The organism is Paenibacillus sp. FSL K6-1230 (genome assembly GCF_038002385.1).
GTDB classification, from domain to species: Bacteria; Bacillota; Bacilli; order Paenibacillales; family Paenibacillaceae; genus Paenibacillus; species Paenibacillus massiliensis.
The window spans coordinates 3,129,261-3,244,603 of sequence record NZ_JBBOCK010000001.1 but is presented as its reverse complement, the minus strand read 5'-3'; the positions used below and the strand labels follow the sequence as shown (position 1 = coordinate 3,244,603).

Here is a 115,343-nt window from a genome sequence, read left to right as displayed (position 1 = left end):
CAAACGGTTCAGCAAAATGGAATTCCGCACTATCGGCGCCAGCATGTTGGACATGCCATTGGCCTGGAGCTATATGATGATATCGTACTTGCTCCGGGTGATCAGCGGGAACTGGAGGAAGGCATGGTGTTCTGTGTAGAGGTTCCATACTATGAGCTCGGTGCAGGAGGCTTTCAGATTGAAGATACCGTTATTGTCACCAAGGATGGGTTCGAGTCGATCACACATATGGAACGCAAACTATATCAGCAATGAGGTTCTCGCATGAGTTATATTCAAAAAGAAACCGGCTTGTTCCGTAAAACAAGCTTGGCCATGTTCGCCGGAGGGTTCAGCACCTTCGCTATTTTGTACTGTCTTCAGCCGCTCATGCCTGAGTTCTCGAAGGAATTCGACGTATCTCCGGCTGTCGCCAGCCTATCGTTATCCATATGCACCATTGCTATGGCAGTGACAATGTTATTCGTAGGGACGATCTCGGATGTGAAGGGAAGGAAATTCATCATGTGCTGCTCCTTGGCCGGGGCAGCGGTGATTACCTTGCTGATAGCTGTCAGTCCAGGGTTCGAATATGTATTACTGCTTCGGATTGTCCAGGGAATGATCCTGGCTGGGCTACCTGCGATTGCCATGACGTATCTTAGTGAAGAGATTGATCCGGTCAGCTTGGGCTATGCGATGGGATTGTATATTAGCGGTAATTCCATCGGTGGTATGGGCGGAAGAATAGTGACGGGCATTGTGACAGATGTCGCGAACTGGAGGGTGGCCCTGGCGGTCATTGGCCTGATTAGCCTGATCTCCTTTGTCCTATTCTACTATTGGCTGCCATCATCCCAACATTTTCAGAAGCGTCGCTTTCGCATTAGAGACTTGACCAGCACGCTGCTGGAGCAGTGCAAGGACCCTCGGCTACTTTGTCTGTATGGTCTGGGCTTTGTACTGATGGGGAGCTTCGTGACGCTCTTCAACTATATCGGCTATCGCCTGATGGCTCCGCCATATGAGCTAAGCCAATCTCTGGTTGGCTGGATATTCCTGGTCTATATCATGGGAACAATCAGCTCGACATGGATGGGAAGGCTAGCAGATCGTTATGGGCGTTACATCGTGCTAAGTATTGCTGCAGGGATCATTTTAGCTGGAGCCGTCATGACACTCGCAGAGCAGCTGTGGCTTGTGATCTTCGGAATATCCCTGTTTACGTTCGGATTCTTTGGGGGACATTCCATAGCCAGTAGCTGGATCGGCCTGCTTGCCTCTGAGCATAAAGCTCAGTCTTCTGCTCTATATTTGTTCTGTTACTATGTAGGCTCCAGTGTGAGTGGCACAGCAGGAGGGGTATTCTATATTTACTATGGCTGGAAGGGTGTCATTGGCATGATTGTGTGCTATATGATTGCAGCTCTGATCATGAGTCATGCCTTACGTAAGCTTGGTTGTCCGAAAAATCAAACAACTCCATTATAGGATATATATGGAACTTTCTGAGAAGCGCTCAAATTGTTTACTTTAATCCACTCATATGGTTAACATAATAATAATTATGTTGATTAATGTGAAAGATAACTTCCAATCCAGCTACTCATAAGAGAAGCTGGATTTTTTTGTATGCGAATTACGGAAATGGGAAAGGCTCCTCTATGGCAGGCACCGCTAAAGAAACGTTTAACGGGCAGGTTTCTTTCCTCTTGGTACCGAATACTATATGGTGCTCTCTGATATATTAGAAGACCATCAAAAGGGTGAACTGATAATGGGAGATAAGGCGAATAAAGCAAAACAATCAATAATATCTATGAACTATTAAAATAACTGTTGGAGTATTATTCCCTCAGCTCCGTGCCATTGCATTCGAAAGGGTGTCGCGGTACAAAAATTCAAATTCATGTGACTTTTCGGCACTTTTCTTTCACTTCTGTTTGTGCCGACGTAGTCGGAATGGAGATTATTATGAAGAGAGTTGGAATTATTACTCTTTATTACAAAAATTATAATTACGGTGGCCAACTTGGAGCTTATGCACTGCAAAAAGCTATAGCTAAGTTAGGATTTTATTGTGAGCAAATTACATTCAAGTGGCTAAATGAACACACCTTACAAGCATACGAAAGTGCTAAAAGTGCTGAACATTTTAGCACTTTTTCCGAGAGCATTCCCCACAGCGAACGTTTATATACAGTATCTGATATTGCAGAATGTGTTGATATTTACGATATTTTTGTTTGCGGTAGCGACCAAATATGGGGTTTACCATGGGTTATTTCCGATGGCATTTTACCCTGTATGGCACTTTCTTTTGTTCCAGCATCAAAAACGAAAATTGCATATGCCGCAAGCATGGGAGGAGCAGAAATAGAGCCCGATCGAAAAAATATCCTTGCTCCACACGTTAATACTTTAGACTTTGTTTCTGTTCGTGAAAAAATTGCAATCCCTTTTGTGAAAACGATGAGAGATGGAGAGATCACTCATGTATTGGATCCTGTAATGCTTCTTAATAAATCCGAATGGGATGATATAGCTGCTACTCCACCAGAAAAAGCCTATATACTCACTTATGATTTACGAGATACAGGAGTTCAGGAATATGCTGAAGCACTGTCACAAAAGTACGGATACGAGATTATATCTCTTGCAACTGCTGGAGCAGCTACGGTTGGTCCGAAGGAATTTGTAGGTTACATAAAACACGCTAAGTATCTTATTACTAGTGCCTTTCATGGGGCTGTTTTTGCCATTTTATATAAGGTTCCATTTTTGGTTTTCCCGGTATCTGATAATCCACAAGACCCCAGATCAATGGATTCAAGACTGATAGCTCTGCTGGATACGTTTGGCTTATCTTCTTGCTATGTTTATGATACATCCAATGTTCTAAATGTTGATGATGTTACTTTTCATCATATAGACGAATCAAAAATAAGTGCATTTCGTCATGATTCACTTCGATTTCTTAAAAATGCTTTGGATTCTTAAAATAAACCAAAGCATGTGTGCGCATGGCCTTAAAAACTTGCCGTTACAGACAGTGCGGAGAACCGTACCACAAGTGATGGGACACAAGATTAGAGGAGATTGTATTTGCAGCATGCAGATTATAGGAGCGGGAGGGGGGATGATTAAGATAAAATGAGCCAAGCCCAGTGGATGCGGAGCTTTTTGGCGTGAATGGAGAGTGTTTGGTGACTTATCATATATTAGGGAATAGGCGGGCGTGTTATATTCGAACTTAACTTAGTATAGTACCGGAAGAGTGGACACATGTAAGTCATAGCCGCAGAATACAATATCGAATTAATCCAGTAAAATATGACGCAGCCTGCTATACGTTCGATATGGCCGGTTGCCAAGGCTGCGATTCTAACGGAAGATTTTCCTAATGTGCTGCAATCTTGCAAAGGGCTATCCCACAAAGGATGGCCCTAAAACTTCCTGTTAAAGGTAAATAAGGCTTCTACTGAAATGTGTTAGTAGGAGATATTCCCATGTTAATGAGAGCCTTATGAAGTATATTTCTCCACCATTTTATGCAAATAATCTCGAAATTCTTCAACATAGGCTTTCGGCTCGATTACTTCCAGATTTGTTCCGAAGCTTGCTAAAAATTGAAAGCCAATGCTGTTTTGTGGAACATGGATCGTGGCTAAGAAGTATTCAGGACTATAAGTATCAATACATTTTCGACCGTATCTTTCAATGAATTGATCTGCTATGCCAGGCGAAATCAACACCTTAATAGGGACTAATTGCGGTTGATCATTTGCTTCCTGCTCTTGTTCCAATACATAATCTCTAGGGGGAAAAGTGTTCTCATTCACAATAAGCTGATTGATCCTGGACAATTTAAATGTTCTGTAGCTCTGACGAGATAAACAAAATGCCTTCAAATACCAACTCGATTCACTAAAATGAAGTTGGTAGGGCTCAGCCATTCTACTCGTGGTACTCCCATTTCTATCTATATAATCAAATGTAACTAGCCTTCTCTTCACAATCGCTTCTTGGCAAATCCTTAAGGTGTGCGCAATCTCAGAGCGTCCCTCCCAATCATAAAATGACAGTTGGATTGAGCCTTTGGGAGACAATGGACTAACCATCGCTTCTATTTTTTGAATGGTTACTTCAACTTCTTCGCTAATTAGAATTTGTTCCAATCCACCAAGCGCAGTCAATATATTCTCTAAGTCAGAGCTACTTAAAAGACGTTTATCCACCTTGTATTCATCCATAATGCCGTAGCCACCATGAACCCCCTGGATAGAGTAGATCGGGATGTTGGACACACTCAGTGTTTCCATATCACGAAGAATCGTTCTTTTGGAAACGTTAAACAATTGTGCAAATTCATTTGCTGAAACGGTATCTTTTCTTAGCAATATCATGATGATAGATATTAATCTCTCAACCTTCTCCATATTGTCTCCTTTATTTGTTGAACATTATTTTAAAAAGGTGACATACGTATGTCGCCGAATATACATTATACTTCATTTATCACAAAAAGGAGGTTTGGCTTATGGCAGCTATTGTATATTTAAACTTTGATGGAATCGCAGAACAAGTGATCGCATTTTATGCAGAGGCTTTAATGGCAAGCAAGGTGAAAATGGTGAAGTTCAGGGATCTTCCACAAGATCCAAACTATCCAATGCCAGAAAATGAATTAAGTATGATCATGGAGTCTTCCATCGAGTTCGCTGGTGGGAAAATCATGATGTCGGATATTGTGCCTTCGATGAAAAGCGTAACGGGCGAATGGGTGCAAGGAAATAACATAGTTATTAGTATCGTAATGGATAATAAACAGACCATGAAAAAATACTTTTCTAATTTGTCTGTAGGAGGTTATGTTATCATGCCGTTATCTGAAGTACCTTGGTCATCCTGCTTCGGAATGTTAGTTGATAAATTTGGAGTGGTATGGAAATTTAATAGTGATGCAGAAAAGTTCCTGGATGAAGTGATTTCCAATAGTGAAAATTTAATTCAGTAAATGCGATAGAAGGTTAAAGGTTGGCTGCAAAACAATTGTATGATAGAAAAGCCAACAAACAAGTAGATATGTCATAACTAATCTGTCTCAAACTACGAAACGTATTTGGTTAACATAATATTTATTATGTTAAATTACTGTGCTAATCTCATAATCATATTTCAGATTACAAGAAGTAGTCTTGATAGCGCTGCCTAAGAAGTATGTAATATGCTCAATTGAAAAGAAGTAAACAGCTTGCTAGGAAGAAAAACAAAGCAGTTGCAGCTTAGTAATTCATTGCCTCCAGCTAGCAGCTGCTTTGCTTACGTGTTCACTATCCTCCAGATGGACTATGACGGATATGACGGAGTTGGCCAGCTTCCTTGCTGCTTTCTTAGCAACACGATCTGCCCAATATGATAGGCATCATGTATCAAGCAAGGGACAATCAGCTCAGCAAGGGTGGTAGTTTTAGTGGGGGTGAAGTAAGGCACAGGCAGCTGCTCTTCGTTCATAGAAGCTAAGGTCTCCTCCAGAGACAGGGATATCTTTGTCGTAAGAGCAACGGTATGTTGCCACGCAGCTTCATCTTCAGCATTCCCTGCTACTCCAAACGTTTCTTCATTTGTAATCGTTGTCGGTGCCAATGGGGCAGCGTCTCCAATACGATGAAGCATGCGCTGATTGTAGTAATTCATATGGTTCACCATCTGCCAAATGGTCAAGCCACCTACTGCAGGAATCCAGCTCGCCTGACTGGCTGTAAGGCCTTCAATCGCTTTGGCTAATGGAACGATCCACTCCTCTTGAGCCCACGTATTGTCTTTGCAATACAATGTAGTCGTTCAGGTTCATACTCATCGTGTTGCCTCCTTTTCATTTACCCACTAAAGAGAGCTACAGGCTCCAGTACCAGCGTCTATGTCAGAGGTGGACAAACACCAAAAAATACTGTGATGATAAAATGCGGAAATCTGATGAAGGTGCGCAGGTTTCGGGAGCGTCAGAAAAAGCAAACCTAGTCGGAGAGAAGAAGGCTTGAATGAATATGGAATATGAATCTGAGCAGAAATAGCCTTCATGTATGAAAAAAAGGACAGATGCTGGCATCCGTCCTCTTTTGCTTGTGAACTATTCCAATTGTAAAGAAATGATTGCAATAATCCAATACTACTTACAATCCGAATTGGCGTCCATCCTTGTCAACGTACAACGACTGTACGATGGTACGACGGTAAGGGAAGCCCTTCTCTGTGATGCCTTCTGTCTCTATTGTTATGCTGTAGATTCCCGGTTGGCTGATTGTAGACAGCGTAAGCCCCGAAGAAGATGTATGTACTTTGTCTGAGAGGGAAGGGGATAATAGCTGGGATGCACTGGAGCCACCAGAATTACCATAGTAGTAGACACTATACGTAACATCGGTAACACTGGCTTGTCCTTGCTGTTGCAGCTTGATTTCAGATCCAGAGGACTTCAGGCTGATCTTGAAATCTTCAACACGATTGAACTGTGCGACCATCAGATAAGCACCAGCATCGGAAGTGGAGGCAGTCAATTGATAGGTCCCAGGTTCAGGCTGCTGCAGCACTGCCGTATGGTGCCAAGCTCCCCGGAATACCTCATAGTCCTGATAGACATCGAGTTGAACGCTCTTGATTGAGCCGTCGGGCCGCATTAATTCCAGATTCTTCAGCGGTTGATCATTGATCCAATCCAGTTTGACTGTGTCAACTCCATCTTCAATCATAAGCGTCTGTGATGCTTGTCCATCATGCTTGCCACCACGAATGAAGAAGCTGCTGGAGGATGGGGAGGCCGACGAATGAATCGCACTCTGGTCATATGTGAAGCTAGAAGAGCTTAGCTGCGCAGGTTCTTTTTGCTGCAAATAAGGAGATAACAGAGAATATACATGAGAGCCAGTACGAACGGTGGAATGGTTCCAGGAGCCTACACTAATCATGCGTGCATGTGGAAGATATGAGTTCTGCACGGTCACGACACCATCGTTGTCACCGAAGGATGATAAATACAGGCCACCCAAAAAATGCGATGTACTGCCAGAGGACCAATTGTTGCCTGCGAGGGTATAAAAGGGAACCGCTTTGCTAGCGCTTAGCCCATCTGTCTGGGAACGGAAGGATTTCATATATGAGGTCTGTACGGAAGCCGTACCTGGACTTTGTGAGCCGATAAGCTCAGCCAGCCAGCCGGCCCAACTACTGTATGCGAGGTCCGCTAGCTGTGATCCGTGATGGGGGCTACCAAGGGTTAGGACACGCTGTACATAAGGCGCTGCACCGTAATGAACGATGGCAGCCTGTGTATCCACGCCGCCTTTACTGTGGGCCACAATAATGAGCTTCTTGCCGAAATGCTTGCTAATCTCCTTGATCTTGTCGGATAGCAAACGGCCATTGTCCCACATGCTTTGCGATGTTCCTGTAATGTCATACAAGTTGATAAACGCTGTCTGGTACCCATTGCTATGGAATTTTTCATACATATCGTTGTTCTCGTACCATACACTTGCACTACTGTTCAAGCCATGCACGAATAAAATGGCTGGTTTGGAGGGATCAATTCGATCAGGTGCTGTTCCTTCCGTCCAGCTCCCAGGTACACCTCCCGTATTCGGATTTGTTGGTTTGCCGGCTTGCACCGGTACTGCTGTGATGCTGTAAGTGAGCAGAGCAACAAGCAACAAAGACATCCACTTTTTCATCATAATCTTGAATCTCCTTCCATAATTTATCATTTCTATGTTATTTTAGCACGTTTATTGAATGGAAAGTATATATTTTAATGCAAATTTTCGTTAAATATATTACCTTTTGTTAAATGTTGTTATCATGACTGACGAATATTGGCATATACTGTGAAATTTAAATATTTACTGAATATTAGTAATTTGATACAATAAATACAGATGCATACGAATATGCAAAATAAGTAATGAATAGTCGGTAATAACATCAAGAATACGTATGGCATCTAGCGACCTAATTTATATGTTAGGAGAGGATGCGTTATGGAAAAGAAACAAGGCTATCTGCTCAAAAATGGCTGGGTGCTTACGATGGATTCGAGGCTAGGGGCATTTCGCACGGCTGATGTTCTCATTCGACAAAAGCGAATCGAAGTCATTCAGCCGAATGTGGAGCTTGATGATGAGCATGTGGAGGTGATTGATGCATCAGGTATGATCATTACTCCAGGCTTTGTGGATACGCATCGGCATGTGTGGGAATCTGTCGTGCGGACTGTGGGCACCAATTGGTCACTTCCAGTCTACTTACAAAATCTTTACTACGGCGCTATGGGAAGCAAGCTTCGACCACAGGACAGCTACATCGCGAATTTGTTGGGAGCATTGGAAGCGCTTAATGCTGGGGTTACTACGTTATTGGACTGGAGCATGCCGTATTCGCCGGAGCATACTGATGAGCTGATTCGTGGACTGCAGGATGCAGGAATTCGGGCAGTATTTGCTCATGGTGTGCCTGGGGAGACGGAATATTGGAATCGGGACAGTCGCTTGACCTATTCTGCCGATCTCAGGAGAGTGTCGGAGCAATACTTCTCCTCGAAGGATCAATTGCTAACGTTGGGTCTAGCGATCCGAGGACCGGAATTTAGCCATTGGGATACGACGCTGGAGGAGATTCGGCTTGCACGTGAACTGAATGCAATCTGTTCCATGCATGTTGGTTTTGGTAGCTGGGGGAGTCAGGACCGTTCTATCACTCGTCTTCATGAAGCTGGTCTGCTCGGTCCTGATATTAATGTAGTGCATGGTAACACAATGAGTGCAGAGGAGTATAAGTTGTTAGCCAGCAGTGGTGCCTCGTTATCCGTTACGCCAGAGGTTGAGATGATGATGGGTCATGGCTACCCAGCTACTGGATTTTTTCTGGAGCAGGGAGGGGAACCATCACTAGGAGTGGATGTAGTCACTTCCACAGGTGGGGATCTGTTCTCACAGATGAAATTTATGCTGCAGGCAGAGCGTTCTAGAGTCAATGAACAAATTATAAGTAGAGGAGATATGCCAGGGGAGCTTAACCTGTTGTCAGAGCAGGTGCTTCGTGCTGCTACAGTGACTGGCGCCAAGGCGCTGGGGCTGGACCGTACAATCGGTAGCCTAACTCCTGGAAAAGAAGCTGATCTGGTGCTGATCCGTACGTCGGATCTTAACATGTTCCCGGTACAGGATCCCATTGGTGCTGTAGTGCAATTTGCCAATCCATCCAATGTGGACACGGTGTTCGTGGCAGGCAACATGGTAAAGCGTGGGGGACAACTGCTGCATGTGAATCTCCCGAGTGTGCAGGAGCAAGTGCTAGCCAGTGTAGAGTATTTGAATTCGCAATATCGGTTAACGGATGCTGATCGAGTAGTCTACGCTTAAGCTTGAACAAGGCTGCCAGTTCGCTGGCGGTCTTGTTCTGTTATGTCTACCAATAAGGACCCTTACAATTCAATTGTCTTTAAATTCGATAACCTCTATATTATTGGTCACTTGGATCAGCGTTTGCTCTGCCATATAAGTTGCTGAATATTTAAAACCACTCTCTGCCCAGTACATAATTACACCTACACAGGCAGACATGCGGTAGCTTAACATAATCTCGTAATCAATGGAAATACCAGCAGCGTCCATCTCAATGTGCATTTCTTTTCTCATGGAATCCCTAAGGAGATTGTAGATCGCGTTTCCAAGCTGGTTATTCACGGAAAGTAGTACAAGAAATTTATTTTTATTCTGTTGGATATGTTCGAACAAGCACAAAGTGGACGGATAGATCTGGTTCGCAAGTACACGTTTCATTCCTTGATAGGGTTCTAATAGAGCTTGTTGAACGCCCAGTAGAAATTGTTCCTCAATTTCCTTAAGCAGTTCTTCTTTTCCTGCATAATGACTATAAAAAGTTCCCCGATTGTAATCTGCCCGTGTCGCGATATCCATAATGGTAACGGCTTCGTAACCATTCTCAAGAACGAGTTCAATAAATGCTGACTGTAAGGCTTGTTTTGTTCTCTTTGTTCTTCTGTCGTTCTGATCAAGCATGATAATACTACTCCCGTCTCTTCTTGATGATGTTCATGTCACTATAACATTTGAATCTAACTGTACCCAAATGGAAATGCTTAATGAATCAACATTAGTGCGCTAAATGTCCAAAATCAATTATTAATTCAACACGGCTATACCAGTTGTTCAATAGATGACATTTCATTGAATAGTGATTATTGTCATAGACGAGTGCGAGGTGTATGACGAATTAGAAATAAAGTTTATTACTATAAGTTAGTTACAATGTTTTGAAAGGGGGACGATATGGGATGGCTCAATCTCAAGCTAAGACTGCGATTATCACAGGTCCTGCTGGAGGAATCGGAAAAGAACTTGCACGTCGTTTCGCAGAACGTAAATTGAATCTTGTACTAGTCGATCTAAAAGAAGAACAAATTCAGTCCGTCATTCAAGAGCTGGGACTTAATGCAACCAACTCCCTTGCCGTAGCAGCTGATGTGTCCAAAGAAGAGGATGTACAAAACTACGTCAATAAAGCAGTTGAGAAATTCGGTACAATTGATTATTTTGCCAACAATGCAGGGATTGAAGGTCCGATGGGGCCAATCGAAGAACAAAGTGTAAAGGGTCTCGATCTGGTATACAACGTGAACGTTCGTGGCGTCTTCCTCGGGCTGCACTATGTGATCCCTGTAATGAAGAAGCAGAAATCTGGAGCTATTCTGAATACCTCTTCGCTTGCAGGACTCATGGGGGCGCCGGGGATGTCTCCCTACATTATATCCAAGCACGCGGTGATCGGTCTTACTAGAGTAGCTGCCAATGAACTGGCTTCCTTCGGAATTCGTGTGAATGCCGTTCTGCCAGGTACCATTGCGACACGTATGATGGACCAGATTGAAGCCAATTCGGGTAATGCAGAAGAATTCAAGGCGGCAAATGAAGCAGCGACTCCGCTTGGCCGATATGGTAAGCCTGAAGAGGTAGCAGCGGTTATGAACTTCTTGCTTTCTGATGAAGCCTCTTTTGTAACGGCATCACTCTATACCGTCGATGGTGGTATGGTGGCTCAATAAACATATTCAATACGATTGTAAATTAAGATTTCAAGATTAATATTTTCAAGCAGGAAAAGACAGGTTCGAGCCTTCGGGTTCGAACCTCTTTTTTTCTATATTCACGCAGTAACACACATCTAGCATAACGATTAAAAACTGCGTATAATATAAATTATACGTAGTTTTCGTTTAAAACCATTTTCATTGTACGAAATGGACAATTATCCAGCTTAGTTTGTGGCTAATTCCAGCAATTTTATGGGACTATATTCCTGATTTGCCGAAGACGGACAGGACTCTGGACAAGTGATTGCGAAATGCTATGGAAGGAACACCGAAATGTTACAACGGAACCTATGAGTTGAATAAAGTAGTAGAAAAAGATAGAAGCATGTCTTGAAGGAGGAATACATATGATGCACCATAAGACACTTAATATTCTGGATGGACAGGGAGAGATTTCGACACTTGCTTTTGCAGACTCAGCACCTCTGTCTTCATCGGTCTTGATGATTCAAGATGCTGCAGGTCATTCGATAGCTGGTAGCAGCGACAAAGGTGTTATACCCGTGGACCCACATCAGCACTTGCTGGAAAGTCGAAAAACGGTTGTAGTCATGGAATATAGCAGGGAGGCGGCAAGCTCCGACTGGGCTGAGATGGCTTATGGCCGCGAGATCGGTATTCATGAATATCAGCTTGAGCTTCCACCGGACTGTCATTTTATTCTGGGTGAGGTTGACGGATTGGAAGAAGAGCTGGCTATTCGTTGGGAAGGGATGCCAGCGGGACAACATCAGATTCGAATTGGGCATTACATGAAAACGCCACGCATTGCCGAAGGAGAGCTGACACCGGAGCAGTCAGAACTGGTCAAATATGCTCAGGTAATTACGATATACATACATGTATCTCCTTTCGATGCAGAGCAGGATGCCGGATTGTACTCGAAGAGCCAGCATATATTCGATTCGTATGGCAGCAGTGGGTTTATTCTCGCTGATCTGCCGCGCATGCGTGAGCGTGTTCGTCAGGAGTTGGGTGAGGGCAAGCCGGACCTGCTGAATGCTTTCGGTGAAGGCGATTTGGCCGATCGTCTGATGGAAGAAGGTGTGATGTCGATTGTATGGGGCCTGACTCCATGGTGTTATTCGATATTCGGGATGTCTGACAAGAACTTAACAGCACGCCTTCCACTTGAAGGCTTGCCTGTACAGACAGGGATCTATCGCATCGCTGCTGACCTCAAACACTTGAGTGTTATCCCTGTAAATGCCCTGCGTAACTGGGAAGAATGTGCGGAGCTCACTTGGCCTGAATTATTAATAGAGGGAGTGGGCAGCACGCTACGGCTGGAGCTGTATCTGACACAATGTCAGTCTATGAACGGGCTTCATGAGAGCCCACTCCCCTATTTTCTGGCCCGGCGCTCAGAGCAACAGACCAATACCATCGTTCCTTTGGTTCAGGTGGATATTCTGGAAGAGGCAGAAGTATAGCGGCTACTTAGGCTCACATCAATAGATACTAAGCTGAGATTCAATGGAAAGCTATACTCGCGTATTTTGAATGGGAAGCAGCAGGTGATTCTTGGGATGATGACAATCGAAGTAACAGAGCAATATGCTGATGAGCTGGAGGCTTTTCGGATCTGGCTAAGAGATGCTGGCTACACCTCCTACACGGTCCGATCCTATACTGGTGATGTGCTTGAATTCCTGAATTCCCTGGAGGGAAAGTCTTTGGCAGAAGCCAAAAAGCTGCATGTGCTCTCGTATTTGAGTCGGGCGCGTGAGCGAGGCATCAGTGATGCGACACGGAATCGTAAGCACGCCGCTGTGCAATGCTTCTATAAGGCACTCATTGAGCTGGAATTACTGACGACCAATGCAGCTACAGGCATCAAGAAGGCAAAGACCGTCAAGCATCAAGCGCCCGTGTATCTGGATGAGCAGGAGCTGGAACGCTTTCTGGGCTCGGTGAGTGGGAAATATCGCATGCGCAATCTGGCTATTTTTCTGCTGATGGGGTACATGGGGCTGCGGGTCGGTGAGGTGCATGCCCTGAACCGTAAGGATTACAACGCTGATCGGCTTACATTACAGGTGTTCGGAAAAGGGCGCAAATGGCGCACGTTGCCTGTACCCAAGGTAGTGGGAGACATTCTGCAAGCGGCCATGGACGACAGACTTACGCCCTGGATTGCGAAGGAGGACGCCATGTTCGTCTCACAAAAGGGACGCAGGCTATCTATTCGTGGTATCCAGCTGATTGCAACAGAGAGCTTCGAACGTTTTCAGGCACATCTGCCAGAAAGTCAGCGGCTGTCCTATTCTAGCCATAAGCTTCGGCATTCGTTCGCGACGATGCTGCTACGCAAGGGAGCTGATCTAAGGACAGTGCAGGAATTGCTTGGACATGCCTCGATTCAGACAACTACAGTCTATACGCACGTTACGAATCGCGAGAAAGAGCATGCCATGAATCAATTAATGATTCCGGAGGTGTCATTTTATGAAACTAATTCATCCTCTAGAGGCGGCAGAACGTCTGATGCAGGATTTGGAGATTCCCTCTGAGTATAACTTAATGAGTGCGGAGATAATACGCAATTCCCAGCCTGATGAGCTTCCGTTGTATAAGCTTGAGCTGCAATGGACATTCCCGGAGATTTATGACGCGACTACGACATATGACAGAAATACGGAAGAGAGAATGAAGGCGGCGAAGACAAACGATAATGTCGATCAAGGGGAGCATGTAACGGGCGAATTTGAGACTGAACTGGTAAGCAATAGAGCGATTTATGCAGAGATGGATGCGGTCACAGGCAGGCTGATCTCATTGATCCGCCATGATCTGAAGCCTGTCCTGAATAAGCATGCCTTACCGAAGTCAGCGGATACGGACATGGACGAGGCCACATTCAACAGGCTGCTACATCAGCAGCTGGATTGGATGGAACGGATGAAGCTGAATATTCGGACGGATGAGCTGCTGCTTCAGAAGGCAGTTATCAAGAATGATGGCGGCTATCGCTTTTGCTTTGGTAGACAGCATCAGGGAGTTCGTGTCAGTAGCTACCAGACGGTAGATATGGAATGCAATGCTAAGGATGAAGTCATACAATGGTTATGTAAATGGGATGACTGCGAGTTCGAAGTGGCTGAGCAGACACAATCCGTTGATGCTGTCTTGTCTAGTGCAGGTGCCGATGCCCTCTCGCTCGGCTACATCCTTCTGGTATCCAAGCAATACCCTTATTATGTATGTCTTGGAGAAGGATATCATGCAGTTAGCGGTGAGCTGATCTTTCGAGAGAAGGCTCAGCAGAGGGAGATGATCCAGCTTAATCGTCACGCAAGTGCGGAAGAAAATAAGGCTTATTTTCACCTAGAGCTAGACTCAGAACAGGAGCAAAGGCCGATCTTTGCTGAGGAGCATTACGAGGCTTTGAAGCTGGCAGCAGGAGTTACAGAGGTTGACCCATATGCTCCTCATCCATTCGCACCTGTTATCTCCGACGATGAGATTGTTCAAGCTAAAGCTGCTGCTGTCTCTTATCTGGAACAGCAATATGCCAGTGAGCCTTATGAATTTGCTTTTCTGGAGAATACAGAGCAGAAAGCCGTCGAAGCCATGCAGGGTCATCAGCTACAGGTCGATGTACATCGAGTGCTGCATGGAATTGTATTAGGGGGCGGACGAATTCGTATGGTTATCGACCGGAGCAGTGGCAGGGTAACTCACGCCATAGATGCGTTGGAGCTGCAACAGCTATTGGATATGGACGCAATGTCAAAAGAGGCCACTATAGCTGGAGTAAGCGGCGGCCGTGTGAAGCAAGGTGCATTTCTTATAGCTGAGCGATCACTGGAAGAGGCTTGGCGAGTGATGAAGCCACATATTGATGTAAGGCTATCATATCGAATCCAATATAACGGTCCGCTGGCTGCACCAAGAGCAATTCCGATCTACACGTTAGCCTGTGATCAATTGTTCAATGCCGTGACAGGCGAGATCGTCACTTTACACTGAGCTAGCCTACATTGCACTATTGAGCTGGTTTAATATGGCTCTACAGATGTGGCTATAACTGCATTTCTCTCATTGAAATCGCTCACAGGAGGTATTACATTGTTAAAAACCAAGCTGGAACAGATTCATTTCCGTGATCCGTACATCCTGACGTCACCTCAGCGTGGGAAGTATTACTTATATGGCTCAATTGGTCAGAATGTGTGGGACGGTCCTGCCATTGGCTTTGATGTCTATGAAAGTGAAGATTTGCTTCATTGGCAGGGACCGAGGGAATGCTTTCGCCCAGCAGCAGATTTCTGGTCGGATCGTCATTATTGGGCGCCGGAGGTTCATGAATGGGCGGGACGTTACTTCATGTTCGCCAGCTTCAAGGCTGAAGGTGTACCGAGAGTCACTGGCGTGCTGGTAGCAGAACAGCCTGAAGGCCCGTTTGTTCCGTGGTGTCGTTCGCTGACTCCGCCAGACTGGGAATGTCTCGACGGTACATTATATGTGGACGAGCAAGGAGAGCCATGGATGATCTTTTGTAGAGAATGGGTACAGGTGGAGGATGGAGAGATGTACGCCGTACGTCTCAATGCGGAGCTGAACGGTACGATTGGTGACCCTGTATTCCTGTTCTCGGCATCTGAAGCAGTATGGTCCGTCGGCACTGGAGATCAGCGCAATCGTTATGTTACGGATGGTCCTTTCCTCTATCGCATGGAGAACGGGGAGCTGGTCATGCTATGGTCGACGATGGGGCAGGAAGGGTATACGATGGGTCTTGCGCGCTCGCAATCAGGAAGGCCGACAGGACCGTGGGCGCAGGATGAGATTCCACTATTTGCTAAGGATGGGGGACATGGCATGCTGTTTCGTACGCTATCAGGTGAGCTGGCGCTTACGATTCACTCGCCGAATATTCACCCGGATGAGCGGCCCGTGATCTTCTATATCCAGGAACAAGCTGGACAGTTGCGGCTAATGGACAATTTACCAAATAAATAAGTAGATCCTATATGAATGACTATGAACGATCATGAACTAGCTCAAGTATGGACCTAGCTTAAATCACAGCCGTTTGAGCGGAATAAAGCCACGAGCGCCAACAGCGTAACCGTGGCTATTTTGTTGCAGGCATGATTCTAACATGAAGCTGACATGATGTTGAACAATCAGTGCTTGGCGATATTTTAACATAACAATTATTATGTAAACCGAATTTGATGAGAAAACTATTTTCCAACTTAAGTAAAGTTCGAAAGCAGCAGTTCGATAAAGCTGTAGATAAATGTAGGCGGGTACCTCTTTTGCAGTGAGAATGATATAATAACCCGTACAGATCGAGAAGGAGAGCGCATGAATGAATTTTACAGTGGAATTTTTATCTTTTTTTGTGATACAGATCGATGGTAAGGACGGTCAGGGTGGTAAGAATTATAAGCACTATGCCACGATGGACGATTACGATTATGAAGAGAGCGATGTGAAGAAATTCCTGGATGGGGAATTCAGCCGGATCAGCAAGCGCAAGGTAGAGAAGCACCCAAGCACCGAGCAGGCACCTACCAAGATAGGACGCTTCATTGTCGAGCCGGAGCATGATCTCAGTAGCAATCCGAATTTTAATATGTTTGCCCGGTTGAGAGCCGCGTCGGATAAGGAGAACTTCAAGAACGCCTGTGATGATCTGGTAAGGATGTATCTGGACACCAGCGCTGTCCGCGGTGGGGCACTGATTGTCGTCCAAGCCATCATGGGGACACATTCAGATGATCGTTTTATTTTTGTACTGAAATGTGATTTCGAGCCCAAGATTGCACGTATCTCAGAAAGCAAGCTCGTGTCCGAAGTAGAGATGGCGATATCTGCTCGTAATATGAAATCTATCATGTATCCATATCTGATTGAAGAGGGGATGCTGGACGAGTGGGAGCTGAAGATTCATCAATCCTCTCATGCGCGTTACTTTGAGGATTTCTTGAAGTTCGTGACCTATGAGCAGTCCATGCCCGAGATCGTTAATGAGCATGTGCTGGGCTTCGTTCAGGATTATGTGGAGACACGCTGGCCTGATGCGGATAACGAGGAACGTCAGCAGGAGGAACGTGAGCTGGAGCTATGGGCAGGCAGTGAGAAGAGGGACCTCCAGGAGAAGTGGGAGCCAGTTCAAGTCATGGAGGCTGCTGAGCGCATTGTGGAGCTGAAGCCAGAGATGGATATACGCTTCAAGCTGGATGATACCTCAATACGTGGCTTGCTCGCAGACTTTGGTGTGAAGCTGCATATTACCCGACTTCATGATCGCTATGCACTCATTCTGGAAGGCGATTCATTCATGTTCGATAAATCCTACTCTCCTATAGAGCTGCTGCAGCCAGAGGACTTTTCCACTGTGGCACAGCGCCTGCAGGCCAAGCGCAACGATGAAGAAGAATAGCGGGAGACCGATTTATAGTAAACAGACTATTTAAGAAATGCATACCTGATTAAGCGAATAGTTTAGTTAGATAAGACCTGAGTAAGACCTGAACAAGACCCCAATATAACCGCCCTTATAAGCGCTGGCTCGGAAGGTACATGGCAGCAGCTTGCAAGGACGGTTAGGTCTGGTTAGGCATGTGTTTTTGTTAAAATATTGTGTATACGCTTTCGCGTGATCAAGCTTGCTAACTATAGATCAAGCTGAATTACAAGTCCAGCTTAGAGATCTGATCCTTCAGCTTATTGGCTGAGCGCTGGAAGGCATCCTTTTCAACATCATTCAGTGGCAGATCCAGAATCTCACGCACACCATTGTGATCTACGACACAAGGTACGCCCAGATACACATCGGATACGCCGTTATAGTCAGTCAGCAGGGTGGACACATTCAGCACAGATGCTTCGTCACCCAGAATCGCTGCGGTAATCCGGTCCAGAGCAAGAGCTATGGCATAGGAAGTAGCGCCCTTGGCATCAATGATCTCATAGGCTGCATTTTTGGTATTTTCAAAAATCTGCTCTTGATCCGCTTCAGGGATGTCAAGTGGAGTACCTGCGACATTCGCGAGGCTCCATACAGGCAGCTCCGAATCTCCATGCTCACCAATGATGTGAGCGTGAATACTGCGCGGGTCGATTCCCTTATTGAGTCCAATAAGATAACGGAAGCGAGCGCTGTCCAGCAAAGTACCAGAGCCAATGACTCGTTCCTTGGGCCAACCGCTTAATTTCCAGGATACATAGGAGAGGATATCCACAGGATTCGTTGCGATCAGCAGTATACCGTGGTCGTTCACCTTTGTAATGTTATCAATGATTTCTCCAAAAATGGATGCGTTCCGCTTAAGCAGATCAATGCGTGTCTCACCAGGCTTCTGGGAAGCTCCGGCCGCGACAATGATAATATCAGCATCCCGACAATCCTCGTAGGTTCCGGCCCATACCTTAACCCCACCGAGGAATGGCAGGCCATGATTCATATCCAGCATTTCACCGCGGGCTTTTTTTGCATTGACATCAATGAACACCAATTCGGACATTCGCTGCCGCAAGAGCAGGGTGTAGCCAGTGGTTGTACCGACAGCTCCCATGCCGACAATGGCGACTCTGCTGCGTTTAAAGGGCTTCTGATTCATCAATGATCATCTCCTTCCTGAGATAAATGATGGACATGCTTATACCCATCATTAACCATAATCGCTTAAGATCATATAAAATTCAAGACATTTCTCCAAGTGTGTCACAAAAGCAGAGGCAACTTGCACAAAAGTGTGCGTCTATCAGCTTTATGCTATAATAGGCACTTGAGATGGTGGCTTTGGTAGATTCATTCAAATTTACTTACATTTGATCCAGTTAAGGTACTAGTATCGTAGAAGTTACATGATTTTATTCAGAGATACATATTGATGCATTCAGAAAGTATGCGCTGTACGTTGATTTCTACAGAAGACAGACATGGATATGGAGTCCTATCCTGTTTAGAAGTCATATCTGTTAAACAGCTTGTCTCGGCAAAAGGAGGACACCTTACGATGAATAAGTCATGGCGAGTATGGACAGTGGCCTTCACCCTACTCACAGGAATGACTCTCGTCTCCTGTACGTCTACGGAGCCTGATTCGGTTGTCATGCAGACACCTACCGAGCCGGCTCAAGAGGAAGGACAGACCATTACGATTATCCCTACGGATCAGGAAAAAAATGGCGTGGATACGACCAAATATCAGATTCAGACGAGATTAACTGATTTCCATCTATTCGATGGTAACAGTGGCATAGCCTGGGGCGTCACTCGCAATGCCCTTAGACTCTACTATACGCATGACGGAGGCGTCACCTGGACGAATATCTCCCCATCGGAGAACATTCCTTTTCCTGGTGAGCTCCATTACGGAACAGAGATTTTATTCGCGGATGCCCAGAATGGGTGGATTGTCCGTCAGGCTTGGGGGTCTGCTGATACGATTGTGCTTCGTACCTCTAATGGGGGGGAGACCTGGAATATAGCTGCATTACCCGATTCGGGAACCGTGGAAGGCATTCACTTCACAGATGCGTCCAATGGATGGATTGCTTCTGAGCTAGCTTATAGCGGCAAGATTCTGAGCAGAGCGATCTTTCGAACGACTAATGGAGGAGCGAGTTGGAGCAGACAAATGACGAACCCGAATATAGATGGACAGGTTGTCAATAACGTTAGTGAGCTATTGCCTTTGATGGGAGAAGTTACAGGTATTCATTTTACGGATGATGAGCATGGCTTTGTCTCGATAAATGTGAATAACAGGCCACGTATCTACAATACGTCAGACCAAGGCCGTAGCTGGGCTCCATCAAAGGCTGTCGAGACCCCGAATGCCTGCTCAGCCCCGGAGAATGGAGCGCCGCAGTTCAGAGACATCCGTGATCCTGACGGCTGGATGCCTTTGCAATGTGATAAGAACGGCTACATAAGCTACAGTGGCTATTTTACCCTGGACGGTGGGCGCAATCATTGGCAGTATGCGCAGCTGAATCTGCGTGTACCAACGGGAATGGCTTCTACCGTACCTACTTTTCTCAATGACAGGCAGGGCTGGGTCTTAGTCGGCCCAAGCGTGTATTACACCGAGGATGGAGGCAAGGTCTGGACTTCCCTCGGAGCTAACAAGGTACTGCTTGATATGTTGGAGAAGTACCCGGAGCCTGTAAAAATGCGATTTGCCTCCTCGAAGGTAGGCTGGCTGTTAATTGAGAAGGCAGAGGATCGCAAGTCCCTGTTGATGCAAACCATCGACGGCGGAAGAACGTGGAAAGTGCTATAGATGACAGCGTGATTGACAGGAAGTCAGTAAATATCCAGCGGATATTACTGGCTTTTTGCTTTTTCATTTTAAATTTTCGGTTTCTTGTGAAATAAATCACAATATAATCGACTTACTGCTGTTATACTTAAGCCATAAAGAACAAGGAGTGATTACAATGAGAAGAAACGAAAATGGAACGGTTGATATGACACAATATTTCCTGCAATTCTGCTACACATGCCAGGACGCACATGAGTGCATGACAGAGGAAGAATGCAAAGAGTGCGCAGAAAGATACGCCATGGAGACAGATGCTGCGAACGATGAGACTCGTCACTTGCTACAAATGGTGCACGCTTAACATGTCTCTCGAAATCGTCGCTTCTCCATCCTTACTATTTATAAGCCCGTAAACAAGAACCTCTGCGATCTAACGCGAGGTTCTTTTTGCTATGCTTGATCAAGATATAAGATCTCGTGCATATACTCTTCTTAGCAAGCTTTCACATGTCGGGCTGCAAGGGCAATGGGCTAGGGAGGGGATCGAAATGGGATTTGAATCATTGTGGATGTTTGATTGGCTTGGTACGGTATTGCCGGTCTTTTTTGCAGTTGTCCTTGGAATCGTCATTCTCTCTATTGTCAGGGAGGCCTTGTCATGGAATCGCAATCGGCAGCAGCCTGTCTTGACGGTCAATTCGAAAATTGCTGCACGCCGCACACATCTGAAGCAGGTGCACCATGAGCCTGAGGCTCCGCATACGATTACAGTCTATTACGTAACCTTTGAGGTAGAAAGCGGTGATCGGCTGGAATTTCAGCTGTCTGGAGAAGATTATGGGATGTGTGCTGAGGGGGATGAAGGAGAGCTCACCTTTCGAGGAACGAAATTCTACAGCTTTGAGCGTCGGCACCGAACGATGAATGGATCCATGGGTGGACATTCTAGTGGTTCCACTGCAGGCTAGAATATGACCTCCGGAAGTGAGCTTCCGGGGGATTTTTCTGTTTTTCGTGGAATATCGTTTCTGCATGCTGTTAATCTGTTTGATATATAATAGGATGTTGTAAGACGAGGAGGCAGATCAGGATGAGATTCGTGGAACAGATCGTGGTTGTAACTGGAGCCGCACAGGGGATTGGACTAGCCTTGGCTGATGCATATGCCCGTGAGGGGGCGAAGGTTGTCTACGCAGACGTGGATGAGACGAATGGGGCTGCAGCAGCCGCTGCTGCGCGGAATCAAGGTCAGGAAGCCATATTTGTTCGCTGTGATGTAAGCATTGAACAGGATATAATTGACCTCTTCAAGCAGGTTCAGGAGGAATACGGTACGGTCCATACGCTGATTAACAATGCTGGTGTATCTGTCTGGAAATCTCCCTATGACTTGACCGTAGAGGAGTGGGACCGGGTGATGAATACTAATGTCAGAAGCTGCTTCATCGCGTCCAGAGAAGCGGCCAAGCTCATGCGTCATAACCAGACAGGGGGAAGTATCGTGAATATGGCCTCCACACGAGCAACAATGTCTGAGCCAAGCAGTGAAGCCTATGCGGCTTCCAAGGGGGCAATGGTTGCGTTGTCCCATGCGCTCGCAGCCTCGCTGGGGCCGGACCAGATAAGAATTAATTCCATCAGCCCAGGCTGGATCGAGACGGGAGACGAAGCAGCGCTGCGTCCTGAGGACCATAACCAGCATCCAGCTGGACGAGTAGGACGACCTGCGGATATTGTGCGGGCTGCCTTTTACCTGACAGATCCGGAGAATGACTTCGTGACAGGCGAGAACATCGTTGTTGACGGGGGAATGACCCGGAAGATGATATATGTACCATAAATGAATGAACGATTATGACAATATCAGCTTGAAGTATGAGTACTAAGCAGATCCTTTCCGAAGGATTTGCTTTTTTTTCGTTCAGTTGAACTGCATCTGGGTATGCATTCGTGTCTCAGCTGTGAGGATAGGCAGTCTGTACTGTGAAATAGGGAAGTCCCTTATAGCTCCAGTCTGACATTACCGCCTAGAATTAAATAGTACCGAGTTCGGTGATGGGTGGAGCCAGCCATCATGCCGACTCCTTGTGCGGAATGTCGTGACTTATGATACACGAAAGGGTGTACACAGATGATATCCTTGGATAACACACGTAATTATGAGAAAGATCCTTTTATCGTCATTTGGGAGGTGACCCGGGCTTGTGCCCTGAAGTGCCTTCATTGCCGGGCGGAGGCCCAATATCAACCAGATCCGCGTCAGCTTTCTTTAGAAGAGGGCAAACGATTATTAGACCAGATCGCCGAGATGAATCATCCTCTGGTGGTCTTTACGGGCGGTGATCCGCTCATGCGTCCTGACCTGTTCGAGCTAGCCCGCTACGCGATCGAGGAGCATAAGCTTTCTGTATCCATGACGCCAAGCGCGACGCCCAAGGTCACACGGGGGGCTGTAGAGAAAGCAAAAGAAGTAGGATTGTCACGCTGGGCCTTCAGCCTCGACGGATCATGTGCAGAGATTCACGATCATTTCCGAGGCACGCCAGGCTCTTACGCAACCACGATGAAGGGGATTCGTTATTTGCAGGAATTGGGGATTCCGATCCAGGTGAATACGACCGTCTCCCGATATAATCTGCATGATCTGGAGAAGATCGCAGAGCGCGTTCAGGAGATGAAGGCTGTGCTCTGGAGCCTGTTCTTCCTGGTGCCGACAGGCCGGGGAATGATCAAGGATATGATTAGTCCAGAGGAGCATGAGGCGGTCATGAAGTGGATGCAGGCCAAGCAGTCACAGATGACTTGCGGAATCAAGGCTACTGAGGCTCCACATTACAGAAGAGTTGTGCTGCAGGCTAGCAGGAATGCAAGTGATGCTCCCTTGGCTGCTGAACGCAAACGGCCAGATCTGCTAGGGAGAGCGCCTAAGGGAGTGAACGATGGAGATGGGTTCGTATTCATCAGTCACATTGGAGAAGTCTATCCTAGTGGTTTTCTCCCTGTCGTGTGCGGTAATGTCAGGGAACAGTCTCTGTCTGATATCTATCGCGGATCAACTATTATGAGAAGCCTCAGAGACAAGACGCTGCTCAAGGGCAAATGTGGTGTCTGCGAATTCAAGCAGCTTTGCGGCGGTTCAAGAGCCAGAGCCTACGGAATCACAGGAGACTATCTGGAGAGTGATCCGTATTGTGCATATATACCTCAGAGATGGAGGGACACAGGAGTCAATGAAGCTAATTGCTAAGAAAGTAGTCATTTTGGGCGGAGGGATCAGTGGCTTAAGTGCGGCGTTCTATGTGCAAAAACTAGCCTCGGAAAGGCAGCTTCCCGTTGAGATCACCATCGTAGAGAAGAGCAATCGGATGGGGGGCAGGATCGAGACACTTCACCGACAGGGCTTTGTGCTGGAAAAAGGGCCGGACTCTTTCCTGTCAAGAAAGACCGCCGTACTGGATTTGTCGAGAGAGCTCGGGTTAGAGGAGGATCTGGTACCTACCAACCCACAAGCCAAAACAGCGTATATTCTTCACAAAAATAAGCTTCATCCGATGCCTATGGGCTTTGTACTGGGTATTCCAACCAAGCTTACTCCGTTCATCCGCACGGGTCTGATTTCCCCGGCAGGCAAGTTGCGTGCGGCCTTGGACCTGATCCTGCCGGCTCGTAGGGAGAAGGAGGATGAGTCACTGGGAGCCTTCATACAGCGGCGCTTGGGACAAGAGGTGCTGGAGCACATCACAGAGCCACTGCTGTCAGGAATCTATGCGGGTAATACACATAGTCTTAGCTTGAATGCAACTTTTCCGCAATTCAAGCAGATGGAGCTGACGCACCGCAGCCTGATCAAGGGGATGGCTAAGGGAAGTGGTAATAAGCCGAGGCCCCACGCTACACAGGGACAAGGTGGGCATAGTGCGCAGGTAGCCAAAAGCATGTTCCTCTCCTATCGTGGTGGACTCTCTACACTGATCAAGCGCCTTGAGGAGCGGCTTCGTACGGCTCAATATGTGGTCGGCCACAGAGCCGTTGCTATTCAAAAAGAGGAGCAATATCATGTAGTGCTTGAGGATGGACAGCAGCTTGAGGCAGATTCAATTATCTGTGCTGTGCCAGCCCACGAGGCAGCAAGGCTGCTGACAGAGGTGCCGGGAGCCGACCGTCTGCAGGATATTGCCTATGTCTCCGTAGCCAACATTTCACTTGCGTATCGCAAGAAGGACCTGGGTGTGGCCTTTGAAGGTACCGGCTTTCTTGTCCCGCGAAAGGAAGGCAGAATGATTACGGCCTGCACGTGGTCATCTAGCAAATGGAAGCATACGGCTCCTGAGGATTATGCGTTGGTACGAACCTATATTGGTCATGCAGACGCTCAGGATTGGACGCAATGGACCAATGAAGAATTGGTTGAGGCTGCCCGTCGAGATCTACTCGAATTGACAGGATTGAAGGCCGAGCCGATGATGGTTGAGGTAAGCCGCTGCAACGAGGCGATGCCACAATATCCGCTTGGACACTTAGAGACTCTAAAGAGCTTGAGGGATACGCTGGCAGAGCGCCTGCCTGGTATATGGTTATGTGGTGCAGGATATGGCGGTGTAGGTATCCCGGATTGCATCGCTCAAGGCAAGGCTGCGGCAGAACAGCTACTGGCCGAATATACAGATATTTAAGGCTCATCAGCGTATAGCTCAGATACAGCTCGGATAGAACCTAGATAGAACCTGAACCTAGATACAGCTTAGATACGTTACTAAGCCATATCACTAAGCTATATTATTAAGGTACGGGCCAAGACACACTTCAGCGCTATAAAACAGTCTTTCCTGATGCTACCGTGCAATATGAGTAGCTGTGCATAACGTACAATCGTGCCACCGTGCAAGCCCTACTGTGTAGGGCTTTTTTGCGTTAGAAATTGCGATTCCAAGCGGATGGATAAATTTTTTCTGAAGTAACAGTCACAACATGGGCGAATGTACAATACGATATCATGTGCAAAAGGAAGAAGAGGAGGGCTGAAATTGGCTGTCATCAAAGCAAATTCGGAGGATGTAAAGACGCTGGCCCGTCTCATGAGAGCCGAGGCGGAGGGTGAAGGCGAGCAAGGGATGTTAATGGTAGGGAACGTCGGAGTCAATCGTATTCTTGGTAATTGTCTGGATTTCCGGAACATCCGATTGATGAATGACATGGTATTTCAGAGCCCGGGGGGCTTCGAGGCAACCCAGAAGGGTTATTTCTACCAAAGAGCCCGCGATCGTGACATTCGTTTGGCCCAGCGGGTCATCAATGGAGAGAAAATCCGCCCAGCGGGCAACGCGTTATGGTTCTTTCGGCCAGCAGGAGAATGCCCTGGGACCTGGTATAACCAGGAAAATACCGGACGCTACAAGGCGCACTGCTTTTTCCGTCCTACTGCTGAGGACTGTCCAGCCGTCTATTAGTCTGCAACTGTACTTAACGCCATGAAGTAACAACATGGTTAACAGCATGAAGTAACACGATGAGGTAACGCCGAGACGTATTAACACACCGTATTTTCTTATTGTCTGCAATGCCATTTTAGTTCGACAGAATCAAGGAGGAATCACGAATATGTATCCACAAGCTTTTCAACCGACGTTCTTTCCACCTGTTAGCGGAGTATCTTATCCTGCAAGAATGGCAGCCCCCAATTCGCCTAACATGCCTATGGTAAGTCCATCCATGACAAGTATGCCTAATTCCCCGATGATGGGGGGCATGATGGGAGCTTCGATGGTTCCCCCGCAGGTCAGCAGCGGAAGCGTAATGACGCCGTCCGGAACCGTTGTGCAGACACAGACTCCTCAATTCGAGCAATCGTATATTGAGAACATTTTGCGTCTGAACCTGGGAAAAGTAGGTACCTTCTACATGACCTATGAAAATAACAGCGAATGGAATGCGAAAATCTTCAAGGGTGTGCTGGAGGCAGCTGGACGTGACCACATCATCATCAGCGATCCCAAGACGGGTGTTCGGACGATCCTGCTGATGGTCAATCTGGATTATGCTACCTTCGATGAGCCGCTTGTATACCAGTATCCTGGAGTACAGGGGAACCCGCCTACACGGTTCTAGTCCATCCAGCGTGGCCTGATTGTGAGATAAGCTGTAATATAGAAAAGAACACTAGACTAAGCTCATGGTTTCATTCACGGCGACTTATCAGATAGTTTACGTATACATTTTCTTATCTGTGAACATTACATGAAAATATTGTATCCTATCCTCTGCGAAAGCAGAGGATTTTTGCTGTATATGGAAAAAAAGTGAAACTGACGGACAAAACGTCGCAAAATCGGGCATTCAGGCCCTTTAATAGCTGAAAACAGCCGAAATTTGGGTGAAAACAGCTTCTCATCCAGTTTTGCAGTGATAGCTGACTGTTTCGTTGTGTAGGGTATATCTATATAATTAAGTATAAGTTTTTACTTATGCTGCGCATGTTGCATCAATCTTGCGAGTGATATCCCATCAGCAGTAGGTAGGTGGAAAGCGTCTTGTAACGTCTACATAAGCTACCCCTGATTGATACATTCGAATTATTATGCTATGTGCCGATGTGAAGAGAGGAGTGGGCCCATTGGGGAGTTGAAGCTGCAGTCTGCAGGAAGTCCGGTATATGTGCAAACCATTCGAAGGAGGTGCACCTGGCTGCTAATCCATTGGTGGTCAGGGAATTGATTGAGTAGTGACCCTTTACCCATTATATTCAATATTTTTGCAGTGTTTTTCTTGGTGCTGCTGAACGGTTTTTTCGTATCTGCAGAATTCGCCATGGTCAAGGTGAGAGGCAGTCGGGTTGATAGTCTGCTGGAGGCAGGCAATAAGAAGGCTGTATACGCATCACAAATGATTCACAATCTGGACGGCTATTTATCTGCTTGCCAGCTTGGTATAACATTAGCATCCCTAGGACTCGGCTGGATTGGGGAGCCAGCCATTGCAAGTCTCATTGAACCTGTATTCGCAGCTGCCGGACTCGGTCCGATCTATGTGCATGGCGCTGCGATCATAGTAGCTTTTATCATCATTACGATCATGCATATTGTACTTGGTGAGCTTGCACCCAAGACATTGGCGATTCGAAAATCGCTTACGATTGTACTTTATTCTGCGATGCTGATGACCTGGTTCTACAAGCTTATGTATCCTTTTATCTGGGTACTGAATGGGCTGGCGAATCAATTGCTCAGGTTGTTCCGCGTCGAACCGGTAAGTGAGCAGGAGGAGTCTGTTCACACGGAGGAAGAAATCCGTATACTGATGAAGGAAAGTAATAAGAGCGGTCTAATCGATAACACGGAATTGGCGCTTGTTGATAATATATTTGATTTTACTGATACGACAGCGCGCGAGATTATGATTCCCCGTACAGAAATGATCTGTCTGTATAGTCATCTATCGGCGGAGGAGAACTTGGAAATTGCTTCAGATAACATGCGGACGCGGTACCCGATATGCGGTGAGGATAAGGACCATATTATTGGCTTCATCCATATCAAGGATCTGCTGCGTGACAGGTCGCTGGATACCCGAACAATGATCCGACCCATCCTGGCTGTCCCCGAATCCACACAGATTAGTAGCTTGCTGAAGCAAATGCAGCGGAGTAAGACACAGATTGCCATCCTGATTGATGAATATGGAGGCACCTCTGGTCTGGTAACGCTGGAGGATATCATGGAAGAGATCGTCGGTGAAATTCAGGATGAATTCGACCATGAGCGCCCGCCACTAGAGAAAATAGGCAAGGATGAGTTCTCTGTGGATGGCATGATGCTTATCGAAGAAATGAACGAGCGCTTCGATCTGGGTCTGGATAGTGAGGATTATGATACGATTGGAGGCTGGATGTACTCCCGTATTGAAATGATTCCACCCGACCCCGGGCAAAGCATCGCGTTCAATGGCTTTCTACTGCGTGTAGCGGAGACGGAGAATAAACGAATCTCGCGCATTCACATTTCCAGACTAGAAGATGAGGTATTGCTGGAGGAGGAGGGCGCGTAAGCGCAAACGCAAACGGTCTTCATTTTGGTGTAGCTTACCTATTTGATATATCCAAATGCTCTTATCTGTGGGCTAATATCTAAGAGCTAATATCCAAGAACTCTTAACTAAAGTGATCTTATCTAAAAACTTAAAGAGGCCGGTACAAGGAATTCCTTGTCCAGCCTCTTTGCAGTATGTGTGATATTTACTGGTAATTTATACGGTGTTGTGCCTGAATCGCACATGATTCAAGTATTAACATCAGGCACCTACATCAAGTCTTTCAACAACAGCAGACAGCGACTTACCGTGCGGTTAGATCTAGATCGCCCAATTGCCGTCGCGGAATACGGCTTCTCTAGTGCCATCGTGGTTAATTCCATCGATGTTCATCTCGCCTGAACCGACCATGAAGTCTACATGCGTAAGACTGCTGTTCAGACCATTCTCCGCAAGCTCCTCCTGAGTCATCTTCTTGCCACCATTCAGTGTGAAGGCATAGGCACTGCCAATAGCCAAGTGGTTGGAAGCATTCTCATCAAACAGCGTGCTGTAGAATAGCAGGTTGGACTCCGAGATAGGAGAATGATGAGGAACCAGCGCCACCTCACCGAGGTAATGCGAGCCTTCATCAATCTCAACCAGACTCTTCAGGGTCTCCAAGCCTTGTTCTGCTTCTACCTTCACGATCCGCCCATTCTCAAACGTAATTGTGAAATTATCAATAATGTTACCACCGTAGCTAAGTGGCTTCGTACTGGATACCTTGCCGTTCACACCTGTCTTCAGCGGTGCAGTGAACACTTCCTCTGTCGGCATGTTCGCAACGAACAAGTTACCTTGTTCATTCTTGCTATCTGCAGCAACCCACAGATGCTCTTTCGGCAGCTCAATGGTAAGGTCAGTACCAGGAGCTGTATAGTGCAGCTTGTGATACTTCTTGGCATTGAGAATATCCGACTTGGATTGAAGGTTATCCATATGAGCCTGCCAAGCCGTAACCGGTTCTGGCTGGTCCACACGAACCATTTTGAAGATGGTCTCCCAAAGTGTATGTATGCGTTCTTCTGCAGGAAGATCGGGGAATATCTTCTCAGCCCACGCTTCGGAAGGTACAGCTACGATCGACCAGCTGAATTTGTCAGCCTGCTGATAGGCTCTGTACTTGGCCATAGCTGTAGCCTTGGCCCGTTGGGCAGCGGTAATGCGGTCCTGCTTGATGCCAGCCAGCAGATCGGGGTTATCCGCAATGACGTGTAGTACAGCAGCGCCTTGCTCAACCAGCTCGGTCATCTCTTCTGCATGCCACTTCGGTGGAATGCTAAAGCTCTCATCTGGAGCCAACTCGTAGTACAGACGAGTGACCGCCTCGTCGGACCAGATCACCTTCACATATTTGGAACCCACTTCGTAGGCTTTCTTGACAATCAAGCGAACGAATTCCGCTGCGGAAATCGGTGCATTCACGACCAGGGTCTGTCCTGGCTGGACATTAACACCTACGCGAACGGCGAGCTCTGCATATTTTTCTAAATTTTGCTCAAAATCAGACATATGTTCTTCCTCCGTTAAAGGTAATTCGATACGCAGTATGCTACGTGTCACAACTATTGTACAATGGAATTATGAGGTTCACAAATGATCGCTTGAATCACCATGAATCATCATGAGCACAAAGTGATATTACGCTGAACAAGAAAGGATGTATGAATGAATGACAGAGCAGTCCAAAGCGACAGTGATTAGTGCAACCATGCGGCAAGAGGAGGATGGTAGCTTCCTCGGACAAGCGGTGTTTAATATGGAGGGACAGAAATCCACCTTCGAAATCTCCTTTTTCAGTAAGAAGGGCAAGGAGTGGGACTACAGCCTTCATTATGCTGAAGGAGAGCGCATAGAAGAGGAGCTATTAGCTATTGACGAGCTGCTTGAGGAAGATGACGATCTGTTCGACATGCTGCTCGATGCGGCGAGAGATGCGATGGAGTCCAAGTAGTATAATGTCACATAAGCGTGCGCAAAGTAGCACTTTGACCCATTTCCAATAGGGGCCAATTCATGATATAGTCAAACCGAAATGATCAGCGCTTACAATGCTGCATGCTGCCCTTGTGCCAAGCTACAGTAGGGTCAGAATGCAGCCGCGTTACTGTCTGGTTCTATACATATGTCAAGGAGGTTCTTATATGTCTTATCAACATACTGCGCTAGAGGAGCCATTTCACGGCGTACCTGCTGTGTGGCTGCGCTTTGCCGGTTATGAAGCTGCTGTTATACCTTCTGTTGGAGCTAATCTCGTTGCTTTTCGGGATACGGAATACGGCTATCGCTTTCTAAGAGAGCCAGAGGCCGATGGAATGGAGGAGTTCCTGAGCAGTCCTGCGGTATTTGGGATACCGTTCCTGTTCCCGCCTAACCGCTACGAGGATGGTAAATTTCCATGGAAGGGTACGACCTACGAGCTACCGATCAATGAGCCAAAGACCAACAATCATTTGCATGGATTTCTGCACAATGTGCCATGGAATCTGGAGGAATATGGCTCATCTGAGGCAGAGAGCTACGTTATTCTGACACAGCAGGTGGATGAGGAGCATCCGATGTATGCCTTCCTGCCATTCACCTTCACGATCCAGCTTCGCTACAGCCTGGATGCGTTCGGACTGCGTCAGCAATACACGATTGTCAATCAGGGCGAAGAGGCGATGCCGAATCTATTCGCATTCCATACGGCGATTAATGCGCCATTCGCTCCAGGTAGCAGTGCGGAGGATTATCGCATCAAGGTGACGATCGGTGAGCGAATTGAGCTAAGCGACCGCTCCTTACCTACGGGCTCGTTGCAGCAGCTGTCTGCCGAAGAGGAGGCCCTCAAGGGTGAGGGAATCAATCCCTATTTTGAAGAGATGGATCACCACTATACAGCGGCTCCGCAGAATGGCCGCAATTACATGTCCTTGACTGACACTCGTGTGGGTGCAACGTTGATCTATGATGTAGGTACCAGCTATAAGCACTGGATGATCTGGAATAACAAGGCGTGCGGGCAGTTCATTTGCCCGGAGCCGCAGATGAACCGTGTCAATGCACCGAATTTGCAAGGTATTGCAGCAGAGGAAGCTGGCTTGATTGCGCTTCAGCCTGGCGAGATTTTCGAACAAACAGCACGTCTGTACTGTATTCAACAGGCGGCTGAGTAACTGATAGCACATTGACAGGTGCAGTGAAGTAAACTACTCACGTGGCTCATGTACAAGTTGCATATAATACTGTGGGGGTGTCTTGCGAGATACCCTCTTTAGTATGCATTGGTGCATCATGGAACGCTATATCCGTTCATCGGTACTTTAATGCCTTAGCGTGGGAGCGTATTAATATATTTTTGTATTAATGCTCCGAAGCGGTCAAGTCGCGCTTGAATTTAGATTTAGTTAACATAATATTTATTATGGAAACATGAAGGAAAAGCGTTTACAAAAAGATGTGAAGAACGCTGTTGAATCATGTATAATATGACAGAAGTCACATTCAGGCTGTACCTAGCTCATTACATATTTGAGGGAGGAATACACGTGCAATACCGGATTGAGAAAGATACGATTGGTGAGATTCAGGTCCCGGCAGATCGACTCTGGGGAGCGCAGACACAGCGCAGTAAGCAGAACTTCCCGATTGGTACGGAAAAAATGCCGATTGAGGTCATTCAGGCCTTTGCTATTCTCAAGAAAAGTGCAGCGATTAGCAATCACAAGCTGGGCAAGCTGGCTGAGAGTAAGAAGGATGCTATTGTCTTTGCTGCTGATGAGATTATCAGTGGCAAGCTGGATGATCATTTTCCGCTTGTAGTATGGCAGACAGGCAGCGGCACGCAGTCTAATATGAATGTGAATGAGGTAATTGCTCATCTGGGAAGCCAATGGCTGGCAGAGCAGGGCAAGGAAGAGCGACTGCACCCGAATGACGATGTGAACATGTCCCAGAGCTCGAACGACACGTTCCCGACTGCGTTACATGTATCCGGCGTTATTGCGGTAGAGGATCGCCTGCTTCCTGCCATCGAGAAGCTGAAGGCCACTTTGCAGGACAAGTCTGAGCAGTTCAAGGACATTATTAAGATCGGTCGTACCCATCTTCAAGATGCCACGCCGCTGACGCTGGGGCAGGAGATCAGCGGTTGGTATGCCATGCTAGATAAGAGTGCGCGTATGATTACAGATACCGTTAAATATATGAAGGAGCTGGCCATTGGAGGCACTGCTGTCGGAACGGGGATCAACGCTCATCCAGAGTTCGGCAATTTGACGGCGGCTGAGATTTCTTCCTTTACAGGGAAAGAATTCATCTCTGCGCCGAACAAATTCCATGCGTTGACGAGTCATGATGAGGTAGTTACTGCCCATGGTGCGATCAAAGCGCTCGCAGCAGATCTGATGAAGATTGCCAACGATGTGCGTTGGCTGGCAAGTGGGCCACGTAGCGGTCTGGGCGAGATTATCATCCCAGCGAACGAACCTGGTAGCTCCATTATGCCTGGTAAAGTCAATCCGACACAGAGCGAGGCACTGACCATGGTAGTTACCCAGGTGATGGGAAATGACGCGGCTATTGGCTTTGCAGCTAGCCAAGGGAATTTCGAGCTGAATGTATTTAAGCCTGTCATTATCTATAACTTCCTGCAGTCTGTGCAGCTGCTGGCTGACTCCATTGTGGCTTTCAATGATAACTGTGCAGTAGGAATTGAGCCAGATCGAGCGAAGATCGAGCACAATCTGTACAATTCATTGATGCTGGTAACGGCATTGAATCCGTACATTGGTTATGAAAATGCAGCGAAGATTGCCAAGCTGGCACATGCCGAGGGCTTATCCTTGAAAGAAGCTGCACTCCAGACAGACTTGCTCACTGAGGAGCAGTTCGACCAGTACGTGGACCCTGCCAAGATGATTGAACCGAAGGCTTAGGTATTGCCGTAGAGCACAAGGGCATTACATTCAGGGCACGGCTTAAGCGGAAAACTCAAAGTATACACAAAAAAATCGCACCTTTATGGACTATGGAGGCTTAATACTTCCATTAATCTAAAGGGCGATTTTTTTGTATCCACTGCCCATTTACAACATCCTGATGACCCGCACCAGCCCCTCGTGTTATAATAAATTACAAACAAGGGCATATAACGAGACATGTGAAAGGGATGGGAGGTCTATAACATGCAGCTTACGGTACAGGAGGCACTCGAAATCTACCCGCTATCGGAAGCCAAGTTGGTCGCTGGGGCAGCGGGAACCTCTCGCAGGATGAAGTCGGTCAATGTGATGGATGCGCCTGATATTGCCGATTGGGTTAAATCGGGCGAGCTGCTGTTCACTACCGGTTTCCTGCTCAGAGACAGTCATGAGGATGCGACAAAGCTGCTCAAGAAGCTTCACGAGCGAGGATGTGCAGGGCTCGGAGTCAAGCTTGGCCGCTTCTGGGACAGCATTCCAGAGGCCGTGATGGCGGAGGCGGATCGTCTCAATTTCCCGCTCCTTGAGCTACCCTTTCAGTTCACCTTCTCGGATCAGATGAATGCGCTATTTCGAGCCGAATATGAACGCAGCACGAAGGCGTTACAATCCGTTGTCAGCAGGCAGAAGGAGCTCATGCAATTTGCCTTGCGAAAGAATGCGGAAGCAAGTATTTTTGCGGGATTGTCTGAGATCCTGGATTGCCGGATCGCCGTTGTTGGATCAAGGGGCCATATCCTGTATACGAATGGCGAATGGGAGCAAGAGCAGGGCTGGATGAAGGGCTGGCCCTGGAAGTCGGTATATGCCCGGGTGAAATGGGATGCCGGCAGTTGTCATCGAGTACCGATTCGCCAACTGGAGGAGGATTTTGGATTTCTGCTCGTCTTCACGGAATCCTCGATATCCTTCAAGGCAGAGGAGGGATTGTTCCAGCAGGCAGCTGAGGTGCTTGCCTACTACATGAATCAGACAGATCAGGTGCATATGAGTCCAACCTCACAGGATGAGATGAAAGCTGTCATGATGCAGTATTTGAACGGGAGGATTACGGCTAGCGAGCTTGCCGAGTACCTGGAGAGTAGGAAGATGAGTGTCTGTGAGGGCCCGTATCAATGCGTACTGACGACTCTTGAGCCAGAGGTTTTTGCTTCACATACCTTATTAAAGCAGCTGTATCATGAGCTTCAATACAATCCGCTGATGAAGCTGAATCCTGCGCGTCACTTTTTGGTGGATACCGGCATCTTGTCCATCTTTAGCAGTGTATCGGGGCAGGATGAGGGAGATAAGCTCGCCCGCTTTCTGACCAATCGCTTCAGTGACGTCATTGCCACACAGCACACGCGTGGAGAGCCGGGTCCTCGATTCTGGATCAGCAAGCTGAAGACCGAGCAGCAAGGACTCCAGAGCGCATACCAGGAGTGCGTGGAGACGCGCAAACTGGCTCTTCGCTTCGCTATGAAGGATACGGCGCTTCAGTTCGATACCTTGGAATTCGCGTATGTGTTCCAGCATGTGCCCACCGAGATCATGGCGAATTATTGCAGCAAGCTACTGGAGCCTCTTGTTCGTGAGGACCCGAATGAACTGCTGATGCATACGTTGGAAGCCTTCGTCGAGCATGATGGTCTCATTAATGAGGCAGCCAAGCAGCTCTACGTCCACCGGAATACGGTCACCTATCGTATGGAGAAGATCAGTGCGCTGCTACAAATGGATTTCAAGAAGACAAACGATCTATTGAAGCTCAAGATGGTCTTTACATTTCGCAAGTTCCTTAAGCAGCAAAAGGCGCAGTGAGCCAATCGAGCAAATTCAATCCAATGCAATCCAATGCAATGAAAGCCTACGATATCCACCCGAATCCATTCCAACTCTAACCAATTTTGCCCACCCGATCCATCCCAATCGAATTTATTGGAATTCAGCCCTCCCGTTCAATCGGGAGGGCTGTTCTCATGGAGCGGTCAGGAACCAAATACAAAAATCATACATAATGTTAGTTTAGGTAACAAAATTGCGTGATTATTATTGTCACGCTATATACATACATATACAATAACTCTCAATTATCCGATGGGGGGCTGACAGGATGAAGCCATCCACGCTTCAACTTATTAATGAATTGTCACACAAAGCTTTTATGCATGAATTCGGAGCACTATTCGAGCATTCTCCCTGGATTGCAGAGAAGGCTGCGGGGTATAGACCTTTTCCGGATTATACAGCCATGTTGGATGTAATGAAATCGATAGTTATGGAGGCTGATGTAGAACAGATTCTGGATCTTCTACGTCGTCACCCTGATCTGGGCTCCAGACTGGAGATGAGCAGCAATTCTGTACAGGAACAGACAGGAGCAGGATTGAGCCAGCTCACTGAATCTGATTTTCTTGAGCTGCAACGTCTGAATGCGGCATACACTGAGCGTTTTGGATTTCCGTTTATTCTCGCAATCAGGGGCCATACGACTTCCTCGATCATTCAGATTATGCGCGAACGGGTGGAGGGCACAAGACAGGAGGAATTGAAGACCGCTACTCAACAGGTGTTGCGCATTGCATCAATCAGGCTGGAGCAGTGGGTCGAGCGCACTGAACAAATCTAACTGTTGATCAGGAAAGGACCTGTCTAATGAGTACACATACGGGAAAATTAACAACTCACGTGCTGGATACAGGCCAGGGATTGCCCGGCAGAGGGATGAAGATTGAATTGCTTTACTATGGAGAGGCTACTTCACGGACTGACAAAGGGAGTCTTCTAATTGAGACTACAACGAATGAGGATGGGCGAACCGATCAGCCATTGCTGCAGGGTGAGGCTGTGCGAACGGGTATCTATGAGCTGAGGTTCTATGCTGCAGCCTATCTGGAGGATACCAGGCATTCTTCTGGAGCCCACATTGCCTTATGGGACTGGATTCCAATTCGGTTTCATATCCGGGACAGCCATCAGCATTATCATATTCCACTTCTGTTGGCACCTGGGGGCTATAGTACGTATCGGGGGAGCTAAGGGAGGAATTCGCAATGACAGGACATAGACAATTCGATCTGGTAATTAGACACGGTATGGTTGTGCTACCAGAGGCATGCATAGAGGCAGATATCGCTGTTAAGGATGGCAAAATAGCTGCTATAGGTCACCTTGAACACATTGCAGAGGAAACGACGGTCTTCAATGCAGCAGGGCTGACCATACTTCCTGGGGCGGTCGATATCCATGTTCATTTCAACGAGCCTGGTCTGGAGAGCTGGGAAGGCTTCGCAGCAGGCTCTGCAGCCCTCGCAGCTGGCGGGTGCACGACATATGTGGATATGCCGCTAAATGGGGTTCCTCCAACGGTGAACAGAGAGGCACTGAACCTGAAGCTTGCACGAGCACAGGAGCGCTCTTGTGTGGATTATGCTTTATGGGGCGGGCTTGTTCCGGGCAATATCGAGGCATTGGATGAGCTGGCAGCGGCAGGAGTCGTCGGCTTCAAGGCTTTTATGTCCGATCCTGGTGGCGAGGGCGAAGGGATCTTCGCACGCTCGAATGAGCTTACCCTGCTGGAAGGTATGAAAAAGATTGCTTCAATAGGCGGTCTACTGGCCTTGCATGCAGAAAGTGAAGATATTGTGCAGGCGTCCACGGCTTTAATACGGCAGCAAGGGCGTATGGGCATGCAGGATTATATTGAATCCAGACCTGTAATCGCTGAGGTGGAGGCCGTTAGTCGTGCTTTGCTATACGCAAGACATACGGGCTGTCGACTGCATTTTGTTCATATAAGTACGCCGGAGGCTTTGGAGCTGATTGATGCAGCAAAAGCCAGCGGGATGGATGTCAGTGCGGAGACTTGCCCTCATTATTTGCTGCTCACTGATGAGGATGCTGATCGTCTCGGAGCTGTGGCCAAATGTGCTCCGCCGCTGCGAAGCACGGATAACCGGGAGCGGTTGTGGAATGCATTGCTCCATGGTTCAGTGGATATCATTGCGTCGGATCACTCACCATGCCCACCGTCGCTGAAGCAATCTGATGATATGTTCGAGATTTGGGGCGGGATCTCCGGCGCTCAGAGTACACTGCTGCTCATGCTGGAGGAGGGATATCTCGCCAGAGGTCTCTCACTGCCACAGATTGCTAGAATCGTTGCCTTGGCACCTGCCTCGAGAATGGGGCTGGACGACCGCAAGGGAAGTATCGAGATTGGCAAGGACGCTGATTTTGCCTTGGTAGATTTCAACAAGGCTTTTACGTTAACGGCTCAGGAGCTTCTTTATACCCACGTACAGAGCCCTTATTTGAATCACACGTTTCCATGCTCGATTGCGGCTACCTTTTGCCGAGGAAATCAGGTATATGACAAGCAGCATGGAGTTAGCGTGAGTCGGTCAGGAAGCTGGTTAAAGCCCAGGATGGCTGGGGTTGATCCAAGGGAGGACCGTTATGCGTGATGCTCATGAGCAAGCAGTATCCTCACTCAATGGACATGAAGAACAACAGACTTATGGTCCCCAACTGCTTGAGCTGCTTCAGGAATTGGCGGATATTGGTCGAGATGAGACTGGGGGAGTTACGCGTCTTCTTTATACGAGCTCATGGCTGTCCGCACAGCAGAAGCTTATGACATGGATGAAGAAGGCTGGCTTGGAGGTGTTTTTTGACCGTGCGGGTAACCTTACTGGCAGACTTCAAGGAACAGATCCAGATCTGGCTCCGATCGTAACAGGCTCCCATGTGGACACGGTGACATCAGGCGGCGATTATGATGGTGCTTTAGGTATTGTAGCTGGCCTGCTGGCACTGATCGAGCTGAAGGAGCGATATGGTAAACCAACCAGAACACTGGAGGTAGTCGCGCTTTGCGAGGAGGAGGGTAGTCGATTCCCTACCGCTTACTGGGGCTCCGGTAGTATCGCTGGGCGTGTCCGCTGGGAGGATGTTGGCCTGCTCCCGGATCGTGAAGGCATCAGCATGCTGGAGGCTGCAAGAGAATGTGGCTTTGGGCCTGATAGTTCATATGCTGAGCCCGCGAGGAAACTAGGTGCTTACCTGGAACTGCACATTGAACAGGGATCCGTCCTGGAGCGATCCAACATTCCGATCGGCATTGTATCGGCGATTGTCGCTCAGCAGCGGTATCGCATCCAGCTTCATGGCGAGGCGAATCATGCAGGAACGACACCGATGGACCATCGAAAGGATGCCCTGACTTGTGCCGCCCGGATGATTGTAGCCGCCCAATCGTATGCACTGGAGACGGACGATGGACTGGTAGCTACTGTAGGGAGTATCTCTGTAACGCCAGGAACGCCAAACGTCATTCCGGGTGGAGCTGAATTCACACTGGACATTCGCCATGCAGAGGATGTGGAGCTGCAGCGGCATAGCAGAGAGCTACTGCGACAATTTTCAGTAGTGGCAGAGGAAGATGAGGTCAGCTTCGTCAGCGTTCAGACACTGGATGCAGCTGCTGTCCCCATGGGCCGCCAACTGATGGACTCTCTGATAGCAGTGTGCCACAGCAAGCAATTGGCTTTCCGCGTAATGGCTAGTGGTGCGGGTCATGATGCACAGATGTTCCGGCATGTCTGCCCTACGGCCATGATTTTCGTACCAAGTCGTGGAGGCATTAGCCACAGCCCGGACGAATACACGGCCCCCGAGCATTTAATATTAGGCTACAGCGTACTAGCATCAGCATTATATGAACTAGGTTACGGGGGTGCAGGCGCTTGAGTAGTTACAGAGAGCTTTCTCCATCACCGCGAACAATAATGACCCCAGGTCCCGTAGAGGTAGACCCACGAGTGCTAAGGGCGATGTCTTATCCGATTTTGGGGCAATTTGACCCGGAATTCACAGCGTTGATGAACAAGACAATGGAGATGCTGCGCATGATATATCAGACGAACAACCAGTGGTGCTACCCGATAGATGGCACATCACGCTCAGGCATTGAGGCGGTTCTAACCAGTCTGATCCGTCCGGGAGACAAGGTGCTGGTTCCTATATTTGGACGCTTCGGTCATCTGCTGGTGGAGCTTGCCGAGCGCTGCGGAGCGGACGTCTGTATCCTGGAGCGGGACTGGGGAGGGGTCTTTGCCCCCGAAGATATCATTCAGGAGGCCAAGCGAGTAAGGCCGGATCTAGTGGCCATGGTGCATGGCGAGACCTCTACGGGCCAAATACAGCCGCTCGCTGAGATCGGTGCAGCTTGCCGGGAGATGGACATTTTACTTGTGGTGGATGCTGTAGCTACCATTGGAGGGGTGCCAGTCGAGACCGACGATTGGAAGCTTGATGCAGTTATGGGAGGAACACAGAAATGTTTGTCTGTCCCGGCAGGAATGGCCCCCCTAACCTATAATGAGCGCGCAGAGCAGCGGATTCAAGCACGGAAGCGAGTGGAGCGGGGGCTGCGAGGTCCGATTGAGGACGCTAAGGTGGCACTAACGGTAACGGACCCAATCAAGTGTCGCCCCATTCAGAGCAATTATCTCGATCTGAGCCAGCTTCAGGATTACTGGAGTCCAGCGCGCCTGAATCATCATACAGAAGCGACCAACATGCTCTATGCATTGTATGAGGGCTTGCGGATTATTCTGGATGAAGGGCTGGAGGCACGCTTTGCCAGACACCGGCTGCATGAAGCAGCACTGATGGCCGGACTTCAGGCGTTGGGCCTGCAGCTGTACGGGAATGCTGCGAGTAAGCTTACTGTAGTGACCTGTGTCCATATTCCAGTGGGGATCGATGGGGAGCAGGTGCGTTCGATGCTGCTTCATGATTTCGGGATCGAAATTGCTAGCTCATTTGGGCCATTACGAGGAAAAATCTGGAGAATCGGAACGATGGGCTATAGCTGTAGGCAGACAAATGTGCTGCATACGCTTGGAGCACTTGAGGCAGTATTGATTCGAAGTGGGTATCGTGCACCAGCGGGAGAAGCTGTACAGGCAGCGCTGGATGTGTATCAAGGTAAGCATTAGAGGGGGAGCACATATGGGGAGTATTTTAATCCAGAGAGCACAGATCGTTACCATGAATGCCGAAGAGGAGGTTTTCATTGGCGACGTTCTTATAGAGAATCAGGTAATTAAGGAGATTGGTCCACATATTGAAGCACAAGCTGATCGTGTCATTGATGCTTGCGGCAAAGTACTGCTGCCAGGCTTCGTGCAGACGCACATTCATCTGTGTCAGACCCTGTTTCGCGGGCGCGCAGACGATATGGAGCTGATGGATTGGCTTCGCCAAAGAATCTGGCCGCTGGAGGCTGCTCACGATGAGGAATCGGTCTATTACTCGGCTCTGCTAGGCATAGGAGAGCTAATATCAAGCGGGACCACTACAGTGCTGGATATGGAGACGGTACATCACACCGAATCTGCATTTCAGGCCATGGCCCAGAGCGGCATACGAATTATCTCCGGCAAGGTGATGATGGATCATGGGGATGAGGTGCCCCTCCCGCTACGTGAGCGCACAGAGGATTCCATTCAGCAAAGTGTAGACCTGCTGGAGAAATGGAATGGCTTTGGTGGTGGACGTATCCAGTATGCCTTCTGTCCAAGATTCGTAGTGTCCTGTACTGAGCAGCTTCTGACCGAGGTACGTGACCTGTCAGCTCAGTATCATGTGCGGGTGCATACGCATGCTTCAGAGAATCAGGGCGAGATTGCGCTAGTTGAATCCGAGCGCGGTATGAGAAATATTATTTACCTGGATCATATTGGTCTGGCTCATTCAAGACTAATTCTGGCGCATTGCATCTGGCTGAGTGAGGAGGAAAAGGAGATTATTCGTAAACGCGGGGTGAAGGTGACTCACTGCCCGGGCTCCAATTTGAAGCTTTCCTCAGGCATTGCGGATATTCCTGATCTGCTGAACCGCCATATTCATGTCGGACTCGGTGCCGACGGAGCACCCTGCAACAACAATCTGGATATGTTCCAGGAAATGCGCCTGACTGCGCTCATTCAGAAGATTCCACATGGTCCAACGGCAATGGATGCCCGTACTGTCCTAAGAATGGCGACGATGGGCGGAGCTGAGGTACTGGGTATGGCCAAAGAGATTGGCAGCCTGGAGGCTGGGAAGAAGGCCGATATGATCTTGCTGGATCTGGATGACTATCACACATACCCATCGTATGATACAGACATTTATTCCCGCGTTGTCTATTCCACTACCCGGAGCAATATGGACACAGTTATTATTGACGGAGCTATAGTGTTTGAGAATCGTATGGTGACAACCATTGATCGGGGCATCGTATTGCAGGAGGCGGATAAATCCATTGCAAGGTTGATACGTACGATGTAATTTTCATTTCTACTTGATGTGAACTGATGGGCATTCATGAGATTGTTGCAAATTCTGAATCGTTGGCTTTAGAGATTATTACGAAGTATATACTGCTCGCGTAGCCAAGTGTAGCCAAGATGCATACCACGCTGAAGGGAGGAAGCCTCGTATGGATATGGCAGAATTATGTGTTCATGCTGTCAAAGGCGGAGAACGAAAGGTGCTGGTAACAGCCGTATATGTTGAGGGTCATGCGTACCGCAAAGAAGGGGCTTCCATGCTGCTCGGGGAAGATGGGGGAGCCTGGGGGAGTATTAGTCCGGGCTGTATAGAGGAGGATCTTCGAGAGCGGGTTCGCGAGGTGCTGGCTACAGGGAAGATTGCCAAAGTCCCCTATGATATGAGACCAGTAGACGATCTGTCCTGGGGTGAGCATGTTGGTTGTGGTGGACTGATGCACCTGGTGCTGGAGCCAGTCGTGCAGCAGCTCCAGATGGCCATGGAGACGATGGTTGATCTGTTTGGGAAAGGGCATCACGTTATCCTCACACGTACCTATGATTGGCTTGCTGAGCATGCAGAATATAGGCTAGAAATTGCCGGGGATGCTATTGACAATAAGCTAGATGCGTCGGGCAATTTGGCATCATTAGCTGCAGTTCATATAGACAATAGCCATGAGCTGATGCTCGCACATACAGAGCATCAGCCTTGGCCAGATAGCTACGTGAGGACTTATCGGCCCCAGCCACGCCTTGTGATCTTCGGTGCTGGACCGGATGCGGAGCCCGTATGTAAGCTTGCTCTTGCCACAGGCTTCCGTGTAGTTATGGCGGATTGGAGGACAGCGCGGCTAACTGCAGAGAATTTTGCAGGAGCTGATCTGATCCATGGCTTCCCACAGGAAGTGTTGCATGGACAGCTTCGTATCATGGAGACGGATTTTGTGCTCCTCATGAGCCATCAATATCAGCGTGAGCGTGAGCTGTTAGAGCTGCTGGCAGAGAGCACATGTGCGTACATTGGCATTATGGGAACGAAGGGACGAACAGCACGCTTGCTGGAGGGATTGCCCACATTCTTGAATTTGCATTCTCCTGTTGGGCTACACATCGGCTCAGATGGACCGGAGGAGATAGCTGTCAGCATTATGGCTGAGTTGATTGCGATTCGAAGGGGAAAAGCCAAGGCGCAGTCACAGTCCTTGAAGGAGGGGTGGTATTATGAGCGTCACCGGAGTGATTCTGGCAGCCGGCCGAAGTTCGCGACTGGGTCGTGACAAGCTGGCGGAGCTACTGCTGGATGGTCGTTCGATCGGAGCAAGGGTCGTAGATACTGCCCTGAATTCACGACTTGACCATGTGCTTGTAGTGGGACGGCAATGCTCCCAGCCAGATTGGCTTACATCCATCTTCGATGAAGCACTCAGACAAGACCGAGCAGAATATCTACATTGTACAAAGGCTGGCACTGGCATGTCTGCTTCCCTGCAATGTGGACTGGAAGGGGCTATTCGTCGGGGAGCGCAAGCGATCATGATTTTGCTGGCTGACCAGCCTTTTGTGCAGGAGAGTAGCCTGGATGCATTATTACAGCTTTATGATGATGTCTATAATTTCACTCGACCAGAGCAGAGCTTCGATTATATTGCGGCCCGTAACGGAGCCTCCCCCCAGCCCCCGGTTATATTGACATCCACCATGTATGAGGCAGTGCGACAGCTACAGGGAGACTGTGGTGCAGGCATACTGCTCAAGAGCGCTAGATACAGAGGTATCTATTGTGACTACTCTGCTGATCTGTTCATGGATGCAGATACGGAGACAGCGCTCATGCACCTTCGAGAACAGGAGAGGAGGGTGATGAGCTGTGCAAATGAATAGCCACTCGATCCTTCCTTCCATGAGCCAGCCGACTGTGAGCTTGCCAACGACGCAGGAGGAGATCCTGCATACCAGATCAGTATTGGGTGCCCAGGCAACCTTTGTGGCAGGAGGAACCCTGCTACGGACCCAATGGGAAGGGGGCGCAGTTCCTGTCCCGTCCAACCTGATCGCCTTGGATGCGCTTGAGCAGCTGTACGGAATCTCTGAACAAGAACGTGCTCTACGTATCGGTGCGATGACACGACTGAAGGATTGTATTAGCAATACAGCCGTTGTAGCATGTGCGCCGCTACTGTCAGAGGCAGTTCGTCACATTGCTGCCCCTTCCATTCGGAATTTAGCCACGCTCGGCGGTAACATTGTATCCACGGTTGGCGATGCTCTGCCAGCTCTGCTGGTTATGAATGCCGAATTGGAATGGCTAGGAGAGAAGACCTTCATAAGACAATCTCTTAGGGATTGGTTAGATAGCGCGCGTAGCAGTGGCATTGATCGTGAAGCTGTTCTATGTGCCGCACATATCCCGCGAGTGGCTGAACCCCAAGTGAGCTTTTTCAAAAAAGTAGGCAGAAGAGCGGCTTTCACCCCTGCTCTTGTGAGCGTTGCTTTTGAGGGAGTCCAGGATTCGGCAGGAAAGTGGATATCGGCTGCTCTGGCTGCTGGTGGCGGTGCATGTATCTCAGCAAGACTCCCTCGTTCGGAGGAATTACTGTTATCCATGCAGCCATGGATGACAGATTACGGTAAGCTTGCACGGACGATACAAGAGGAATTTGCGGCGAATACAGATGTGTTCGCTTCAGCCGAGTACCGGAGCAGTCTTGCCGCTAATCTGCTTACCGCTGGATTATTTGAGAGTCTGGAGAGTATTCACAAAGCAAAGGAGTGAGCCGAATGTTGCTGAATCGTGAGAACAGCGGCGCACGCTGGTATAAGCGGCCTGACGGACCTGAGAAGGTCACGGGCCGTCTTTCATATCTGACCGACCTATCCCATCCGGATATGCTGTATGGTCGTGTGCTACGAAGTGAATATCCACATGCCAGAATTGTAGCCGTTGATCTGGAAGCTGCGCTACGTCTCGACGGTGTACGTGCAGTCCTTACCTGGCGGGATGTACCCGGTCTGAATCGATTTGGCATCGCCACACCAGACCAGCCCGTCTTCTGTGAAGATCTGGTCAGATATACAGGAGACGCGATAGCTGCTGTTGCAGCAGACACTCCTGAACTGGCGAAAGCAGCTCTGGCGCTGATCAAGGTTAGCTATGAGGAATTGCCGGTTGTGGATTCACCCGAAGCGGCACTGGTAGACCAGGCACCGAAGCTTCATCCCCAAGGCAATGTACTACACCGAACTGAGGTGAAGCGTGGCAATGCTGAGGCCGCTTTTGCGGAGTGTGTACATGTTGTAAAGGAAACATATTATACCCCGCGGCAAATGCATACTTACATGGAGCTGGAAGGAGGCCTCTTCGTTCCTGAGGAGGATGGCAGACTTACGGTGTATGCTGCCACTCAGCACGGCTATAAGGATCGAATGCAGCTATCCCGCATTCTTGCCCTGCCCGAGGAAGCGATTCGGGTGATTTCCAGTCCGATCGGGGGCTCCTTTGGTGGAAAGGACGAGTTGAATGTACAGCCATACGGTGCGCTTCTTGCTCTGCATTGTGGGCGTCCAGTGAAATTTCACAACTCACGTAAGGAATCTGTCCGGGCAGGACTCAAGCGACACCCAATGAAGATCGAGATGATGACAGGAACGGATGAACAAGGCTACTTGGTTGCCCATCGGGTAAGAATGATCTCGGATACCGGGGCATATGCGACATTGGGTGCTCCCGTACTGAATTTTGCGACAGAGCACTGTCTCGGGCCTTACCGCATTCCGCATGTGGATGTAGAAGGAATGGCTGTATACACGAATAATGGTGTGGCAGGCGAGTTCAGAGGCTTCGGGGGTAATCAGACGATATTCGCCGTAGAAGGACAGATGGATCGACTTGCTGCCCTTCTAAGCATGGACCCGTGGGAATTCAGGCGTAGGAACATGCGGAGTAGCAGTGACCCAGGCCCCCTGGAGCAGCGAATACTGGAGACGGAGGGGCTAGCTCAGGTGTGGGAAGCCGTAGAGAACTCTTCGCTGTGGCAGAGCAGGAGAGGTAGTATAGAGGAAGAGAAGCCTTTACCATGGATACGTCGGGGGATCGGCGCCTCACTAGCCATGCATGGAGCAGGACTGGGCTATGGACTACCTGATCCAGCAGGTGGCAGACTATCACTTACCGAAAAGGGATTTATTGAGGTGGCCTTCAGCTACGAGGAATTCGGTCAAGGATTGGTGGCTACCCTCGAAATGATGCTGATTGACCTGTTCAACTGCTCCGCCTCGGATCTTAGCATCGTCATTGGGGATACAGACCTCGTGCCGCACAGCGGGTCCAGTACAGCTTCGCGGTCTACAACAATGGCATGGATGGCCCTGCAGCGACTGAAGGACCCTTTCCTGAAGCAACTCCTGGGGATTGCTTCGGCCTTGACAGGTATTATTCCAGAGCAGCTGGTTACGGGACCCGGAGGTGTATGGCAGGTGGAGGAATACAAGCGTATGGCTGCGCCTCTGTTACGTCCACGTGTGACTTATGCAGAGATTGTGGCAGCTGCGACGGAGCCGCTTGTGTTTGATACACGGTTCGATTATCCGACCACCCCAGATGCGGTCATGGGGGGCCATTTTCTATACACTTATGCAGCCGTCATCGCAGAGGTGGAAGTGAATCTGTTGACTGGCGAAGCCAAGCTACAGGATACCCGTCATATCGTAGCTGCGGGGCCAGTTATGAATCCCATGGGATATTTGGGACAAATCGAGGGCGGCAGTGTCATGGCACTGGGCTTCACTTTGACAGAGGATGCGGTTATGACACACGGCCGCTATGCAACACCGAATCTGGATACGTATATCATTCCGACGGTGCGGGACATCCACAGCTCGCTGGAGGTAGAGGCGATTGAAGAACTGCCGGAGGGCGATCCTTACGGACCACGTGGTGTAGGTGAGGTCGGATCAGTGGCGCTGGCTCCTGCGATTGCTGAGGCTATATATCAAGCTACAGGTGTGCGAGTGAAGCACCTGCCAGTCAGAAGAGAGCTGCTCATGAGACCTCTTGATTCGCTCATAGGGCAGGAGAAAGGAGTGAAGTGGGGATGAGTGAGCAAGCGTATGTATGGAGAGCAGAGCTGAATGGACGTCAGATCGAGCTTGCGATAGCTCCTTCCCGCCGTTTGATCGATATACTACGTACAGATCTGCAACGAACAGGAACGAAGATCTCCTGTGAGATTGGACGATGTGGAGCATGCATGGTATTGATCGACGGGGTCGCAATGAATTCCTGCCTGCTCATGGCTTATCAGTGTCAGGACCGCAGCATCATGACTATAGAAGGTTTAGGTTCAGCAGACGGCGCTGATCAAGCAATCGCCAGAGATTCAGCAGCAGAAGATGATCAAAAGATGAACACGAACGTGATCGCTATCCAAGGAAAGAAGTCTATGCTTCATCCGATCCAGGAAGCCTTTGTGGAAGAGGGTGGCTTTCAGTGCGGTTATTGTACACCGGGTATGATCCTGTCCACCAAAGCACTGCTTGATCAGAATCCTAGCCCCGTGAAAGCGGACATTGAAGAAGCGTTATGCGGCAATCTATGTCGTTGTACAGGCTACAGTGGAATTATTCGAGCTGTTGAGCAGGCTGCTGTGAAATGCCGAGAGCAGACGCTCCAAAAGCAAGAACAGTGATATATAGAGTCTGCTTACAGTCCAGTGAGCAAAATAAATCTTACAAGCAAGGCATCATGTATCTCAAGGTTACTTCTCTTTATTCACCTTCTGAATCGAATAGGATGTATCCCGAGCTAATATAGTCGAAGGAAGGCTTCGCAGGAAGCGCTCACCTTCGACTTTTCTTTTGCTTCTGCAGGAAAAGGTATCAATTATGTTAAAAAAATGAAACTTTCCGCCAATTGTATTGGTTTATGATAGGCGTAATTATTGCACATTTCGTCATTATGCATCCAATCCAACAATCGTGTAGAACGAGCATAAGGAGATGATCAGGGTGAGTGAGCGTCCCTTACCCAACAGGTCTGTTAGACGACAATCTGGCAGACGACAGCAACGAAGACGGCTGCGAAAAGCCATGCTACATGTGCTCGTCTTCTTCCTCATAGCTGGTCTAACAGGCGGCGGCTGGCTCATGTTCACATCCTCAGGGGAGGAGCTCCGTTACCGTATAGCGGATACGCTTATAACCACTCAGCATCGACACTGGGCCAAGTACATTATTGGACAGGACGAGCTGGATAAAAGAGTGGCTGAATACAAGGCCAGATTCGAGCAAATGGGCGAAGAGATGGATCATCATACGATTCAGACTCCTGCAATACCTGTTGCAGCCGTACAAGAGGAGAAGCCACTGGTTGAGATTGAGGAAGTATCCGGGAAGAGCTATCACGGCTTCGTAATGACCGTCCACGATCCTACCAAGATCAGATTAGGTGTCCCAGCACAGCAGGGCAAAGGTGAGAAGGTATCCAGCATGGTCAAGCGTCTGGGTGCTGTGGCTGGAGTGAATGGTGGCGGCTTTGCAGATCCTAATTGGAAAGGCAATGGCTTCAAGCCAATTGGTGTCGTCATTTCTCAAGGGAAGTTATTTTATAACGGCTTGGGTAAGAAGGCTTCTACCCAGATCGTCGGAATCGATAAGCAGGGCAAGATGATCGCAGGGCACTATTCTCTGGAAGAATTGAGCCGGATGGAAGTTCAGGAGGCGGTAACCTTTCAGCCAAGACTGATCGTGAATGGCAAAGGTCTGATTCGTAATCATGCAGAAGGGTGGGGCATTGCTCCGCGAACAGCCATGGGTCAGCGAGCTGATGGAGCGATACTCTTCGTTATCATTGACGGAAGACAGCCCGGTTATAGCATTGGTGCGGATCTCTATGACATGCAGAATATTTTGCTGGAGCGGGGGGCCGTCATTGCGGCGAATCTGGATGGAGGCTCTTCTACGGTGCTTGTACACAACGAAGCAATTGTCAATAAGCCTTCCTCCGAGTATGGAGAGCGTTACCTGCCAACGGCATTCCTCGTGTTCGAGCATCCCGAGCAGGCGAATATACCAAATATCTGGGAAGGCTTGAGACCTGAGAATATTGATGCCGGGAAAAAATAGATTGCCGCGTTAGCTTTAGCCTATGCAAGTCAAATGCAAGCCTATGAAAGGGGATGAATGTCGTATGTTCAAGCAACGAAAAGGAGTCATTCTTACAGCCATCCTAGCTGCTGCCGCTTGTTATCTGATTGCAGCGAATGCTGCATTGGCATTCCCGTCCTCTGAGCTGGAATCCGTAGCGAGCTTGCTACCGGAAATCTACTTGAACTGAGCATTTTTCAAATCCAGCAAGCAATATTTAAATGAACAAAAGATAGATTAAAATGGTTCTATTCGTCTTCAATTGCACTTTATAGCGATACTAATCGAATTATGCAACATGCTTGAACTATGAATAGAGTTGACGCATTGTTTATTTTGCTCCATAATTTCTCCCATAAATTCTGATGACGGAGCGGAGGATTGAATGGAGCAGATAAATGTACGTAGCAAGCCCAATATGGCAATTCGGGAAGACACCTTCCTTCAGGGAGTGAAGGATTGTGTACCGACGTTGCTTGGGTATTTAAGCATAGGATTCGCAGTTGGCGTTGTTGCCAAGACAGCTGGTCTATCGATCCTGGAGATTGCCCTGCTTAGCCTGTTGCTGTATGCTGGTTCAGCCCAGTTCATTATTTCAGGCATGGTGGTCGCAAGCACATCACCAACGGCAATAATTCTTACGGTCTTTCTGGTGAACCTTAGGCATCTATTATTGAGCGCGGCGGTCTCACCTTATTTTCGGCATTTGAGCGCAGGGAGGAACGGTCTCGTGGGTGCCTTGTTAACCGATGAGACCTTCGGCGTAGCTATGATTAAGGCAGCTGAGCATAAGAAGCTCGGCGAGAAGTGGATGCATGGTCTGAACCTGACGGCCTACCTCAATTGGTTCGTGGCTACCCTTGCTGGAGCTTATTTGGGACAGTGGATTAGCAACCCGGAGCTATGGGGCCTCGATTTTGCATTAACAGGGATGTTCATCGGCATATTAGCTGTGCAAATTGCCAGCCGCTCCAAGCTACTGGTGGATCTGATTGTCACAGCGAGTGCTATTATAATTGCCGTCGGAGCCAGCGTGCTGGTGTCAGGCAGTATGGCCATTATCATTGCTACGGTAGGAGCAGCAACGGTCGGGATGGTGATTAGCCGATGGAAGTGAGCGGGTATATGCTCGTCATTATTTTAGGCAGTGCACTTGTCACCGTCATTCCACGCGTGCTGCCATTGATGCTGTTAAGCCGTGTCCAGCTGCCTGAGTGGGCTATGCGCTGGCTGCATTACGTACCTGTGTCTGTCATGGCTGCGATGATCGGCCAGGAGCTATGGATCAAGAATGGTGAGCTTGAGCTCTTCAATCTGAAGGTACTGGCTGCCGTTCCGACGCTGTTGGTTGCTATCTACACCCGAAGCCTGCTTGGAACGGTGATTACGGGAATCCTTACCTTGATGATCCTGCGTTATTGGCTCGGGTAGTTATACGTATACATAATCCTCTTCGTATGTGCTGTAATGGCACGTCTGGAGAGGATTTTTTATTGTAGGTGAGGCTGCATTTGATTAATTCAGTTTAAGACGGCATGTGTACTAACTGAACAAGTACCTGTTAGTGAGAAGAAACAATTCGAATACATATAGAAACAATAAAACATTTTATCATTGACTTACTTTTTGTTACGTGTTAATTTATTGATAACAAATAACCAATCAGCCATAGTTATACAGAAGTAATCTTAGGTTTTTACTTTAGGCAACATAGAATGACTGGCTTACGGTTGGGATAATGTAATGATTAACCAATAAAAATGGATAAAAGGGGATTGAAACAAATGAACAAGTACGTATCTGCATTGCTTCGAGTGGGACTGGGGATCATGTTCCTGATCCATGGTTTGGACAAATTCCAGACAGGAATAGAGAATGTGGCAGGCTATTTTGGCAGTATCGGATTGCCGGGCTTCTTCGCCTATATTGTTGCTTCAGCTGAGGTGGCCGGAGGAATAGCACTCATTCTGGGGTTGCTGACGCGTGTGGTATCAGGTGGATTTATCCTCATTATGCTGGGAGCCATCATCTCGGTGAAGCTGCCGCTGGGGTTCCTTGGAAACGGACAAATGCCCGGGTATGAGCTTGATATCGCTTATCTGCTGATTGCCTTGCACCTCATGTTCGCTCCAGCTACTGCATTCGCAGTGGATCGCCTGCTGTTCAGGGACAACTCTGCTGCAGAGGAAGCCGTAGAATAATAGCGATTTCTAGGCGTAGCCTAATAACTAGACCTAATTAGCCGCTAATGATGAAGTTAATGGAGAAATTATGGAGAGCCTTTTTAACTTAAGAAAACGATGTCGGTTTAATTCATATCAATAAGAATTTAGAAAAGAGGAATTTCAATGAGCCAAACATTACATTCAGCTACGAGAATTGGCAAGGTGGCCCTGAAGGTCAGCAATCTGAAGCGTTCCATTGTATTCTATACTGAGGTCATTGGCTTCCAACTGCTGCATGAGTCGGGTAACACAGCTCAATTGACTGCGGATGGGAAGACCATATTGCTGACACTGACCGAGCATAAGGATGCAGTAATTTTACCAGAGCGTGCAGGAGCGGGTCTCTACCATTTTGCCATCCTGCTACCTGATCGTGCTTCTCTCGGCCTGGCAATTCGGAATCTGGCGAAGCACAATCTGGAGATTGGTCAAGGGGATCACCTCGTGAGTGAGGCGTTCTATCTGAATGATCCGGATAATAACGGAATTGAAATGTATGCAGATCGACCAAGAGAGACTTGGAAAAAGGATCAAAATGGCCATTACATTATGGCTACGGAGCAGGTGGATGTCCAAGGATTGCTGGACGAATCGGCAGACAAGACCTGGTCAGGGCTTCCCGCTGGAACGACGATCGGCCATGTTCACTTCCATGTATCCGATCTGGGCAATGCCGAGAAATTCTACGTACAGACGCTAGGCTTCGACATTGTAGCCATGTATGGTTCCATGGCCATGTTCATTTCCGCTGGAGGCTACCACCACCATATCGGTCTGAATACGTGGGCAGGAGTGGGGGCACCACCAGTACCCGAGAATGCTGCCGGACTTGACTTCTATAGCCTTGTGTTGCCGAATGATGAGGAGCGACAGGCTGTGCTGGATAGAATTCGTCAGGGAGGCTATCAGGTAAGCGAGCAGGCTGGCAAGTGGTTCGCCAAGGACCCGTTCAACATTCAAGTCCAACTGGTGACGGAGCAAGAGCATCTTCTCGGGTAAATGTCGCCAAGGTAATTAATAACATGAACTACATGAATTGCATGGGCTACATGAGCTATGTTCCCGGCCAATTGAGATAATTATGCAGTTAATTAACTTGATAAATTATTATTGAAATTAACTGATTGCTGATTGTACGTGTCCTGATTCGTTATCGGAAGAAAAAGATGACGGTCCAAAGGCTAATTGCTTGCTATGGATTTACTACAAATAAGACTCCACATCTAGAGGGACAGCCTTATCCCTTAACAGTGGAGTCTTATTTTTGCTGCTATATATACTAACTAGATCTACAGTTATTTACTCTGTGTACTCAAATCAAAACATGCTCCAGTCCAGCGACTGTGATATCGTCTCCAGCAGATGAACTCCAGTCGTACTGTTCCCCATGCGATTAAGCGCAGGCCCAATGACTCCAATCCCGTAGCGGCCAGGAACCAAGGACAGAATTCCTCCGGACACACCACTTTTTGCTGGCAGCCCGACCTGTATGGCAAATTGACCAGAAGCATCGTACATTCCACAGGTGGTCATGAAGGTCTTGGCAATCTGAACATAGCGGCGAGGAATGAGCGGGACGCCAGCTACCGGATCATAGCCGTTATAAGCCAGGATCAAAGCCATGCGCGCGAGATCAGAGCAGTTCACAGTGATGGCACAATGTCTGAAGTAGACCTCCAGCACATCCTCAACCTTCCCCCTGAGAATGCCTTTCTCGGTAAGAAAGTAGGCTAGGGAGCGATTCAAGTGCCCTGTGGCAGACTCAGAGGCATAAGTGTCCTCATCGAACACAAGAGAGTCGTTCTGTGTCAACAGCTTGAAGAACTGAAGAATACGTGTGAACTTCTCTTCGGTGCTGTTCCCTGCAATGAGTGAGGAGATCGCGATGGCTCCGGCATTAATGAGCGGGTTGAAGGGGATACCAGGCTCTACAAGCTCCAGCTTGAGCATGGAATTGAAGCGATCCCCGGTAGGCTCCATTCCAACTTTGGAAAAAACGACTTCTTCGCCATTATCCATCAGTGCAAGGATTAGGGTGAACACCTTGGATATACTTTGCAAAGTAAAGCTCAGGCCGCAATCACCTGCGGATATGGATTGTCCCTTGCCATCCATGATATAAATCCCTAGCGCATCTCTCGGTGCCTTGGACAGCTCCGGGATGTATGAAGCTACATTGCCATGAACATGGTGCTGACGACTTTCTTCAAGCCATGCGGGTAAGTGCTCTCTTAATTGTTCCCATTCATAAGTTGACATGCTGCTTCCTCCGATCCGGCAGGCTCTGTATCTATAACTACTCTTATATACTTCTCCAATTTATTCTATCCATCTATGAGGCTCACCTCAAGAGATTGCGCACGGAGTTCGCAAATTTAGCCTATGAATCCGCAAAAAGTTGACGGACAGGCACATGTATACTATTGTTTTGTTAATAACATGATGATTATATGAATAAAGAATATGAAAATACAGGTGATGAATCGATGCAGGAGCACTTGCCCGTTGATCGTAATGGTATGAATGAGGAACAGTTTTTGAAGCAATATGATGTTAGTCAATATGACAGGCCTTCGCTTACAGTGGATATGTTGATCTTTACCGTAGCAGACAAGGAACAGAATAACTACAGGAAGCTTCCTGAGAAGTCACTGCAACTCTTGCTAATTAAGAGAGGTGAGCATCCTTTTCTGGGGCAATGGGCGCTTCCAGGCGGCTTCGTGGGAATGAATGAAGATCTGGATTCGGCAGCACGACGTGAACTGAAGAGTGAGACGAATCTGGATGACGATCAGCTCCATTTGGAGCAGCTGTATACCTGGGGTGAGGTGGGGCGCGATCCGCGTACACGCGTGATCAGCTGTTCTTATATGGCACTTGTAGATCGTAGTGCACTCCAGGTGCAGGCAGGTGACGATGCTGCTGAAGCTTGCTGGTTCGACCTGACGCACAGGATTGTACACGAGCAGAAGACAACGTTGAAGGATGGCTACACGCTGGAGCGGCTAGTAGAGCTTTGCTTGACCCATGGGGAAGTGACATTGTCAGCCCAGGTCAAAGTGGTGCAGCGGATAAGCGGCAAGTCCAACACGGTAACTCGCGAAATCGTGGCAAGTGATCAGCTTGCATTTGACCATGCGCGGATTATTCAGTATGCTATCGATCGTCTGCGCAACAAAGTTCAATACACAAGCATCGCCTTCAATCTAATGCCGCCTTTATTTACCCTAACAGAGCTCCAGCAAGTGTATGAGGTATTACTGGGCAAGGAGCTGCTAGCCCCGGCCTTCCGCCGCAAAATTGCTGATATGGTGGAGGAGAGCACGGAGTACAGGAAGGATGCGGGTCATCGCCCCTCCAAGCTATTCAGCTATAGACCATTTGTTGATGGCGAGTGATCAATTCCTGAGTGTTTTTTATGATATGTCCTACTTATCAAGTCGCCTCTTAGGCGGCTTTTTTGAGATGTTAGAATTTAAAGGTTTTCAGCGGAGCTGAAGCATTCGATCATGGCAAGAAAAACTTCAATTACGGTGGCCTGTCGTCTGTGAAAGTACACCAATTAACGAGCAATAACAAAATTTGAATGATCATTTCAATTGATTATGTATGCCAAATGATGGATGTGCTACATTATTGCTAGTTCTACAATTATTGAGAATTAGACAATTCGTATCCAATCATGGTGTCGAAAAAAGCAAAGTGCTTTACACAGCTCAAATGATGCATATTGGAGCTCTAAGCAGCAGTCACTGAGCATTCTGATGATAGGGAGGTGATTCCAGGGCAGTGAAATGGCGGAGCTTCGTGGATACGTTCAAGCGGATGCGCTTCATGTGTCACACATCAAATTGCAAACGCTTACTTGCTGCTTGTCCTGTGCAGTGGCTTGTAGCCTAACCTAGCTGGGTACACGAAAGGATGGATGTTAATGATCGCGAAGATGCGACAAATGGGCTTGATCTTACTTATGAGCGTTTTTACTTTGTCCAGTCTTGGATGGGGTACAGTATTTGGGAACGAGGCGGTGAGCAGGACAGCTGATAATAATGAGGCACTGGAGGCCATCGTTCATCAATTTGACTTCGGGCCTGGAGAAGCGGTTGCTGACTATACCGGGATTGACGCCTATACGCCGTATTCTGCAGAGCAAGGCTACGGCTTCACAGATCTGACACTCGTTAGAGCTGAGGCGCGTGACACAGACAGTTCGCTACAATCGGATTTTGTTGTGCTGGAAGCTGGAGCCGGATTCAATGTAGACCTACCTAATGGTGATTATACCGTCTCACTGATGGCTGGCGATCCAGAGGGAGACACGAATCTTGCTATTAAAGTAGAGAATATGGACAAGGTACAGCCAACGACCAAAGCAGCAGGCGAATATTTGGAGATGGACTTTGATATTGCTTTGGTGGATGGACAGTTGAATTTTGTATTCTCTGGTACAGCAGCCAAGCTGAATGCCATTACGATTACTAAGCTGCCTGAACGCGATGCGGGTACCAAGCCGGTCGTATACCTTGTAGGTGATTCAACGATGCAGACCTACGATCCATACTGGAAGCCACAGGCTGGCTGGGGACAGATGCTACCCGACTTTTTCAGCGATGCGGTAGAGATCAAGAACCATTCCATTGGTGGACGCAGCTCCAAGTCGTTCCTGTTCCAGGGCAGATTGGATGAGATTCTGCGTGTCATTCGTCCTGGGGATTATGTGCTGGTACAATTCGGACATAATGATGCAACGATTAGCAATCCAGAACGCTATGCCTCGCCCGCTGATTACAAAAATTATCTCAAAACCTACATAGACGGGGCACAGCAGCGTGGAGCAACACCCATCATGATTACTCCAGTGGGACGTAGAGATTTCAATGCGGGGACGGGAAAATTCAATGTATCCTTCCCTGAGTATGTTCAGGCGATGAAAGAGGTGGTCGCTGAGAAAGAAGTGCCTATGATCGATCTCAGCAAACGGAGCGTTGAGTACTATGATTCCATCGGTCCTGAAGCAGCACTGTCTGTCTTCCTTCATGTTCCAGCCGGAATCTATCAGGCGTTCCCTAACGGGGCTACGGATAATACTCATTTTCAAGAATATGGTGCCATTCAGCTTGCACGAATCGTAGCGGATGCTGTTCGTGAGCTGGATATTCCATTAGCAGCAGCTGTTGAGGATGCAGAAATACCAGCTGAGCTACCAGCGAAGCCTGTTGATCTCAGAGTAGGTGGTGTCAGTAATGCGGGAGCCGAATTGAAATGGACGGCCGATCCTGCAGCAGACATCTACAAAGTCTATAGCAAGCTAGCTGCAGAGCCTGAGTCATCGTATAAGCTGGCTGGAACGGCAACCGTACCCACGCTTACGCTCAGTGGTCTGCTTGAGGGCCAATCCTATACCGTCCGAATCACAGCCGTAAATGGACGTGGGGAATCTGAGGCATCAGATGAAGTTACCTTCACCACAAAGTCCGCAACCTATCGTTATGACTTCGGTCCTGTAGGATCGCCGGTAGCCGAAGGATATACAGAGGTCAACCGGAATACGATCTATACTCCAGAGCGCGGCTACGGGCTGACATCATCAGCCAACATGGCAGATCGGGATCGCGGCGGTGCGACTGATGCCCTGCGTAGGGATTTCGTCATTTATTTTGGCGGCTCCTACGAATTCAAAGTGGATCTTCCGAATGGAACCTACGCCGTGAAGACGTACACAGGAGACTGGATTGGGTCCGCGCGGACCCATGTGAACATTGAAGGAAAGGATTACGGGACCGTATCCTCTGGTGCTCAAAATATAACAGAGAAGGTGTACAATCAGATCCAGGTCCAGGATGGACAGATGAATCTGGTATTCAGTGGCCAGACGGCCCATCTTAATGGGCTTGAGATCACACCTGTAATGGTTGCTCCATCTCAATTGAAGCTGGATGAGCTGGAGTTGGGTACCGATCCGATTACAGCTACGATATCCTGGCAAGCGACTAGCGATAATGCACAGTATAAGGTCTATCGTCAGTCTGCTGGTGCCACGAACCCTGAGCTTCTGGCAACAACGGATGTAGCTAGCTATGTCGACAGTGAGATCGACCTGGGAATGAAATATGTATACACCGTGACTGTCGTTGACGCGACTGGCACGGAATCCGTGCCTTCCAATGCATTGGAGGTATCTACGCTAGACCCAAGTGTTGAGAAGGCTGCGGTACCTGCTGGCCTGAATGTTGTGAGTGTCAACAAAAGTGATGCTACGATAGGCTGGTCCGAGGTAGCTGGAGCACGCGCTTATCAGATTTATCGTTCAAACAGCGTAGACGGACCCTATGAACTGATTGGGCGCACACAAGCAACGCTCTATAAGGATTCAACGATTCTGAGCACGATTCCTTACTACTATAAAGTCGCATCGGTCAATGCAGGCGGAGTATCTGAGCTATCGACTGTACTTGAGACTCCTGCGGTCACACAGTTGAACCGTGCGATGGAATACCTGGATCGTGCTCCCGTTGCTGTTCGCACAGAGCAAGGCAATTATATCGGCTGGCGTATGCTGGGGCTGGACCCCGAGTCTGTGACCTTCAACGTGTACCGGGATGGTGTAAATCTGAATGACGAACCGATCTCGGGTAGCACGAACTTTGTGGACAGCGAAGGGGATGCCTCATCGCGATATCGGATCATGATGGTGGATAACAATACGGAAAAAGCAGTGACCAAGGAATTCGGTGTCTGGGAGGATACGTACTTATCCATTCCGTTACAGAAGCCTGCTGATGCCTACACCAAGGATGGGCAGCCATATTCCTACGTTGCCGGGGATGCCAGTGTCGGCGATCTGGACGGTGATGGGGAGTATGAAATCGTGCTGATGTGGACACCGACGAATGCCAAGGACAACTCCCATTCAGGTTATACTGGCATCGTCTATATGGATGCCTACAAGCTGGATGGAACCCAGCTGTGGCGCATTACGATGGGACCGAATATTAGAGCTGGGGCTCACTATTCTCCGTTCCTCGTTTATGACTTTGACAGCGACGGCAGAGCCGAGCTGATGATGCGCACGGCAGATGGTACGGTGGATGGTCAAGGCAAGGTCATTGGAGATGCCCATGCCGATCATCGAAATAGCTCAGGTTATGTGCTGCTTGGGGACGAATTCCTGACTGTCTTCGACGGGCAGACGGGAGCTGCACTGGATACGGTGGACTATGATCCTCCGCGCGGGGATGTCGCAGCATGGGGAGATGGATACGGCAATCGCGTGGACCGCTTCCTGGCAGCAGTAGCCTATCTGGATGGAGAGCATCCGAGCGCCATGTTCAGCCGCGGTTATTACACGCGTACGGTGCTGGTGTCCTATAATTTCCGCAATGGCAAGCTTAGCAAGGTGTGGCGTTTTGACACCAATGACGATGGGTATGCAGGCTATACGGGGCAAGGCAATCATAATCTGTCCGTTGGTGACGTAGATGGAGACGGCAAGGATGAGATCACATTTGGGGCGATGGCGATTGATGATCATGGGAAGCCGTTGTACAACACGAAGCTGGGACATGGCGATGCCATGCATCTGAGTGATCTTGATCCGACCCGACCGGGACTGGAAGTGTTCGGAGTTCATGAGAATAAAAGCTCTGAGTACGGTATGGAAATGCGCGATGCAGCTACAGGCGAGATACTGTGGGGGGTGCACACGGGTCTCGATACGGGCCGAGGCATGGCTGCTGATATTGACCCGAATTACCCTGGAGCGGAAGTATGGGCAGCTACGATCACCAATGAACAGCATATTCCGATTACAGGACTCTACAGTGCTCAAGGTGAGCTGATCTCAACAGAAATCCCTTCCTCCACGAATTTTGGTATCTGGTGGGACGGTGATCTATTGCGTGAACTGCAGGATGGTATTCGAGTCGATAAATGGGATTACAACAATCAGACAACTGTGAATCTACTGACAGCCACCGGAGCAGCCTCTAACAACGGTACCAAGGCCAATCCGAGTCTGCAAGCCGATCTGATCGGTGATTGGCGCGAGGAGGTCATCTTGCGCAGTCAAGACAGCTCCCATCTGCGTATATACACGACAACAGATGAGACGGATGTAAGGATCCGCACGCTTATGCATGATCCGATCTATCGTCTCGGCGTTGCATGGCAGAATGTAGCCTACAATCAGCCACCTCATACTGGCTTCCATCTGGGAGTGGGCATGGCTCAGCCTCCTGCACCGAGCATTTATTATGTCGGTTCCCCAACGGACCCGGAGGATACCACGCCACCTGTCATTACGGGAATGCCCGCAGAGCGAATGAGCGAGGATGAGGTGCTGAAGGTAGACGTCAGGGCAGAAGATCCTGAGTCTGGCATCGTCCGACTTGAGCTTACATGGGACGGTGAGCCGGTAAGCTCTGGTGACGAGATTAGCCTAGAGGGTCTGCTAGGAACGCATACCTTCACCGCACGGGCTGAGAATGGCGTCGGCTTAGTTACTGAGCTTACGACAGAGGTAACAGTTGTAGGAGCGGATCAGGTGGATGGACCACCCGGGGTACCTGTTCTGTCCGACAATAACGGCCATGATACGGGGTTAGCCGATGGTCAGTACACCATAACGATGAACATGTGGTGGGGAAATAATGCGACAGAATACAAGCTATACGAGAACGGAGAGCTCATTGATACCCAGAAGCTTACAGCCGCGACACCAGCTGCTCAGACCGCAGTAACGGACATTTCTGGTCGTCCCAACGGCACCTATGTATACACTTCTGAGCTAATCAATGCAAAAGGCAAGACGGAAAGCAGCTCATTAACGGTGACTGTCCGCGATGCAGCCCCGACCAAGCCGGTCCTCTCGGCTGATAACTGGGATGGTGACGGAAATTATACGATTACCATCAATATGTGGTGGGGGACGAATGCGAGCTCCTATCGTCTGTACGAGAACGGCGAACTGCTTCATGAACAGTCGCTTGATACAGCATCACCTGGAGCTCAGGAGTCTAAGGTGACCATTACGGATCGAGCCTCAGGCGAATATGAATATTACGTAGAATGGATAAATGAGAGTGGGACGGTGACGAGTGATACGCTGAAGGTTACACATGTAGGACGAAATTCATTTTAAATTCACTTGAAAATAAGTCCTAAGAGATATTGTTCCTCATAATTCAGAGAGCAAGAGAATATATTTCGATGCATTCTATATGATATAATACAACATCAGACTCAGCTAAAGCTTCATTAGAACGTATTCATATCTTATCGTAGACATGAAAACACAACTGTATGGGAATATAAGCACCCTTCTATACTTAAACCTCTCGTGATTTGAGTTATGAAAAGGTTTATCTAGAAGAGTGCTTTTTCCTTTATAGGCTGTGTTTTTCTTTTTTATCTTAGTGATTCAAGGTAGGTAATTACATCGAGAAATAATAAAGGCTAGCATATTCTCTAGTAGATTGTGCTGAATAATTTGCGGGTTTCGTAGCATGACAAGTGGAAAACAAAGCTTCTCTAGTGTTTTATACCAGTAAATATTCTTTTCTTTTTCATCAAGGTCGATGATGTTACGAAGTATTATTTTTGATGTTGCTGTCACAAAATGACCTGTATCGGTGTATTAGGAGTGTAGGCAGGAGGGGGGGATGATTTTTGGATAGACACTACAGAGAGTATAAATCAGACTCAGCAGAAATTGAGAGGCTGGTTGAAAGGACTAAACTTGGTGATAAGGAAGCTTTTGCCTCAATTATAAGGAATTTTGAGAAGCCAATGTATATCTATTGTTACCATATGCTCAAAAGCAAGGAAGAAGCCGAGGATGCGCTACAAGAAATATTTATTAGAGTGTATGAACAGATACATAAGTATCGTTCAAATATGAGCTTTTCGGCATGGCTGTACAAAATTGCCTACAATTACAGTCTGAATCAAATCCGGGGCCAAAAAAGGTGGTTTCGTTTTATAGATCGTTATAAATATGATCAGCCTGAGGCCTCGACTCAGCAAGTAGATAGTCAAACTACACTGAAGGATCTTCTAAAGCCACTGACTACAGAAGAGAGACATATATTACTTCTTCGGGCGATTCATGGATATCACTTTGACGAGATTAGTGAAATGATGAATATGAAACCAGCAACGGTGCGCAAAAAGTATGAACGCCTTCGCAAAAAACTGCAGACGAAGGAAGTTAAGGAAGGAGGAACAGTGAATGCGTCGATCACCAAATCCATCTAAAACCGTGAGTATTCACCAGGTGGAGCAAATGATTCGGGATACGGAGACGCCAGAGCACAGCATGAGTCAACAGATTGTAGACAAACTTGAATCAAAAAGCGTGCCCTCACAAAAGCCATTCTTTACAAGAAGAGTGGGAGTCATCGCAGCAGCATTGATTGTTTTTTGTGTGTCTCTAACTCCTGTCATGGCTCAAACCATAGGGCGACTATCCTTGCTTGAATATTTGAATCCATTTGTCGAAGAAATGAAAATGAATCCAAATGAGAAGGTGAATACACTTTATGCGACAGGTTTGGATGGGAGTAAGTATTTTCATACGGGGATGATGTACTTTGATGACATTGAGGATCAGGAGTTTAAGAGCCAGCTGCAAAGGGTTTGGAATGAGATTTTTCCTCAGGGAGAAGGAATTAATGATGTGATTATGTACGAATATGAAGCGAACACATTTCACATCGAGGCGCGGAACGAAAATAGATCCATCCAATTTGACGAGGGTAACTGGTATTTAGCGAGACAAACGATTGGAGAGAACCAGGTTCCAGATGCTGCAAAAGCTGCAGCGGATCAAGCATTTAATAAAGTTGGGGATTTTAAACAAAGTAAAAGTTCAGTAAGTCAAATGATCTTAAGACCCCATCAAAACCCGGTGTATAAGTTCGTGTACGAAACAAACAAGGGTTCTATCCTCATTGATGTACAAAAAGATACCAATCAGATCACACGAGTAATAGCCTTTCCGTTGTCGGATCATCTTAATAAATTGGAGGATCAAAAGAAATATCGTGACTTAGTCGAGAAAACAAAAGCAATTGAGCTGAATAAGGTTCGTGAGGAAACCGTGAAACAAGCTAAAGTATGGATGAATTTGGACTTAGCTGATTATAAAGTATCCAGAGTTGAATACCGGTTTGATACATTCACTTTCACGAAAGAGGGCTATCCATCCGTGACTGCGGTGATCACCTCTAAAGGAACGATCTATTGTATGGAAATCGAGCTACGAGAGTTATCTGAAAAAGGAGCGGACTAATCAAGGAATGCTGGGATTAGGCTGAATTAAAATGGCTCCAAGCTGTATTGCCTAGCAAGTTGAACGTGGGTGCTGCCCGGTCTAAGGCAGAGAGAGGAGGTGATGACTACTGCTTTTCTATAGATTTATTTCAACGTGACTGAACCATTCCATCAACAAGTTGTGGGCAAAGCAAAATAAAAAATAAAGGAGTTTATTCATATGAACAAAAAAATAATTTTTCCTATCCTCGGAGTAGCCTTACTATCAGGAGGTCTACTGGGATACCAAACATTCGTTCAAGCGGATGCTTCTAACAACGTAAATACCAACGCTTCAAAGGATATTAAGCTTGATCAGAAGCTTATACAACAAGCTCAGGATAAGCTTAAGGAATTGACAGGGAATACGTATACGTTAATTCAAGGAACGGCTACGAAAGATTCTATCCATTTTAAAAGAGAGAGCTTCAAGGACGATATTATTGAGTACAAAACGAATGGAAAGCTCGAAACTATCATTATTAAAATCAATTATGAAGATTTAAAAGGTGGAAAATATCAAACCAAACTGAAGGAAACGTGGGAAGCTTTGTTCCCAGGAGAAGAACCAAAATATGTGAGTATCTCAGAGTCAATCTACCGTGTGGGTACAATTTCATCGAATGCTATGCAAAATAAGCAAATTTATATGCAGGAGAATGGTGAGATTTATGGCGTAAATTATGCTCCTGGCGATGCCTCAGCAAGCGTGCAGCAGAAGGCTGCTCAGGTATTATCCAAGCTGACCGATGGAAAGGTCAAGCAGGGCGCTAAGTTGGATCGTGTGTTTGTCCGTGAGGGAAAACCCAATATATATCGCTATAAGTATAAATCAGAAGCTATGAAGGTCAGCTTTGTAATTGAAGAACAAACGCTGGAACTGCTCCAAGCAGATGTACAGCATACCGATGGTAAAGGTGTAGACAGCTATGAAGAATTTCAGAAACGAGAACAAGAAAAAGAGGCAAAGATCGAGAAGTTGACGTTAGACACTTTAATGAAGAACGCAATGAAAGACGCGAAAAATATGCTGGATCTGGATTTGGAAGGATATAAGGGAGCAAGAGCAACGAATGCATGGGATAAGGATTATATGACCTTCACCAAAGAAGGGTCTCCCTCAGTTACTGCTAGATTTGATAAAGACGGATCGTTTAACAGCTTTACCATCCATAAGTATAATCAGAACATCGACTTTTACGGAATGACCATCGCAGGTCCCCCAAATGAAGAACTCAAAGTGTTAATTGACTGATATGTATGCAAAGTAGCTTGGAGATGCATTTATATTTCATTACAACTATGAGGTCGCAAAAGAAAGGAGTTCATTAATATGAACAAAAAGACAATCTTCCCTATCCTCGGGGTAGCTTTATTATCAGGAAGTTTGTTGGGATGCCAAACATCTACTCAGGCGAATTCAGCTAACAAGGTTAATGCTATCGCCTCACAGGAGGCTAAGCTTGATCAGAAGCTTATGCAAACGGCTCAGGATAAGCTTAAAGAACTGACAGGAAATACGTATACGTTAATTCAAGGAACTGCCATGAAAGATTTTGTGAGCTTTAAAAGAGAGAATTCCAAATATGATACGATTACTTATAAAGCTAATGGAGAGCTCGAAAATATCGGTATTAAAGTTAATTATGAAGATTTAAACGGTGGGAAATATCAAACCAAACTGAAGGAAACATGGGAAGCTTTGTTCCCAGGGGAGACACCAAAGTATGTGGATATCTCAGAGTCAATCTACCGTGTGGGTACCATCTCATCGAATGCTAAACAAAATAAACAAGTATATATGGAGGATAATGGCAAGGTACATGGCGTAAATTATGCTCCTGATGGTGCCCCAGCAAGCGTGCAGAAGAAGGCTGCTCAGGTATTATCCAAGCTTACCAATGGAAAGGTCAAGAAGGGGGAAAAGTTAGATCGTGTGTTTGTCCTTGATGGCAAACCGAATGTGTATCAATATAACTATACATCAAAAACGATCAATGTGAGCTTTGCAATTGAAGAACAAACGCTGGAGCTGCTCCAAGCAAGCGTACAACATAGCAGTAGTAAAAATGCAGATAGTTACAAAGAATACCAAAATAAAGAAAAATCAAAAGAAGCAAAGATCAAGAAGCTGACGCTAGATACATTGATGAAGAATGCAATGAAAGACGCAAAAACGATGCTAAATCTGGATCTAAAAGGATATAAGGGAGCAACAGGAACAAACGCGTGGGATAAGGATCAAATGACGTTCACCAAAAAAGGGGCTCCCACAGTGATTGGCACAGTGGATGCAGACGGTTCGTTTACTGACTTTATCGTAGAGAAGTATGGTCTGCAACTCAGTTTCGGCGGAAACACGATCGTAGGGGCTCCAAATGAGGAACCAAAATTATTAATCAAATAATTCTAAATGTGAGGTGAATCCGAATCATGTGAATTCGATAAAGCTTCTAGAGAAGCCGGATTTCACCTGTGAAGGAGCACTTGGACAGTACGAGAGAGTAAAAGAAACATTTGGGGATATATGTATGTATCTGAAATTAAGTTCAGATTGAAGCAAGTAGGGTCCAAGATAGAGCCCGAGCTAACATATCAGCGTACCACCAATCGACTCCATTATGGATGCTGCACTTGATCCCGTTGCTAATTCACGAATCCAAGTATCGCGCCAGGATTGGCGAAAAGTGGCGGAGTCTCTTGAAGTTCCATTTGTTGAGATCGAAGTGATTTGCTCTGACAGTCGTGAACACAGATATCGAATTGAGACGCGTGAAGCTGATATTCCCGGCTTTGTCCTACCTACATTGGGAGAAGGTCAAAAACCGACAGTATGATGCTTGGGACCGAGATCACATCGTTATCGACATAGCTCACCAAACCGTGAACGAAAGCTTGATGTACAACACAAAAAACACCTCTCTGTAGGGAGACCTTCAATACATAGAAGCGTCTGACAACAGAGAGGTGTTGCCTCTTACAGCTATAATACTTCAGTAACAATGATTCGACATTACGTAGCAGAGCTGCTGTTATAAGTATAGACCGCAGCCTTCTTCATTATGATCTGTCTTGCATTACCCCCGATGATACCTCCCAAGATGAGAGCAACGCCCAGCCATTGCGGCCAGCCCACTTGCTCTGCCAGCACAAGAGATGACATAAAGACAGCTACCGGTAGCTCAGAGGCTGTCAGAATGGTACCGAGCCCCGGTCCTACATGCGGCATGCCGATCGAGAATAGAAGAGGAGGTAGCACGACCCCGAAGAAGCCCAGCATTAGCCCATAAGGTGCCAATTCCAGCAGAACAGATGGATTCAATAAGAACACCGGTGGAAACACTGCAAATACGGTAATCATCCCCCCAGTGGCAAGCAGAGCGCTTTTCAATATCGGCGGAGTAGTTCGCTCTACAGCACTGCTAAGAAAAATGAACGTCGTGAAGGTAAGAGCAGCGAGCATTCCCCAGACGCAGCCTTGCCAGGTCAGGACTACTCTTTCTTGAGCTACCATGTTCGCGGCCAGACCTGAGCCGACCAGAAGAATCCCGATAGATATCAGCTTGGCTATAGTGGGTCTTCTCTTGTAGAAGATCCATTCAAACAGTGTACCGATCCACACGAATTGAAATAAGAAAATGATGGCAAGTGATGCATTAAGCGTCTGTAGAGATTGATAGTAGAAAATACCTGTCAATCCAAATGGAATGCCTGATAGCAGCAGCTTCAATGTCGGTCTGAAAGGCAATGTCTTCCGTCTGGTAAACATAACCACGATCCATGTAAGCAAGGCCCCGAACATATATTGGCTTCCTGTCACCTCGGTCACAGAGAATCCAGCGGCATAAGCGAGCTTCACAAATGTAGATAAAACGCCGTAGCAGCATCCTCCCAAAAATACAATTAGTGCATAATGCCATAACTTCATCACAGAATCCTCCTTATTTTGAACGCAAAAAAACCACACAAATGCTCTATTGAACATTCGTGTGGCGAAAATAGAGATAGCTCATCAAGATAGCTCTAGAAAAGTCCACAGCCTTAAAACAGGTTTTAGTATTCCATTGCGGTTACCAGTATAAATCGGAAGCATCTGTGTTGTCAATGTGTAATAACCATAGGTCATTGCATAACTCATCAAGGTTCGGCAAGACTATCCGAGAGAAGCGATCTTGGTGAAATGACAGGGAAGGGAGCAATTTTATACATGGAACGACAGCTACTGGCACCGCATGAGTCACTGGAGCTGCACGAATTGCTTAATTTCAAAACACTATGCTTGGCCAAGTCCAAGCTGATGCAAGGCCTCGTATTTGACCAAGAGCTGAAGGATCTAATGCAGAAGGATGTTGAGCGTACTTCTCAAGCTATCGCAGAGCTCCAAACTGTATATGCCAACGCTCCATTTCAGGCGCCAGTTCCTCACAATCGTCCTACACCGATCTTGAATTAAAGGGGAGATTTCATTTTCATGAATACTGATGATCTGGACCCAATCAATGCACTGAATATGCCAGAGATGGCTGATATGACCTTCGCTATGGATTTTATGATACGGGCTAAGGAAGGGGTAAGGAATACCGCTGTGGCACTCACCGAGACCATATCGCCAGAAGCCCGCATGCTACTCCGTAAACAATTGCATGATAGTATTACCTTACATCAGGAAATTACGGAGCTCATGGTGCGCAAGAAATGGTTCCATCCGTATGAGCTGGAGGAGCAATATAAGCTGGATCAGTTGTCGGCACAGAACACACTTCAGATCGGCCAAATGAATCTATTCCGGGATGATACACGGCGCAAAGGAATGTTCGATCGAACGCCAGATGAGCATTTGGGGGTGGATCAGGCATGAAAGCCGTAACCTATCAAGGGATTAAAAACATCGTTGTGAAGGATGTACCTGATCCGAAAATTGAAAAGCCTGATGACATGATCGTCAAAATGACCAGCACAGCGATTTGTGGCTCTGATCTGCATCTGCTGCACGGCATGATTTCGAATCTGCAGGAGAATTATATTATCGGGCACGAGCCTATGGGAATTGTGGAAGAAGTAGGACCGGGTGTCACCAAGCTCAAGAAGGGCGACAGGGTTGTGATCCCGTTTAATATTGCGTGTGGTGAGTGTATCTACTGCAAGCATGAACTTGAATCTCAATGCGATCATTCAAATCCGAACGGGGACATGGGCGCATATTTCGGTTATTCAGGCAACACGGGTGGTTATCCTGGGGGACAGGCGGAGTATCTGCGAGTACCCTTCGCGAATTTTACTCATTTCAGAATACCAGAGAGCTGTGAGGAGCCAGACGAAAAGCTGTGTCTCATTGCCGACGTGCTACCGACGGCCTACTGGAGCGTGGAGAATGCGGGTGTCAAGAAAGAGGATACCGTTATTGTGCTGGGCTGTGGACCAGTGGGACTTCTCGTGCAGAAGTTCGCATGGTTAAAAGGAGCAAAGCGTGTAATCGCCGTGGATTATATCGATTATCGCTTGCAGCATGCGAAGCGCACCAATCATGTGGAAATTGTTAATTTTGAACAGCACCCAGATACAGGCAACTATCTCAAGGAAATGACCCATGGTGGCGCCGATGTCGTCATAGATGCTGTAGGTATGGATGGGAAGATGAATGATCTGGAATTTCTGGCAAGTGGCTTGAAGCTGCAGGGTGGCACTATGAGTCCGCTGGTTATGGCCGCCCAGGCCGTCCGCAAATGTGGAACGATCCAGATTACGGGTGTCTACGCTGGTCGTTACAATGGATTTCCGCTCGGAGACATCATGCAGCGTAATATTAACATTCGCTCCGGGCAGGCTCCGGTTATTCATTACATGCCGCAGATGTATGATCTAATCACATCCGGGAACGTAGATCCCGGTGATATTATCACTCACCTCATTCCCCTTAAGGATGCGAAGCAGGGGTATGAGGTGTTCGATACCAAGACGGACAATTGCATTAAAGTGATTCTGAAGCCATAGGTAGCATGAGGATGATATTTGTATACTCTGCACCTGAATTTGGGGGAATACCGCGATGGAGATAAACTCGAAATATGCCTTACATGAGACCTTGGAGGTACAGGAGATCGTTGCATTCAAGACTGTATGTATGACGAAGAGCTTGACGATGCAGGCTTTGGTCACAGATCCAGAGCTACTGAGCCTCCTGAGTAACGATGTTAAAGTAACCACACAGCAACTGCAAGAGCTTGGCGGAATTCTGTCCAAATCACAGCAAGGGAGCTGAAGGGATGAATCCGATTCTGGAATATATTACAGGTATGGGGTCCTTAACCGATCAGGTCATTGCCATGGATCTCCTCATGAACGCCAAAAGTGGGGTGCGAAACTACGCCATGGCAGTCACAGAATGTGTCTCACCCGAAATCAGAGCTGTACTTACCAAGCAATTAAATGAAGCGATTGATGCGCATGAAAGGATCGCCACCTACATGATCGAGCGTGGATTATATCAACCCTTCGATGTTCAGGAGCAGCTTCAGTTGAATTTGAAAAACATGCAGACGGCTTTGAATATAACAACTTAATCCTGTTTCCCTTAAGGGACTGGACCAAGAGCACTCTCCAGAGTGTTCTTTTTTGTCTATATTGCTTACACAGCATTTTATTTTATGTCTTTGCAAAGTGCTATAATGCGTCTAATGGGTCTAATAAGATTATGCTGTACTCGTCTTCGAATGTTACAATATATCTGGTCAGCTATCATTAATGTCACGACAGGAGAGAATACGCTATGCACAATCAAACTAAGCGTACACGCGCTGCAATCATAGGCTTGGGGGGAATTGCTCAAAAAGTATATTTGCCGCTATTATCCGCTCATGCCCACGTAGAGATAGCAGGGCTCATGAACCGGTCCGCAGAACCGATCGAACGCATGCAGCAGCTATATCGTATTGAACAGGGTACTACAGATATTAAAGAGCTGCTGTCGTGGGATCTGGATGCAGTCTTTATACATACAGCTACCGAGGCTCATTTCGAGCTAGTTATGCAGTGTCTGGAGCGTGGACTTGCGGTCTATGTAGATAAGCCACTCTCCTATAATATTCGGGAATCTGAAGAGATGACAGCATTTGCAGAGGCGCAGGGATTGCTGTTGGCTGTAGGCTTCAATCGCAGATTCGCTCCGTTGTACAAGAAGGCCAGAGCGTGGATGGAGGAGGGGGCTCGACTGGAGTCCTTATCTGTCATCAAGCATCGCACGGGGGTCCACAACCGTCCGGCCAAAGAGACGATCTATGATGATCTGATTCATATGCTGGACTTACTGGTGTGGATGACCAAGGATGACTATGAGCTGCTGCATCATTATGTTCGTACGGATGACGCAGGAAGACTGCTGCATAGTGCCGGTGCGGTAAAGCTTAGCGATGGTGCGTACAGTACCTTCGATATGGTGCGGCAAGGTGGAACGGACATCGAGAAAATGGAGCTGCATGGCGGCGGGCGATCGGCGATTATCACAAATATGGAGCAAGCGCTATATTACGAGAAAGGCACACTTCCTCAGGAGGAGACGTTCGGAAGCTGGGACGGTATTTTGCATCGACGCGGCTTTGCAGGTGCAGTGGATGAGTTCCTCCAGACCCTGGGACGCCCGGAGGATTGCCTGATCAGTGCAGATCGCGTGATCGAGAGCCATCATTTAGCTGAATTGATTATCAAGTCTTAGCAGGGGTTCTTCTCGTCACGAATTTGTTCGAACGATACAATAAAGCAATTTTGTTGACTACTGGGTCAACAAGCAATAGAATGAATACATGAGCAGACCGAGAGAATTTGATGTTGATGACGTGCTACACCAATGTATGGAAGTATTCTGGGAAAAGGGCTTCAAGTCAACCTCCTATGAGGATTTGACTCGTTCGACAGGAGTTAAGAAGCAAAGTCTGTATTGCGTGTTCAATGATAAGCGCAGTCTATTCTTGAAATCCTTGGCACACTACCGCAGCTATAGTATTGGAGTGCTGAAGGAACTAGATGCCGAGGACAAGTCTCCGTTGAGCAAGCTGGAAGCACTGCTAGACTCGCTACTGAGTGATGAGATGATGAGTCGCGGCTGTATGATGGTCAATACGTCCTTGGAATTCGGAACAGATGATGCCCAGATCTCCCGCGAGGTGGAGCTGTTGTTCGTAGAGTCAGTGCAGATCATCGAGCGGATCATTCGCAATGGTCAGGAACAGCAGTTGATTACAGAGAGGTATACTAGCCAGGAGCTGGCAGCTTATCTGAACAATGCGATACTAGGTGCGAGAACCTTAGGTAGATCCGGTGTAGCTCCAGAGCAGATCAAAGCCGTCTTGCAAACATCGTTTGCAATGATCTTGGCTTGATCTTTTTTTTGAACTTTGTACTGGAAGCAGCGAGATTGGTTCATCCAGCATTGTGCACAATGATTAATTTTCATGAATAAAAAGGGGGAAATAGAGCGTATAGCGAATATTAAGGTCAGACAAGGAGGGTGAGTGCATATGGGGCGAACAACATTAGAGATTGGTGTCTTGCCTGGATACGAGCCTGAGATAGGGCGGTGGCTTTGGTGTCTGGAGGATGTGCGAGGGACGATTGTGAACAAGCTGAAGGGCTTAGATCAAGAGTTGCTGGATGAAAAAGTTGACGGTCGGCACAGCATCGGCTCGCTGCTGTATCATATTGCGCTGATTGAGGCGGATTGGCTATATGTCGAGGTGCTTGAAACCGAATATGAGCCGGAAATTCGTTCTTTGTTCCAGCTAAGTGACCGGTTGGAGAATGGGTCTCTGGTTCATGTGGAAGGAGAAACGCTGGAACGACATCTTGCTCGCTTGCAGACTGTCCGTGGCAGGCTACTGTATCATTTTAGGCAGATTGATCTGACGGACTGGAGAAAGCCAAGGCACCTGGAAGACTATGATGTCACTCCTGAATGGGTTGTTTATCATTTAGTTGAGCATGAGGCTCATCACAGAGGACAAATATTCGAGCTATTAAGAACATTGCAAACAGCGAATTAATAAATTGACTTGCCCGGAAGGCAGCAGAGCCTCAAATCACCAAACGAATGGGGCATAAACAGTTATTTACGAGAAGACGTGCTGGAATGTACAGTCGAACTGTCTGATCATCCACTAACGTAAATAAACAACGAGCAGGTTAAACTTACTACAAATGACCTCAACAGAGCAGCGATTCTCACATTAGTGAAGAATCGCTGCTCTGTTGAGGTTTTAGGCTTTTGAGAGGACAGGGAGCTGTCTCCGCCACTTCAAAATCTCGAAAAGAGACCTTCCTAAAAATCATTTTAGGGGCAGCTCCTCTAGAATAATTTGAGCAGTTCTTTAAAGATTGGAATAGACAGGGTGGACAGGAAATAATCCTAGAAGTGACAGTAATAATCCAATGAATGGAAGTATCCAGTCATATCTGTATTGTATCGAGAAAATACGCAATACTGGAGGGAAATGATGACATGAACAACGCTAGAGATCCCCTGATCGGTACACAATCATTAAAGAGGCCCAGAAGAGATAAATATCATTTATTTCTAATGGCGTTACCCTTTCTAGTGTTGGCCTTTCTCTTTTCTTACTTGCCTCTTTACGGATGGATCTATGCTTTTTATGATTATCGGCCAGGCATCCCGCTCTCTGCTTCGGAATACATGGGTTTTGAATGGTTCGCCTCAATGGTATCGAATGATATACAACGTCAGGAAATTATCAGGGTTCTACGCAACACAGTTGCCATAAGCAGCTTAAATATTGCGACCTCCATATTACCAGTAATCTTTGCCGTATTTCTGATTGAGCTTAGAAGCACGAAGTTCAAAAAAATCGTACAAACGCTTACAACCTTGCCGAACTTCATCAGCTGGGTGCTTGTATACTCGTTCGCGTTCATGTTGTTTTCTGTAGACAATGGCTTCCTCAATAACTTTCTGCTGGAGATGGGCTGGATTTCCCAGCCGCTGAATATTCTGGCCACCGATGATCATACCTGGCTGGCGATGACGTTATGGAGTGTGTGGAAGGGGCTTGGGTGGGGCGCAATTATGTATATCGCGGCCATTACAGGAATCGATCAAGAGATCTATGAAGCAGCGAGGGTTGACGGTGCAGGACGCTTTCGTTTGATGTGGCATGTGACCGTTCCAGGGCTTATGCCAACATTTTTCGTACTATTGTTGCTCTCCATCGGGAACTTCATCAATAACGGTATGGAGCAGTTCTATGTATTCCAAAATGCGATGAACACGAGCCATATTGAAGTGCTGGACCTGTACGTCTACAATATCGGGATGACTAATTCCAACTTTGGGTTTGCCACGGCTGTTAGTTTGCTGAAATCGCTGGTCAGTCTGTTTCTGCTGTTCGTAGCCAACAATCTGTCCAGAGTTATTCGAAAAGAAAGTATCTTCTAAATCCTGAGAACAGCGTAAAGGAGGGGAAATGCAACATGCCGATTAAAGAGAAATTCACATGGTTTCACCTCATCAATTATACGGTATTTACGATCATCACGATCATATGTGTATTTCCATTTTACTATCTGTTTATTAATACGATCAGCAACAATGACCTGAGCAGTAGAGGGCTAGTCATGTTTTACCCGAAAGGCTTGCACTTTACCAACTACACGGATGTCTTCAAAATCCCAGGTCTGGGTCAAGCAGCGCTTGTGTCTGTTGGTCGTACGCTAATTGGAACTACATTAACGGTGCTTGCATCTGCTTTTCTCGGTTATCTCTTCACCACACACATGTGGGGACGAAAATTTTGGTATCGCTTTCTCGTCATTACGATGTACTTTAATGCCGGTCTTATTCCGTGGTATTTAACGATGCTACATCTGGGACTGACCAATAATTTCTTAGCTTATATCTTGCCTGCCATCGTCCAACCATTCTTTATTATCCTTGTCAAAACCTTTGTAGAATCTACCCCTCTAGCTCTGCAGGAATCAGCACAAATAGATGGTGCAGGCTATTTCAAAATCTTTACAACCATCATCTTCCCGCTCATCACACCCATTCTAGCGACCATTGCTATTTTCTCCTCCGTCAGCCAGTGGAACAGCTTTACCGATACCCTGTTCTTGATTACGGACCAGCGTCTGTTCACGCTCCAATTTATATTGTATCGATACATGAATGAAGCCACGTCGATAGCACAGTTAATGAAGCAGTCTACAGGTGGCATGGATCTGGACTTGGCCAACATGGCTACCCCGACCTCCATCCGAACTACGGTCTCCATGGTTGTTGTGCTGCCTATTCTGCTCGTGTATCCGTTTTTCCAGCGCTTTTTTGTTAAAGGAATCATGATTGGTGCCGTTAAGGGTTAAGCTCAGCTACTTCACACTGAAGGAAGGAAGGCTACACGAAATGATGATGACATTTATAATTATTGAAATCTATAGACAGTGATAACTCCGGGCTTGCGTGGCAAAAGAAGGATTACACATAGGGGAGGACGTATGTACATGAAAAAAAGATATCAACCGGTGCTGCTTGTTCTTATGTGCGTCATATTTATATTTACTTCAGCCTGCAGCAGCAAGGATAATGACGGAGCCGAAGCAGGAGACTCCACGAAGCTAACAATCGACGTATTCTCCATGCTTGCTAACTATGCCGGCGAGCAGCCTGGATGGTTCGCCAAGCTTGTCGAGGACAAATTTGATCTTAAGTTAAATATCATCTCTTCCAATCTGGCTGGCGGACAGCAAAAAATCGCAACCATGATGGCCTCTGGCGATCTAGGCGATCTCGTTGTGTTTGGCACGAATGGTAAGGACTATCAGGACGCAATCAAGGCGGGCCTTTTGCTCGATTGGACTCAGGATGGGCTGCTTGACACACATGGTCAAGGCTTATTGAAATATGCTCCTGAAGCAATTGAAGCCAACAAGACGCAATTCGGTGGCGGTACGAGCGTGTACGGAGTGGGCTTTGACGTGGGTACAGGAGAGGGACCCTCAGAAGGTGTAACGATGAGCTATGGGCCGAATCTGCGCTGGGACTTATACCAGAAGCTTGGCAGCCCCAAAATCAAGACATTGAATGATTACTTGCCGGTCTTGAAAAAAATGCAAGAACTGGAGCCTAAAAGTGAATCTGGTCGTCCGACCTATGGAATATCGCTCTGGTCCGATTGGGACAGCAATTATATGACCCTTGCCAAGGTCATTGCCCAGTTCCATGGTTATAATGAAGGCGATGGACTTAACCCGGCAGGTCTGACTTTGACGCATCAGAATAAGAATGAGTGGCAAGGCATCCTCGATGAGGACGGGTATTACCTTCAAGGGCTTAAATTCTATTTTGACGCTAATCAGCTGGGGTTGCTAGATCCCGATTCTTTGACGCAAAAGTTCTCCGATGTCTCCAACAAGGTCAAGGATGGACAAGTGCTCTTCTCCCATTTCCCTTGGGTAGATAACGTGTACAACACTTCGGAACGTACTGTTGAAGGTAAAGGCTTTGCTTTGGTGCCTTTTGAAGAGGAGAAGATCACATCCTACGGGATGAGTCCGTATGGTGGGAACCGAATATGGGCCATCGGGTCAAAAGCGAAGAACCCGGAGCGAATTATGGAATTCCTGAGCTGGCTGTATTCTCCAGAAGGTGTGATGGAATCCAATTACGGCCCTAAAGGGCTCGCTTGGGACATTGACGATCAAGGCAAACCATTCGTCACAGAATATGGATGGAAAGCATTGCCTGCGAGCTCGGAGCCAGTTCCAGCGGAATATGGAGGCGGTACTTTCAAGGATGGCATGAATCAGATCAATAACACGACACTGAAGCTTACCAATATTCACCCAGACACAGGCGAGCCGTATGACTATAACCTCTGGAATTCAACGCTGAATCATGACCCGGACCCCGTAACCCAAAGCTGGCGGGAAGCCATGGGAGCTACCACTGCGAAAGAGTATTTTGTGAATAACGAAATGATCGAGGTGTCAAAACCGTTCTTCACAACGGAGACTCCTGCTACAACACCGGCCCAGCTTCAGCAAAAGCTCGACGGCATCGGTAAGATTATCAAGGAGTATTCCTGGAAAATGATTTTTGCCAAGAATGAAGCAGAATACAATAGCCTCAAAGAAGAGATGATGACTAAATCCAAAGGTCTGGGGTATGACGAGGTTATACAATACGAAGTTGAACTAGCAGAACGGACCGTATTCCCTCACAAAAAATAACTTTGGCATCTTAGGTGTTATTAGGCACTGTAGTCGCTTAAGCAGTTTAAATCGCCAGATATTCACTCTTGCGAACAAGAAGAAGGCCTGACGTAGGCATATAGCACACGTCAAGCCTTCTTATTTTATTCTGCGTATGTGATTGGTTCTTGTTATGCATGCCTCTATGCATTCCTGTTCCATCGGGAAAAGCTACTGCGGCTGGACGAGATGGTCCATATCCGGCTGCAATCTGGTCCGCAGCGCATACATCATGATGGCACCAACGAGGAAAGCAACGACATCTGCAATGACAAGCGACCAGACTACACCGTGCAGGCCGCTCATTTGATTAGCGATGTAGAGCACAGGAATCAGCGTAATTCCTTGAATAACAGACATTACAAACGCGGCGGTTCCTTGCCCTGTTGCTTGGAAGATCCCCGTGAACAAGGTGGTAGCTCCTGAGATGAACAGGGATAAGAACGTCACATGAAGAATGTAGCTACCCATTTCAATGAATAGCGGATCTTTCGTAAATAGACTAATTAAGTGGTCGGAGGTGAGATAGACGATGACGCCGAACACGACGGCTAACGTCCCGATCACTTTGATTGTAAATCCAATGGTATGCTTCATGCGTAATTTGTTCGCTGTAAAAGTGAAGGCAATGAGCGGCACAACTCCCTCGCATAAGCCCATCAGAATGAACTCGGGAAATTGCAATAACCGTGATGAAATACCGTATCCTGCTATGGCTTGTTCTCCATATTCGATCAGAAAATGATTCACGATGAGTGACATGGCACCCAAGAAGATGCTCATAACAAAGACGGGGACGCCGATTTTGAATACATTGCTCAGAATGTCTTTAGTAGCTTTGAACCATTTTAGGGAGATGGTTAAAAAGGGGCTCTTGTTTCCGATATGGAGGGCGTAGAATGTGCTCGCAACGACATTAGAAATGACCGTAGCAGACGCCACCCCGATCACGTCCCAATGGAAGACGAAGATGACTAGTGCATCGAGAAATATATTAACGACCACACTGAGAAGCATACCGATCATTGAAGTGATCGCTGCACCCTCCGCGCGCACGATATTCTCCAGCGTAAAGAATAATACAACGAATGGTGAACCCAACAGCATAACCATGACATAGTCCTTCGTGAATCCGAACGATGCAGGCGTTGCTCCCAGCCCATGAACGACAGGGTCAATCAACGGCAGGCCCAAGGCCATGACGATAAGACCGAGAACCAGACTGCTGTAAAAGGCGAAAGATGACACGTGCTTCACGTCATCGTATCGGTGTTCTCCAAGCAATCGGGATATGAATGTACCGCTCCCCATACCCATCAGATTGCCTAGCGCCATAATGACTGCGAATAGAGGCAAGGTTAGTGTGAGTGCGGTAAGCATCGAAGTATTGCCTAGCGTACCAAGGAAATAGGCATTCAATATCGAGTATATGACACTCATTGACGTACCTAGCATCATCGGTACAGCGAAGTGGGCTACGGCTTTTGCGATTGGTGCCTTTTCAAAATAATAGAGATTTTCTGCATCCATGTGGAGTCACTACCTTCTTCATTTATTTTTGCTTCAGCTGCTCTGGAGTGCTTTTTCAGCAGACTAACAGTGTTAGATTGCGCCTTACAGTGTTAGATGATATCATGAACCTAATCAACCTGTAAAGCATAAACTTACACCGTTAGATAAAAGGATGGATAGCTATGAAAAAACAGCAGCCACAGATTTCGGAGGATAAAATTTTGGAAGCTTCCTGGGAGCTTCTTGGGGAGGATGGCATCGAGAAATTCAGTATGAGACGATTGGCCGACCGTCTGGGAATTCAGGCCCCGTCTTTGTACTGGTACTTCAAAAGTAAGCAGAATCTCTATCAGCGCCTGGCCAATCAAATATCGAAAATAATACTGGAGGAGTTCCACTCCGATGGAGACTGGAAGGAGCAGATGGCGGGGCTGGCTGTAACGGTAAGAAGTGTGCTTGGTCGGTATCCGTGCTCCACGCAGCTGATGATGATGACGCTGCCTCACGAGCCAGATATGATCCGGTTCACCAACCGTATGCTGCTCTGCATGGAAGCGACGCCACTTGAGCAGGAGCAGAAGTTGCAGGCGGTTCTTACGCTCGTGAACTATGTTTTCTATTTTGTTCTGGACAATTATCAGCATGAGCGCAATATAACTGCGATCCTAACGGAGCAGGGTGTGGTTCCGATCGGGGAGATGGACGATATGCTGGATTCGATGAGTGAGTCGGAAGCAGGATTGTTCCGAAACATTTACAGGAGCGGGCTATTCAAGGTGATGGGGAGCGACGGCGCGTTCGAGTTCGGCTTGAAGCTGATTTTGCTTGGAATTGAGCAGGTCATAAAGGAGCAGGAGAAGTAGAATTTACTAGAAGTATTTATGTAAACCCTCATTCATCGCACTATGGTTTCATTAATCGCCTTATAGCTCCGTTCCTTTTGGACTGTTCTTTTTTCTGTTTTTGGATATGTCTCACCCATCCACTTGTTGGTATACTGGCACAGGGATTGACGTATTTAATATTCTGAAAGAGGGTAGAGGAGTATGGACCAACTTGTAGAGGAGAATCTCATAACCGTTAGACAGCAAATGGAGCTGGCTTGTCGCACCTCTGGTCGCCAAATGGAGGATGTGACATTGTTATTGGCCACGAAGACAGTTCCACTAGAAAAGCTGCAACAGGCTATAAGGGCTGGCGAAACTTTATTTGGTGAAAATAAGGTTCAGGAGTTAAGGGACAAGTTCCCACTTATGCAGCAACATGAACAACTAGAATGGCATTTTATTGGTCACCTGCAAACGAACAAAGTGAAGGATGTAGTGAAGTATGTGACGCTCATTCATTCAGTAGATCGTCTGAAGCTGGGCCAGGCTCTGCACCATCAGCTCATGAAGGAAAATAAAAGCATGGATATATTGGTGCAAGTCAACACCTCCTATGAGGAAAGTAAATTCGGAGCTGCTCCTGAGACAGCCGTCGAACTGGTGGAACAATTATCTCAATTCGACACATTAAATATAAAAGGCTTGATGACCATTGGTAAGTTTAATGCAACTGACGAAGAAACCCGGGATTGTTTTCGATTGCTTAAAAATATACAAGCACAAATTATAGAAAAAAATATGCCGAAGGTGAACATGGATATTCTTTCGATGGGGATGTCTGCTGATTTTAAAGTGGCGATTGAAGAAGGAGCCACGATGATCAGAGTAGGGACGAGTGTGTTCGGCCAGCGATATTTACCGGACGGCTACTATTGGAATGAGAACATTCAACAGCTGGATTAGCCAGCCGCCATTCCGGCTGCAATTTGTACGGGGAAAGCTGCGCATAAGAACTCTTCGAAGCGTCATATGGCAGGCATGGCTTGCGTTGTTTTTTACACTTACATGGCAAGGTACTTACGGAATAAGTATCCTTGCCAGACGTTTAATTCCTTCCTCAATGGTAGCCTCATCTACCTTAGCAAATCCGAGGACCCACCCTTTTCGGTCACTTGTATAACAGTATTTGCTGAGCGGATAAATCCGAATACCATCCTCCATAGCTAATTGTGTAACTGCTTTTTCATCAAAAGACGGATCTGCCTCTAGAAGCATGTGCAGTCCAGTTTCTACTCCACTTAGCTTAAAATGTTCGCTTAATCCCGTTGTGGTTATGGCTTTAGACAAGGCTTCGTGCCTACGTCGGTACACATTTCGTACTCGCCTCATATGACGCATAAAGTGGCCTGTCTCGATAAAATGGGCAAGCGTGAGTTGCTCCATAATAGGAAGGTGGCGGTAGGTCAATTCCTGGACCTGAGTCATTCGATGAATAGCTTCATGCGGACCGATGACCGCAGATATTCTAATGCCAGGAGCGATCATCTTGGAAAAGCTCATCATGTACAGCGTGCTCTGGGGCCGCTGACTAAATAAAGTAGGGAGTGGGTCTCCACGGTACCGAAATTCGCTGTCATAATCATCTTCTACGATCCAAAATTGAGATTGTGCGGCCAGATGGATCAATTGCTGACGACGAGGCTCCGACATAATTACTCCTGCAGCGCATTGGTGAGATGGCGTTACGAACACAAGCCTTGATTGGGGATGAATCTGATCGACACAAAGACCGTATTCATCGACTGGGGCTGCTTCAATGATCATTTGTCGATAATTCATGGTCATCCATGCAGCAGGAAATCCCGGATCTTCAACCGTAACCGTATCACCTTTCTGCAAAAGGGCTTGAGAAATTAAATCAATACTATGTTGGGCTCCAGAAGTTAACAAAATTTGATCAACATGTACGTCAATGCCTCTCTCAAGAGACAGGTATCTTTGAATTTGTTTGCGAAGCGGCAAAAAACCTTTTGGATCACCATAAGACCAAATGCTTACATCTGCTTTTGTTGAAGCATGTAAGAAGGATTGCCTCCAATTCTTTTGAAATGGATCATCTACATAAGGCTCGTGGGGATTGAAATCAATATCTATTTCTAGCTTTTCTTTATTACCAAACCAGCTGTGCAGAGGGTCAATCGAAAATGTTAAGGATGGCAATTCAGGTGAAGCAGGTTCGTTCAGCTCTGTTTCTTTTGAGAAAGGGGCGGTATAGATTGATTCATTTACTCTAGTCCCACCTCGACGCGAGGTGACCGTGTATCCACGGCTAAATAATTCCTCATACACAATCTGTATGGTGGAACGCGACACACCAATCAGCTGTGCAAGCTCACGAGAGGGGAGTAGCAATTCACCAGGAGGCCATTTTCCAGTAGTAATATTATGAATAGCCTGATCCAGAAGTTGCTGCCAAATGGGGCGTTTATCATCACGATTTACGTTGAGCATTTTGTCACCACCGGTTGCTTTATGGATTTATGGATTGCTTCAAAAGATAGATTATGGATGTTCATTGCCAATCCATTGATTGATATACTAGCATAGCGATCGTTACATACGCAACGGCATCAAGCTATAGCAACACAACTGAATCTATATTCAGAGGGGTGTCAAGGGCTGAAGTCTTTCAAAAAAGGAACGGAGAGGAATTTACATATGAACCATTTGGAGCAACAGGATGCAATAATAGCGCAAGCGATCCAAAAAGAGCTTGGACGACAACGGAATAAAATTGAACTTATAGCATCTGAGAATTTCGTAAGTCGAGCCGTTATGGAGGCTACAGGCAGTGTGCTGACTAACAAATATGCTGAGGGATATCCTGGTAAAAGATATTATGGCGGATGTGACTATGTTGATCAGGTGGAGCAGCTTGCCATCCAACGTGCGAAATCACTCTTTGGTGCAGAGCATGCTAATGTGCAGCCACATTCAGGTTCTCAGGCGAACATGGCCGTGTATCTCTCTTCAGTTAAGCAAGGCGATACTATTTTAGGTATGAACCTGTCTCATGGCGGTCATCTTACACATGGAAGTCCAGTGAATTTTTCAGGATCATTCTATAACTTTGTGCCTTACGGGGTTGATGAACAAACGGGATATATTGATTATGACCAGGTTCGAAAAAGTGCCTTTCAGCATCGACCACGGATGATCGTCGCAGGTGCAAGTGCCTATCCGCGAATCATCGAATTTGAAAGAATCGCAGAAATCGCGAACGAAGTCGGGGCTCTGTTTTTTGTAGACATGGCTCACATTGCCGGTATTGTGGCAGCCGGACTGCATCCTAATCCAGTACCACACGCGCAATTCGTCACAACAACAACACATAAAACACTGCGTGGCCCTAGAGGAGGAATCATCTTATGTCAGGAACCATGGGCAAAAGCCATTGATAAAGCGATATTCCCCGGGTCACAAGGTGGTCCGCTGCTGCATGTCATCGCTGGAAAAGCAGTGGCGTTAGGTGAAGCCTCGCAGCCGGATTTCAAAACGTATATGGAGCAAGTCCTAGAGAATGCAAAAGTATTGGCTGACACACTAATAGCTGAAGGGCTGACAGTGGTATCAGGTGGAACAGACAACCACATGGTATTGGTTGATTTACGTCCTACTGGATTGACTGGGAAGGAAGCAGAAACTTTACTTGATGAAATAGGGATAACTGCTAATAAGAATGCAATACCGCATGATACAGCAAGCCCATTAGTAACGAGTGGTATTCGTTTCGGTACCCCCGCCATGACATCAAGGGGATTTGGAATCCAGGAGATGAAGGAGGTTGCACAATTAATCAGTCTTGTTTTTAAAAATCCAAAAAGCTTAAAGAATAAAGAGGATGTAGGGGAGCGTGTGCAGGAAATGACGTCAAAGTTCCCTTTATATGAAGGCCTCTAGAAGTCTTTAGAACCCTTTAGAAGCCTAGTCTCGTATCCGACAACACCTGTAAATCAAGCACTAAACATGCAGGGATAGAACATTGACCTCCCTCCTTTGGAAACGTTTTAATTAAGGTAGCTAAGCAAGTGAACTATGGGGAGGTCGTTACCATGCTAAACGTGAAAACGCTTCGATGCGAACATTTCAACAATCCAATTGGACTAGGCTGCTTGCAGCCACGATTAAGCTGGCACATCGAATCGGATAAGATGTATGTCACCCAGAAACGGGTTCAGCTACAGGTGTCTTTAGATAGTGAATTCGATTCGCTGCTCTGGAACCATTTCACTTATTCGGAGCAATCCGTTCTTGTTCCATATGAAGGCCCCCCGTTGGAATCTGGGCAACGATATTATTATCGGGTCAAAGTATGGGCCCAAGGGGCGGGGGACACAGAGCCGGAAGAGTCGGCGTGGAGTGATACAGCATTTTGGGAAATGGGCTTATTGCATGAGCGGGATTGGAAAGCACAATGGATCACTGTCCAGGAGCGAAGCATACATGAGGGCTTTCAGGCGCGGGCACCATTTGCAACAACGAAAGGTTTCTCGGTAGATGGCAGGGTTAGTAAAGCCGTCATTTATGCGACTAGCCTCGGTTTGTATGAATTGCAGCTGAATGGGCAAAGAGTGGGCGATGTGTACTTCACCCCGGGATGGACGGACTATAATAATCGTGTCCAGGTGCAGACGTACGACGTTACGGATCTCATGGGTCAGCAGCATAACCGAATTACGGCGATGGTGGGTGAGGGGTGGTACAGTGGTTATCTGGGATGGCAAAAACGTAAAGACACTTACGGGGATACGAATGCCTTGCTGCTGCAAATGAAAATTAGCTATGAAGATGGCCGTAATGAATGGATCTGCTCAGATGCCACATGGGAGGAAACGGGCTCCGCTATACTCATGTCGGATATCTATAACGGCGAAATCTATGATGCAAGGCTAGAACTATTGGAAGACGGAGATTATCCCACCAACGAACGGAGAATGGAACGGAAAAAGATGAAAGTCTTATCGTTTCCTTTGAGTCATCTCGTCGCTCAGGAGAACGAGCCGGTGCGGATTATGAATCGTCTCAAGCCGGTTGAGCTTATTCGAACTCCTAAAGGTGAACTGGTCCTTGATGTGGGGCAAAATATGGTGGGATGGCTGGAATTCAAAGTAAAGGCACCAGCCGGTACGGTGTTGAATCTGGTTCATGGCGAGGTCCTGGATCAGGACGGTAACTTCTATCGGGATAACATTCGGGATGCAGCACAGCAGATTACCTACATTTGCAGTGGAAAAGGCACGGAGACGTATCGACCGCATTTTACGTTCCAAGGCTTTCAATACGTGAAGCTTGAGGGGTTCCCGGACGGGATCAGCATCGAAGATTTCACCGGTGTTGTCCTGCATTCTGGCATGGAGGCAATTGGCATGTTCGAGACATCCAGCCCGAAGCTCAATCAGCTGCAGCATAACATCGTGTGGGGACAAAAGGGTAACTTCCTGGATGTACCAACGGATTGTCCGCAGCGCGACGAAAGGCTGGGCTGGACGGGTGATGCGCAAATTTTTGCGAGAACGGCCAGCTTCAACATGAATACAGCGTCCTTTTTTCGTAAATGGCTAAGGGATTTGGCTTACAATCAGATGGAAGACGGGGCAGTTCCTTTTGTTGTTCCAGACGTTCTCAAAGGAACCTTTGCGGATAGCATAAGTAGAACAACAGCAGCTTGGGGCGATGCGGCCGTCATTTGTCCTTGGACGATCTATCAGTGTTATGGGGATAAACAGATTTTGGCACAGCAATACGATAGTATGAGAGCTTGGGTTGATTATATTCGTACACAAGGAAGCGAAGAGTATCTGTGGGACACCGGATTGCAGCTTGGGGACTGGCTGGCATTGGACAGTGAGGAAGGAAGCTATTTCGGAGCAACGGACGGAACATTGATTGCGACGGCGTACTTTGCGTATTCAACACAGATCGTAGCTCAAACGGCGAAGCTGCTCAATCGTTATAGCGACTACAAAATCTATCAATCTTTACATGCAGACATTAAAGCTGCTTTTACCGCCCGATATTTTAATGATGCAGGCCAGCTCACTTCGAATACACAGACTGCGCAGGTTATCGCCTTGTATTTCGATCTGGTGCCTGAACCGTATAAAAAGCAGGTCATTCAAGAGCTTGTCAGTCTTATTGAAAAGAAAAACATGCATTTGGATACCGGTTTTGTCGGTACCCCATATCTTTGCTTAGTTTTATCCGATCATGGCTATGCAGATGTAGCCTATACACTATTGTTCCAAAATGATTACCCTTCATGGCTCTATCAAGTTGAACGGGGAGCAACGACGATGTGGGAGCACTGGGACAGCATTAAGGAGGACGGATCGTTTTGGAGCACAGCGATGAACTCTTTCAACCACTATTCATATGGTTCCGTCGGCGATTTCATGTACCGGAACATTACGGGAATTGACCTGATTGAACCAGGCTACAAAAAATCACGTATCGCACCCAAACCACCTATGAACTTAACGTCAGCTAGTGGTGAATTGGAAACACCGTATGGAGCCCTTAAGGTTCATTGGCAAATTGAGAATGAAGAAATGCGGTGCAAGGTTCATATTCCGCACAATACAACAGCTCATATCACGCTACCAGGTGTAGTGGATACAGACGAATTGAAGCGGACCATTGCTAAGCAATATCCTTCGATTGCGAATCCGCCAGTAAGCATTCCGCTGGAGTTGGCGAGTACAATGGGGACTGATGGGAACGATAAGATTTTCCAAGAAAGTGGAGAGCACGCGTTGTCATTTACAGTGGGTTCCGGCCAGTACGAATTCAATTATAAGTACCAACAGCAGGTTCAGCATCCTACACGTGCATCCTTAAGCTAAATCACGTACACTAGAGGAAAGACTAGGCATCATTTAACAATTCCATTCATCAACGGGCGGACCGGTGCTGCCCGTTTTTTCATTATCGTCGTAGGAGGGACATTAGTGGAGCTTCAAGAGCTGGATCAGTTGCTGCGAACCAAAACAGAAATTGAACTGCTGCAACAGCAGAACAATGAGGTCTTCAATGACCTTTCTGCAAAATCGGAGGATGAACGATATTTCGACTTGCAGCGAAACATTTATCGTATGCCAGCATCGTTTTTCTTTGATAAACATGATATTTTCATCAACAAGCACAACCGCTTCGCTCCGATGTTGGAGCACATGCACGAATTCATCGAGTTGAACTATGTATATTCCGGGACATGCAGCCAGATCATAGCAGGGAGGGAAGTTCGGCTTGAGGAAGGCCAGATGTGCGTTCTGGATCGGGATGTACCTCATAGCATCGCTCCTCTAGGAGAGAACGATATCCTGATCAATATTTTATTGCAAAGGGAAACGATTTCCTCGTTGTTCCTGCAGCGGTTGTCGAAGAAAAAAAGCGTAATCGGTGAGTTTCTAGCCAACTCAGTGCTGCAGCATCAACACCATGATCATTTCATTATTTTCAATTCACAGGGTCACGAGAACCTGCAATACATTTTGCGAAGGATTTTGATAGAATACTTTTCAGAGCATGATGATTCGATGGAATTAGTGAAGTCATACTTACAGATTGTGTTTGGAGAATTGGTCCGCGTATTGAAGAGCGAGCACAACATGCGGCTGAATGAACAGGAAAGTAACATAACGGCCATTCTGAATTACATAGAAGAGCACTACAGGGACCTGAGCTTGCAGCAATTATCGGATCATTTTAACTATAACAGTACGTACTTGAGTAATAAGTTGAAAAAAGTAACCGGTCTAACGTACACGCAAATGATCGCGAACATCAGACTGAACGCAGCTTATTCATTAGTCGTAAATACCCAGTTGTCGTTTGAAGCTATCTTTAAACAAGTTGGATATGACAGCATGAGCTTTTTTTATAAAAAGTTCAAACAGGCTTACGGAGCCACTCCGCAGACTATTCGGAACAAAGCGGTGAAAGAAAATAGAAATGAATGATTCACACATGTTCCCATTGAAGTCGCTATTATAGCGGCTTTTGTATTTTATCGGTACAAGTTCTTGTTCCAAGCCAAGGACATGAACTTGTACCGATTTGCTTGTCATTACTTTAGCCCTATTGATAGTATCCATGTCAAGCATAAAGCAAGGGGGATACCTTTACTAATCCTAACTGTTAATTATGCTCTTGATATTCTTAATAGTCGCAAAGTGCATTGCTTCATGGTAAATTAGAAAACCCAGTAACTGTTCTACCGTTGTAAAGGTAAGTCCTGTAGACGACTTGTAATGAGGTTCGATTTCTTCTTTCAATTTGCTTGAAAGTACCGAGTCAACCCTTTCTATTTGTTCAGTTAACAAGTCAATTATTTGAGACATCGTTGGAGACTCTGTATCCCAGTCAGAAGGTTTAGTTCCTGAATCAAACAACTTGCTAAAATTAGTAGGATATTTAGTTTCTTCCCCAGTAAGCTGGAAAGCGAATTTCTCATGTACAACATACATGTGGCCTAGATTCCATTTTATATTGTTTTTCAATCCTGCTGGGATAGTTTCCGCGGCAGATTCACTTATGCTCCTCACATAATCCACTGCCTGACGGCGAACAAATCCCAATTGATCTACGACAAAATTACTCAAGATTTTGAACCTCCCATAAAGTCACTTTACTCAAGGATGTAACCTCATAACCTTAACTCACCAAATACCTCAGTAACGAGAGGAGTTACGTCAGATTTTCAAAACAGTGCAAGTTACAGGTTTAACTCGCTTAGGCTTGGATGTTCAGCGGGACGCGAGCCGAGAGGCCAATGAAATTTGCGTTCCTCTTCCTTGATCGGCATGTCATTAATCGAAGCAAATCTACGCTTCATCAAACCGTCATCAGCGAATTCCCAATTCTCGTTTCCATACGATCTAAACCAATTGCCACTATCATCATGCCATTCATATGCGAATCTTACAGCAATACGGTTATCCGTAAACGACCAAAGCTCCTTGATAAGTCGGTAGTCCAGCTCTTTGGCCCATTTTCTAGTTAGTAAAGAGACAATTTCTTGGCGGCCTGTGATAAATTCACTCCGATTTCTCCAATAACAATCCTCAGTATATACAAGTGAGACGCGCTGGGGATCTCGGCTATTCCAGCTGTCTTCTGCCATCCGGGTTTTTTGGATTGCCGTTTCAAGAGTGAATGGGGGATTTAAATTGTTCATTAAATTTCCTCGCTTTCTGTACCGTTTGTATTAGTATAAACCGATCGGTTTATATATGCAAGTTAATATTACAAGTCCAGTACAAAAGGTTATTCCTTCAGAACTTTAAACTATTTCTTTTAAGGATGCACGATCTCTCAAATGTCGAATCGGTTCATATTCATAATGTACCAAGTAGCTACTATCTTATGCATAGTGGCTCTTTTTGTATATCAACGATTGTAATAATCAAAAAAAGCAGAACACCCATACGAAGAGAGGTGTTCTGCTTTTTTCACTTTGTGTTTTTTGCAAAATTTTCAGCCTAGTTAAACTTAACCCTGCAAAAATTCAATCAATGCTGTGTTAAATTGATCAGAGTGGGTGGCATTAAAGCCGTGTGGTCCGCCTTCGACAACCACCAGACGGCTGCCAGGAATGGATTCATGAGTACGTTGTCCACTCACCTCCAAAGGCACGATGGCATCTGAATCACCATGGATAACCAGTGTTGGAATATTGAATTTCTCCAGATCCTGACGGAAATCGGTAAGGGCAAAGGCAGCAATACAATCCAAGGTACCTTTAGGAGAAGCCAGAGCTGCAATATCCCGGTTATAGATACGGAATGGTTCGCTTACGAGATCTGTACGGTCTCCTGCAGCGAAAAAGTTGTTTGTGAAACCATCCAGAAATGCCAGACGGTCCGCTTTTACCCCATTTTGGAATTCTGCAATCGTTGCATCATCCAATCCTCCTTGAGGATTATCTTCGGTTTTATAAAGATAAGGAGGGACTGCTCCTGCAAATACGGCTTTGGAAACGCGTTCTGTTCCGTATGTTCCCACATAACGTGCTACTTCGCCGCCACCCATGGAGAATCCGACTAGTGTGGCATCGCGCAGATCAAGGTGCAGAATCAATTTATGTAAATCCGAAGCAAAGGTATCATAGTCATAGCCATCCCAAGGTTGGGAAGACTGGCCAAATCCACGACGGTCATACGTGATAACACGGTAGCCCGCTTCAATCAGTGCAGGAACTTGCTTCTCCCAAGATCGTCCACTCAAAGGCCAGCCATGAATCAGGATGATGGGTTTTCCCGCGCCATGATCTTCATAATACAGTTCAATTGGTTGAGCATTCTCTTCGCCTACATTTACTTTAGCCATGGAAAATCCCTCCGTTAGTAATTATATTTTAGTTTAAATTGTACATATGCAATCTTCCATTGTCAATTTTAACCAATGATTGCCGTTTGAAGTGATTATTAGGAGATCGTACACTTGTAATAATGTAAGGCGCTACGATACATACAATCAATAACAGAAGCTTTGTCTGGCTCAGAAACATGAATGGGGGGGCTTGTTCATAAAATCTCCTCACTTTCTATACCGTTTGTGATAGTATAAACCGATCGGTTTATAGTTGCAAGTTAATATCGCAGCCAGTCAAAAGAGATAGCCTTATTAAGGCTACCAATGATGTTCCAAAACTGAAGAATCAACTAGTTCATTCATTTAGCACAAACAACGATGATATGATGATGACGTTTTGAAGACAGCGAAGCGGGGTCAATAAAATGGATTTAAATAACCTTAAGTTGAATAATCAATAAGATTGAACTTAAGCAGACAAATGTGCAGAAAGAATTCTGGACTGCGCTTTTTTTATTACTTCTTCACAAAACTCGTATTTTGTACATATGTAATGGCCATAAAATAAAAGACCGTTTTCTCGTAGAATACGAGAAAACGGTCATAGTTTTTCCTGTCTGCTATTCAAAGCATCGCTTTCCATAAGTAAAGAATATAAACTTTGTTTTATAATCCTCCCTCGTCACAACGCTCCTCCTGTACAATTCGAGCAATGTGAATCATCAAATATAATAACTCTTCGTTCGAAATGGAGATATCCATCATGTTTTGTACGTAGGTTTTGATCATCTCCGCGCATTTGTATTCAAGCGGATGCTCCTTCACCATATGTTGAAATATAAAATCTTTCGCCGAATTGCCCAGACGCCCTTCTTGTAAACGCTGGATGAAAAATTGCAAATGTGTGACGAGTCTCACATAATGGATGGAGTTTTTGTTCAATTGCATATCAAAGGTGTATTGAATAAGGTTAAAAATATCTTTTAACATCTTAACGGATTGCATCGTGCGCTCCATATTCTGCTCATGTGTTTGGGCATTCACGAAATGAAAAGCGATGTTCCCTGCTTCTTCTTCCGGCAGTTCAATACCCAATTCTAGATTCAGCATCTGAACTGCTTCAACCCCCAGTTCGAATTCGACAGGATGAAACCTCTGGATCTCCCACAACATGCGATTCTGTAATGATATACCTTTTTTCCATCGTTCAATGGCAAACGACAAGTGATCCATAAGCGTAAAGAAGATTTGATCGTCAAGAGACAGCTTTTCTTTCGCATTGGTAATCAATTTGTTTATGACATTCACATGTTTTTCTGGCATGTTTTCGATGGTTCGTACGTAAGCCTGAGCAGACGGATTATTTTGCAGAATGAATCGTTTCTGGATGTGCTCTTCGTCCAGTCGCTCGCCGACTTTGCCTTTGAATGCCAAGCCTTTTCCCATGACAATCATTTCTTGTCCCTGTTCATCTTTGGTCAGAAGCAAGCTGTTATTCAATATTTTGATTACTCTCATGCATTCATCACGATCCTTTATTCTTTCGTGACCGCCTGATCTGGATTTCCGATACATTTGCCATTCTGTTTAATGACCTCCTGATACCACGAGAAGCTTTTCTTCTTTAAGCGCTTCAAGTCTTTCAGATCCTGTTCACCACGGTTTACATAGATCATGCCGTAACGTTTCCCATAACCTTGATGAGTGCTTACCACGTCAATAACGGACCAAGGGCAATAACCAATCACAGCTACCCCATCCGTTAGAGCCAGCCTGATCTGTTCCAGGTGTTTCTCGATAAAATCAATCCGGTACGTATCGTTAATGGTGTAATCCGCCTCCAGTACATCCGGAGCTCCTATACCATTTTCCGTAATTAGAATCGGGAGACCATATCGTTCACATACCTTACGCAATGTTAGCCTTAGGCCAACCGGGTCAATGACCCAGCCATATTTCGTTTTTTCCGTATAAGGATTCTCCGCGGCCCGGTAGACCCCCTGCTCGCCAAGCATAATTTGCTGATCGCCCGCACGAGCTGTAACATCCGATGCATCGCCCGTACTGGCGGCAATGGTTGCCGTCGAATAATAATTGATTGCTATCAGATCAGGGCGGCCAGACTGAATATCTTCCATGTCGCCCTGATCAATAACCGGCTCGATGCCACGTTCCTGCAAATAACTCCAGAATAATGGATTATACCGTCCCCACACCGATAAGTCGAGAAAACTCCATCCACGAATCGTCTCCCAGTTATGTGCAGCGATTGCATCTGCTGGTCTGGAGGTTGCCTGATACATGGAAGTCATGTTTAATGCAGGACCGATCTTGCCTTGCGGGAGCATGTCATGAAATAGTCGCATCGTTCTGCCTTGAGCCACAAACATGTGATGATTTTGCTGGTACTGTTCCTTAGTGGAAGGCATACGGCCGTCCTTCGGTGTACCAACGGCACCTGGATGGAGAATCATCGTATTTTGCTCATTAATAGTCAACCAATATTTCACTTTATGCCCGTAATGCGTAAACAAAATACGCCCGTACTCGACAAAGGCATCGATCGTTTCCCGGTTGAGCCATCCTCCGGTTTTCTCAAGCTCGTAGGGTAAGTCGAAATGGTACATGGTCACAATGGGTTCAATACCATGGAGCAGCAATTCGTCAATCAATTGGTGATAAAAATCGAGTCCCTTCTCATTAACAGCTCCTGTGCCTGAAGGCAAGATTCGAGTCCATGCAATTGAAAAACGATATGCTTTGAGGCCCAACTCTGCAAAAAGCTTCACGTCTTCTCTGAATCGGTGATAGTGATCGCTCGCAACCGTGAAATCGGCGGTTCCAGCCGGATGATCACACATATCGATGACGGACAGACCTTTGCCATCTTCGTTCCAGGCTCCCTCCACTTGATAGGCCGAGGTAGAGCCCCCCCACAGAAATTCATTGGGGAATGGTTTGATGTGTTGATATAACATCTCAAGCACTCCTTCGTTTTGATGTTGATCAGGATATATGACGAATCGAATTATGGTTGTTACGAAAGGTGGATAATAGTCGCTCCAACCTCCACAGGACTCTGCTTCTCCAGCTTAATACCCTGGAAACGGTTCGAATTGGCGATAATGATCGGGGTTATGACTTCATACCCTTCCGCCTTGATGGCATCGATATCAAAGCGGATCAACAAGTCACCCCGTTTTACCCGGTCCCCCACTTTAATGGAAGAGTCGAAATGTCTCCCCTTCAGGTTGACCGTATCCACTCCAATATGAATGAGCACCTCTTCTCCATCATAACCATTTAATTTGACCGCATGTTTGGAGTCCATGAAAGACGTAACTTCACCTGCGATCGGTGCATACAGTTCTCCTTTGTCAGGAATAATTGCAGCACCTTTCCCCAGTAATCCCAAAGAGAACACATCGTCTGGTACACGGTCCAGATGGACTAATTCCCCTTGCATCGGGCTGGCGATCGTAAGTGGGCGTAATTCATTTTGGCCGGGTACATTTGCATTTGTTGTTGCAGCAGACTGCGTGCCTGGAGTGTTGTCTTTAACAGGCTCTCGGGAAAGCGTCTTGTCATCGTTAATGTTGGTATTTCCTTCTTCATCGTCTACTGGATCCTCAAAACCAATGATCCATGTCAGAGCAAAGGTAACGATAAAAGCGATCAGACAAGTCACAATAGCATGAACGATGTTCATCGGATTGCTGCCTATGAAGGCTGGCAACGCGGCAAGTCCCGGAGAAACGAAGGCATAACGCACTAATCCGGTCAGACCAGCGTATATCCCTGCTACACCACCACCAATCATTGCGGCAATCAATGGTTTCTTCAGTTTCAGCGTTACGCCGTACAAGGATGGTTCCGTGATTCCCAGCACAGCGGTGAAACCGGATGAAGCAGCGAGTTGTTTCAGTTTTTTGTTTTTTGTTTTTAATGCTACAGCAAGCGTAGCCCCACCTTGAGCAATATTGGACGCGAGCATTCCCGGACCGTTGATCATTTCATATCCATTTTTGGTCAGTTGGCTAGTTGCAATCGGCGTCATTGCCCATGCAGTGCCTGTCACGATCAGGAACGGTTGCAAAGTTCCCATTAACAAAGGAATCAGCCAACTGGCTCTGGCATTAATCGCATCTGCACCCATCGCAACCAGATCATTCAGGTACGTTCCGAAAGGCCCAATCGCCACCAATGCAAGAGGTGCTGTAATCAGTAGCACAATCATCGGTTTCGTAAAAAATTTGATCATTGAGGGCGATACTCGATCCGCGAAACGTTCAATATAAGACATGAGCCAAACGACAATAATAATTGGCAGCACGGAGCCTGCGTAATCGGTTAGACGAACTGGAACACCGATAAAAAACACGTTTTTTCCTTCCGCCATCAGGGCGCTCCATCCCGGGTGTAACAAAACACCGGCAACTGTCATCGCCAGAATTGGACTTGTTTCGAACTTAATGGAAGCTCCATAAGCCAGTAGAATAGGCATGAAATAAAACGCCGCATCCGCAATGGTGTTAAGGATATAATAGTTTTGGCTTTCTGTAGTTACGAGGCCTGTCAGCACAAGTACGGCTAATATCGCTTTGATCATACCCGCGCCAATAATTGCCGGTATTACTGGAGTAAATGTCGTCGAGATTACACTGATGAATCTGGAAATCCAGCTCTGTTTCTGCTTTGGTCCGTTATTTTTGCCGGAATCTGATTTGGACTCCGCACTTCGAGTTGCCGAACCCATCTGCTGAGTGATAACTCGGTAGACCTGCTGGACCTCATTGCCCACGACAACCTGATATTGTCCACCATTGTTCACAACGGTAATGACACCTGAAAGAGCTTTGAGTTTTTCTGTCTCCGCTTTGGAGATATCGTGCAGTTCGAACCGAAGTCGGGTTGCGCAGTGCGTAAGCCGAGCGATATTATCCTTCTTTCCAACCAATTCCGTAATCTCTTGTCCCAACTTGCGATAATCCATACCTTTGCCTCATTTCTAAATTTGGTATAAAAAAAGACCAAAACGATATGCCTTCCCCTACTCACATAAGGAAAATGCAAAATCATTTTGGTCATGCCTGCTTTACCAGTAACAGCCAAACACTGCTAATATTCAATTCTTTATTGATGTAAACGTTTACTGGATCATAGTATCACACATTCATTTAGTTAGCAATCACTTCATACGACATTTTTCTTTATACCTAACCACTTATGTTTTACCTCTTATCCTGTCAGTTGTCCCGCAGCAATGTGAACATCTTCATGTATTACGGTGCTTAATGAGGTTTTAAGTACATATGTTCATTGTTTAGATATCCACCTAATCGACAATGAGAACATGTTCTTGTCCCACAACATTTTTCACATAAGTAGTGCTTTCAAAAAAGTCGTTGTTCCCCCAGTAGGATAACGGGAAACGGTCACAGCTTAGTTGTCTTATATAAGAATAAAGCCTGCGCGCTCTACACCTTTATTGTCTGTGTGCCTGTGACTTGTACAACCATCTTGCCACTCTCTTTGTCTTCTATGTTCAACTGACGGTAATTCCTGTTTGTTGCCAATCATGTTACTAATTCAGACGCGAATGTCTGAGCTGTATGCAAAGCAGACTGCCATCTGCCGGAGGCATACACCCAGCGACTCATTTTTGTACCTGATAGAAGCTGCGTGACATCCGAAGCATCCGTGACAACAAAGTTGCAGTCGTGCCCTTCTTCTATTCCATACTCGTCACAGCCCGTGATTCCAGCAGGTATATCCGTGATCATCCGCAGCAGCTTTACTAAATCCCGCTCACTGCCCATATGGGCTGCATATGATGTGATTTGGGCAATCTGTACCAGATCCGCGCGGCCGAACGGATGGAACGGGTCTTGAATATTGTCGGAGGCCGCAGCAAGCGGAATGCCTTCTGCAAGCAGCTCGCGAATTCGTGTTGTGCCCCGTCTTACCAGACCGCGATCTTCCCGCCCCTGAAGATACAGGTTCACCGCAGGCAGCGTTACCGCGTTCAGACTGGCTTCCTTCATCTTCGCCATCACATGCTGTGCATCTTTTTCCGTCATTGCGGACAACGAGCACAGATGATCTGCGGTCACTCTACCCTGATAACCGTGGCGAATCGTATGCTCTGCTATGCTAAGCACAGTTTTTTTTTCGGGATGATCACTTTCATCTGCATGCAGATCAATGGGTACGCCGAAACGTTCTGCTAACCGAAAAACTCTGCCAATCTCTCTTTCAGGGTCGTCTGTCAGATGAGGGGCTCCACCCAATACATCAATTCCCATCCGCAGTGCTTCCTCGATTGCCTCATCCGCAGCTTCATGATTGCCGCGGAACGGAACCATGAGCGCATATTGGATAGCCATACGGCCCTTCAACTTCTCCCGTACTTCCAAGGCTGCCTCAATCGTCCGAAAGGCCACCTCTCTCCCCAAATGAACAGGGAAGTCAAGGTGGCTCCTTATGGTTGTGGTCCCGTAGCTTAGTGCCATTGTGGCCGCCGTCAGCATGCGTTCCATCAGCTGCTCTTTGCTGAATTTCTGCACAGCTTGGCTGTAATTAAGAATGGCTTCATGAAGCGTGCCGGATCGGTTCGACACCTGCGCGAGCGAAAAGGCCTTATCCAGATGCATGTGACAATCAACCAGGCCAGGAAGCATCATGCCTCCCTGCAGATCGATGCAATCCGCGGCTGCCAACCGTTTCAGATCCGATCCGGCCTGATGCGGCACCATCAGACGGGAAGCACCGCTTTCCCGTGCATCAAGGATATGGTCCTGACGACGGACACTAACCCATTTTCCAACCTCCGCTTTTAGTTGATAAAGACAGAGGTCTTCCCGGTGCGGAAGGCGTACATTAATGAAATGCAGCCCAGCACTCATTGCGCGGTAGCCAGCGCCTGAAGCACGGCCAGATCCTCCTCGTCAAGCTCGGTGACCGGACCCGCTTTGATCATATCCGAGAACATTTCGTCCGGTACCATGGTCGTCAGACAATACAGACGCGTGCTGCCCGTGTTAATAATATCGTGATGGTTGCCCGGTGGAATTATAATGAATGAGCCTTGGCGGATCGGAGTCTCATACTCGTTGCCAACTTTGGCAAGTCCCTCCCCTTTTAACACATAAAAATATTCATAAGCCTCCCGGTGTTCATTGGATGGAGTTCTGCCTCCAACCTCGAAGATTTCCACAAATGAAGTGAAAGGAACCTGCTCCCTGTCGCACAGCAGGATGAACTTATTCGTATCCTGTGCGGAAATTTTGTGGACGGGACAATTCTCAAAGTTACCAGCAACCAGACCTGGAATGTTCACCATATACATTTCAACCTCACTTTGATTGATTTTAATTATTGCTTGCTTTCACCTTTTTAACGGCAGCCTCAAACAGGATATGTCCTGTTCTGTACTGCGAACAGCCGTGGTGGCAATCTTCAACCCACCTGTTCCCGTGCTGTTCGTCTCACCCCAGACACCGTTCGGATGCCGGGCGAATAACGGGAAGGCGCTGCCTGTCAACTCAAGCCGGACATACGAGCCAGCCGGCAGGGTGGCCGCCAAGGGACGCAGCCGGATCTGCGCTGTTCTCCAATCATTGGAGGCATCTGCTCCTTCACTGCAGATTTCCGTGCGACCCACACTCAGCAGCCGGGCCGTCCCTTTCTCAGATACGGTCGTGAGGATGACCACCAGATCCGTCGGACCTCCCAATGTTTGGTACTGAACGGATAGCTCCGGGGATCCAAAAATCGGGATATCCTCTGCAAGCGGTCCTCCCGTATATACCAGAATCTCTTGCCGTTCCTGAATGGCAGCTCGGTCGGACGGCAGGTAAGAGTCCAGACGCATCGGCAAACGTGAGTCGTATACGAATACATCCGGTACAGCCTCCTCGACATCATCCTTATGCTTTTCGAGTCTCCCCCCTCCTGCCGCACCGTTCGCCGGGGTCTGTGACCCGGACAGATAAAACCATTCGGACGGAGAGGGCCCATCCTCAAATAGAGAAGGCAGCTGTTCCGCCGTATGCCATTCATGACTCAATTGGTCAAAATAGCGGATCGGCAGTTCACCGGACAATTCCATGTCTTCCTTGCCCTTCAGCCAATAATCAAACCAGCGCAGCTGCTCCAGATGATGACCACCGTCCGCCTGCTCGCCATGATCGATTCCGCCCGCTCTGCGCCCCCATGGAATGTGGGCCCACGGACCGATAATGAGCCGATGAAAACAATCCGATGTGGCAGTAGCTTGCAGAGCCTCGAACGACTGCAACGTTCCCATGAGGAAACCGTCATACCAGCCCCCAATATGCAACGCCGGTACGGGTTCCTTTACGATCTCTTCGATCCAGTTCATCCGCTCCCAGTACTCATCGTACGCTTGATGATCGATCCAATCATAAAATGCGGGAAAGTATTGCTCCAGAATCGGATGCCTTTCATTCAGCGGCATTTTCCAGAGCATCTCCTCGGGGCTGCGCATGAGTCGTGAGCATTGCTCTGAGGTATCGAAGTCACCCGCTCTTTGTGCCGTGTCACGAGCCAACTGGAAAGCCCACGGCAAATGATTGCCAAGTGCAAATGAGCCATGCGGATAAAATAAGCCATGATACATGTCTGCCGGACACATGCTCGGTGCAATCGCCTTGAGCGCAGGGGGATGAAGGGAAGCCGCTGCCCATTGTGTTAGGCCTTGATAAGAGAAACCGTACATGCCTACCTTCCCGGTCGAGCCGGACAGACCTGCTGCCCATTCGATGGTATCAAACCCATCCTCTGCTTCCTGAACAAACGGATCAAATTCGCCTTCTGACTCTCCCCGCCCCCTGACGTCCTGGATTACCACGATATATCCCTTACTGGCATACCAGACGGGATGGGCATGTGTAACGGTAGAGGCAATCGACCGTCCGTAGGGCTGGCGCATCAGCAGCACAGGATATTCCCCTGTCTCGTCTGGCATGTATATATCTGAATACAACGTTATGCCGTCGCGCATCGTGCAAGGAACCTTTCGGCGGATGACTACATTTCCAAATTTCATGCAACTCGCTCCTTTACTGTAGATACGGATTGACTATAAAAATCCGTATGGTACGTTAGCTGCTGCTGTGTGGGCCATTCTCCCGTCACCCGTTGATCAGACACCGCTAACAGCCGAACGCTTTAATTTCTCCTGATTCAAAATTCCCTTCGGGTCGTTGCGGTGTTTGATTTCCCATAAACGATCATGGGCGTATGATCGCCCGCCTTCCTTCAAATCCCATGTATGCGGATTATTGACGATAACCCGGTTTTCCTCGTATTGCTCCATCAGCTGATGCAGACTTTCCTCCGTTGTGAAGGGAACCAGCGGCAGGCCGGAGATCAGCAAATTTCCGTTTTGCCGGGCAAACTCAATATGATTCATCACTTCCGGATATTCCTTTTTCATAGACGAGATTTGCTCAAGAGCACGGGATGGTTCAAAATTTAGCTGCAGGTAGGTTAAGCCCGGGTCTGCCTTGCGCGCCCATAATGTTGTATGATTCCATGTGAAATCGGAGACCCCTACACCCTTGTGGTACTGTTCGGCAGAGACCTTCATCGCCAAGTGACCTTCATATTCCGATATGATGCGTTCAAGCTGGGATTCGTTGGCTGTATCCACTTCAAGTAATGCGACAGCACGGCCAGCGGGGAGATCAAGCGGAAGAAAATAGGACGGAACCGGCCATTCATGGATGGAGATTAGCCTTTTCACTAAGGAAGTGTCCTCAGCAACAGACTGCCCGAAGCGAAAAGCCTGTTCGAACCTGTCAAAGGTTACTGCCCACTGCATCCATTCCACCCGGGGAGCCAGATTGATTTCCACTTCTGACAAAATGCCGATTGTACCGTAAGTATGCAGGTAAGGCAGCACCTCGTCCCCCTGGAGCTCAATGGTACGGGGATGAACCTCAACCGTCTTGATTTTTAGAGAACGTACCAGCCCATCCCAGATCGTCCCCCAGCTGATCGAACCGATGCCGCCAAAACCGCCGCATAAAAAACCGCCGATCGTCGCTGATTGAAAGGTGGAAGGCATCGTACGCAGCTCATAACCTGCCTTGCGGGCAGTGGATTCCATTTTGCCGAGTCTAGCCCCGGACTGGACCCGCATCGTGCCTTCTCCCGTTTCGAGCACCTTGTTGTACTTGGCCAGATTCAGGACGATTCCGCCTGTGACCGGCACACATTGGCCATAGTTGCCTGTGCCGTTACCCCTGATGGTCAGCGGAACTCCCAGCTCGGCTGCAATGGAGAGCAGATCGTCAAGCTCCTCCTCGGTACGCGGACTGGCAATGCACTCGGCGACCTTACCCTGCAGCTGACTGGCCAGCACAGGAGAGAAGTGATGATAATCCATCGAATATTTGGCAAGTGCCGCCTCCTCCCACTGCAGCAATTCCGGATCCATGCGTTCTTTCAATACGGCTATCCAATGTTTGTTCATTCGGTTCCCCTCCCGTATGTTGTAATACTGATCTCCTTAAAGGAATCCCTTAGGAATTTGGCATGAACTCATCCGTAAATACCTTGCTGATATCAGGCTCCTCTTTCAATGCCCCAATCTCCTTTAGCTGCTTTCCGAGCTCCGCCCAGCGTTCCTCTGTCATGTAACCAACACCGTGTTCCGCCGCATCACCTTCGTATACGAAAGGAATAAGCGCTTCTGCGGCATAGTTCAGCTTTTCTTTCGTGAAATCCGGGTTTTCCTTTAAAATGACGTCATTCACGGTATCATAATTGGTCTTGTAATAATCCCAGCCCTTCATCGAAGCCTCGACATAACCACGCACAATATCAGGATGATCCTGGATATACTGCTCCGTGGTGAACAGCACATTGGAATACGGGTTATAACCGGCATCCGCCAGTAGTAGGAAATCAATGTCTACATTCTGCTGCTTCATCTCGTACGGCTCACTCGTTACATATCCCTGAATGGCAACCGTTTCATCGGCTACAAAAGGAGCCAGAGAACCGGTATAAGCCAATTCCTTCACGTTACCCAATTGGTATTTACTCTTCACAAAATCCCAGAACACCGAGCCCGTCCCCACGTAAACAGAGCGGTTGTTCAAATCGGCTAGGGAGGACATGTTCTGGTTGGCATGAACCATAAGTCCCTGCGGGCTTTTCTGGAATATCGTCGCAATCGCTACAAGAGGGATTCCTTCTTCACGAGCGACCAACAATTGATCCGCTGTGGCCAGTCCGAACTGCGCCTTGCCGGAAGCCACGATCTGTGTTGGAGACACCTGCGGCCCACCTGCCTGGATGGTCATATCGAGACCAGCCTCATTGTAATATCCTTGTTCCTTTGCCGCATATAGACCCCCATGCTCCGCTTGTGCAAACCAGTTCGTCACCTGTGTAATTGCCGTGAGTTCCTCGCTTTCCCCCGTAGCAGCAGCATTCTGAGCTGTTGGCTGATTCCCGCAGGCCGCCAGCAATGTGGATAAGGAAAACAATGCTGCCAGTAAAACTACAGTTCCTTTTTGTCTGTACTTGTTCATCTCATTACCACTCCCCAAGGAAAATTACGGATGATTTACTCTACTTCTGCTACCGGATTTCGAAGCTTCATAAAGCCACTGATTCTACATTCAGCGACATCTCCTTGCTGAATTCGGACGGATCCGGGTGTGCCCGTCATGATCACATCTCCCGGATGGAGAGTCATCATCTGTGAAAAATACGAGACAATGAACCATGGATGATACATCATGCGAGACACCGTATTGCTATGAATAACCTCATCATTCAACACAGTTTCAACGACGAGGCTCTGTAGATCGCCTATTCCGTCAGGTGTTATGAGCTGTGGTCCAAGACTGAAAAATGTATCGAACACCTTGGATCGCTGCAGGAATCTGGGGTTCCGTGCGTGAATGTCCTGATTTGTCATATCCAGCGTTGCGGCAAAACCGGCAATGACCTCCTGTGCATGTTCTTCCGGCACATTTTTGCAGGTTCGACCGATGATAATGCCAAGCTCTGCTTCTGATGTCACATTCGCATCCTGAGCCGTCAGCTGGATATACTCTTCCGGCCCGATCAGGCTCGAGTCCGGCTTCATGAAGCAGACCGGCTCACGCTCTGGAGGAGTGGATGCGAGATCAATCGCTTTTTGCACATAATTCATGCCAATTCCCCAGATCTTACGAGGGTGGCGGAAGAGAGGAGTAGGTATGGCCGCCTCCGAAGGTATGAAAGGGATCGATGAACATGTTTTGTCCCCGTGCTTCTGGTACCACTGGACAAGCTCCTCTAGCTGGCCTTGCTGCAAGATCTCCATAATGGAGGTGCCCCATGAGCTTCCTTCCGCCCTGTTGATCTCCTCGAGAAAGAAAAATCGTTCTCCATGCTCAATCGCAGCCCGTTCACCATCGCCGTGTTTCAGACTGACGAGCTTCACGGGGTGCTTCCTGCTGGCTGCTGTACCGGTTCAGTCCCGCGGACATCGGTGATTTCAAAATCACACAGTTCCTCCAGCGCCTCCGACAAAATCATTGAGATTCTATCCTGAATAATGCTGCCTTTCTCAGGCGTAGCCGTTGTAGCATCACCAGCAATGCCGGTAGCGGAGATATCCGCCATCTTCCAGGCGAAGCGAATCTTCCCTTCTAATGTAAGAAAGCGGTATGAGGACATATCAGGAAGCTCTTTGACAAGGAACTCCTCCTTCACCCAGTCCGGTTTGATGGACATTACGAGAGAAGTCTCATAATCGCCACCATGAATACCGAATTCCAGCTCCTCGGAAGAGAGCAGATCCTCCGCCACATTCAGACTGCTGGGACTGAGATAGAAAACCATCATCCCCGTTCTGATCCGTATTTCTCGTGATACCGTATTCAGCAAATCCACATTGCCGCCATGGGTATTAAATAACAGCAGCTTGCGAAAACCACTGGCCTTCAGACTTTCTGCAATGTCCAGCATGATGGCATGCAGTGTGCTCGCAGATAAAGAAATGGTGCCCGCAAGCCCGATATGTTCATTACTTTTACCATACGAGACCGGAGGCAACAGCCAGATTTCCTTATCCGACCGCACGCGCTCCAGCGTTTGTGTTAATGTCGCTTCCCCAATCAAAGTGTCCGTATATACAGGCAGATGGGGTCCATGCTGCTCCACAGCTCCAACCGGCAGAATAACCAGCGCCCTATCCTTCGGCAGTTCTGAGACCTGTTTGCTTGTCAGACGGGGCAGAAATCGCTCCTCCCACGCTGTTCCTTCGTATCGTTGAAACATAGCTGACACCCTTTCTCCTGCGGCTTTATTGTTTTTACGCGTTACTTAACGTCCATATATCGAATGATGCTCTTATCCTTTTACTTCTGAATTTACTGCTGAAAGAAAGGATGTGGCCCATTCCAGCAGACGTTGATCCTGTCTTGGACCGGCAATGATCGAAATACCGACCGGGCTTCCCAGTACCTCGGCAGCAGGGATTGTAATCTGCGGCAGACCCGACAAGCCGGCAATGCAGGTTAAACGCATCGTTTTCACTCTTCGTTCCTCAATTAAAGGTCCTCCCAGTCCCAGCTTCGGGGCCGGTCCAGTCGTCGTCGGAATGACAAGCACCGTATCCGTTTTGAGCAGGTCAGCCATGTACTTGCACACCTCAACCCTGCGTTTGGCCGCCTTCTCCTGATCGGCACGTTCAACGGTGCCTGCCCAGGAGAATCGCCCGGCCGTATCTGGTCCGAAGACTGGCTGCTCACGTTCAATCCACGCCCTATGCTCCTGCCATATTTCATAGCCCTGGATCGTCCTGAACATGGTCATCCATTCAGATAGACCCTGCGGGGCGATGCGAACCGTTTCATGGCTCGCAGCCATGCCGCCCAGCAACCTCAGGTAAGGGGTAAGCGCCTCTTTGCTCTCCGTGTCAGCAAGCTCCCATGCATCCTCACCGATGAGCACCCGGCTGAAGCCTGTACCCGGGTCTGCCTGAGGCAAAAGCACTTCACCTACCCGGCACAGTGTCTCGAGATTGCGTGCCATCCAGCCGACGGTGTCAAAGCTGGGAGCGAGTGGGATAACGCCTTTCGCAGAGACAATGCCATGTGATGGACGCATCCCATAAATTCCACAGTACGAAGATGGCACACGTACCGATCCTCCCGTATCCGTTCCAAGGGAGAAGTCAGCAAGCCCAGCGGCGACAGCAACTGCCGATCCGCTCGATGAGCCTCCAGGGATACGATCGGGAGCTCTTGGATTCACTGGTGTTCCATAATGAACATTTTCACCATTCAAGCTGAACATCAGCTCATCGGTATGCGTCATCCCCGTTAGTCGAGCTCCTTGCTGCAATAGCAGGTTGAGCGTTTCCGCGTGTTCCGTCGCCGGCCCATGCGTTTGGAGCCAACGTGGATTACCCGCGCCATTTGTATGGCCACGGACGGCAAACACATCCTTGACCATAAAGCTGAGTCCGTTCAGCCTACCTTGTCCTGTCGGTTCAACGATCACCTGGTTGACAATGGCGTTCCATTGGTCTTTCATTGCTTCATCCCATCCTTCCGCTCAGCCTTCTAACGATGCCAGCTCTTCCGAGGTATTTCTCTTTATAGGAGTCGCTCCCCCGCTCAGTTCATGTACCAACCAAGTGGAATCCGTAACGAAGCCATAGCATTGCTTGATATTGTACAATGTCGCTTCTATGCAGAAATCTGGGGAGCTTGTTGCCGAGCAATCCTCCAGAAGTATGCCGTCATATCCGAGACAAGCCGCGTCCTGCAGTGTATGCATGACACACTGATCGAGATTTACCCCGGCAAACAACACCGTTTGAATATTGAGATTGCGTAGAATACTGTCCAGTGGTGTATCCCAAAACCCGCTCATGCGATATTTATCCACATAGATATCATCGGGGGATGAATCCAGGCCATCGACAAGTGCCGTTCCCCAACTGCCTTTCTCCAGCACCTTGGAGCCGTTCCCCGGCAGTGGGTCCCCGATGCCGTTGCCCCGCCCATCCGAATTGTACACATGAAGCACGGATGGCGGCACGTTCATTCGGTCTTCCCGGTTGCCCCAGTTCACCCAAATAACAGGCACTCCCGCTTTGCGCAATTCGGGTATCAGTCGGTTCAGCCGGCTGACCGGGTTAAGGAGCGGAGAGGTATCAACCCCAATGGAATCCAGCCATCCACCCGGTGTACAGAAATCATTCTGCATATCGATGACAATAACTGCCGTATGCTCGAGATCAAATATGACTTCCTGCGGCTGTGCAGGGAGGGTTACTGACTTGCCGTACTTTTGCGTTCGCCTTAGATCCACCAGCGTTTCGGACACTTGCCAATAGCTCTTTCGATTTCCAAGTTTGAACATACTAAGTCCCCTCATTTTTTTGAGATTTCTGATTTGAGGCTTTACATACTTTGGGTTCACATTCATGGCTTCATCAGATATTTGATCGTAAATGCCTGGGTAACATCTAGCGCCTTCGTTAATCCTCCGCCCTTGATCATCTGATCCTGCAGGGTGCTCCAGCGTTCCTTTGTCATGTAACCAATACCGTTTGCCTCAGATTCCTTGTTAACAATAAAAGGTTTTTCCTGCACTGCCTCATAATTCATTGCTTCTACCGTCATATCGGGATTGTAGGTCTGAATAAACGGGTTTACCTTTTCATAGTTTTCTAGATAATAGCTCCAACCTTTCTGACTTGCCTGCACCACAGCTTCAACGACATCGGGGTGCTCTTTGAGATAATCTTCAGTCGTAAAAAGAACGTCTGCATAATTCGCATAACCGGAATCGGCGATTTTCAGATAGTCCACCTCAACCCCCTGCTGAGCAAGCGCGTAAGGCTCATTCGTGATGTAACCCTGATTGAGCGAACTGGGGTCATTGATAAAATTAACAAGCTGCCCGTTATACTTCATTTCTTTGACATCTGTCAGATTGTATTGGCTCTTGATATATTCCCAATAAGGCACCGCTGTACCGATGTATACGGTTTTGCCGTTCAGGTCCGTAAAATCCTGAATGTTCTGACCCTTGTGGTACATCAGAACCTGCGGTGTGCTCTGAAAGCCGGCAAGGATACCGACAACAGGGATTCCCTGTTCCCGCGCCTTCAAAATTTCATCCGCATAAGAGATCCCGAATTCGGCTTTGCCAGCAGCGACAAGCTGCATGGTTGACACCTCGGGTCCACCCGGCTGAATCGTCATGTCGATCCCCTTGTCCTTATAATAGTTCTGCTGCAATGCCGCAAAATAGCCTCCATCTTCCCCTTTGGCGTACCAGCCCTCGATCAGTTTCACCTGCTTCAAATCTGTTCCGGCTTCCCCTCTCGCCGGGACGGCGGATTCTAGAGCGGAGGAATTGGAGCATGCGCTCAGAAGCAGGATGATCAAAGAAGCAGCCGACAGCAGCCATTTCTTGTAACGAAAGTTCATATGATGATTGGACATGTTGGATCTCTCCCCCGGTTCTGGTATCATTTCATTGCTGATTCATGCCAGGACTTCAAAAGTTTGTTCGACACCATGTTGATGATTAGGAAAAATGCTATTCCTAGGGCGGATGCCGCTAAACCGCAGGCGAACAGGTAAGGAGTTTGCAGGCGGGTTGCCGCAACGGTAATCCCGTAACCGAGTCCGCCTTGTCCGCCACCAATGCCTGCAATGTATTCACCCACGATCGCTCCGACAACCGAGCTGGAGCATGAAATTTTCAGCCCTGCCATAATATACGGGAGTGCCGCTGGAAATCTAAGCCTCCAAATGGTTTGCAGCTTGCTTGCATTATACAAATAGAATAAATTCTTCATGTTCTGATCCGTTGAGTTCAATCCGATCAGCGTATTTGATAAAATCGGGAAAAAGCTAATTAAGAATGAAATGATCACAATGGCATTTATTCCCGCTCCGAACCAGATCACTATGATTGGCGCTACCGCAACGACCGGAATAGTCTGTAGGATAATAGCGTAAGGATATACGCTTTTTTCCACTGTTTTGGACAGAGCCAGCAGAATGGCCAATGAAATACCGAGCACGACACTGATCATAAAACCGATTAACGCCTCAACAATGGTTGTGCTTACCGACGTAATCAGATTCGCACTGTTCTCAGCAGCTGCTGCAGCAATATCGGATGGCTTGGGCAAGATATAGGGGGGCATTCCCAGTATTCGCACGATTAATTCCCATCCGCCGATAAACAGGACAAACACGACGATTGGCGGCAGAATTTTTTTCAGCAGTCCAATGACTGGGCTCTCTTCTGCCGGATGATGGCTGCGGGTATTGTCCTTCCCGGAAGCTCGGATACCTGGTGTCGTTTCAACGGCTGGATTAGCTACCATCTCTTCCATGTTGCTTCCCTCTCCTCTCATTTCTGGCTATCAATGTTTCAGTACATTGGACACGCTGCGTACATATTCACCGAATTCAGGCCGGGTCCGGAATTCATCATCCCTCGGATAAGCAAACGGAATATCAATGAAATCCGAAATTTTACCGGGGCGAGGCGTCATCACCACGACTTTTGTCGATAGGAACACACTTTCGAACACGTTATGCGTAATGAACAGAACCGACATCTTCTTGTCCTGTTCCCAAATATTTAGCAGTTCATTCTGCAGCGTCTGCCTGGTAATTTCATCAAGGGCGCCAAACGGTTCGTCCATTAACAACAACTTGGGACGGGATATCAACGCCCGTGCAATAGATACTCTCATCTTCATTCCGCCTGACAACTCACGGGGCAGCACCTTCATATAATCCTTCAAGCCTACCAGCTCTAGAACCCGCTCCCCTTCGGTAATTCGCTCCTTTTTGGATACGCCACGCAAAGTAAGAGGCATGGTGACATTATCAATCAGCTTGGCCCACGGTAGCAGGGTATGCTCCTGAAATACAAAGGCAATTTCATTCTGTTTACGTGCTTCCTTTGGGGAAGTACCCAGCACGGTCAGATGACCGCAGGTCGGTTCCGTCAAACCGGCAATCATATTGAAAATGGTAGATTTCCCGCAACCGGAAGGACCGACAAAACATAGAAATTCTCCTTCCCCCACATGCAGATTCGCATGCTGCACAGCTACAGTGCCATTGGGGTAGATTTTGCCGACATCATCAATGACAAGCATAGAACGGCTGTCCTTTTGGGCGGCTGCCTGTTGATTTTGGGTGAGCTGCATCTGAATCCCCTCTTCTCTTTGAAGTTGTGTCCTATCATATAGCCAAAGAATATTCGTGTAAATATTCCTGACACAATTTTGGTTTTTTATCTAATGGTATACGCTTTGCGTTGGTTTAAAAACAGAAGAATCTATATTTAGAGTTAACTTACATAACATATATATAACAAAAAGGATTGCGGGAATTCGACATGACCCTATATAATTGCTTAAAAAGTTTCGTCGTGTCCGGTACCTGATTCAGATATGTATCGTTTAGGAGGAGTGATTAACATGCATTTAACTATAGAAGATGCGTTGACGGTGTACCCGTTATCGGAAGGGAAGTTGGCTGCCGGTAAAAAAGGAATTTCCCGAACGATTAGCTCGATCAATTTGATGGATGCGCCGGATGTCATCAACTGGATGAAAGAAGGGGAACTCTTGTTGACTACAGCTTATGCAATTAGGGATTCACCCGAGGAATTTGTTAATTTGCTGCAAAAGCTTAATGAACGTGGGGCCTCCGGGCTTGGCATCAAGCTTGGTCGATACTGGGCGGAAATACCAGAGATTGCCCTGCTGGAAGCCGATCAGCTGGGTTTGCCCCTAATTGAGCTGCCTTTTCAATTCACCTTCTCCGAGCAGATCACTGCTCTCTACCAATCCGAGTTCCAACGCGATACCCGTCGGCTGAATGAATTGCTTGAAACGCAGAAGAAGCTGGTTGATTTTGCAATGCAGGCGGATGAGTACACCAATTATTTTCAAAGTATCACAAGCATTTTAGGGGTTCCTTTAGCCATCGTTACCTCTGAAGGACAGGCCTTGTATAATATGACAAGCTGTTCTGATATGGAGCTGTTGAGCGATTGGCCCTGGAATCAGGACAATCGGTTTTACAAGTCGGCCAACAACCTGTTGTATCGTGTCCCCCTGCTGAAAAACGGAAAGTCATACGGTTACTTGCTGATACAAACTGAAAATCTGCTGGAAGCACACGAAATGGAGGGCATTTTTCACCAAGCCGCCGTTATTCTTTCCTATCATCTGGAGGTCATCCAGAATCAAGAGTCTACTGCAGCAGGCAGTCGTCTTGGCGCTGCCATGGAACGTTACTTAAAGGGGAACGCCTCTCTGAAAACGGTGCTCGAATTTGCCGAAGCATTGGGAAGCACATTTTGGAGCACTCCCTACGTATGCATGGTATCTTCCACAAGAGCGGATGCTTGGGACCATGAAAGTCAGAGGCGCAGACTGAGGGAGATTCAGAATAAGCTTCAGGACCATCCCAAAACGTCCTCCTTGGAATCCCATCATTTTTATGTGATGAACCGCATATATTCACTCTTCCCTCTTCTAGAAGAAGAAGCCAAGGATCGAAGGAAGTATGAGAATTCGGTACGTTTGTATGCCGATTTGATGCATTCATGGGACCACGGAACAAGGACATGTTTTATCAGTAAAGTAAGGACGGGCATGGAGGAGTTCATCGACGGCTTCCGGGAGTGCGGGGAGGCTGAGAGAATCAGTACAGAGCTTGGTTTAAGCGAACCGGTTGTCATGTTTGCTGACCTGGAGTTTATTTATCTCTTCAAGCATATTCCACAGGAGGTTATGGTCAGGTATTGCTCTTATTTATTCCGTCCACTGCTGGACAAAGAAGAGGAATACACCAGCGAGATGATGCACACACTTGAAGCCTATTTCACCAACAACGGCCAAGTGAATGAAACGGCACGTGAGTTATATATCCACCGTAACACAGTTCTGTACAGGCTGGAGAAAATTTCGGGGCTGCTGAATCTGGATATGAAAAATACCGATCATCTGCTGCTCTTAAAGCTGGGACTTATGTTTAGGCATATGATGTCGCCCGAGAGACAAATTTAAAAAAAGGTCTAGGGTATCCTAGGAGCCTCGATTCCTCGTAACCGGTCAAAGCTACCGGCGATTTACTTAATCAAAAGTTTCTAAACGGCAAAGTCTCCACATTGAACTGATTAGTTAACTATCTAATCGAAAACAATGTTCGTGTCCGGGGACAGTCACCTTTAAAATGACACAACACAAGACTTTCTCTTATGTATTTCCCTATATCATGTTTCAATAATTAAGTAAGGTGTACTTCCGTTCCCATCCCCCAACAGGTGGAGGATTTCAAAATAACCCAAGGCACCAAATTCCTTCACGTGAACCGGACGCTCTTATATCTTTTCGTGGATAAAGGTTTCAAGTGTTTCATGCAGCGTGCTATCCTGTTCCAAAATCGGGCCCCGTTCCCCTACTGCCATGGTGTTCCGGCGACTGCTTAGCATGCCATTGTGATTGTACGTTCCCTCCCTGCCAGCTTCGGCCATTTGCCTGATGGTTAGCTTTGTTACCGTCCATTGATCCGCCCCCCATACCTACATTCTCGGGGATATATATGTTGCCATCAAGTTTTGAAGTACGTACATCGTGTCAGTTGTCCACATATACGATGGTACTTAATAGTTGTTATTTTAAGTGCATGTACTCAATGTTAGATATCCATCTAATCGGCAATCGGTACAAGTTCTTGTCCTTGGCTCGGGACACGAACTTGTACCGGTAACATAAAAAAGCCGCTATAATAGCGACTTCAATAGGACTATGTTCTTGTTCCTCGACACTTTCCCATTTTCTTGGTACGTTAGTCACGTGTGTATACTGTCATCTTAATCTAGTTTAAGACATCACGGCATCTGTTCACTGTAGAAAAAAGAACAGCATCCTCTGCAACTACAGAATGCTGTTCTTCAAGTGAAAGGTTCTAAACGTTCTAAAGGTTTCATTATTCAACGCCAAGTTTCCCCGGAATTCCCTCCTCGGGTCGAGTATTCGTTAACAGACAAGGGAGAAAAGCTACTTCCCATTCTCGAAAAGATGGAGGAATTCGGTAATTTATACAGTGATAAATCTTGACCTAAGAAAACATCAAAAATAATGGAATCATCTCATTTTAGTAATCCAGTCTCAGATCCGGATCTAACTCCCAACGCAAGCCTCGCATTTAGCGCTGCTTGTCCTCCTCATGCTGCTCAAAGTTTTTACCCCATTCTGCGATACTATTTAAAATAGGCATAAAACTATCTCCTAACGCTGTTAACGAATATTCAACCTTAGGGGGTACTTCCTTATATACCTCTCTATGGATAAGCCCATCCGTTTCAAGCTCTCTCAGCTGCCGCGTTAATATTCCTTTGGATATGCCAGGCAGTAAGCGCTGAAGCTCATTAAAACGTCTTGTCTGCATGCTTACTAGCCATAGAATAGTCAGCTTCCACTTTCCAGCAATCATATTTTGCGGCCTAGCAATAGCACATGTTTTTATGTTTTCAGGATCCATGTGATTTGGATTGTACTCCATTTTAGCCATTCAACATCACCAATCTTCCCAAAGGTTCTTTTTTTGTGACTATGTTATAAAAATGTAACTACTTCCATTACAAGATACTATGCATTAAGATGAGTCCGTAGTCAAGGAGTCCATAATGGAGATATGACTTCGATTAAGCGATAGATTCAAGGAGGATTATTTAATATGGGGAAATATCAAAAAACTAACGATTTTAACGAAATCGTATTTGGTCGTCGCACCGTAAAGGTTTACGACCCTGAGGTTAAAATCAGCCACGAGGAAATGACCGAGATTTTGCAAGAGGCTACACGTGCGCCATCATCTATTAACTTACAGCCTTGGCGCTTTCTAATTATTGAGAGTGATGAAGGTAAAGAAAAGCTTGCTCCACTCGTTATGTATAATCAAAAGCAAATTAAAACTGCAGCAGCTGTCATTGCGGTGTTCATGGATATGCAGCATATTGAAAACATGGAGCGCATTTTGAACAAGGAAGTTGAGCTTGGATACAAACCTGAAGACATCAGAGACTTACAGTTAAATACTGTAAAACCCGGGTATGCCAACATGCCTGAATCTGAATTACGCCATTTTAACACATTAGACACGGGGCTCGTGTCCATGCAGCTCATGTTGGTTGCACGAGCACATGGATATGATACCAACGCTATTGGTGGTTACGATCGTTCGAGAATCAATGACGTATTCGCTTTAGATAAGGAACGTTACCCTACGGTTATGTTAATTACGATTGGGAAAGGAGTTAAAGAGGGCCATCAATCTTATCGTTTACCTGTAGATGAAGTGGCTACTTGGGTGTAAAAAAACGAACAACAGCAGGAACCAAGGGCTTGTTTTCAAACAGACAAGCCCTTGGTTCCTTAACTACACAACTTATTTATTACTCGTTTAGAATAGAGAATCATATGAAAAGACAGCTGATCACTTTGATCAGCTGCCCATCGAATGACCGAACTGCTTCAGATTGGTTGAACTTCTAAGTGTTGCCGCCCCCACATCCCCAGATCCGTAACCAGTTTCTTGAGTTGCAATGCATAAGCTCGCAATGTATTTAGGCTAGAGCCCTGAAATTTGCTTATCTGTCTCATCAAGGTGAAGTTCAAGCCTATTACTACAGACGGAGTTGGGACGAAACATTGGGAGATTTGTCGCGTTGACTTATTAGCGATTCCTCTTTATAATTCGGACATCGAGAGCCAAGGCAGATCATGCATGAGACGAGTGCCAATACGAAGTCTAATTCATGGATCTGGGTCTCTTAAACAAACTCAAATGTGAAAGATGTGAAGGAATTATGAGTAAACAGAAAGTATACTACGGTAAAGATATCGAAGTGATGTTTAATTCTGAGGTATGCATCCATTCGGGTATTTGCGTAAAGGGCCTTCCTGGTGTTTTTGATTTGAGCAAGCGTCCCTGGATTAATCCCGATGGCGATACGTCAGAGGCCATTGCCCGGCACATTGACACATGTCCAAGTGGAGCGCTGACGTATAGACGCCTGGATGACGAATATTCAACAAGGAAAGAAGGCTGAAGCATGCATAACGTAGAACATGAAACGGCTAACAAACGATTTCTTATTCAAGATAACGGCGACATTGCCGCAGTGATGACGTATGTAATCTCAAGTCCGGAGCTGTACATTATTGATCACACTTTGGTCGAAAATGCTTACCGGGGACAAGGACTTGGCGATAAGCTTCTCAAAGCCATGGTGGAATACGCACGGGAAAACGGTATTAAGATTTTACCTTTATGCCCGTTCGCCAAGGGACGTTTCGATCGTATTCCTGAATACGCGGATGTTCTCAATAAATAACAACAATCTAATTAGGGTAGTAATCAGAAAAAAGAGCCTGAGAGTACGAGACTTCCTCGTCCCCTTCAGGCTCTTCTTAAGTGTCTGCTCAAAAATAGCGACCCTGCTCTAGTTATATTCAATAAGAAAGTTACTGTATACGATCTATCAAACGTTTTCCTTCAATTGTTCAACATTTTTGTTTAATTGCGCTAATATTTTTCTAAGCACAGTTAGCTCGGCATCATTAATTTCAGTTAATAGCTCCTTGGCAAAATACTCTTTTTCCTTTTGTGAGGATTCAATCAATTTTCTTCCTTCGTCCGTTAATTGGACTAAAATGATACGATTATCCCCTTCTTTTTTTCTTCGTGATACGATCTTATTGTCTTCGAGCTGTTTGAGATGTCTGGCGACAGCTGCCTTATCAAGCGTCACTTTCTTTTGTAGATCACCTTGACTTATTTCAATCTCTTGATATATTAATGCGAGTATTTCAAAGCGAGATTGGCTGATGCTGATGTATGCATCAAATGTAGTATTTATGGCGTTGTTTACACGGTACATTTCGTATAACAACTTCGACTCCTGTGACCAATCTTTGCTCAAAACCATCACATCTTTCGTATTAATATTGGACTGCAACCTACTTGCAATGTATTAGACAATATACAATTTATTTTCTTTTTTTACAAGTACGCTGTCCTATACCACTGAATAAACATGTTTTTCTGTCGCTGGGGCGACCATCCTTCTCATTCAAAGCCTAAAAGCCCTCTCTCAAGTAGAAAGAGGGCTTTGCAACAAATATTACTTAGTACACGGACAGCGTACCGTCATAATTAATCACCTGTCCATTGTGGTTCTCATCATCCAAAACAAAATTAACGATTAACTCCGCTGCTTGAGCAGGTGTTTTTACAAAATCTCCTGTCATATTTCCGTTCAAATCTGTTGTAACTGCTCCAGGCATCACGGTGAAAATCTCCACAGGGATATTCTCCTTCTCAAAACTCATTCCCCAAGACTTGGTCATGACATTCAAGGGAGCTTTGGATGTTGTATAGGCAAATGCATTGAAGTAAGGTAACGGCTCAATAGGTATACTGATATTTTGAATAATGCCCTCATTGGCAATCAGTAGCGGGAGCAAGCCTTTTGAGAGCGCAAAAGGACCGATGAAGTTAACTTCATGAGTGGCTTGAAGATCCTCTACAGTAAATTCCCATCCAACCTTATGCATATCGCCTGGAATACCAGCATTGTTCACCAGTAGCGATAAATCTGTGTAATTCTGCGTAATCGTTGCTACTGCATTCTCAATACTGTGTAAATCAGCTACGTCTAACAATAGCAAATGTGCATCACCAAAAGCTCGAAGTGAAGCTACCGCCGTATCTCCCCGCTCCTGATCACGTGCTCCAACTAAAACGCGATACCCTGCTTCTAACAACCTTTTTGCGATCTCATATCCAATCCCTTTATTCGAACCCGTTACTAATGCTGTCTTTGTCATCTGTGTTTCTCCTTTGCTACGGGCAATCTTAAATTCACTGCTCCGTAAGTTTCCTTCCATACCGTTGATGTATCAATGTTGATTCATCAACAGTTTATGATAAATCATCTTTTATGGCAAGCTTTTTTTATAAAGTAAGTAAGCTGGTCAGTACATGAATAAAGGCAACCAATCATGTAGTAGATCGGCTGCCTCCTTGATTTAGACAATTGCTTTAAATATTTTTTTAACTATAGAGTCTATCATAATTCCTTGAGAAGGCTCTTCTCTAGTAATCCATTTTTTTAATTGAGCAACATAATAATCGATAAGCAAATTCGAGAAAAAAGAATAATTGGATAGCAATACAACTCCTACACGGTGTCGTCACGGTTTTAACTGTTTAATGTGGATGACAAGATTTGATAGAAACGTTCCTTATCTACTTCTCGTGAAAGTTCCACGTTTCCATGTTGAGCCGGTTGAAATGAAGTGCCTCCCATAAAGGCTTCCTCACGGGTTTCAACGCGAACAAATCCTTTTTCAAATTGACAAACATCAGGATGAAAAATACAAACCGCGGCCAATGGGTCATGTAATGTCAACTTATTCGAACTTTCAAGCCACGAATTGCCAAAATCAAATACGGCTTTCATCAAATCGGAATTCGCAAGTAATAGCTTTCCCGCCTTGGCTGCCTCTATGGTCAATTTGTCTGTGATTTCAAGCGTAATGGCCCGGTTGATCGCTACTTTGGAAGCAAAAACAATGTGGGATGCGAGCGGGTCAGCCCATGAGTTCCAATTGTAGTAGGCTTCCGGCAATTCCTCTTGGCCAAAATATCCATTCATCATATAGAGTCCTCTTAACAGAGACGGGGCGTCGGGATATGTATTAAACAACGTTGCAATATTGGTCATGTTTCCTATGCCGAGTAACACAATCTCATGTGGATTATCCCTGATCATCTCATACATAAATGCAGGCGCATCCGATTTTTCATAGATATCATGTTCCCAGTTCGGCAATGCCGTCGCACCGTCCGGAGTCGGATATACAGGGACAGGCTGCAACGTTGTATCCAACCCCGCAACAATCGGAATATCCCTTTTAACGGTTTTACAGATGGCACTGGCAATGGCTGCCCGCTTCTCCGGTTCTCCACACACTGTTGTAATGCCAACTAAGTTACACTGCGGCTCTTTTAATAAATAGGCCAGACAAAGGGCATCGTCAATATCGCCGCCAATATCGGTATCAAGCAGTATTTTCTTCATGTATGGATCCTCCTGTATTAGCAATTAGCCCGATCTGTCCCAAAGCATTGAAAGCAAAAAGCCGCTAAATAGCGACTTTCCGTGGGAACATGTAACTGACCCTAGACCATGGGTGTCTTACGATTCAAGGACTCCATAGTCAATTTCCATAAACTGTGTAACTTCCTTCTCCCACCGCTCGGATACAAATTCAATGTGCATAGGATGTACGTTATACATTTCATAATCTTCTTTACTGTTAAATACCATAGAAAATCCAAAATCAAAATGATTCTTGGGACTGATTTCACGAAACACCTGGAAATTGTTCACCGTAGGTATGCTGCTTAACATGGTTTTACCATCATGCAGGAACTGTGCTTCTTCAGCTGAGCCCTTCTCGTGTTGAAGTGAAAATACAACAGAATGGATGATTTGCTCTTTTCCCATTGATATCGCTCCTTTATTCATTCATATTGTAGTGATGGGCAATACGTGAATTGGAAACCCGCCTCCATCATCCACATAATCATATGGATCTACTTGAAAAACCTCGGTTAACGTCTTATTATGCTCTTTCAAACGGAGATGAAGCTTTAAAGTGCTGCTATGAAAGCGATACACCGTATTTGTCTTCCTTCTTAGCCATTCGGCGTGATCCGGGGTCATTCCTTCTAAGGCTGCATGGAAAATTTGCTGCCTCCCTTTGGACATATCTACTGCAATTTATTAATGTATTCTAAATATTCATATAGTGAGATTGCGACCAACCTCGGATTTTGCTCCCAAAGTCATTTCGGCAAAAACTTCAAATTAATCACTCAACTTACACCTAAGCAATTT

General features: G+C 47.0%; 103 protein-coding genes (2 of these 103 cut by a window edge). 69 read left to right on the top strand and 34 right to left on the bottom strand.

What is annotated here, in order from left to right:
• The 3 genes from MKX74_RS14065 to MKX74_RS14055 form a co-directional block, all read left to right on the top strand.
• Positions 1-255 carry the 3' portion of a Xaa-Pro peptidase family protein gene (locus MKX74_RS14065; RefSeq protein WP_341178836.1) on the top strand. It extends 981 nt beyond the left edge of the window, so the window shows 255 of its 1,236 coding nt (coding positions 982-1,236); its start codon lies off the left edge, out of view; its stop codon occupies positions 253-255.
• Positions 256-264: 9 nt separating this feature from the next.
• Positions 265-1,470: an MFS transporter gene (locus MKX74_RS14060; RefSeq protein ID WP_341178835.1), complete on the top strand. Its 1,206-nt coding sequence runs from the start codon at positions 265-267 to the stop codon at positions 1,468-1,470.
• Positions 1,471-1,953: 483 nt separating this feature from the next.
• On the top strand, positions 1,954-2,979 hold the full coding sequence (locus MKX74_RS14055) for a polysaccharide pyruvyl transferase family protein (RefSeq protein WP_341178834.1): 1,026 nt from the start codon (positions 1,954-1,956) through the stop codon (positions 2,977-2,979).
• A gap of 524 nt (positions 2,980-3,503) precedes the next feature.
• Here the strand turns inward: MKX74_RS14055 and MKX74_RS14050 are convergent.
• A complete protein-coding gene (locus MKX74_RS14050; RefSeq protein WP_341178833.1) occupies positions 3,504-4,418 on the bottom strand; it encodes a helix-turn-helix transcriptional regulator in 915 nt (304 codons plus the stop codon).
• Positions 4,419-4,519: 101 nt separating this feature from the next.
• Here MKX74_RS14050 and MKX74_RS14045 point away from each other — a divergent pair, with 101 nt between their 5' ends.
• Entirely contained in the window at positions 4,520-4,996 is a 477-nt protein-coding gene (locus MKX74_RS14045) for a VOC family protein (protein ID WP_341178832.1), read from the top strand.
• A gap of 332 nt (positions 4,997-5,328) precedes the next feature.
• Here the strand turns inward: MKX74_RS14045 and MKX74_RS14040 are convergent, their stop codons facing one another.
• Both MKX74_RS14040 and MKX74_RS14035 read right to left on the bottom strand, forming a co-directional pair.
• A complete protein-coding gene (locus MKX74_RS14040; RefSeq protein ID WP_341178831.1) occupies positions 5,329-5,814 on the bottom strand; it encodes a DinB family protein in 486 nt (161 codons plus the stop codon).
• 338 nt (positions 5,815-6,152) lie between these two features.
• Positions 6,153-7,709: an esterase/lipase family protein gene (locus MKX74_RS14035; protein WP_341178830.1), complete on the bottom strand. Its 1,557-nt coding sequence runs from the start codon at positions 7,707-7,709 to the stop codon at positions 6,153-6,155.
• A gap of 303 nt (positions 7,710-8,012) precedes the next feature.
• Here MKX74_RS14035 and MKX74_RS14030 point away from each other — a divergent pair, with 303 nt between their 5' ends.
• Positions 8,013-9,392 (top strand): amidohydrolase family protein, encoded by a 1,380-nt coding sequence (locus MKX74_RS14030; RefSeq protein ID WP_341178829.1) that lies wholly within the window; start codon positions 8,013-8,015, stop codon positions 9,390-9,392.
• Positions 9,393-9,461: 69 nt separating this feature from the next.
• Here the strand turns inward: MKX74_RS14030 and MKX74_RS14025 are convergent, their stop codons facing one another.
• Positions 9,462-10,052, bottom strand: coding sequence for a TetR/AcrR family transcriptional regulator (locus MKX74_RS14025; protein WP_341178828.1), 591 nt, complete (start codon positions 10,050-10,052; stop codon positions 9,462-9,464).
• A 275-nt stretch (positions 10,053-10,327) separates the two neighbouring features.
• Between MKX74_RS14025 and MKX74_RS14020 the strand changes: the two genes are divergently transcribed.
• The 6 genes from MKX74_RS14020 (at position 10,328) to MKX74_RS13995 (ending at position 17,540) form a co-directional block, all read left to right on the top strand.
• The gene (locus tag MKX74_RS14020) at positions 10,328-11,095 is read left to right on the top strand and encodes an SDR family NAD(P)-dependent oxidoreductase (RefSeq protein WP_341178827.1); all 768 of its coding nucleotides are present in this window, start codon (positions 10,328-10,330) and stop codon (positions 11,093-11,095) included.
• A gap of 395 nt (positions 11,096-11,490) precedes the next feature.
• A complete protein-coding gene (locus MKX74_RS14015; protein ID WP_341178826.1) occupies positions 11,491-12,576 on the top strand; it encodes a hypothetical protein in 1,086 nt (361 codons plus the stop codon).
• Positions 12,577-12,672: 96 nt separating this feature from the next.
• Positions 12,673-13,656 carry a tyrosine-type recombinase/integrase gene (locus tag MKX74_RS14010; RefSeq protein ID WP_133567012.1) on the top strand — a complete coding sequence of 328 codons (984 nt, stop codon included), beginning with the start codon at positions 12,673-12,675 and terminating at the stop codon, positions 13,654-13,656.
• Positions 13,592-15,115, top strand: coding sequence for a hypothetical protein (locus MKX74_RS14005; protein ID WP_341178825.1), 1,524 nt, complete (start codon positions 13,592-13,594; stop codon positions 15,113-15,115). Before MKX74_RS14010 ends, MKX74_RS14005 begins: the two co-directional genes overlap by 65 nt.
• A gap of 99 nt (positions 15,116-15,214) precedes the next feature.
• Entirely contained in the window at positions 15,215-16,108 is an 894-nt protein-coding gene (locus MKX74_RS14000) for a glycoside hydrolase family 43 protein (protein ID WP_341178824.1), read from the top strand.
• Positions 16,109-16,463: 355 nt separating this feature from the next.
• Complete coding sequence (locus tag MKX74_RS13995; protein ID WP_018884369.1) at positions 16,464-17,540, top strand: DUF3900 domain-containing protein; 1,077 nt, start codon at positions 16,464-16,466, stop codon at positions 17,538-17,540.
• Positions 17,541-17,790: 250 nt separating this feature from the next.
• Here the strand turns inward: MKX74_RS13995 and MKX74_RS13990 are convergent, their stop codons facing one another.
• Entirely contained in the window at positions 17,791-18,720 is a 930-nt protein-coding gene (locus tag MKX74_RS13990) for an L-lactate dehydrogenase (protein WP_018884370.1), read from the bottom strand.
• 399 nt (positions 18,721-19,119) lie between these two features.
• On the opposite strand from MKX74_RS13990, the gene MKX74_RS13985 reads away from it, so the two are divergent.
• The 9 genes from MKX74_RS13985 to MKX74_RS13945 all read left to right on the top strand — a co-directional run bounded on the left by MKX74_RS13985 (position 19,120) and on the right by MKX74_RS13945 (position 28,413).
• A complete protein-coding gene (locus MKX74_RS13985) occupies positions 19,120-20,391 on the top strand; it encodes a VPS10 domain-containing receptor SorCS3 (RefSeq protein WP_341178823.1) in 1,272 nt (423 codons plus the stop codon).
• Positions 20,392-20,548: 157 nt separating this feature from the next.
• Positions 20,549-20,734 carry a hypothetical protein gene (locus tag MKX74_RS13980; RefSeq protein WP_018884372.1) on the top strand — a complete coding sequence of 62 codons (186 nt, stop codon included), beginning with the start codon at positions 20,549-20,551 and terminating at the stop codon, positions 20,732-20,734.
• 187 nt (positions 20,735-20,921) lie between these two features.
• Positions 20,922-21,341, top strand: a complete 420-nt coding sequence (locus MKX74_RS13975) for a DUF2500 domain-containing protein (protein WP_018884373.1) — start codon at positions 20,922-20,924, stop codon at positions 21,339-21,341.
• Positions 21,342-21,463: 122 nt separating this feature from the next.
• On the top strand, positions 21,464-22,213 hold the full coding sequence (locus MKX74_RS13970; RefSeq protein WP_018884374.1) for an SDR family NAD(P)-dependent oxidoreductase: 750 nt from the start codon (positions 21,464-21,466) through the stop codon (positions 22,211-22,213).
• A gap of 291 nt (positions 22,214-22,504) precedes the next feature.
• Positions 22,505-23,620, top strand: a complete 1,116-nt coding sequence (locus MKX74_RS13965; protein ID WP_341178822.1) for a TIGR04053 family radical SAM/SPASM domain-containing protein — start codon at positions 22,505-22,507, stop codon at positions 23,618-23,620.
• On the top strand, positions 23,604-25,046 hold the full coding sequence (gene hemG / locus MKX74_RS13960) for a protoporphyrinogen oxidase (RefSeq protein WP_341178821.1): 1,443 nt from the start codon (positions 23,604-23,606) through the stop codon (positions 25,044-25,046). The genes MKX74_RS13965 and hemG overlap by 17 nt, the downstream gene beginning before the upstream one ends.
• A gap of 351 nt (positions 25,047-25,397) precedes the next feature.
• A complete protein-coding gene (locus tag MKX74_RS13955) occupies positions 25,398-25,820 on the top strand; it encodes a cell wall hydrolase (RefSeq protein ID WP_018884377.1) in 423 nt (140 codons plus the stop codon).
• A 262-nt stretch (positions 25,821-26,082) separates the two neighbouring features.
• Positions 26,083-26,478 carry a spore coat protein GerQ gene (gerQ, locus tag MKX74_RS13950; protein WP_445667321.1) on the top strand — a complete coding sequence of 132 codons (396 nt, stop codon included), beginning with the start codon at positions 26,083-26,085 and terminating at the stop codon, positions 26,476-26,478.
• Between the two features lie 606 nt (positions 26,479-27,084).
• Positions 27,085-28,413 (top strand): hemolysin family protein, encoded by a 1,329-nt coding sequence (locus tag MKX74_RS13945; protein WP_018884379.1) that lies wholly within the window; start codon positions 27,085-27,087, stop codon positions 28,411-28,413.
• 303 nt (positions 28,414-28,716) lie between these two features.
• Here MKX74_RS13945 and MKX74_RS13940 read toward each other — a convergent pair whose 3' ends face one another.
• The gene (locus MKX74_RS13940) at positions 28,717-29,949 is read right to left on the bottom strand and encodes an aminopeptidase (protein WP_028591382.1); all 1,233 of its coding nucleotides are present in this window, start codon (positions 29,947-29,949) and stop codon (positions 28,717-28,719) included.
• A 160-nt stretch (positions 29,950-30,109) separates the two neighbouring features.
• On the opposite strand from MKX74_RS13940, the gene MKX74_RS13935 reads away from it, so the two are divergent.
• From MKX74_RS13935 to MKX74_RS13835, 21 genes are all read left to right on the top strand, one after another.
• A complete protein-coding gene (locus MKX74_RS13935) occupies positions 30,110-30,391 on the top strand; it encodes a hypothetical protein (protein ID WP_018884381.1) in 282 nt (93 codons plus the stop codon).
• Between the two features lie 190 nt (positions 30,392-30,581).
• Positions 30,582-31,595 (top strand): aldose 1-epimerase, encoded by a 1,014-nt coding sequence (locus MKX74_RS13930; protein WP_341178820.1) that lies wholly within the window; start codon positions 30,582-30,584, stop codon positions 31,593-31,595.
• Between the two features lie 372 nt (positions 31,596-31,967).
• Positions 31,968-33,356 (top strand): class II fumarate hydratase, encoded by a 1,389-nt coding sequence (gene fumC / locus MKX74_RS13925; RefSeq protein WP_341178819.1) that lies wholly within the window; start codon positions 31,968-31,970, stop codon positions 33,354-33,356.
• Between the two features lie 249 nt (positions 33,357-33,605).
• Positions 33,606-35,204 carry a PucR family transcriptional regulator gene (locus tag MKX74_RS13920; RefSeq protein WP_341178818.1) on the top strand — a complete coding sequence of 533 codons (1,599 nt, stop codon included), beginning with the start codon at positions 33,606-33,608 and terminating at the stop codon, positions 35,202-35,204.
• Positions 35,205-35,496: 292 nt separating this feature from the next.
• A complete protein-coding gene (gene uraD / locus MKX74_RS13915) occupies positions 35,497-36,012 on the top strand; it encodes a 2-oxo-4-hydroxy-4-carboxy-5-ureidoimidazoline decarboxylase (RefSeq protein ID WP_341178817.1) in 516 nt (171 codons plus the stop codon).
• Positions 36,013-36,038: 26 nt separating this feature from the next.
• A complete protein-coding gene (gene uraH, locus MKX74_RS13910; RefSeq protein WP_341178816.1) occupies positions 36,039-36,422 on the top strand; it encodes a hydroxyisourate hydrolase in 384 nt (127 codons plus the stop codon).
• Positions 36,423-36,436: 14 nt separating this feature from the next.
• Positions 36,437-37,849, top strand: coding sequence for an allantoinase (locus MKX74_RS13905; RefSeq protein ID WP_341178815.1), 1,413 nt, complete (start codon positions 36,437-36,439; stop codon positions 37,847-37,849).
• Complete coding sequence (locus tag MKX74_RS13900) at positions 37,842-39,134, top strand: M20 family metallo-hydrolase (protein WP_341178814.1); 1,293 nt, start codon at positions 37,842-37,844, stop codon at positions 39,132-39,134. The genes MKX74_RS13905 and MKX74_RS13900 overlap by 8 nt, the downstream gene beginning before the upstream one ends.
• Positions 39,135-39,172: 38 nt before the next feature.
• Positions 39,173-40,387, top strand: coding sequence for a pyridoxal-phosphate-dependent aminotransferase family protein (locus MKX74_RS13895; RefSeq protein ID WP_445667272.1), 1,215 nt, complete (start codon positions 39,173-39,175; stop codon positions 40,385-40,387).
• A gap of 13 nt (positions 40,388-40,400) precedes the next feature.
• Positions 40,401-41,723, top strand: coding sequence for a 5'-deoxyadenosine deaminase (locus MKX74_RS13890; protein WP_341178812.1), 1,323 nt, complete (start codon positions 40,401-40,403; stop codon positions 41,721-41,723).
• A 151-nt stretch (positions 41,724-41,874) separates the two neighbouring features.
• The gene (locus MKX74_RS13885) at positions 41,875-42,984 is read left to right on the top strand and encodes an XdhC family protein (protein WP_341178811.1); all 1,110 of its coding nucleotides are present in this window, start codon (positions 41,875-41,877) and stop codon (positions 42,982-42,984) included.
• Positions 42,929-43,588, top strand: coding sequence for a nucleotidyltransferase family protein (locus MKX74_RS13880; RefSeq protein WP_341178810.1), 660 nt, complete (start codon positions 42,929-42,931; stop codon positions 43,586-43,588). The genes MKX74_RS13885 and MKX74_RS13880 overlap by 56 nt, the downstream gene beginning before the upstream one ends.
• Positions 43,581-44,480 (top strand): FAD binding domain-containing protein, encoded by a 900-nt coding sequence (locus tag MKX74_RS13875; protein WP_341180579.1) that lies wholly within the window; start codon positions 43,581-43,583, stop codon positions 44,478-44,480. Before MKX74_RS13880 ends, MKX74_RS13875 begins: the two co-directional genes overlap by 8 nt.
• Positions 44,481-44,485: 5 nt before the next feature.
• Positions 44,486-46,801, top strand: coding sequence for a xanthine dehydrogenase subunit D (gene pucD, locus MKX74_RS13870; RefSeq protein WP_341178809.1), 2,316 nt, complete (start codon positions 44,486-44,488; stop codon positions 46,799-46,801).
• Entirely contained in the window at positions 46,798-47,391 is a 594-nt protein-coding gene (locus MKX74_RS13865; protein ID WP_341178808.1) for a (2Fe-2S)-binding protein, read from the top strand. Before pucD ends, MKX74_RS13865 begins: the two co-directional genes overlap by 4 nt.
• 310 nt (positions 47,392-47,701) lie before the next feature.
• On the top strand, positions 47,702-48,826 hold the full coding sequence (locus tag MKX74_RS13860) for a phosphodiester glycosidase family protein (protein ID WP_341178807.1): 1,125 nt from the start codon (positions 47,702-47,704) through the stop codon (positions 48,824-48,826).
• A 64-nt stretch (positions 48,827-48,890) separates the two neighbouring features.
• Positions 48,891-49,037, top strand: coding sequence for a hypothetical protein (locus tag MKX74_RS13855; RefSeq protein WP_018884397.1), 147 nt, complete (start codon positions 48,891-48,893; stop codon positions 49,035-49,037).
• Between the two features lie 195 nt (positions 49,038-49,232).
• Complete coding sequence (locus MKX74_RS13850) at positions 49,233-49,964, top strand: AzlC family ABC transporter permease (protein WP_341178806.1); 732 nt, start codon at positions 49,233-49,235, stop codon at positions 49,962-49,964.
• Positions 49,955-50,278 (top strand): AzlD domain-containing protein, encoded by a 324-nt coding sequence (locus MKX74_RS13845; protein WP_341178805.1) that lies wholly within the window; start codon positions 49,955-49,957, stop codon positions 50,276-50,278. Before MKX74_RS13850 ends, MKX74_RS13845 begins: the two co-directional genes overlap by 10 nt.
• A 353-nt stretch (positions 50,279-50,631) precedes the next feature.
• On the top strand, positions 50,632-51,048 hold the full coding sequence (locus MKX74_RS13840; RefSeq protein ID WP_341178804.1) for a DoxX family protein: 417 nt from the start codon (positions 50,632-50,634) through the stop codon (positions 51,046-51,048).
• Positions 51,049-51,195: 147 nt separating this feature from the next.
• Positions 51,196-52,071 carry a VOC family protein gene (locus MKX74_RS13835; RefSeq protein WP_341178803.1) on the top strand — a complete coding sequence of 292 codons (876 nt, stop codon included), beginning with the start codon at positions 51,196-51,198 and terminating at the stop codon, positions 52,069-52,071.
• A gap of 318 nt (positions 52,072-52,389) precedes the next feature.
• Here the strand turns inward: MKX74_RS13835 and glsA are convergent, their stop codons facing one another.
• Positions 52,390-53,331, bottom strand: coding sequence for a glutaminase A (gene glsA / locus MKX74_RS13830; protein ID WP_341178802.1), 942 nt, complete (start codon positions 53,329-53,331; stop codon positions 52,390-52,392).
• Between the two features lie 227 nt (positions 53,332-53,558).
• Between glsA and MKX74_RS13825 the strand changes: the two genes are divergently transcribed.
• The 6 genes from MKX74_RS13825 (at position 53,559) to MKX74_RS13800 (ending at position 64,789) form a co-directional block, all read left to right on the top strand.
• Positions 53,559-54,470, top strand: a complete 912-nt coding sequence (locus MKX74_RS13825) for an NUDIX hydrolase (protein ID WP_445667320.1) — start codon at positions 53,559-53,561, stop codon at positions 54,468-54,470.
• Between the two features lie 533 nt (positions 54,471-55,003).
• Positions 55,004-60,211 (top strand): rhamnogalacturonan lyase family protein, encoded by a 5,208-nt coding sequence (locus MKX74_RS13820; RefSeq protein WP_341178800.1) that lies wholly within the window; start codon positions 55,004-55,006, stop codon positions 60,209-60,211.
• A gap of 527 nt (positions 60,212-60,738) precedes the next feature.
• The gene (locus MKX74_RS13815; RefSeq protein ID WP_341178799.1) at positions 60,739-61,326 is read left to right on the top strand and encodes an RNA polymerase sigma factor; all 588 of its coding nucleotides are present in this window, start codon (positions 60,739-60,741) and stop codon (positions 61,324-61,326) included.
• The gene (locus tag MKX74_RS13810) at positions 61,301-62,362 is read left to right on the top strand and encodes a hypothetical protein (RefSeq protein WP_341178798.1); all 1,062 of its coding nucleotides are present in this window, start codon (positions 61,301-61,303) and stop codon (positions 62,360-62,362) included. Before MKX74_RS13815 ends, MKX74_RS13810 begins: the two co-directional genes overlap by 26 nt.
• A gap of 201 nt (positions 62,363-62,563) precedes the next feature.
• Positions 62,564-63,637, top strand: a complete 1,074-nt coding sequence (locus MKX74_RS13805) for a hypothetical protein (RefSeq protein ID WP_341178797.1) — start codon at positions 62,564-62,566, stop codon at positions 63,635-63,637.
• A gap of 78 nt (positions 63,638-63,715) precedes the next feature.
• The gene (locus MKX74_RS13800; protein ID WP_341178796.1) at positions 63,716-64,789 is read left to right on the top strand and encodes a hypothetical protein; all 1,074 of its coding nucleotides are present in this window, start codon (positions 63,716-63,718) and stop codon (positions 64,787-64,789) included.
• Positions 64,790-65,395: 606 nt separating this feature from the next.
• Here the strand turns inward: MKX74_RS13800 and MKX74_RS13795 are convergent.
• A complete protein-coding gene (locus MKX74_RS13795) occupies positions 65,396-66,310 on the bottom strand; it encodes an EamA family transporter (RefSeq protein ID WP_341178795.1) in 915 nt (304 codons plus the stop codon).
• A 279-nt stretch (positions 66,311-66,589) separates the two neighbouring features.
• On the opposite strand from MKX74_RS13795, the gene MKX74_RS13790 reads away from it, so the two are divergent.
• The 11 genes from MKX74_RS13790 (at position 66,590) to MKX74_RS13740 (ending at position 75,609) form a co-directional block, all read left to right on the top strand.
• A complete protein-coding gene (locus MKX74_RS13790) occupies positions 66,590-66,835 on the top strand; it encodes a spore gernimation protein GerQ (RefSeq protein ID WP_341178794.1) in 246 nt (81 codons plus the stop codon).
• Positions 66,836-66,853: 18 nt separating this feature from the next.
• Positions 66,854-67,240: a spore coat protein gene (locus MKX74_RS13785; RefSeq protein ID WP_341178793.1), complete on the top strand. Its 387-nt coding sequence runs from the start codon at positions 66,854-66,856 to the stop codon at positions 67,238-67,240.
• Complete coding sequence (locus tag MKX74_RS13780; RefSeq protein ID WP_341178792.1) at positions 67,237-68,373, top strand: zinc-dependent alcohol dehydrogenase; 1,137 nt, start codon at positions 67,237-67,239, stop codon at positions 68,371-68,373. Before MKX74_RS13785 ends, MKX74_RS13780 begins: the two co-directional genes overlap by 4 nt.
• A gap of 55 nt (positions 68,374-68,428) precedes the next feature.
• Complete coding sequence (locus tag MKX74_RS13775; RefSeq protein WP_036635254.1) at positions 68,429-68,641, top strand: hypothetical protein; 213 nt, start codon at positions 68,429-68,431, stop codon at positions 68,639-68,641.
• 4 nt (positions 68,642-68,645) lie between these two features.
• Entirely contained in the window at positions 68,646-68,942 is a 297-nt protein-coding gene (locus MKX74_RS13770) for a spore coat protein (protein ID WP_341178791.1), read from the top strand.
• A gap of 206 nt (positions 68,943-69,148) precedes the next feature.
• Positions 69,149-70,090: a Gfo/Idh/MocA family protein gene (locus MKX74_RS13765; protein ID WP_341178790.1), complete on the top strand. Its 942-nt coding sequence runs from the start codon at positions 69,149-69,151 to the stop codon at positions 70,088-70,090.
• Between the two features lie 88 nt (positions 70,091-70,178).
• Positions 70,179-70,754 (top strand): TetR/AcrR family transcriptional regulator, encoded by a 576-nt coding sequence (locus MKX74_RS13760; RefSeq protein ID WP_341178789.1) that lies wholly within the window; start codon positions 70,179-70,181, stop codon positions 70,752-70,754.
• Between the two features lie 138 nt (positions 70,755-70,892).
• Positions 70,893-71,414 carry a DinB family protein gene (locus tag MKX74_RS13755; RefSeq protein ID WP_341178788.1) on the top strand — a complete coding sequence of 174 codons (522 nt, stop codon included), beginning with the start codon at positions 70,893-70,895 and terminating at the stop codon, positions 71,412-71,414.
• 455 nt (positions 71,415-71,869) lie between these two features.
• Positions 71,870-72,820 carry an ABC transporter permease gene (locus MKX74_RS13750; RefSeq protein ID WP_341178787.1) on the top strand — a complete coding sequence of 317 codons (951 nt, stop codon included), beginning with the start codon at positions 71,870-71,872 and terminating at the stop codon, positions 72,818-72,820.
• Between the two features lie 35 nt (positions 72,821-72,855).
• Complete coding sequence (locus tag MKX74_RS13745; protein WP_341178786.1) at positions 72,856-73,743, top strand: carbohydrate ABC transporter permease; 888 nt, start codon at positions 72,856-72,858, stop codon at positions 73,741-73,743.
• 138 nt (positions 73,744-73,881) lie between these two features.
• Complete coding sequence (locus MKX74_RS13740) at positions 73,882-75,609, top strand: extracellular solute-binding protein (protein WP_341178785.1); 1,728 nt, start codon at positions 73,882-73,884, stop codon at positions 75,607-75,609.
• A 192-nt stretch (positions 75,610-75,801) separates the two neighbouring features.
• On the opposite strand, the gene MKX74_RS13735 is transcribed toward MKX74_RS13740, so the two are convergent.
• The gene (locus MKX74_RS13735) at positions 75,802-77,160 is read right to left on the bottom strand and encodes an MATE family efflux transporter (RefSeq protein WP_341178784.1); all 1,359 of its coding nucleotides are present in this window, start codon (positions 77,158-77,160) and stop codon (positions 75,802-75,804) included.
• A 164-nt stretch (positions 77,161-77,324) separates the two neighbouring features.
• Between MKX74_RS13735 and MKX74_RS13730 the strand changes: the two genes are divergently transcribed.
• Positions 77,325-78,005, top strand: a complete 681-nt coding sequence (locus MKX74_RS13730) for a TetR/AcrR family transcriptional regulator (protein ID WP_341178783.1) — start codon at positions 77,325-77,327, stop codon at positions 78,003-78,005.
• Between the two features lie 183 nt (positions 78,006-78,188).
• Positions 78,189-78,932, top strand: coding sequence for a YggS family pyridoxal phosphate-dependent enzyme (locus MKX74_RS13725; RefSeq protein ID WP_341178782.1), 744 nt, complete (start codon positions 78,189-78,191; stop codon positions 78,930-78,932).
• Between the two features lie 114 nt (positions 78,933-79,046).
• Here the strand turns inward: MKX74_RS13725 and pdxR are convergent, their stop codons facing one another.
• A complete protein-coding gene (gene pdxR, locus MKX74_RS13720) occupies positions 79,047-80,480 on the bottom strand; it encodes a MocR-like pyridoxine biosynthesis transcription factor PdxR (RefSeq protein ID WP_341178781.1) in 1,434 nt (477 codons plus the stop codon).
• 207 nt (positions 80,481-80,687) lie between these two features.
• Between pdxR and glyA the strand changes: the two genes are divergently transcribed.
• The 3 genes from glyA to MKX74_RS13705 all read left to right on the top strand — a co-directional run bounded on the left by glyA (position 80,688) and on the right by MKX74_RS13705 (position 85,987).
• Positions 80,688-81,929: a serine hydroxymethyltransferase gene (gene glyA / locus MKX74_RS13715; RefSeq protein ID WP_341178780.1), complete on the top strand. Its 1,242-nt coding sequence runs from the start codon at positions 80,688-80,690 to the stop codon at positions 81,927-81,929.
• A 152-nt stretch (positions 81,930-82,081) separates the two neighbouring features.
• A complete protein-coding gene (locus tag MKX74_RS13710; RefSeq protein WP_341178779.1) occupies positions 82,082-84,871 on the top strand; it encodes a family 78 glycoside hydrolase catalytic domain in 2,790 nt (929 codons plus the stop codon).
• 105 nt (positions 84,872-84,976) lie between these two features.
• Positions 84,977-85,987 (top strand): AraC family transcriptional regulator, encoded by a 1,011-nt coding sequence (locus MKX74_RS13705; protein ID WP_341178778.1) that lies wholly within the window; start codon positions 84,977-84,979, stop codon positions 85,985-85,987.
• Between the two features lie 171 nt (positions 85,988-86,158).
• Here the strand turns inward: MKX74_RS13705 and MKX74_RS13700 are convergent, their stop codons facing one another.
• From MKX74_RS13700 to MKX74_RS13615, 18 genes are all read right to left on the bottom strand, one after another.
• Entirely contained in the window at positions 86,159-86,629 is a 471-nt protein-coding gene (locus MKX74_RS13700; protein WP_341178777.1) for a DinB family protein, read from the bottom strand.
• 113 nt (positions 86,630-86,742) lie between these two features.
• A complete protein-coding gene (locus MKX74_RS13695; protein WP_341178776.1) occupies positions 86,743-87,204 on the bottom strand; it encodes a nuclear transport factor 2 family protein in 462 nt (153 codons plus the stop codon).
• A gap of 314 nt (positions 87,205-87,518) precedes the next feature.
• Positions 87,519-88,355 carry an alpha/beta fold hydrolase gene (locus MKX74_RS13690; RefSeq protein WP_341178775.1) on the bottom strand — a complete coding sequence of 279 codons (837 nt, stop codon included), beginning with the start codon at positions 88,353-88,355 and terminating at the stop codon, positions 87,519-87,521.
• A 651-nt stretch (positions 88,356-89,006) separates the two neighbouring features.
• A complete protein-coding gene (gene licT, locus MKX74_RS13685) occupies positions 89,007-89,858 on the bottom strand; it encodes a BglG family transcription antiterminator LicT (protein ID WP_341180578.1) in 852 nt (283 codons plus the stop codon).
• Between the two features lie 17 nt (positions 89,859-89,875).
• Positions 89,876-91,318: a glycoside hydrolase family 1 protein gene (locus MKX74_RS13680; RefSeq protein WP_341178774.1), complete on the bottom strand. Its 1,443-nt coding sequence runs from the start codon at positions 91,316-91,318 to the stop codon at positions 89,876-89,878.
• 59 nt (positions 91,319-91,377) lie between these two features.
• Positions 91,378-93,333, bottom strand: a complete 1,956-nt coding sequence (locus MKX74_RS13675) for a beta-glucoside-specific PTS transporter subunit IIABC (protein ID WP_341178773.1) — start codon at positions 93,331-93,333, stop codon at positions 91,378-91,380.
• Between the two features lie 583 nt (positions 93,334-93,916).
• Positions 93,917-95,245: an amidohydrolase family protein gene (locus tag MKX74_RS13670; RefSeq protein WP_341178772.1), complete on the bottom strand. Its 1,329-nt coding sequence runs from the start codon at positions 95,243-95,245 to the stop codon at positions 93,917-93,919.
• The gene (locus MKX74_RS13665; protein WP_341178771.1) at positions 95,242-95,682 is read right to left on the bottom strand and encodes a cupin domain-containing protein; all 441 of its coding nucleotides are present in this window, start codon (positions 95,680-95,682) and stop codon (positions 95,242-95,244) included. Before MKX74_RS13665 ends, MKX74_RS13670 begins: the two co-directional genes overlap by 4 nt.
• A 45-nt stretch (positions 95,683-95,727) precedes the next feature.
• On the bottom strand, positions 95,728-97,410 hold the full coding sequence (locus MKX74_RS13660; protein WP_341178770.1) for a CocE/NonD family hydrolase: 1,683 nt from the start codon (positions 97,408-97,410) through the stop codon (positions 95,728-95,730).
• A 96-nt stretch (positions 97,411-97,506) separates the two neighbouring features.
• On the bottom strand, positions 97,507-98,841 hold the full coding sequence (locus MKX74_RS13655; RefSeq protein WP_341178769.1) for an FAD-binding oxidoreductase: 1,335 nt from the start codon (positions 98,839-98,841) through the stop codon (positions 97,507-97,509).
• A 49-nt stretch (positions 98,842-98,890) separates the two neighbouring features.
• Complete coding sequence (locus tag MKX74_RS13650) at positions 98,891-99,907, bottom strand: ABC transporter substrate-binding protein (protein WP_341178768.1); 1,017 nt, start codon at positions 99,905-99,907, stop codon at positions 98,891-98,893.
• Between the two features lie 35 nt (positions 99,908-99,942).
• On the bottom strand, positions 99,943-100,809 hold the full coding sequence (locus MKX74_RS13645) for a fumarylacetoacetate hydrolase family protein (protein ID WP_341178767.1): 867 nt from the start codon (positions 100,807-100,809) through the stop codon (positions 99,943-99,945).
• Positions 100,806-101,648, bottom strand: coding sequence for a creatininase family protein (locus tag MKX74_RS13640; protein WP_341178766.1), 843 nt, complete (start codon positions 101,646-101,648; stop codon positions 100,806-100,808). The genes MKX74_RS13645 and MKX74_RS13640 overlap by 4 nt, the downstream gene beginning before the upstream one ends.
• A 72-nt stretch (positions 101,649-101,720) precedes the next feature.
• Positions 101,721-102,908 carry an amidase gene (locus tag MKX74_RS13635; RefSeq protein WP_341178765.1) on the bottom strand — a complete coding sequence of 396 codons (1,188 nt, stop codon included), beginning with the start codon at positions 102,906-102,908 and terminating at the stop codon, positions 101,721-101,723.
• A gap of 21 nt (positions 102,909-102,929) precedes the next feature.
• The gene (locus MKX74_RS13630; RefSeq protein WP_341178764.1) at positions 102,930-103,742 is read right to left on the bottom strand and encodes a cysteine hydrolase family protein; all 813 of its coding nucleotides are present in this window, start codon (positions 103,740-103,742) and stop codon (positions 102,930-102,932) included.
• 62 nt (positions 103,743-103,804) lie between these two features.
• On the bottom strand, positions 103,805-104,833 hold the full coding sequence (locus MKX74_RS13625; protein ID WP_341178763.1) for an ABC transporter substrate-binding protein: 1,029 nt from the start codon (positions 104,831-104,833) through the stop codon (positions 103,805-103,807).
• Between the two features lie 26 nt (positions 104,834-104,859).
• Positions 104,860-105,738 carry an ABC transporter permease gene (locus MKX74_RS13620; RefSeq protein ID WP_341178762.1) on the bottom strand — a complete coding sequence of 293 codons (879 nt, stop codon included), beginning with the start codon at positions 105,736-105,738 and terminating at the stop codon, positions 104,860-104,862.
• 30 nt (positions 105,739-105,768) lie between these two features.
• Complete coding sequence (locus MKX74_RS13615) at positions 105,769-106,566, bottom strand: ABC transporter ATP-binding protein (RefSeq protein WP_341178761.1); 798 nt, start codon at positions 106,564-106,566, stop codon at positions 105,769-105,771.
• A 273-nt stretch (positions 106,567-106,839) separates the two neighbouring features.
• Between MKX74_RS13615 and MKX74_RS13610 the strand changes: the two genes are divergently transcribed.
• Positions 106,840-108,438, top strand: a complete 1,599-nt coding sequence (locus MKX74_RS13610; protein WP_341178760.1) for a PucR family transcriptional regulator — start codon at positions 106,840-106,842, stop codon at positions 108,436-108,438.
• Positions 108,439-109,329: 891 nt separating this feature from the next.
• The gene (locus MKX74_RS13605; protein ID WP_341178759.1) at positions 109,330-109,491 is read left to right on the top strand and encodes a winged helix-turn-helix transcriptional regulator; all 162 of its coding nucleotides are present in this window, start codon (positions 109,330-109,332) and stop codon (positions 109,489-109,491) included.
• 88 nt (positions 109,492-109,579) lie between these two features.
• Here MKX74_RS13605 and MKX74_RS13600 read toward each other — a convergent pair whose 3' ends face one another.
• Complete coding sequence (locus MKX74_RS13600; protein WP_133566951.1) at positions 109,580-109,945, bottom strand: winged helix-turn-helix transcriptional regulator; 366 nt, start codon at positions 109,943-109,945, stop codon at positions 109,580-109,582.
• Between the two features lie 165 nt (positions 109,946-110,110).
• Here MKX74_RS13600 and MKX74_RS13595 point away from each other — a divergent pair, with 165 nt between their 5' ends.
• From MKX74_RS13595 to MKX74_RS13585, 3 genes are all read left to right on the top strand, one after another.
• Positions 110,111-110,749 (top strand): nitroreductase family protein, encoded by a 639-nt coding sequence (locus tag MKX74_RS13595; RefSeq protein ID WP_028591987.1) that lies wholly within the window; start codon positions 110,111-110,113, stop codon positions 110,747-110,749.
• Between the two features lie 493 nt (positions 110,750-111,242).
• Positions 111,243-111,485: a (4Fe-4S)-binding protein gene (locus tag MKX74_RS13590; RefSeq protein ID WP_341178758.1), complete on the top strand. Its 243-nt coding sequence runs from the start codon at positions 111,243-111,245 to the stop codon at positions 111,483-111,485.
• A gap of 3 nt (positions 111,486-111,488) precedes the next feature.
• On the top strand, positions 111,489-111,770 hold the full coding sequence (locus tag MKX74_RS13585; RefSeq protein ID WP_028591985.1) for a GNAT family N-acetyltransferase: 282 nt from the start codon (positions 111,489-111,491) through the stop codon (positions 111,768-111,770).
• 147 nt (positions 111,771-111,917) lie between these two features.
• Here the strand turns inward: MKX74_RS13585 and MKX74_RS13580 are convergent, their stop codons facing one another.
• From MKX74_RS13580 to MKX74_RS28220, 5 genes are all read right to left on the bottom strand, one after another.
• Entirely contained in the window at positions 111,918-112,364 is a 447-nt protein-coding gene (locus tag MKX74_RS13580) for a MarR family winged helix-turn-helix transcriptional regulator (protein WP_445667271.1), read from the bottom strand.
• A 199-nt stretch (positions 112,365-112,563) separates the two neighbouring features.
• Positions 112,564-113,265: an SDR family NAD(P)-dependent oxidoreductase gene (locus MKX74_RS13575; RefSeq protein ID WP_341178756.1), complete on the bottom strand. Its 702-nt coding sequence runs from the start codon at positions 113,263-113,265 to the stop codon at positions 112,564-112,566.
• Positions 113,266-113,639: 374 nt separating this feature from the next.
• Positions 113,640-114,521 (bottom strand): nucleoside hydrolase, encoded by an 882-nt coding sequence (locus MKX74_RS13570; protein ID WP_341178755.1) that lies wholly within the window; start codon positions 114,519-114,521, stop codon positions 113,640-113,642.
• A 117-nt stretch (positions 114,522-114,638) separates the two neighbouring features.
• Positions 114,639-114,950, bottom strand: a complete 312-nt coding sequence (locus MKX74_RS13565) for a Dabb family protein (RefSeq protein ID WP_341178754.1) — start codon at positions 114,948-114,950, stop codon at positions 114,639-114,641.
• 21 nt (positions 114,951-114,971) lie between these two features.
• Positions 114,972-115,214, bottom strand: coding sequence for a heme-binding protein (locus tag MKX74_RS28220; protein WP_445667270.1), 243 nt, complete (start codon positions 115,212-115,214; stop codon positions 114,972-114,974).
• Here MKX74_RS28220 and MKX74_RS28215 point away from each other — a divergent pair.
• A protein-coding gene (locus tag MKX74_RS28215; protein ID WP_445667269.1) for a helix-turn-helix domain-containing protein crosses the window boundary here: on the top strand, positions 115,185-115,343 show its 5' portion. 36 nt of this gene lie beyond the right edge of the window; 159 of the gene's 195 nt are visible here — the first part of the coding sequence; the start codon lies at positions 115,185-115,187; its stop codon lies beyond the right edge, outside the window. The genes MKX74_RS28220 and MKX74_RS28215 overlap by 30 nt on opposite strands.

What these genes read in the sequence shown, in the direction of transcription:
- MKX74_RS13900 (WP_341178814.1), top strand. Translation starts at nt 37,842, where the DNA reads ATGCGTGATGCTCATGAGCAAGCAGTATCCTCACTCAATGGACATGAA.
- MKX74_RS13975 (WP_018884373.1), top strand. Translation starts at nt 20,922, where the DNA reads ATGGGATTTGAATCATTGTGGATGTTTGATTGGCTTGGTACGGTATTG.
- MKX74_RS13795 (WP_341178795.1), bottom strand. Translation starts at nt 66,310, where the DNA reads ATGAAGTTATGGCATTATGCACTAATTGTATTTTTGGGAGGATGCTGC.
- MKX74_RS14060 (WP_341178835.1), top strand. Translation starts at nt 265, where the DNA reads ATGAGTTATATTCAAAAAGAAACCGGCTTGTTCCGTAAAACAAGCTTG.
- MKX74_RS13735 (WP_341178784.1), bottom strand. Translation starts at nt 77,160, where the DNA reads ATGGATGCAGAAAATCTCTATTATTTTGAAAAGGCACCAATCGCAAAA.
- MKX74_RS13770 (WP_341178791.1), top strand. Translation starts at nt 68,646, where the DNA reads ATGAATCCGATTCTGGAATATATTACAGGTATGGGGTCCTTAACCGAT.
- MKX74_RS13590 (WP_341178758.1), top strand. Translation starts at nt 111,243, where the DNA reads ATGAGTAAACAGAAAGTATACTACGGTAAAGATATCGAAGTGATGTTT.
- MKX74_RS13615 (WP_341178761.1), bottom strand. Translation starts at nt 106,566, where the DNA reads ATGCAGCTCACCCAAAATCAACAGGCAGCCGCCCAAAAGGACAGCCGT.
- MKX74_RS13790 (WP_341178794.1), top strand. Translation starts at nt 66,590, where the DNA reads ATGGAACGACAGCTACTGGCACCGCATGAGTCACTGGAGCTGCACGAA.
- MKX74_RS13850 (WP_341178806.1), top strand. Translation starts at nt 49,233, where the DNA reads ATGGAGCAGATAAATGTACGTAGCAAGCCCAATATGGCAATTCGGGAA.
- MKX74_RS13800 (WP_341178796.1), top strand. Translation starts at nt 63,716, where the DNA reads ATGAACAAAAAGACAATCTTCCCTATCCTCGGGGTAGCTTTATTATCA.
- pucD (WP_341178809.1), top strand. Translation starts at nt 44,486, where the DNA reads ATGTTGCTGAATCGTGAGAACAGCGGCGCACGCTGGTATAAGCGGCCT.
- MKX74_RS13650 (WP_341178768.1), bottom strand. Translation starts at nt 99,907, where the DNA reads ATGAACAAGTACAGACAAAAAGGAACTGTAGTTTTACTGGCAGCATTG.
- MKX74_RS13745 (WP_341178786.1), top strand. Translation starts at nt 72,856, where the DNA reads ATGCCGATTAAAGAGAAATTCACATGGTTTCACCTCATCAATTATACG.
- gerQ (WP_445667321.1), top strand. Translation starts at nt 26,083, where the DNA reads ATGACAAGTATGCCTAATTCCCCGATGATGGGGGGCATGATGGGAGCT.
- MKX74_RS13980 (WP_018884372.1), top strand. Translation starts at nt 20,549, where the DNA reads ATGAGAAGAAACGAAAATGGAACGGTTGATATGACACAATATTTCCTG.
- MKX74_RS14050 (WP_341178833.1), bottom strand. Translation starts at nt 4,418, where the DNA reads ATGGAGAAGGTTGAGAGATTAATATCTATCATCATGATATTGCTAAGA.
- MKX74_RS13695 (WP_341178776.1), bottom strand. Translation starts at nt 87,204, where the DNA reads ATGAACAATTTAAATCCCCCATTCACTCTTGAAACGGCAATCCAAAAA.
- MKX74_RS13865 (WP_341178808.1), top strand. Translation starts at nt 46,798, where the DNA reads ATGAGTGAGCAAGCGTATGTATGGAGAGCAGAGCTGAATGGACGTCAG.
- MKX74_RS13725 (WP_341178782.1), top strand. Translation starts at nt 78,189, where the DNA reads ATGGACCAACTTGTAGAGGAGAATCTCATAACCGTTAGACAGCAAATG.
- MKX74_RS28220 (WP_445667270.1), bottom strand. Translation starts at nt 115,214, where the DNA reads ATGTCCAAAGGGAGGCAGCAAATTTTCCATGCAGCCTTAGAAGGAATG.
- MKX74_RS13825 (WP_445667320.1), top strand. Translation starts at nt 53,559, where the DNA reads ATGCAGGAGCACTTGCCCGTTGATCGTAATGGTATGAATGAGGAACAG.
- MKX74_RS13630 (WP_341178764.1), bottom strand. Translation starts at nt 103,742, where the DNA reads ATGTTCAAACTTGGAAATCGAAAGAGCTATTGGCAAGTGTCCGAAACG.
- MKX74_RS14020 (WP_341178827.1), top strand. Translation starts at nt 10,328, where the DNA reads ATGGCTCAATCTCAAGCTAAGACTGCGATTATCACAGGTCCTGCTGGA.
- MKX74_RS13890 (WP_341178812.1), top strand. Translation starts at nt 40,401, where the DNA reads ATGGGGAGTATTTTAATCCAGAGAGCACAGATCGTTACCATGAATGCC.
- MKX74_RS13845 (WP_341178805.1), top strand. Translation starts at nt 49,955, where the DNA reads ATGGAAGTGAGCGGGTATATGCTCGTCATTATTTTAGGCAGTGCACTT.
- MKX74_RS14015 (WP_341178826.1), top strand. Translation starts at nt 11,491, where the DNA reads ATGATGCACCATAAGACACTTAATATTCTGGATGGACAGGGAGAGATT.
- MKX74_RS13740 (WP_341178785.1), top strand. Translation starts at nt 73,882, where the DNA reads ATGAAAAAAAGATATCAACCGGTGCTGCTTGTTCTTATGTGCGTCATA.
- MKX74_RS13855 (WP_018884397.1), top strand. Translation starts at nt 48,891, where the DNA reads ATGTTCAAGCAACGAAAAGGAGTCATTCTTACAGCCATCCTAGCTGCT.
- MKX74_RS13995 (WP_018884369.1), top strand. Translation starts at nt 16,464, where the DNA reads ATGAATTTTACAGTGGAATTTTTATCTTTTTTTGTGATACAGATCGAT.
- MKX74_RS13895 (WP_445667272.1), top strand. Translation starts at nt 39,173, where the DNA reads ATGACCCCAGGTCCCGTAGAGGTAGACCCACGAGTGCTAAGGGCGATG.
- MKX74_RS13765 (WP_341178790.1), top strand. Translation starts at nt 69,149, where the DNA reads ATGCACAATCAAACTAAGCGTACACGCGCTGCAATCATAGGCTTGGGG.
- hemG (WP_341178821.1), top strand. Translation starts at nt 23,604, where the DNA reads ATGAAGCTAATTGCTAAGAAAGTAGTCATTTTGGGCGGAGGGATCAGT.
- MKX74_RS13570 (WP_341178755.1), bottom strand. Translation starts at nt 114,521, where the DNA reads ATGAAGAAAATACTGCTTGATACCGATATTGGCGGCGATATTGACGAT.
- MKX74_RS13675 (WP_341178773.1), bottom strand. Translation starts at nt 93,333, where the DNA reads ATGGATTATCGCAAGTTGGGACAAGAGATTACGGAATTGGTTGGAAAG.
- glsA (WP_341178802.1), bottom strand. Translation starts at nt 53,331, where the DNA reads ATGTCAACTTATGAATGGGAACAATTAAGAGAGCACTTACCCGCATGG.
- MKX74_RS14025 (WP_341178828.1), bottom strand. Translation starts at nt 10,052, where the DNA reads ATGCTTGATCAGAACGACAGAAGAACAAAGAGAACAAAACAAGCCTTA.
- MKX74_RS13670 (WP_341178772.1), bottom strand. Translation starts at nt 95,245, where the DNA reads ATGAGTGCTGGGCTGCATTTCATTAATGTACGCCTTCCGCACCGGGAA.
- MKX74_RS13625 (WP_341178763.1), bottom strand. Translation starts at nt 104,833, where the DNA reads ATGTCCAATCATCATATGAACTTTCGTTACAAGAAATGGCTGCTGTCG.
- MKX74_RS13930 (WP_341178820.1), top strand. Translation starts at nt 30,582, where the DNA reads ATGTCTTATCAACATACTGCGCTAGAGGAGCCATTTCACGGCGTACCT.
- MKX74_RS13775 (WP_036635254.1), top strand. Translation starts at nt 68,429, where the DNA reads ATGGAGATAAACTCGAAATATGCCTTACATGAGACCTTGGAGGTACAG.
- MKX74_RS13660 (WP_341178770.1), bottom strand. Translation starts at nt 97,410, where the DNA reads ATGAAATTTGGAAATGTAGTCATCCGCCGAAAGGTTCCTTGCACGATG.
- MKX74_RS13820 (WP_341178800.1), top strand. Translation starts at nt 55,004, where the DNA reads ATGATCGCGAAGATGCGACAAATGGGCTTGATCTTACTTATGAGCGTT.
- MKX74_RS14035 (WP_341178830.1), bottom strand. Translation starts at nt 7,709, where the DNA reads ATGATGAAAAAGTGGATGTCTTTGTTGCTTGTTGCTCTGCTCACTTAC.
- MKX74_RS14010 (WP_133567012.1), top strand. Translation starts at nt 12,673, where the DNA reads ATGATGACAATCGAAGTAACAGAGCAATATGCTGATGAGCTGGAGGCT.
- MKX74_RS13920 (WP_341178818.1), top strand. Translation starts at nt 33,606, where the DNA reads ATGCAGCTTACGGTACAGGAGGCACTCGAAATCTACCCGCTATCGGAA.
- MKX74_RS13970 (WP_018884374.1), top strand. Translation starts at nt 21,464, where the DNA reads ATGAGATTCGTGGAACAGATCGTGGTTGTAACTGGAGCCGCACAGGGG.
- MKX74_RS13600 (WP_133566951.1), bottom strand. Translation starts at nt 109,945, where the DNA reads ATGGCTAAAATGGAGTACAATCCAAATCACATGGATCCTGAAAACATA.
- MKX74_RS13655 (WP_341178769.1), bottom strand. Translation starts at nt 98,841, where the DNA reads ATGAACAAACATTGGATAGCCGTATTGAAAGAACGCATGGATCCGGAA.
- licT (WP_341180578.1), bottom strand. Translation starts at nt 89,858, where the DNA reads ATGAGAGTAATCAAAATATTGAATAACAGCTTGCTTCTGACCAAAGAT.
- MKX74_RS13585 (WP_028591985.1), top strand. Translation starts at nt 111,489, where the DNA reads ATGCATAACGTAGAACATGAAACGGCTAACAAACGATTTCTTATTCAA.
- MKX74_RS13885 (WP_341178811.1), top strand. Translation starts at nt 41,875, where the DNA reads ATGGATATGGCAGAATTATGTGTTCATGCTGTCAAAGGCGGAGAACGA.
- MKX74_RS13805 (WP_341178797.1), top strand. Translation starts at nt 62,564, where the DNA reads ATGAACAAAAAAATAATTTTTCCTATCCTCGGAGTAGCCTTACTATCA.
- MKX74_RS13595 (WP_028591987.1), top strand. Translation starts at nt 110,111, where the DNA reads ATGGGGAAATATCAAAAAACTAACGATTTTAACGAAATCGTATTTGGT.
- MKX74_RS13940 (WP_028591382.1), bottom strand. Translation starts at nt 29,949, where the DNA reads ATGTCTGATTTTGAGCAAAATTTAGAAAAATATGCAGAGCTCGCCGTT.
- MKX74_RS13785 (WP_341178793.1), top strand. Translation starts at nt 66,854, where the DNA reads ATGAATACTGATGATCTGGACCCAATCAATGCACTGAATATGCCAGAG.
- MKX74_RS13835 (WP_341178803.1), top strand. Translation starts at nt 51,196, where the DNA reads ATGAGCCAAACATTACATTCAGCTACGAGAATTGGCAAGGTGGCCCTG.
- MKX74_RS13860 (WP_341178807.1), top strand. Translation starts at nt 47,702, where the DNA reads ATGATCAGGGTGAGTGAGCGTCCCTTACCCAACAGGTCTGTTAGACGA.
- MKX74_RS13640 (WP_341178766.1), bottom strand. Translation starts at nt 101,648, where the DNA reads ATGTTTCAACGATACGAAGGAACAGCGTGGGAGGAGCGATTTCTGCCC.
- MKX74_RS13905 (WP_341178815.1), top strand. Translation starts at nt 36,437, where the DNA reads ATGACAGGACATAGACAATTCGATCTGGTAATTAGACACGGTATGGTT.
- MKX74_RS13755 (WP_341178788.1), top strand. Translation starts at nt 70,893, where the DNA reads ATGGGGCGAACAACATTAGAGATTGGTGTCTTGCCTGGATACGAGCCT.
- MKX74_RS13680 (WP_341178774.1), bottom strand. Translation starts at nt 91,318, where the DNA reads ATGTTATATCAACACATCAAACCATTCCCCAATGAATTTCTGTGGGGG.
- MKX74_RS13810 (WP_341178798.1), top strand. Translation starts at nt 61,301, where the DNA reads ATGCGTCGATCACCAAATCCATCTAAAACCGTGAGTATTCACCAGGTG.
- MKX74_RS13665 (WP_341178771.1), bottom strand. Translation starts at nt 95,682, where the DNA reads ATGGTGAACATTCCAGGTCTGGTTGCTGGTAACTTTGAGAATTGTCCC.
- MKX74_RS13880 (WP_341178810.1), top strand. Translation starts at nt 42,929, where the DNA reads ATGAGCGTCACCGGAGTGATTCTGGCAGCCGGCCGAAGTTCGCGACTG.
- MKX74_RS13635 (WP_341178765.1), bottom strand. Translation starts at nt 102,908, where the DNA reads ATGAAAGACCAATGGAACGCCATTGTCAACCAGGTGATCGTTGAACCG.
- MKX74_RS13965 (WP_341178822.1), top strand. Translation starts at nt 22,505, where the DNA reads ATGATATCCTTGGATAACACACGTAATTATGAGAAAGATCCTTTTATC.
- MKX74_RS13620 (WP_341178762.1), bottom strand. Translation starts at nt 105,738, where the DNA reads ATGGAAGAGATGGTAGCTAATCCAGCCGTTGAAACGACACCAGGTATC.
- MKX74_RS13840 (WP_341178804.1), top strand. Translation starts at nt 50,632, where the DNA reads ATGAACAAGTACGTATCTGCATTGCTTCGAGTGGGACTGGGGATCATG.
- MKX74_RS14055 (WP_341178834.1), top strand. Translation starts at nt 1,954, where the DNA reads ATGAAGAGAGTTGGAATTATTACTCTTTATTACAAAAATTATAATTAC.
- uraH (WP_341178816.1), top strand. Translation starts at nt 36,039, where the DNA reads ATGAGTACACATACGGGAAAATTAACAACTCACGTGCTGGATACAGGC.
- glyA (WP_341178780.1), top strand. Translation starts at nt 80,688, where the DNA reads ATGAACCATTTGGAGCAACAGGATGCAATAATAGCGCAAGCGATCCAA.
- MKX74_RS13575 (WP_341178756.1), bottom strand. Translation starts at nt 113,265, where the DNA reads ATGACAAAGACAGCATTAGTAACGGGTTCGAATAAAGGGATTGGATAT.
- MKX74_RS14030 (WP_341178829.1), top strand. Translation starts at nt 8,013, where the DNA reads ATGGAAAAGAAACAAGGCTATCTGCTCAAAAATGGCTGGGTGCTTACG.
- MKX74_RS14045 (WP_341178832.1), top strand. Translation starts at nt 4,520, where the DNA reads ATGGCAGCTATTGTATATTTAAACTTTGATGGAATCGCAGAACAAGTG.
- MKX74_RS13565 (WP_341178754.1), bottom strand. Translation starts at nt 114,950, where the DNA reads ATGGGAAAAGAGCAAATCATCCATTCTGTTGTATTTTCACTTCAACAC.
- MKX74_RS13750 (WP_341178787.1), top strand. Translation starts at nt 71,870, where the DNA reads ATGAACAACGCTAGAGATCCCCTGATCGGTACACAATCATTAAAGAGG.
- MKX74_RS13580 (WP_445667271.1), bottom strand. Translation starts at nt 112,364, where the DNA reads ATGGTTTTGAGCAAAGATTGGTCACAGGAGTCGAAGTTGTTATACGAA.
- MKX74_RS13710 (WP_341178779.1), top strand. Translation starts at nt 82,082, where the DNA reads ATGCTAAACGTGAAAACGCTTCGATGCGAACATTTCAACAATCCAATT.
- MKX74_RS13760 (WP_341178789.1), top strand. Translation starts at nt 70,179, where the DNA reads ATGAGCAGACCGAGAGAATTTGATGTTGATGACGTGCTACACCAATGT.
- MKX74_RS13780 (WP_341178792.1), top strand. Translation starts at nt 67,237, where the DNA reads ATGAAAGCCGTAACCTATCAAGGGATTAAAAACATCGTTGTGAAGGAT.
- MKX74_RS13875 (WP_341180579.1), top strand. Translation starts at nt 43,581, where the DNA reads ATGAATAGCCACTCGATCCTTCCTTCCATGAGCCAGCCGACTGTGAGC.
- MKX74_RS13610 (WP_341178760.1), top strand. Translation starts at nt 106,840, where the DNA reads ATGCATTTAACTATAGAAGATGCGTTGACGGTGTACCCGTTATCGGAA.
- MKX74_RS13990 (WP_018884370.1), bottom strand. Translation starts at nt 18,720, where the DNA reads ATGAATCAGAAGCCCTTTAAACGCAGCAGAGTCGCCATTGTCGGCATG.
- uraD (WP_341178817.1), top strand. Translation starts at nt 35,497, where the DNA reads ATGAAGCCATCCACGCTTCAACTTATTAATGAATTGTCACACAAAGCT.
- MKX74_RS13730 (WP_341178783.1), top strand. Translation starts at nt 77,325, where the DNA reads ATGAAAAAACAGCAGCCACAGATTTCGGAGGATAAAATTTTGGAAGCT.
- MKX74_RS13985 (WP_341178823.1), top strand. Translation starts at nt 19,120, where the DNA reads ATGAATAAGTCATGGCGAGTATGGACAGTGGCCTTCACCCTACTCACA.
- pdxR (WP_341178781.1), bottom strand. Translation starts at nt 80,480, where the DNA reads ATGCTCAACGTAAATCGTGATGATAAACGCCCCATTTGGCAGCAACTT.
- MKX74_RS13935 (WP_018884381.1), top strand. Translation starts at nt 30,110, where the DNA reads ATGACAGAGCAGTCCAAAGCGACAGTGATTAGTGCAACCATGCGGCAA.
- MKX74_RS14005 (WP_341178825.1), top strand. Translation starts at nt 13,592, where the DNA reads ATGAAACTAATTCATCCTCTAGAGGCGGCAGAACGTCTGATGCAGGAT.
- MKX74_RS13690 (WP_341178775.1), bottom strand. Translation starts at nt 88,355, where the DNA reads ATGGCTAAAGTAAATGTAGGCGAAGAGAATGCTCAACCAATTGAACTG.